This is a genomic window from Paenibacillus sp. DS2015, assembly GCF_050433705.1.
Classification (GTDB): Bacteria; Bacillota; Bacilli; order Paenibacillales; family Paenibacillaceae; genus Paenibacillus_AQ.
This window is the reverse complement of the sequence record NZ_JBNPWS010000002.1, coordinates 1-115,343: the sequence shown is the minus strand read 5'-3', so window position 1 is coordinate 115,343 and position 115,343 is coordinate 1. Positions and strand designations below refer to the sequence as shown.

At 40.7% G+C, this 115,343-nt stretch carries 94 protein-coding genes, 11 tRNA genes, 2 rRNA genes and 2 pseudogenes (1 of these 109 running past the window's edge); 21 read left to right on the top strand and 88 right to left on the bottom strand.

Annotated features, from left to right (window positions below):
• Together J2T13_RS02355 and J2T13_RS02350 are read left to right on the top strand one after the other, a co-directional pair.
• A protein-coding gene (locus J2T13_RS02355) for an electron transfer flavoprotein subunit alpha/FixB family protein (RefSeq protein ID WP_429367956.1) crosses the window boundary here: on the top strand, positions 1-717 show its 3' portion. The gene continues 258 nt to the left of window position 1, outside the view; the window shows 717 of its 975 coding nt (coding positions 259-975); its start codon lies beyond the left edge, outside the window; it ends in the stop codon at positions 715-717.
• A gap of 178 nt (positions 718-895) precedes the next feature.
• Positions 896-1,537 (top strand): 3'-5' exonuclease, encoded by a 642-nt coding sequence (locus J2T13_RS02350; protein ID WP_429367954.1) that lies wholly within the window; start codon positions 896-898, stop codon positions 1,535-1,537.
• Positions 1,538-1,667: 130 nt separating this feature from the next.
• On the opposite strand, the gene hflC is transcribed toward J2T13_RS02350, so the two are convergent.
• The 9 genes from hflC to J2T13_RS02305 form a co-directional block, all read right to left on the bottom strand.
• Positions 1,668-2,534 (bottom strand): protease modulator HflC, encoded by an 867-nt coding sequence (gene hflC / locus J2T13_RS02345; protein ID WP_429367952.1) that lies wholly within the window; start codon positions 2,532-2,534, stop codon positions 1,668-1,670.
• Positions 2,531-3,574 carry an FtsH protease activity modulator HflK gene (gene hflK / locus J2T13_RS02340; RefSeq protein ID WP_429367951.1) on the bottom strand — a complete coding sequence of 348 codons (1,044 nt, stop codon included), beginning with the start codon at positions 3,572-3,574 and terminating at the stop codon, positions 2,531-2,533. Before hflK ends, hflC begins: the two co-directional genes overlap by 4 nt.
• 147 nt (positions 3,575-3,721) lie before the next feature.
• Positions 3,722-5,083, bottom strand: a complete 1,362-nt coding sequence (gene aroA, locus J2T13_RS02335; protein WP_429367949.1) for a 3-phosphoshikimate 1-carboxyvinyltransferase — start codon at positions 5,081-5,083, stop codon at positions 3,722-3,724.
• Positions 5,040-6,278: a Coenzyme F420 hydrogenase/dehydrogenase, beta subunit C-terminal domain gene (locus J2T13_RS02330; protein ID WP_429367947.1), complete on the bottom strand. Its 1,239-nt coding sequence runs from the start codon at positions 6,276-6,278 to the stop codon at positions 5,040-5,042. Before J2T13_RS02330 ends, aroA begins: the two co-directional genes overlap by 44 nt.
• 33 nt (positions 6,279-6,311) lie before the next feature.
• Complete coding sequence (locus J2T13_RS02325) at positions 6,312-7,493, bottom strand: glycosyltransferase family 4 protein (protein WP_429367945.1); 1,182 nt, start codon at positions 7,491-7,493, stop codon at positions 6,312-6,314.
• A gap of 17 nt (positions 7,494-7,510) precedes the next feature.
• Complete coding sequence (locus J2T13_RS02320; RefSeq protein ID WP_429367943.1) at positions 7,511-7,945, bottom strand: hypothetical protein; 435 nt, start codon at positions 7,943-7,945, stop codon at positions 7,511-7,513.
• A 34-nt stretch (positions 7,946-7,979) separates the two neighbouring features.
• Positions 7,980-10,010 (bottom strand): alpha-amylase family glycosyl hydrolase, encoded by a 2,031-nt coding sequence (locus J2T13_RS02315; protein ID WP_429367942.1) that lies wholly within the window; start codon positions 10,008-10,010, stop codon positions 7,980-7,982.
• Positions 9,997-11,145 (bottom strand): DUF1611 domain-containing protein, encoded by a 1,149-nt coding sequence (locus J2T13_RS02310; protein ID WP_429367940.1) that lies wholly within the window; start codon positions 11,143-11,145, stop codon positions 9,997-9,999. Before J2T13_RS02310 ends, J2T13_RS02315 begins: the two co-directional genes overlap by 14 nt.
• A 19-nt stretch (positions 11,146-11,164) precedes the next feature.
• A complete protein-coding gene (locus J2T13_RS02305; protein WP_429367938.1) occupies positions 11,165-12,310 on the bottom strand; it encodes a DUF1611 domain-containing protein in 1,146 nt (381 codons plus the stop codon).
• Positions 12,311-12,513: 203 nt separating this feature from the next.
• On the opposite strand from J2T13_RS02305, the gene J2T13_RS02300 reads away from it, so the two are divergent.
• Both J2T13_RS02300 and J2T13_RS02295 read left to right on the top strand, forming a co-directional pair.
• Positions 12,514-13,422: a LacI family DNA-binding transcriptional regulator gene (locus J2T13_RS02300; protein WP_429367936.1), complete on the top strand. Its 909-nt coding sequence runs from the start codon at positions 12,514-12,516 to the stop codon at positions 13,420-13,422.
• Between the two features lie 45 nt (positions 13,423-13,467).
• Positions 13,468-14,742, top strand: coding sequence for an MFS transporter (locus J2T13_RS02295; protein WP_429367934.1), 1,275 nt, complete (start codon positions 13,468-13,470; stop codon positions 14,740-14,742).
• A gap of 292 nt (positions 14,743-15,034) precedes the next feature.
• Here the strand turns inward: J2T13_RS02295 and hisB are convergent, their stop codons facing one another.
• Complete coding sequence (hisB, locus tag J2T13_RS02290; RefSeq protein WP_429368309.1) at positions 15,035-15,619, bottom strand: imidazoleglycerol-phosphate dehydratase HisB; 585 nt, start codon at positions 15,617-15,619, stop codon at positions 15,035-15,037.
• Between the two features lie 364 nt (positions 15,620-15,983).
• On the opposite strand from hisB, the gene J2T13_RS02285 reads away from it, so the two are divergent.
• A complete protein-coding gene (locus J2T13_RS02285) occupies positions 15,984-16,202 on the top strand; it encodes an XRE family transcriptional regulator (RefSeq protein WP_429367932.1) in 219 nt (72 codons plus the stop codon).
• A 202-nt stretch (positions 16,203-16,404) separates the two neighbouring features.
• Here J2T13_RS02285 and J2T13_RS02280 read toward each other — a convergent pair whose 3' ends face one another.
• The 3 genes from J2T13_RS02280 to J2T13_RS02270 all read right to left on the bottom strand — a co-directional run bounded on the left by J2T13_RS02280 (position 16,405) and on the right by J2T13_RS02270 (position 20,422).
• On the bottom strand, positions 16,405-16,692 hold the full coding sequence (locus J2T13_RS02280; RefSeq protein WP_429367931.1) for a hypothetical protein: 288 nt from the start codon (positions 16,690-16,692) through the stop codon (positions 16,405-16,407).
• A 4-nt stretch (positions 16,693-16,696) separates the two neighbouring features.
• Positions 16,697-16,993, bottom strand: a complete 297-nt coding sequence (locus J2T13_RS02275; protein ID WP_429367929.1) for a DUF2089 family protein — start codon at positions 16,991-16,993, stop codon at positions 16,697-16,699.
• A 786-nt stretch (positions 16,994-17,779) separates the two neighbouring features.
• Positions 17,780-20,422: an adenosylcobalamin-dependent ribonucleoside-diphosphate reductase gene (locus J2T13_RS02270; protein WP_429367927.1), complete on the bottom strand. Its 2,643-nt coding sequence runs from the start codon at positions 20,420-20,422 to the stop codon at positions 17,780-17,782.
• 416 nt (positions 20,423-20,838) lie between these two features.
• Here J2T13_RS02270 and J2T13_RS02265 point away from each other — a divergent pair, with 416 nt between their 5' ends.
• From J2T13_RS02265 to J2T13_RS02250, 4 genes and pseudogenes are all read left to right on the top strand, one after another.
• On the top strand, positions 20,839-21,993 hold the full coding sequence (locus tag J2T13_RS02265; RefSeq protein WP_429367925.1) for an ABC transporter ATP-binding protein: 1,155 nt from the start codon (positions 20,839-20,841) through the stop codon (positions 21,991-21,993).
• A complete protein-coding gene (locus tag J2T13_RS02260; RefSeq protein ID WP_429367923.1) occupies positions 21,980-22,663 on the top strand; it encodes an ABC transporter permease in 684 nt (227 codons plus the stop codon). The genes J2T13_RS02265 and J2T13_RS02260 overlap by 14 nt, the downstream gene beginning before the upstream one ends.
• Positions 22,660-23,529: pseudogene (locus J2T13_RS02255) on the top strand (glycine betaine ABC transporter substrate-binding protein); the annotation flags it as partial. The gene J2T13_RS02260 and the pseudogene J2T13_RS02255, both read left to right, overlap by 4 nt.
• A gap of 36 nt (positions 23,530-23,565) precedes the next feature.
• Complete coding sequence (locus J2T13_RS02250; protein WP_429368307.1) at positions 23,566-24,216, top strand: ABC transporter permease; 651 nt, start codon at positions 23,566-23,568, stop codon at positions 24,214-24,216.
• 113 nt (positions 24,217-24,329) lie between these two features.
• Here the strand turns inward: J2T13_RS02250 and J2T13_RS02245 are convergent, their stop codons facing one another.
• On the bottom strand, positions 24,330-26,363 hold the full coding sequence (locus J2T13_RS02245) for a Na+/H+ antiporter (protein WP_429367922.1): 2,034 nt from the start codon (positions 26,361-26,363) through the stop codon (positions 24,330-24,332).
• 230 nt (positions 26,364-26,593) lie between these two features.
• Here J2T13_RS02245 and J2T13_RS02240 point away from each other — a divergent pair, with 230 nt between their 5' ends.
• Both J2T13_RS02240 and J2T13_RS02235 read left to right on the top strand, forming a co-directional pair.
• Positions 26,594-27,511 carry a rhodanese-related sulfurtransferase gene (locus tag J2T13_RS02240; protein WP_429367920.1) on the top strand — a complete coding sequence of 306 codons (918 nt, stop codon included), beginning with the start codon at positions 26,594-26,596 and terminating at the stop codon, positions 27,509-27,511.
• A gap of 16 nt (positions 27,512-27,527) precedes the next feature.
• Positions 27,528-28,175 (top strand): helix-turn-helix transcriptional regulator, encoded by a 648-nt coding sequence (locus tag J2T13_RS02235; RefSeq protein WP_429367918.1) that lies wholly within the window; start codon positions 27,528-27,530, stop codon positions 28,173-28,175.
• Between the two features lie 67 nt (positions 28,176-28,242).
• Here J2T13_RS02235 and J2T13_RS02230 read toward each other — a convergent pair whose 3' ends face one another.
• The 14 genes from J2T13_RS02230 to J2T13_RS02165 all read right to left on the bottom strand — a co-directional run bounded on the left by J2T13_RS02230 (position 28,243) and on the right by J2T13_RS02165 (position 45,682).
• On the bottom strand, positions 28,243-29,220 hold the full coding sequence (locus J2T13_RS02230) for a diaminopimelate dehydrogenase (RefSeq protein ID WP_429367916.1): 978 nt from the start codon (positions 29,218-29,220) through the stop codon (positions 28,243-28,245).
• Positions 29,221-29,517: 297 nt separating this feature from the next.
• A complete protein-coding gene (locus tag J2T13_RS02225) occupies positions 29,518-30,141 on the bottom strand; it encodes a 50S ribosomal protein L25 (RefSeq protein ID WP_429367914.1) in 624 nt (207 codons plus the stop codon).
• Positions 30,142-30,436: 295 nt separating this feature from the next.
• Positions 30,437-30,571: a hypothetical protein gene (locus tag J2T13_RS02220; RefSeq protein WP_429367913.1), complete on the bottom strand. Its 135-nt coding sequence runs from the start codon at positions 30,569-30,571 to the stop codon at positions 30,437-30,439.
• Between the two features lie 9 nt (positions 30,572-30,580).
• Positions 30,581-32,671 carry a type I pullulanase gene (gene pulA, locus J2T13_RS02215; RefSeq protein ID WP_429367911.1) on the bottom strand — a complete coding sequence of 697 codons (2,091 nt, stop codon included), beginning with the start codon at positions 32,669-32,671 and terminating at the stop codon, positions 30,581-30,583.
• A 274-nt stretch (positions 32,672-32,945) separates the two neighbouring features.
• Positions 32,946-34,661, bottom strand: a complete 1,716-nt coding sequence (gene ptsP / locus J2T13_RS02210) for a phosphoenolpyruvate--protein phosphotransferase (RefSeq protein WP_429367909.1) — start codon at positions 34,659-34,661, stop codon at positions 32,946-32,948.
• A complete protein-coding gene (locus J2T13_RS02205; RefSeq protein ID WP_429367907.1) occupies positions 34,654-34,929 on the bottom strand; it encodes an HPr family phosphocarrier protein in 276 nt (91 codons plus the stop codon). The genes ptsP and J2T13_RS02205 overlap by 8 nt, the downstream gene beginning before the upstream one ends.
• A gap of 88 nt (positions 34,930-35,017) precedes the next feature.
• Positions 35,018-37,075 carry a glucose-specific PTS transporter subunit IIBC gene (ptsG, locus tag J2T13_RS02200; protein WP_429367905.1) on the bottom strand — a complete coding sequence of 686 codons (2,058 nt, stop codon included), beginning with the start codon at positions 37,073-37,075 and terminating at the stop codon, positions 35,018-35,020.
• A gap of 263 nt (positions 37,076-37,338) precedes the next feature.
• Positions 37,339-38,193 carry a glucose PTS transporter transcription antiterminator GlcT gene (glcT, locus tag J2T13_RS02195; RefSeq protein WP_429367904.1) on the bottom strand — a complete coding sequence of 285 codons (855 nt, stop codon included), beginning with the start codon at positions 38,191-38,193 and terminating at the stop codon, positions 37,339-37,341.
• A gap of 142 nt (positions 38,194-38,335) precedes the next feature.
• Complete coding sequence (locus tag J2T13_RS02190) at positions 38,336-39,874, bottom strand: flotillin family protein (protein ID WP_429368305.1); 1,539 nt, start codon at positions 39,872-39,874, stop codon at positions 38,336-38,338.
• A gap of 2 nt (positions 39,875-39,876) precedes the next feature.
• Positions 39,877-40,413: a protease gene (locus J2T13_RS02185; RefSeq protein ID WP_429368303.1), complete on the bottom strand. Its 537-nt coding sequence runs from the start codon at positions 40,411-40,413 to the stop codon at positions 39,877-39,879.
• Positions 40,414-40,609: 196 nt separating this feature from the next.
• Positions 40,610-41,773 carry an iron-containing alcohol dehydrogenase gene (locus tag J2T13_RS02180; RefSeq protein WP_429367902.1) on the bottom strand — a complete coding sequence of 388 codons (1,164 nt, stop codon included), beginning with the start codon at positions 41,771-41,773 and terminating at the stop codon, positions 40,610-40,612.
• A gap of 139 nt (positions 41,774-41,912) precedes the next feature.
• A complete protein-coding gene (locus J2T13_RS02175) occupies positions 41,913-43,499 on the bottom strand; it encodes a UDP-glucose--hexose-1-phosphate uridylyltransferase (RefSeq protein ID WP_429367900.1) in 1,587 nt (528 codons plus the stop codon).
• A 16-nt stretch (positions 43,500-43,515) separates the two neighbouring features.
• The gene (gene galE / locus J2T13_RS02170) at positions 43,516-44,502 is read right to left on the bottom strand and encodes a UDP-glucose 4-epimerase GalE (RefSeq protein WP_429367898.1); all 987 of its coding nucleotides are present in this window, start codon (positions 44,500-44,502) and stop codon (positions 43,516-43,518) included.
• 1 nt (position 44,503) lies between these two features.
• Positions 44,504-45,682, bottom strand: coding sequence for a galactokinase (locus J2T13_RS02165; protein ID WP_429367896.1), 1,179 nt, complete (start codon positions 45,680-45,682; stop codon positions 44,504-44,506).
• A 175-nt stretch (positions 45,683-45,857) separates the two neighbouring features.
• On the opposite strand from J2T13_RS02165, the gene J2T13_RS02160 reads away from it, so the two are divergent.
• Positions 45,858-46,718 (top strand): AraC family transcriptional regulator, encoded by an 861-nt coding sequence (locus J2T13_RS02160; RefSeq protein WP_429368301.1) that lies wholly within the window; start codon positions 45,858-45,860, stop codon positions 46,716-46,718.
• A gap of 181 nt (positions 46,719-46,899) precedes the next feature.
• On the opposite strand, the pseudogene J2T13_RS02155 reads toward J2T13_RS02160, so the two are convergent.
• The 3 genes and pseudogenes from J2T13_RS02155 to J2T13_RS02145 all read right to left on the bottom strand — a co-directional run bounded on the left by J2T13_RS02155 (position 46,900) and on the right by J2T13_RS02145 (position 49,810).
• Positions 46,900-47,945 (bottom strand): annotated as a pseudogene (locus J2T13_RS02155) (tetratricopeptide repeat-containing glycosyltransferase family 2 protein).
• Positions 47,946-48,279: 334 nt separating this feature from the next.
• Complete coding sequence (locus tag J2T13_RS02150; protein ID WP_429367895.1) at positions 48,280-49,023, bottom strand: NAD-dependent protein deacylase; 744 nt, start codon at positions 49,021-49,023, stop codon at positions 48,280-48,282.
• A 22-nt stretch (positions 49,024-49,045) separates the two neighbouring features.
• Entirely contained in the window at positions 49,046-49,810 is a 765-nt protein-coding gene (locus J2T13_RS02145; protein WP_429367893.1) for an HAD family hydrolase, read from the bottom strand.
• Positions 49,811-50,058: 248 nt separating this feature from the next.
• On the opposite strand from J2T13_RS02145, the gene J2T13_RS02140 reads away from it, so the two are divergent.
• Both J2T13_RS02140 and ilvD read left to right on the top strand, forming a co-directional pair.
• Positions 50,059-51,093 carry an acyltransferase family protein gene (locus J2T13_RS02140; protein ID WP_429367892.1) on the top strand — a complete coding sequence of 345 codons (1,035 nt, stop codon included), beginning with the start codon at positions 50,059-50,061 and terminating at the stop codon, positions 51,091-51,093.
• A 214-nt stretch (positions 51,094-51,307) separates the two neighbouring features.
• Positions 51,308-52,993, top strand: a complete 1,686-nt coding sequence (ilvD, locus tag J2T13_RS02135) for a dihydroxy-acid dehydratase (RefSeq protein WP_429367891.1) — start codon at positions 51,308-51,310, stop codon at positions 52,991-52,993.
• 173 nt (positions 52,994-53,166) lie between these two features.
• On the opposite strand, the gene J2T13_RS02130 is transcribed toward ilvD, so the two are convergent.
• The 3 genes from J2T13_RS02130 to J2T13_RS02120 form a co-directional block, all read right to left on the bottom strand.
• Complete coding sequence (locus J2T13_RS02130; RefSeq protein ID WP_429367889.1) at positions 53,167-56,508, bottom strand: DUF5704 domain-containing protein; 3,342 nt, start codon at positions 56,506-56,508, stop codon at positions 53,167-53,169.
• 16 nt (positions 56,509-56,524) lie between these two features.
• On the bottom strand, positions 56,525-57,751 hold the full coding sequence (locus tag J2T13_RS02125; RefSeq protein ID WP_429367887.1) for an S-layer homology domain-containing protein: 1,227 nt from the start codon (positions 57,749-57,751) through the stop codon (positions 56,525-56,527).
• 332 nt (positions 57,752-58,083) lie between these two features.
• Positions 58,084-59,472, bottom strand: a complete 1,389-nt coding sequence (locus J2T13_RS02120; RefSeq protein WP_429367885.1) for a polysaccharide deacetylase family protein — start codon at positions 59,470-59,472, stop codon at positions 58,084-58,086.
• Between the two features lie 166 nt (positions 59,473-59,638).
• On the opposite strand from J2T13_RS02120, the gene J2T13_RS02115 reads away from it, so the two are divergent.
• A complete protein-coding gene (locus tag J2T13_RS02115; RefSeq protein ID WP_429367883.1) occupies positions 59,639-60,802 on the top strand; it encodes an AI-2E family transporter in 1,164 nt (387 codons plus the stop codon).
• Here J2T13_RS02115 and J2T13_RS02110 read toward each other — a convergent pair.
• From J2T13_RS02110 to cymR, 15 genes are all read right to left on the bottom strand, one after another.
• Positions 60,745-62,553 carry a peptidoglycan D,D-transpeptidase FtsI family protein gene (locus tag J2T13_RS02110; protein WP_429367881.1) on the bottom strand — a complete coding sequence of 603 codons (1,809 nt, stop codon included), beginning with the start codon at positions 62,551-62,553 and terminating at the stop codon, positions 60,745-60,747. The two genes, J2T13_RS02115 and J2T13_RS02110, sit on opposite strands and share 58 nt — an antisense overlap.
• 224 nt (positions 62,554-62,777) lie before the next feature.
• Complete coding sequence (locus J2T13_RS02105) at positions 62,778-64,904, bottom strand: methyl-accepting chemotaxis protein (RefSeq protein ID WP_429367879.1); 2,127 nt, start codon at positions 64,902-64,904, stop codon at positions 62,778-62,780.
• A gap of 255 nt (positions 64,905-65,159) precedes the next feature.
• Positions 65,160-66,485: a peptidase U32 family protein gene (locus J2T13_RS02100; RefSeq protein WP_429367877.1), complete on the bottom strand. Its 1,326-nt coding sequence runs from the start codon at positions 66,483-66,485 to the stop codon at positions 65,160-65,162.
• A gap of 28 nt (positions 66,486-66,513) precedes the next feature.
• Positions 66,514-67,446, bottom strand: coding sequence for a peptidase U32 family protein (locus J2T13_RS02095; protein WP_429367875.1), 933 nt, complete (start codon positions 67,444-67,446; stop codon positions 66,514-66,516).
• A 12-nt stretch (positions 67,447-67,458) separates the two neighbouring features.
• Positions 67,459-68,478, bottom strand: coding sequence for an endolytic transglycosylase MltG (gene mltG, locus J2T13_RS02090; protein ID WP_429367873.1), 1,020 nt, complete (start codon positions 68,476-68,478; stop codon positions 67,459-67,461).
• Positions 68,479-68,585: 107 nt separating this feature from the next.
• Entirely contained in the window at positions 68,586-68,894 is a 309-nt protein-coding gene (locus J2T13_RS02085; protein WP_429367872.1) for a DUF1292 domain-containing protein, read from the bottom strand.
• 11 nt (positions 68,895-68,905) lie between these two features.
• The gene (locus J2T13_RS02080; RefSeq protein WP_429367870.1) at positions 68,906-69,205 is read right to left on the bottom strand and encodes a DUF1292 domain-containing protein; all 300 of its coding nucleotides are present in this window, start codon (positions 69,203-69,205) and stop codon (positions 68,906-68,908) included.
• A gap of 11 nt (positions 69,206-69,216) precedes the next feature.
• Positions 69,217-69,633 (bottom strand): Holliday junction resolvase RuvX, encoded by a 417-nt coding sequence (gene ruvX / locus J2T13_RS02075; protein WP_429367869.1) that lies wholly within the window; start codon positions 69,631-69,633, stop codon positions 69,217-69,219.
• Between the two features lie 9 nt (positions 69,634-69,642).
• Positions 69,643-69,903 carry an IreB family regulatory phosphoprotein gene (locus J2T13_RS02070; protein WP_044875944.1) on the bottom strand — a complete coding sequence of 87 codons (261 nt, stop codon included), beginning with the start codon at positions 69,901-69,903 and terminating at the stop codon, positions 69,643-69,645.
• A gap of 160 nt (positions 69,904-70,063) precedes the next feature.
• On the bottom strand, positions 70,064-72,691 hold the full coding sequence (gene alaS / locus J2T13_RS02065) for an alanine--tRNA ligase (RefSeq protein ID WP_429367866.1): 2,628 nt from the start codon (positions 72,689-72,691) through the stop codon (positions 70,064-70,066).
• 389 nt (positions 72,692-73,080) lie between these two features.
• The gene (locus tag J2T13_RS02060; RefSeq protein ID WP_429368299.1) at positions 73,081-74,112 is read right to left on the bottom strand and encodes an AI-2E family transporter; all 1,032 of its coding nucleotides are present in this window, start codon (positions 74,110-74,112) and stop codon (positions 73,081-73,083) included.
• A 255-nt stretch (positions 74,113-74,367) separates the two neighbouring features.
• The gene (locus J2T13_RS02055) at positions 74,368-74,577 is read right to left on the bottom strand and encodes a hypothetical protein (protein WP_429367864.1); all 210 of its coding nucleotides are present in this window, start codon (positions 74,575-74,577) and stop codon (positions 74,368-74,370) included.
• Positions 74,578-74,588: 11 nt separating this feature from the next.
• A complete protein-coding gene (locus tag J2T13_RS02050; protein WP_429368297.1) occupies positions 74,589-75,110 on the bottom strand; it encodes a PRC-barrel domain-containing protein in 522 nt (173 codons plus the stop codon).
• Positions 75,111-75,244: 134 nt separating this feature from the next.
• A complete protein-coding gene (locus J2T13_RS02045; protein WP_429368295.1) occupies positions 75,245-76,393 on the bottom strand; it encodes a cysteine desulfurase family protein in 1,149 nt (382 codons plus the stop codon).
• Between the two features lie 17 nt (positions 76,394-76,410).
• Positions 76,411-76,830 (bottom strand): cysteine metabolism transcriptional regulator CymR, encoded by a 420-nt coding sequence (cymR, locus tag J2T13_RS02040; protein ID WP_429367862.1) that lies wholly within the window; start codon positions 76,828-76,830, stop codon positions 76,411-76,413.
• A gap of 283 nt (positions 76,831-77,113) precedes the next feature.
• On the opposite strand from cymR, the gene mnmA reads away from it, so the two are divergent.
• On the top strand, positions 77,114-78,241 hold the full coding sequence (gene mnmA / locus J2T13_RS02035; protein ID WP_429368294.1) for a tRNA 2-thiouridine(34) synthase MnmA: 1,128 nt from the start codon (positions 77,114-77,116) through the stop codon (positions 78,239-78,241).
• Between the two features lie 167 nt (positions 78,242-78,408).
• Here the strand turns inward: mnmA and J2T13_RS02030 are convergent, their stop codons facing one another.
• The 11 genes from J2T13_RS02030 to J2T13_RS01980 all read right to left on the bottom strand — a co-directional run bounded on the left by J2T13_RS02030 (position 78,409) and on the right by J2T13_RS01980 (position 92,338).
• The gene (locus tag J2T13_RS02030; protein WP_429367860.1) at positions 78,409-79,716 is read right to left on the bottom strand and encodes a replication-associated recombination protein A; all 1,308 of its coding nucleotides are present in this window, start codon (positions 79,714-79,716) and stop codon (positions 78,409-78,411) included.
• Between the two features lie 119 nt (positions 79,717-79,835).
• Positions 79,836-80,138: a CD3324 family protein gene (locus J2T13_RS02025; RefSeq protein WP_429368292.1), complete on the bottom strand. Its 303-nt coding sequence runs from the start codon at positions 80,136-80,138 to the stop codon at positions 79,836-79,838.
• Between the two features lie 384 nt (positions 80,139-80,522).
• Entirely contained in the window at positions 80,523-82,691 is a 2,169-nt protein-coding gene (locus J2T13_RS02020) for a HelD family protein (RefSeq protein ID WP_429367859.1), read from the bottom strand.
• Positions 82,692-82,907: 216 nt separating this feature from the next.
• A complete protein-coding gene (locus J2T13_RS02015; RefSeq protein WP_429367857.1) occupies positions 82,908-84,206 on the bottom strand; it encodes an NCS2 family permease in 1,299 nt (432 codons plus the stop codon).
• A 189-nt stretch (positions 84,207-84,395) separates the two neighbouring features.
• Entirely contained in the window at positions 84,396-85,151 is a 756-nt protein-coding gene (locus J2T13_RS02010; protein WP_429367855.1) for a tRNA threonylcarbamoyladenosine dehydratase, read from the bottom strand.
• Positions 85,152-85,170: 19 nt separating this feature from the next.
• A complete protein-coding gene (aspS, locus tag J2T13_RS02005; protein WP_429367853.1) occupies positions 85,171-86,949 on the bottom strand; it encodes an aspartate--tRNA ligase in 1,779 nt (592 codons plus the stop codon).
• Between the two features lie 44 nt (positions 86,950-86,993).
• Positions 86,994-88,238, bottom strand: a complete 1,245-nt coding sequence (gene hisS, locus J2T13_RS02000; protein WP_429367851.1) for a histidine--tRNA ligase — start codon at positions 88,236-88,238, stop codon at positions 86,994-86,996.
• Positions 88,239-88,809: 571 nt separating this feature from the next.
• A complete protein-coding gene (locus tag J2T13_RS01995; RefSeq protein ID WP_429367849.1) occupies positions 88,810-89,253 on the bottom strand; it encodes a hypothetical protein in 444 nt (147 codons plus the stop codon).
• A gap of 186 nt (positions 89,254-89,439) precedes the next feature.
• A complete protein-coding gene (locus J2T13_RS01990) occupies positions 89,440-89,664 on the bottom strand; it encodes a hypothetical protein (RefSeq protein ID WP_429367847.1) in 225 nt (74 codons plus the stop codon).
• A 12-nt stretch (positions 89,665-89,676) separates the two neighbouring features.
• Positions 89,677-90,126 carry a D-aminoacyl-tRNA deacylase gene (gene dtd / locus J2T13_RS01985; RefSeq protein WP_429367845.1) on the bottom strand — a complete coding sequence of 150 codons (450 nt, stop codon included), beginning with the start codon at positions 90,124-90,126 and terminating at the stop codon, positions 89,677-89,679.
• A 31-nt stretch (positions 90,127-90,157) separates the two neighbouring features.
• Positions 90,158-92,338, bottom strand: coding sequence for a RelA/SpoT family protein (locus J2T13_RS01980; protein WP_429367844.1), 2,181 nt, complete (start codon positions 92,336-92,338; stop codon positions 90,158-90,160).
• Positions 92,339-92,594: 256 nt separating this feature from the next.
• On the opposite strand from J2T13_RS01980, the gene uraA reads away from it, so the two are divergent.
• The gene (gene uraA, locus J2T13_RS01975; protein ID WP_429367842.1) at positions 92,595-93,905 is read left to right on the top strand and encodes a uracil permease; all 1,311 of its coding nucleotides are present in this window, start codon (positions 92,595-92,597) and stop codon (positions 93,903-93,905) included.
• Positions 93,906-94,225: 320 nt separating this feature from the next.
• On the opposite strand, the gene J2T13_RS01970 is transcribed toward uraA, so the two are convergent.
• The 6 genes from J2T13_RS01970 to J2T13_RS01945 form a co-directional block, all read right to left on the bottom strand.
• Complete coding sequence (locus J2T13_RS01970; protein ID WP_429367841.1) at positions 94,226-94,744, bottom strand: adenine phosphoribosyltransferase; 519 nt, start codon at positions 94,742-94,744, stop codon at positions 94,226-94,228.
• 39 nt (positions 94,745-94,783) lie between these two features.
• Positions 94,784-97,186: a single-stranded-DNA-specific exonuclease RecJ gene (gene recJ / locus J2T13_RS01965; RefSeq protein WP_429367839.1), complete on the bottom strand. Its 2,403-nt coding sequence runs from the start codon at positions 97,184-97,186 to the stop codon at positions 94,784-94,786.
• A 52-nt stretch (positions 97,187-97,238) separates the two neighbouring features.
• Complete coding sequence (locus J2T13_RS01960) at positions 97,239-98,183, bottom strand: cation diffusion facilitator family transporter (protein WP_429367837.1); 945 nt, start codon at positions 98,181-98,183, stop codon at positions 97,239-97,241.
• A 170-nt stretch (positions 98,184-98,353) separates the two neighbouring features.
• Positions 98,354-99,256 carry a protein translocase subunit SecF gene (gene secF, locus J2T13_RS01955; RefSeq protein WP_429367835.1) on the bottom strand — a complete coding sequence of 301 codons (903 nt, stop codon included), beginning with the start codon at positions 99,254-99,256 and terminating at the stop codon, positions 98,354-98,356.
• Entirely contained in the window at positions 99,246-100,496 is a 1,251-nt protein-coding gene (gene secD, locus J2T13_RS01950; RefSeq protein WP_429367833.1) for a protein translocase subunit SecD, read from the bottom strand. Before secD ends, secF begins: the two co-directional genes overlap by 11 nt.
• Positions 100,497-100,626: 130 nt before the next feature.
• Positions 100,627-100,884: a post-transcriptional regulator gene (locus J2T13_RS01945; RefSeq protein WP_429367832.1), complete on the bottom strand. Its 258-nt coding sequence runs from the start codon at positions 100,882-100,884 to the stop codon at positions 100,627-100,629.
• Positions 100,885-101,066: 182 nt separating this feature from the next.
• Between J2T13_RS01945 and spoVB the strand changes: the two genes are divergently transcribed.
• Positions 101,067-102,641, top strand: coding sequence for a stage V sporulation protein B (gene spoVB / locus J2T13_RS01940; protein ID WP_429367830.1), 1,575 nt, complete (start codon positions 101,067-101,069; stop codon positions 102,639-102,641).
• Here spoVB and J2T13_RS01935 read toward each other — a convergent pair.
• The gene (locus J2T13_RS01935) at positions 102,638-103,360 is read right to left on the bottom strand and encodes a DUF421 domain-containing protein (RefSeq protein WP_429367828.1); all 723 of its coding nucleotides are present in this window, start codon (positions 103,358-103,360) and stop codon (positions 102,638-102,640) included. The two genes, spoVB and J2T13_RS01935, sit on opposite strands and share 4 nt — an antisense overlap.
• A 200-nt stretch (positions 103,361-103,560) precedes the next feature.
• On the opposite strand from J2T13_RS01935, the gene J2T13_RS01930 reads away from it, so the two are divergent.
• Both J2T13_RS01930 and J2T13_RS01925 read left to right on the top strand, forming a co-directional pair.
• Positions 103,561-103,956: a TIGR04086 family membrane protein gene (locus tag J2T13_RS01930; protein WP_429367826.1), complete on the top strand. Its 396-nt coding sequence runs from the start codon at positions 103,561-103,563 to the stop codon at positions 103,954-103,956.
• A 75-nt stretch (positions 103,957-104,031) separates the two neighbouring features.
• The gene (locus J2T13_RS01925; protein ID WP_429367825.1) at positions 104,032-104,850 is read left to right on the top strand and encodes a phosphatase PAP2 family protein; all 819 of its coding nucleotides are present in this window, start codon (positions 104,032-104,034) and stop codon (positions 104,848-104,850) included.
• A gap of 86 nt (positions 104,851-104,936) precedes the next feature.
• Here J2T13_RS01925 and yajC read toward each other — a convergent pair whose 3' ends face one another.
• Genes yajC through ruvC form a run of 7 tightly spaced genes read right to left on the bottom strand, consistent with a single transcriptional unit; the run spans position 104,937 to position 111,688 of the window.
• Entirely contained in the window at positions 104,937-105,248 is a 312-nt protein-coding gene (gene yajC, locus J2T13_RS01920; protein ID WP_429367823.1) for a preprotein translocase subunit YajC, read from the bottom strand.
• Positions 105,249-105,291: 43 nt separating this feature from the next.
• A complete protein-coding gene (tgt, locus tag J2T13_RS01915; RefSeq protein ID WP_429367821.1) occupies positions 105,292-106,431 on the bottom strand; it encodes a tRNA guanosine(34) transglycosylase Tgt in 1,140 nt (379 codons plus the stop codon).
• A gap of 33 nt (positions 106,432-106,464) precedes the next feature.
• Complete coding sequence (gene queA, locus J2T13_RS01910; RefSeq protein ID WP_429367819.1) at positions 106,465-107,493, bottom strand: tRNA preQ1(34) S-adenosylmethionine ribosyltransferase-isomerase QueA; 1,029 nt, start codon at positions 107,491-107,493, stop codon at positions 106,465-106,467.
• Positions 107,494-107,500: 7 nt separating this feature from the next.
• Positions 107,501-109,492, bottom strand: a complete 1,992-nt coding sequence (locus tag J2T13_RS01905) for a SpoIID/LytB domain-containing protein (RefSeq protein ID WP_429367817.1) — start codon at positions 109,490-109,492, stop codon at positions 107,501-107,503.
• A 54-nt stretch (positions 109,493-109,546) separates the two neighbouring features.
• A complete protein-coding gene (gene ruvB, locus J2T13_RS01900; RefSeq protein WP_429367815.1) occupies positions 109,547-110,554 on the bottom strand; it encodes a Holliday junction branch migration DNA helicase RuvB in 1,008 nt (335 codons plus the stop codon).
• Between the two features lie 19 nt (positions 110,555-110,573).
• Positions 110,574-111,188: a Holliday junction branch migration protein RuvA gene (gene ruvA / locus J2T13_RS01895; protein ID WP_429367813.1), complete on the bottom strand. Its 615-nt coding sequence runs from the start codon at positions 111,186-111,188 to the stop codon at positions 110,574-110,576.
• On the bottom strand, positions 111,185-111,688 hold the full coding sequence (gene ruvC / locus J2T13_RS01890) for a crossover junction endodeoxyribonuclease RuvC (protein WP_429367811.1): 504 nt from the start codon (positions 111,686-111,688) through the stop codon (positions 111,185-111,187). The genes ruvA and ruvC overlap by 4 nt, the downstream gene beginning before the upstream one ends.
• A 191-nt stretch (positions 111,689-111,879) precedes the next feature.
• On the opposite strand from ruvC, the gene J2T13_RS01885 reads away from it, so the two are divergent.
• A complete protein-coding gene (locus tag J2T13_RS01885; protein WP_429367809.1) occupies positions 111,880-112,944 on the top strand; it encodes a branched-chain amino acid aminotransferase in 1,065 nt (354 codons plus the stop codon).
• Between the two features lie 163 nt (positions 112,945-113,107).
• Here J2T13_RS01885 and J2T13_RS01880 read toward each other — a convergent pair whose 3' ends face one another.
• The 14 genes from J2T13_RS01880 to J2T13_RS01815 form a co-directional block, all read right to left on the bottom strand.
• Positions 113,108-113,776: a BofC C-terminal domain-containing protein gene (locus tag J2T13_RS01880; protein WP_429367807.1), complete on the bottom strand. Its 669-nt coding sequence runs from the start codon at positions 113,774-113,776 to the stop codon at positions 113,108-113,110.
• Positions 113,777-113,906: 130 nt separating this feature from the next.
• Positions 113,907-113,980 (bottom strand) — tRNA-Pro (locus J2T13_RS01875).
• A gap of 6 nt (positions 113,981-113,986) precedes the next feature.
• A tRNA-Leu gene (locus J2T13_RS01870) sits at positions 113,987-114,068 on the bottom strand.
• Positions 114,069-114,092: 24 nt separating this feature from the next.
• Positions 114,093-114,169 (bottom strand) — tRNA-Arg (locus tag J2T13_RS01865).
• Positions 114,170-114,182: 13 nt separating this feature from the next.
• Positions 114,183-114,257 (bottom strand) — tRNA-Gly (locus tag J2T13_RS01860).
• A 9-nt stretch (positions 114,258-114,266) separates the two neighbouring features.
• Positions 114,267-114,351 (bottom strand) — tRNA-Leu (locus tag J2T13_RS01855).
• A gap of 15 nt (positions 114,352-114,366) precedes the next feature.
• Positions 114,367-114,442, bottom strand: a tRNA-Lys gene (locus J2T13_RS01850).
• Positions 114,443-114,457: 15 nt separating this feature from the next.
• Positions 114,458-114,534 (bottom strand) — tRNA-Asp (locus J2T13_RS01845).
• Positions 114,535-114,563: 29 nt separating this feature from the next.
• Positions 114,564-114,640, bottom strand: a tRNA-Met gene (locus J2T13_RS01840).
• A 51-nt stretch (positions 114,641-114,691) separates the two neighbouring features.
• Positions 114,692-114,767, bottom strand: a tRNA-Val gene (locus J2T13_RS01835).
• Positions 114,768-114,793: 26 nt separating this feature from the next.
• Positions 114,794-114,868 (bottom strand) — tRNA-Glu (locus J2T13_RS01830).
• A 7-nt stretch (positions 114,869-114,875) separates the two neighbouring features.
• Positions 114,876-114,951: transfer RNA gene (locus tag J2T13_RS01825), tRNA-Asn, on the bottom strand.
• A gap of 6 nt (positions 114,952-114,957) precedes the next feature.
• A 5S ribosomal RNA gene (gene rrf / locus J2T13_RS01820) occupies positions 114,958-115,074 on the bottom strand.
• A 174-nt stretch (positions 115,075-115,248) separates the two neighbouring features.
• Positions 115,249-115,343: ribosomal RNA gene (locus tag J2T13_RS01815) — 23S ribosomal RNA — on the bottom strand; the annotation flags it as partial.

Here is a 115,343-nt window from a genome sequence, read left to right as displayed (position 1 = left end):
ACTTTGAATCCGCATGCCGTTTTCTTAGGACACACCGCTACAGGGCGTGACCTTGCCCCGATGATCGCAGCGTATTTACACGCAGGACAGCTCTCAGATGTGATTTCCATTGAAAAGTCTGAAACGGAGGTTCGATATACTCGACCTCTATATGCGGGTAAAGCCTTTGAGCAAAAAAAGTTTACAGGTGGTCCCCAAGTCGTTACGGTACGACCCAACAATATCGCTGCGACTGACCCCCTCGACTCGCAAGCGGAGATCATCACAATCGCCTATTCTCCTCCCTCATTGCTTCGCACCATCGTAAAAGACATCATTCGTAAAACTTCGGGTAAAGTAGATCTGACAGAAGCTAAAATTGTCGTATCTGGTGGAAGAGGTGTTAAGAGTATCGCTGGATTCAAGCCCCTTCAAGAGTTGGCTGAAGTGTTAAATGGCGCGGTTGGTGCCTCTCGCGGAGCATGTGATGCGGGGTACTGCGATTATGCCCTGCAGATCGGACAGACTGGCAAAGTGGTCACTCCTGAAATTTACATCGCCTGTGGAATTAGTGGTGCTATCCAGCATTTAGCCGGTATGAGTCAATCTCGTATCATCATCGCCATCAACAAGGACCCTGAAGCACCGATATTCAAAATAGCTGATTACGGTATTGTCGGCGATTTATTCGTCGTCGTTCCACTCTTGACGGAAGAGTTCAAGAAGGCTTTGGCTTGAAATGATCATGACCCATAGCTACTCCAATGAGAGCTATGGGTCATTTTTAATATATGGAGATAGCTACGTTTTATATTTGTATTTTCTAGTATGGCACTATAGTATTAATATAGTATTAATAGAGACACACACATATAGCTATTCTTATCTGATACGAATAATAAGGAGTTCTTAACTTATGGATTTTGTTGCAATTGACTTTGAAACTGCGAATGCGAACCGATCCAGTGCCTGTTCTCTAGGCCTTGTTGAAGTCCAAGGAGGCATCATCACCTCAGAACATGTCTGGTTAATCGATCCAGAGCAGCCTTTTGACTATCGAAATATACAGATCCACGGGATCACTGAATCTATGATCTGTGGAATGCCCACCTTCCATGAGCTGTGGCCAACACTTGAACCACTCTTGCAAGGGAAGCAGGTTGTTGCGCATAATGCTTCTTTTGATATGAGCGTTTTACGTTACTGTTTAGATAAAGCTGTGGTAGATTACCCTACCTTTCAATATTTCTGTACTTATTTACTAAGCAAAAAAATGTTGCGAAACGTATCCTCCTACAAATTAAATGTGATTGCTGAACATTATGATATTCCCCTCAATCATCATGAAGCACTAGATGATGCTCGTGCATGTGCGAAGATTCTATTGAAACTACTAGAACAGGAACAGCATCCCGATCCAATGAAACTCTCTTTATCCCAGGGTTGCAAGATAGGGTCGATGTATGCAGGAGGTTATACCCCCTTCTCGGCTCCGGCAAAGAAACGTCCCAAGAAACCATCGCCAAGAAGTTTCTTCTCAGCTACGCCTACATTATAACTAGAAAAGAGACAAGCGACTGGAATATCAGTCGCTTGTCTCTTTATAATCTAAATCATATTTATTCGTGATGTTCATGAGAAAACCTCATCGCCCGCTCCGAATCAAGCGGCTAGAACGCGGTCTATTGTTATTCCTGACCTAACAAAATTTTCGTATAAGGTGAATCGATGGGTAACATGATGACAGGTTCATTCTGCAGCGTCACCACATAACTCTGTAGTGTCCGGTAGAAGCTATAAAACTTTTCATCCTTACTATATGCCAGATTATAGATACTTGCCGCTTCTCCCTCGCCCTCCGAAATAATCTTCTTGGCATCGGCTTTCGCTTGGGCAAGTAGCTCAGTCGAGGTACGATCCGCTTTAGACGTAATTTTCCGTGATTCCTCGTCACCTTCGGACAAATAACGAGCAGCAATAGATTGACGATCGGAGATCATACGGTTATAAACGCTTTGTTTATTTTCCTCTGGCAGGTCGGTACGCTTGATACGTACATCAACCACTTCAATACCATAATCATCTCTCGTTAAAGCTTCAATAACGTCCTTCGTTATCTCATCATTGATATTACCGCGTTCTGTATTTTCGCTGATGATATTCTCGTAGTTAACTTCTGATAATTTACGACGAACTGAGTTATATACGGCTTCATCTATTCGTTGAATACCGCCACTAACCGATTGAACGGTTCTTAAAAATTTCGAAGCGTTATTAATACGCCATACGGTGTAATTATCAACGACAATCGGCTTCTGATCCTTCGTAAGTATGGTCGTAGGCGCGCTTTCATAAGTCATCTGATATTTCGGGAGAGTCGAGACATTCTCCACAAACGGGATTTTGAACTTTAATCCTGGCTCTGGTACCGCTCTTATCGCTTCACCAAATCTAAGAACGACCTTATACTCTCCTTCTTTGACAATATACATAGAACCCGATGCTAAAATAAGTATAAGTACGACTGATATGATTGCTATCCATTTGTTCTTCATTGTGTATCTCCTCCTTTGGGAGTCGTTGTTGCAGGTGGAGTTGTCGTGGTAGTTGAACTATTTGAACCACTGCGCAGCAGCTCATTTAATGGCAGGTAATTCACAGTATCGCTATTCGAATTTGTGATGAAAATTTGAGCATTTGGCAGAATTTTTTCTAAAGTCTCTAGAATCAACCGACTTTCCGTAACATTCGGATTATTCTTATACTCTTTGTATATCGCATTAAATTGGGCCACATCACCTTCTGCATTCAATATCCGCGACTTTTTCTCACCTTCCGCGTTCTCAAGCAGGGCTTGTGCCTCGCCTCTAGCCTTCGGAATAAGATCATTCTCATATTTGGCTGCATTATTAATTTTAGTGTTTTTCTCTTCCCGTGCATTCGTTACTTCACGGAATGCTTCTGTAACCTGACCACTCGGAGGCTCAATATCTTGGAATTTAATGTCAATAATTTGGATGCCAGTATTATATTTAGTCTGCAACTCCAGTAGTTTCACTCTAACTTTGTCTTGAATGACTGTCTTACCGTCTGTAATAGCGTAATCTAGTTTCTCTGAGCCGATTACTGCACGGATCGAGGAGCTTGTTGCATTACGCAGAAATTGCTCTGGATCATCGATATTGTATAAATAATCGCGAATATTACTTATTTTCCACTGAACGACTGCATCCGCCGATACGATATTTTCATCTCCCGTAATCATCATCGCTTCTTCTTCAACGGGAATCGATTCATTTCCCTCTAGACGATAACCGATGTGTATCCGTTGCGTCAGCTCTGCTGGCACTGTAATAACCTGTTGAATCGGATAGGGCCATTTGAAGTGTAGTCCTGCTGAGGTCTCCGTCGAATACTTACCAAATGTTAGTATGGCAGCTCGCTCTTGTTCTTGCACCGTGTAGAATGATGATGATCCCACAAAGATAATAATGAATGCCGCTACAATTCCGATAATTATTTTCTTATATGCTCCTGGCTTTAACTCCGGCATTTTCCGATCACTCATACTTTGCTTCAGATTCTCGTTATCCATGAAACCCAATAATATCTCTCCCCTTCTAAACAAATGTATCTACAGGGGATAGTACGTGAAAGTGAGGAAAAGGTTACCACTATTTTAAAATACAGAAGTCTACATGAAAAGATGCAAAGATGTTCTTGGGATGTGGATTGCCCAGAATCATAAAACTTCTATATCAGCAAATTGGGCCATGTCTTGTAAAAAATCAGGATATGATACCGAGATACAATCGCAATTTCGAATGATAGAGGGTTCATTCATGCTGCTAGCAAGAACTATAGCCATCATAGCCATACGATGATCCCCATAACTATCAACTACTGCAGGTACTAACGTTTTACCTCCATTTATCCTTATTTCATCACTATCATAGGTCACATCAATTCCAAATTGCGTCAAGACCTTTGCTGTTGTTATAATTCGGTTAGTATCTTTATCTTTTAATTCACTGCAATCTCTTATGATGGAAACACCATCTGCAAATGCTGATACGGCTGCCAATAAAGGCACTTCATCAATTAGACTTTGGACAAATTCTACTCCATCCACATAACTTGGGATAAGAGCATTAGCAGGAATACAAGAGATATCAGCTATCGGCTCATTAGAAATAAGCATTCTTCTCTCACTAAAAGAAATATTCAGGCCCATTTGTTGCAGGGCGGTCACGAAGCCAATCCTAGTTGGGTTAACACCAACACCTTTGATTAATAAGTTCCCTTCTAATTCATTACTACGGATAGTATACGCGGCTAATAAAAAGGCAGCAGATGAAATATCTCCTGGAACGACTACTTCTTTACTATTGAATTCATTCCCACCTACAATAGTAGTTATATTATCGTGTGAAACTATATTAACCCCAAAATACTCCATTAACCGTTCCGTATGATCACGGCTTTGGCACATTTGTTTATATTGGGTCATCCCCTTAGTAGAGAGTCCTGCAAATAGAATAGCTGACTTTTCTTGCGCACTTGCAACTGTTGCTTCTACATGAATAGGTTTTAAAGGGAACGCGCCAATCATTTCTAAAGGCAAACAACCCTCAGTGCCTAGATGGGTAATATTTGCACCCATTTCTTTAAGCGGTTCTACCACCCAGTCCATAGGTCTTGTGGATAACATTGAATTGCCTGATAGTTTAACTTTGAATGGATAGCTAGCTAACACCGACATAATCAGCCTTGCGGAAGTCGCTGTATTACCAATGTCGAGTCTTTCAATAGATGGTTTTAAACCACGTAATCCTACTCCTTGAATAATCAGATCATTATCATCCCATGCAAACTTTACCCCAAGCTTGTCCAGAATACTTATGCAACTCTCGATATCCCTTGATCTTAGTACATTTCGTACAGTCCCTCTACCGTTAGCTATTGAATTTAGTATTATAGCCCGCTGAGATATCGACTTATCGCTCGAAACTGAATTAAAAACAATATGTTGTTTTGATTTATTCGACTTCACTTGAATATCAAACGAGGTTTGAAGTTCTGTTGTTCTCCGTACCAATGCCATTTTTTATCACCTCATCATCAGACATTATTTCCGAGTACATCATATCTCCTCCAGGAGGAAGTGGAATTTTTCTACTACTGTTTTCAGCATAACTACGGTAGCGTTGTCGTTTCCGCTCAAGTCCAAGGTTATTTTCAAAAACGTATGGAAATAACTCGATGGAATCATTCTGAAGTGCAAGTCTAATTAATCTTTCTCCCATTTCAGTACGTACCATTATTGTCGATGTAGGCTTAGAAGATTTCTCAGTTCTACTCGAATCAAAAATATTGGGATCTCCATCTGCGATTGAAATATCTGCTAAACCGGACCACCAATCAGCGCAAGATAAACATCTAAATGTTTTAAATTTTTTAAACTCTTCTACTAGTCTGTAGAATGGTAAGGAATGTTCAATACCATCCTTAGTCCTCACAACAAACTTTCCTGGATAGGCTCCATCTCGATACCTCATATAAACAACATCATCCAAATTAACATTTAATATTTCAGTTATTAAGTGTTCCGTTCCAGCACTGGACGTATTCGATGCACACCCTAGTTCCATTGTAAATACGACCTTTTCAGCAAGTGCAGCGGCGTTGGAATCACCTGGTAAATTCAAGAGTTTATTTACTCCTTGGATTTGACAGGGTACTCCAATAATCCCTACTCTGTGATATCGAGGATCCTTTAATAACTCAAGGTTGGGTGTAATACAGTAGCTGGATTGAGCGCATTCAATGACCTTTTCTATAGAATCTGTAATGTAGGCTTTGGGAATCCACGGACGTTCCTCATCTCTACCTACAACAATCATTGCGTCAACAATATTCTCTTCCAAAGCAGTAATAGCAAGGATTGTTCCTGCTCCACCCGCTGCCACTTTATCGATAATTTGATGATTCTTCGTCGCTAACTGATGAGTAGATCTATAAATTCCTACCCAACGTTCCTCCTCAACACGATTTCTACCAAATATTCTAAGTTCAGACTCAGTAGTTTCTGTATCGAATCCCGGACAAATATCTGAACACAAATTACAAGTACCACAAATATCTAATGACTTCGAAATATGATCTTGAAACAAAGGTAATGGGACCGCATCATCACTCATGGATAATAACTCCTTGGGGCAAGCTGCTATACACAAGCTACAGGACGTACAGAGATCATGATCAATGATATTTTCTTTCAAGTTTAAAAAAGACACCATACCGATTCCCCCGTTTCTAAAAAATACTTGTCTTTAAATACTTACCGCGTCTACCATGTGATACACTTCTTTCGTCAATATGGAAATATTCTTCCAATCATAGCGAGATACAACTGTTCTTCTACCCGCTTCGGCAAAAGTTTGTCTGAGTGCTGGATCATGAAGTACCCTTAATAAATAGTGTGTCAGGGCATGAACATTCCCTGGGGTAAATTTAAAACCATTTATATCGTGATTAACTATTTCTGAGAGACCTCCAACATCTGACACAATTACAGGCGAACCACTTCCCATGGCTTCAATGGCGACTATACCGAATGGTTCATATAGACTTGGAAAGACACATACATCAGCAATTTTCAATAAATGACTTTTCTTGTCATCTTCAATGAAACCAACAAACATTATTTTTGAACCTAGATCCGATGCAAGAGTCTTAAGTTCAGCAGTCATAGGCCCTCGGCCAGCAATAATAAACTTAACATCGGAATCGTGATCAAGAACTTCTTTGGCACTTTCTATTAAGATGTGCACTCCTTTTTCTTTTACGAGCCTACCTATAAAAAGTACTATCTTTTCTTGAGGAAGTGCATATTCCTCTCTTCGACATGAATGAGGGTCCTGCATCGTTAGTGATTCTATATCAACTCCATTAGGAATAACTCTTATGATGGATTCGTGTATTCCATGTATTTGGCAAACCTCCTTTTTCATATGGGAACTGCACACTATAATATGATCTGATTCTTCTGTAAGATCGTGTTCTATCGAATGAATATTCATTTGAAGCGGCGTAAATAGGCCATTGTTTCTTCCATATTCCGTGGCATGAATCGTTGTGATTAGTGGTATATTCAACTGTTTTTTCAGTAGAAGCGAAGCAAATCCTACTAACCAATCATGAGCATGAATGATATCAAACTTAACCCCATTATTGATTAGACCTTTAACATAATTCACAATGGACAAATTAAATTGGAGCACCCAATCCAAGAAGTCATGGACGTTTTCATACGTAGTAACTCGATGAACATGTACTCCATTTTCGATCTCGTGAACTGGACGATTGGGAGCTGAATTTGTAACAATATGAATCTCCGTATTCTCATCTTGTAATTGTCTAGACAATTCATAAACATGCGGTGAGATTCCCCCAATAATAACTGGAGGATATTCCCAGGAGATAATCAAAATAGAATATTTAGAAGACTTCATAATATCCCTCCCAACATTTATTTGTCAGACAAAGAATAACCGTTAAAATATTCCCACCATCTATTTTGTTCTATTAATGGAATACTAGATCGATTCTTCAGAAAGGAATATGAATCAAAACTATCCACCTTATTGTCATCGAACACTTGTAGAATATTGGATCGATAAATCGTTACATATGTTTGAATATCATCTTTTACAATACCGAAGTCCGCGTAAAAAAAATGATGATGTATATGGGGAATTCGCATGATTAATGGTTCCGAATCTACTTCCATTGGAAACAAATACTGTGTGAATTTATATTCGAATGAAAGTGCAGTTAATCGAACGGACCGTTGTAATTGCATCCATGATTTATTAAAGTGTTTCGAAATCATGAACTTCATCTCTTCATCAAGGGCTGTATGAAAAATCAAACTAGCATTGCTATATACTAATCCTTCAGCCACGTCTCACATCTCCTCAAATAAATGGACAGAACAATCAATCCTGCCAATCTACTAGTATTTCACTTATTCCTTCCATAGGAGCAGTAAAGGTATGTACACCGCCACCCTCCCATTTCACAATCCCCGAGGCGTATTTCTTCAAGAAATTAAACTCTACTTCGTATCCTGCGGGTACACTTACGTCGTAATACCAAGTAGGATATCGATACACAATACTATTGAAAAATGGACCGATAGCCTGATTGGAATCCCACTCACCGAGCTCAAACAGATTTCCAGATAAATACACGTCAGAACCATACTCAGTAATTGCATTAGTCACCACAATTCGCACGGTTACTGGTACGGCTGTTAACATACTCAGGTCGGATAATATATTACTTACGAACCCATCTCGAGTTGTTACTTTTATGGAATGATAACCTGGTGTTACCGCAGGAATCTCAGGAATCCTCACCACGATACTTTCTGAGTTCCATGAAATAACTTCAACAGCATTATTGCTGATATCAACGTATCCTTCTTCTTCTCCTAAATGCATACCATGAATGACTAATGTACTTCCGGGCATAGCTACTCGAGGAGAGAAGTGCGTGATTGTAGTACAGGAAGTCGTCTCTGATACCGATGAGTAAATGGAAACCGTTAATGGTTGAAGAGCACTCGAAGACAATTTCCCCTCACGATCTACCGTTATTCCATCTGTAGGAAATATCTCCGTTAAAGAACTCAAATAACGGCCGCTGGGTAAGGAAGTATTCAGATCTATAAGTTCTTCACAAGTCTCATTGAGATTAACTATGACAAGCACTACATCGGATACATAGGTCCGTTCAAAGACTAATACTCTTTCACTAATATGAAGCACCTTCATAGCTCCATAACATGTAGCTATATTCTCTCGCCTTAAGCGGTTAAGTTTAGATATTATTCTATAGGCTGCCGTTGTTTGGCTAAAAGAGTTCATCATTCTGCGATTATCTGGATCATTCTCACCGGTCATATATTGCTCTGTTCCATAGTAAATCAACGGAATACCTACAGATGTAAGTAGTAAGGACAAGGCAATATCGGTAAAACGAGTGTCCGTATTTCCCTTTGTAAACCTGCTCATATCGTGATTATCCAAGAAGATAACTTGATCGTTTGGCCACTTATAATATTCGAAGGATTCATCTATCATATTAATAAACTGACTGAAGCTCACATTGTCTAGTAATACCTGTCGTAGAGAATGACTGTACATAAAATGTAGTAGGCTCATACCATTTTCATTTGCGAATTCTGAGTTTACATGCGAACCTTCATGCTCAAGCAAAAACCATTCCCCGAATATAAATGCTTGCTTTCTGCTATAAATAAATCCAGATAATGATTTCAGCCATCCAGGCGGAATATGCTTAGCCGCATCTATCCTAATTCCATCAACTCCTAGATCTAGCCAAAATTGAATTCCTTCACGTAGTATTTGATCAATTGTGGGATTCATGTGATCCAAACTGGCAAGATCATATAAATTTCGATACAGGGAATTTTCATAATTCTGAAAATCTGTTCCACCATTATGTAGAAATATACGTTCAATATCTTCTGAATACTTAGCAACGAGTTGACCCTTATGATAAAGCGCACCATTCTCCATGTAATTCGGCTTCAGTTCAAGGGCAGGAGAGGTATGGTTTGGTGTGAAATCTATGAGTACCTTTAGGTGATTCTGATGAGCCACCTGAATTAGCTCTAGAAATTTGTCGAGTGAGCCAAAATAAGGATTGGGTTTCATGAAGTCCCTTGGCCAATAACCATGATAAGACGCTGTACCCTCCTCATCTTCCATGCACGTATGAACATTCTCTACAGGTTGAGAAATTAAAATTGCCCTTACACCTAATCCGGGTATATATCCATCCTTGATCTTTCTAATAATACCTTCCCAGTCGCCACCCAAATATTTTCTTAAGTTCAATTTATCTTTGCTAAATAAGTCACTATTTGCATAGTTATCATGATCTCCATCATAGAAACGGTCCGTTACAATTTGATAAATACTGTGTCTAGAATCCAGCATATTCGCTCTTATCGAATACCAAGGTATCTACTTCTATTATATTTTCCTTAATCTTTGACACATGTTCTATAAACTCAACATTGATGTCGAACTTATCTTGTAATTCTTGTTTGCGCGACATTCTCTGTTCATAGGTGAAATTGACATATTCTCCGTAGGATACTTCAACCTTATCTGGTAACAACAGTACAATGGGGCGTTTTGAGAAGATTCTTAGTAATTCTAGCGCATCATGGATTTGTTCATCATCGCTATATCCGACAATTAGCAAATTGTAATCAGGGTCAAAAGCTTTCAACATCGCAAAACGCAGTGAATTAAAGGCAATATTCGAAGTTGGGAGTATAGAGCTTTGACCGGCCATTATAATCCATTCAAATCCATCTTGTTCAGCTCTATTCATAATAGTGTCTATATAATATGGATATTTATCGAGAGGCCTATGTGCTAGAAACTTAAAAATGTCACCTTCTGGCTGATTAAATAGATAACCTGTAGGTTCCGTAATGAGTGCGGTTACCTTTATACCCGATTTTTTGAATTCTCTATACAAACCCAATTGTGTCGTAAACTTACCGATACACCCTCTTGTTGCAAAGATACCAATTCTCTTAATTTTTTTGGTTCTAGCAAACATAGTATATTCGTTCTCAAACTGCTTCAAGTAATTATCGATCATAGTTCCACTTGTATCATACTTATTGTCAACTTCACTTAATAGGGAGTCACTAAAGCCATGAAACACTTTAATTTCAACATGATTTGCATTCATCCAGCAGATCGTATCTTTATCATAAATTTCGTGGACACTCACCACTTGTATTCCTTTAGAGGAAGCATCTAATACTATGTCCCTCCACAACGATAGAAGATCATGTTCTTCGAATACTTCTTTGTTGCCACCGAAATAAGTACCAGGATCATTCAGGATCAAGGTGTCGATGTCTTCCAACCCTTGACTCATAGAATTATGGATACATATATTCGCAGTTGTACCGTCAATAATTTCGCCTGTATCCTCGCCGCTTTGAAATACAAAATCAATAACGGATACAATTTCAAAATCCAGCAGATCACGGAATCTAATTAACCCCTGAGTTATCTTATTAAATGGATAAAGAGCGACTCTTTTCATACTATTCCCTCCCTATTGATTATGAGTTAATATATAGTTTTCGCTCTATCAATTTACCCGTCAATTGGCTTATATCCAGAACACACTCGACATGATCTACATTGAATGTATATTTAAGGTATTCCTTACGTTGTTCAATTTCTTCTTTCGTTTTTATAATATATTGATTAAAATCCATTTCGATCTTATCGGGAATTAATAAGGCAAAAGGTTTACTTCTATTCCCACCGTAAATCCGTAATATATCCATACAATCTTGGATCTCTTCATCGTCATCATATCCCACAACCAACAAAGTCACATCGGGCTGAAAGGCTCGTAGATAAGAAGTTTTAGTAGCAGCAATGACAAAGTTGTGGTTTGGTAATAATGAGCCTTGCCCAGACAGTAAAACGAAATCATTATCATTGTGTTCTGCCTCTCGAACGGCTGCGTTGATATAATAAGGATATTGATCCAATCTTTTTTGAGAAATGAATTTCATAATGTCGCCACCTGGTTGATTAAATAAAGATGCCGTAGGTTCAGAAATAATAGCTTGAACCTTTTCTCCTGCATTTCTTAATTCTCGGAACAAAGTCATTTGCGCTGTGAACTTACCTAGACAACCTCTTGTTGCAAATATCCCCACCTTACAAATATTTTGATTATAATTAGACATGATGTTATCAAGATTGAAATAATTTAAATAAGTGGATACTTTATCCTCTGGAGAGGGAAAGACATATTCTTCATTCAATCGTTGCTCCAAGGAATATGGAATTTGTGGATCTACATCTATTGTAATTTCATGGTCTTGTAACCACATAAGACTTTCTTCGTCGAAAATCTCATGTACGCTCACGACTCGGACATTTTTCTCATGAGCTGATAATACTAGTGTCCTCCAAAGTTCTTTTAAATTATATTGACTATACACCCCTTGATTATTACCAAATGAAGTCCCTGGATCATTTAAAATCAAGGTATCTACAGCACTAAGCGCTTCTTCAATATTATCAGTAATAACAATACCTGATGGTTTTCCCTCGATAATTTGACCCGCATCTTCATTGGTATTAAGGACAAAATCAATAATAGACGTTATTGAAAAGTCCGTAAGATCTCTAAATCGAACAATTCCCTGAGTAATTTTATTGAATGGATATAGAGCAACATTTTTCACACACACGCCCCCTTTATTGTAATTTTTTAACATTTATATGATTGATTTATAGATTACAATATTTAGTATATTTTATCAATATATTTTATTTTTAATATTTTAAGGTAAATTAACTCTATATCTATTGACTCACTATCTATTGAGATGCTAGTCTTTAAGATAATATAATGATAAGGGTGACCTGTATATTGAAAAAGATAACGATGAAAGATATTGCTCAGCGGGCTAATGTTTCTATTGCAACGGTAAGCTACGTTCTAAACAATGTAGATAATCAGAGCATACCCGAAACCACACGTTATAAAATTTTACAATTAACAAAAGAGCTTAATTACATACCTAATCTCACTGCCCGCTCACTTGCTAAAAAGAAAACGGGACTGATAGGGATCCTTATTAATAAATCTCCTAATATGCCCTACTGGAAAAGGGGAACTTATCTCTCATTTGTTGAAGATTTGGAACAATTATTGACCTCAGCAGGATATCATACGCTTCTATTTTCCTTAGATTCAACCCATCCCTTTCTTGATATCATTGTTGAGAGAAACCTAGAGGCTGTTATTCTAATTGATGTTAAAGATGATATTTTCTACTCCATATCTTCTAACTTTGTTGAAGGCGTTCCTTTGATTCTCGTTGATAGTTTAGTTGAAGATAACTTATTTAAACAAATTAATTATGATTTCCATTCTGCTTTACAATTAGCTCTATTAGAGAATGAAGATCCCTCACAAGTATGTTTAATCATGGAGAACTATAATAATTTATCATTGGTTAGCCATATCCTCGAAGGAATCGACCTATCAGAAGATGCCATTTTCGTTATTCATGATCTTTCTGAATTGGAGTCCTTTTCCCAAAATAACCCCTTCACAAAGGCCATTGTCATAAATGAATTCATTGGAAATTATATCGAGAAATTAGATGTGTTTACGGATATAACTGTCATCTGCACATGTAATTGTCCAGAAATCCTCCAAAGAAATACGCAAAAAATTATATTCAAGGAGAACAAATCTGCTACTGCCTTTCGTTTAATTGAACATCTTTTAAAAAATATTGACTACACTGCAACAGGTACTAATAGATATTATGTAGAAGTACAATAGTTTTTTTGATTGTAACTTAAACGCTTAAGCGAAAGGGATGATTGAATGGATTCACAGATTTCAACTGTCGCAGTCGGGCAAACTCAAGGCGCAATAAAACCTATGCCTACAGTATGGAAAAACAAGCAATTTCTAATGTTATTATTTTCTTATGCTATTTCTATATTTGGTAATACGTTTCACAGTATTGCATTAAATTTATGGGTTCTACAGGTGACCGGTAGTGCAAAAATGATGGCGGTCATTGTTATAACAAATCTTGTACTAAGTTCCTTGTTAGGATCTATAGCTGGAACGTATGCTGACAGAATAAATCGCAGAAAAATAATGTTAACGACCGACTTAATAAGCTGTGGGCTGGTCCTGATCATTGGAGTTTTAATTTATTTACCGAATACACCCTTTTTTCTTATTGTCATATTAACAGGACTTGTCACAGCTTCATCCTTGTTTCAATCTCCTGCTTATCATGCATCACTTATTAATGTTGTTGGTAAAGAGCACATTCAGAAGGCCGTTGGTTTAATTAATATATCGGAAAATATTTGTAGAACCGTAGGCTTTTCGGCCGGGGGTATTTTCGTGATCGCATTCGGAGTATCAAATGCTATTTTCTTTGACGGGATAACCTTTTTAGCTTCATTTTTTCTAATTTTATTCGTTGGTTCTTTGCCCACACCTTCAAGAACTAATCAATCTAACAAAGAGAAAAAGAAATTTATCGAGGATTTAGTTACGGGTGTTCGCTTTATTTGGAATGATCCCTTTGCGAAAGCTGTAATCATCTTGTTACCTACACTCACCCTTTTCTTTATGCCTTCGCTAATGCTGACTCAAGTCATGGCTATCAAAGTGTGGAACGCTAATCCATTTCAATTTGGACTCATGGAAGCCTGTATTCCACTCGGATATATGTTAGGATCAGGATTGATTTTTTATTTAGGCACCAAAATAAAAAAACGAGGTAAACTAATCATGGTAAGTTTACTTTTAATTGGTCCTATGTACATCCTTCTATCCTTCACTTCCACCGCTTATACAGCCATCCCCACAATTCTCATCATTGGATTCATGTTTTCATTCTGTACATTACTCATTAACATCATTCTTAGGCTCGAAGTCTCCGAAGAACTCCAGGGACGGGTGTTTGGAGTATTAGGCTCGATCATGAGCGTTGCTCCCTCAGTTGGTCTAGCTATTGCATCGTATTATGCTGATATTTTCAGTTCTACTTCTGTCATGTTCTCTATTGGAGGTCTACTTCTTTTCTTCGGAGTATTCGCAGTTATCAAATTAAAAGTGATAAAAGGATATGATTGAATCAATTTCATAAAAAGAGACAAGCGATTCTGATATTCCAGTCGCTTGTCTCTTTTTCCGGCTGCTCATGACAGCATTTCGATATTTAAATTGATAAATTCAAATGAAACTCCCCCGCAGTAGTACGTTATAGATGATGTACCGAAAGCGCCCTTGCAGGATGTTTTTTTATGTTATTGAACTAATAAACTATTATTGCACTAACGTGTCCCGTTAGCGTAATCGTCAGATGTCCAATGAAACAAATTCCTCCCCCATAATTTTTTACACGTAAGCGTCTATACATATTTTTTCATAATGATAACGTACCCTTCGTAGACGGAATAACATCGCCTGTTATCCTAATTGCTTTCTTCAACGCATCGCCGAATGCCACGAAAATCGCCTCATTTATATGGTGTGTATTTCTGCCGTATTCCAAATTGATGTGCATGGTTATCCCGCTATTATGTGCTACAGCGAGAAAAAACTCTTCGGTTAATTCGGTTTCAAACTCGCCTGCTCGTGTTGACGGCATTTCCACGTTAAACACTAAAAAAGAGCGATTAGATATACTCAAATCCACTAATGCTAAGCTCTCATCCATAGGTATACGTGAGCTACCATAACGGTTTATGCCTTTTTTATCCCCTATAGCCTTTTTGATTGCTTGCCCCAAGCATATTCCAATGTCCTCAACCGTGTGATGCCCATCTATCTCTAAATCACCTTTGCAATCCACATTTAGTTTTATTCCTGCCCTAAAAGCAAAAAGCGTGAGCATATGGTTAAAGAATCCAATTCCCGTGTTGATGTTGCCTTCACTGTATTCATCGAGATTAAGCTCCAGTTTAATTTCTGATTCTTTTGTCTTTCTGTTAATTAATGCCTCTCGCACCATAACAAACTCCCTTCTTAACTGAGGTATTGCCTTTTGGTATTGCTAGCCGAATAAATTAGATTAAGACCACATCCTTTATCACTTTACTTCTCTAATATATTACCGCGATAAAGTAATAATGTAAAGTAATGTAAGTCAGCCGCGCTATTCTACCCGTTAGCTAAATGGGCTGCCGAGGCCGATTATCATTAAAGTTTAGTAATATCGGGCGCTGGACGGAGAGGTATCCATCAAGAGTGCCTGGGATGGGCACTCTGTTTACGCTCACGATTCCCGAGATCCAACCCGGGGATGAAGCTTAAGCGGAAAGGAAATCATAAGATTCGTTGGACGATTCTTTTCTGAGAGGGGCATATTCATATTGAAGTACGAACTTGGCCGTTGCCTGCTAGAGGAAAGGCTTCAGGAAGCAGGAATACCGCTGGAACGGCTGGCGCTTGAATTGCGGGTGAGACGGGAGCGGCTGGATGACTTTATCGACAATAAAAGAGTGATGTCTCTTAAGCTCGCAATTTCGATCGCCGATACGCTTCAGTGCGAGGTGCGTAGCCTGTACGAATTAACATCTTCCTATGTCTAATTATAGGCAGTTTTTCTTTTGGCCAATAACCAACAATCAAGGATAACAAAACCTAAGTCCTGCCCGTTAACATAACGAAGGCGGCCGAATCTTTTCCGGTTGCCTACATTGTGTATTATGGAGCTATCGTGTCCCGTTAGTTGAACAACTTCAATTTCAATTTTTTGCGCATACATATTATTAATCTTCTATACTGGTTTACTTATAAATCTTTCGCTTTAATTTTATTGAGTTCTCTCTTTCTTTCTTTTGCTAAAGATTCTCGACCTTTTATCCAAGCTGATATAAGTAAAACAGTTCCCCCAATGGATGCACCTAGTATATTTTCTGTGGACCTTTCACTAAAAAAATCAATAATGTACCCATAACTAAACAATCCAATATAAATGACTGGTAAAACTGCACCTACAAAGACAGGTCCACGTTTAGAGATAAAATATTGTACAACTAAAATCCCTACTGCGATAACAAACTGAATAACATGTTCCATTTTCTTAATCTCCCTTCTCTGCTTTATATTTAGCAATGATTATTTTTGCGGTTTCTAAACTGAGTTCCTCATCAATCACTAAATTTTTAATCATGTTCACGAATACTACATCATCTTCCTTACTATGCAGCTCAATCTTCTTAATTAACTTATCTAACATCGCACGCACAGTAGGGTAAGATACATCATAATCATTGGCCATGTTTTTCAATGATCCAGAGTTTAAGATAAACTTTCTAATGAACTCCAAAGATTCTTTATCCAATGATAATACCCAAGATGGAACTTCTCCTCTTTCCATTTAACTCCCCCTTTTTTTAATTATATTAAACTAATTTTTAATAATATTCAATAATATATTAAATATATTTATTATCTTTAATTTTCTTTAAAAAATACTGAGTCTATCCCTTAATAGGTTAAGTAGTTTGTAAAGTGATTATTATTGTGTAATTTCTGCTCATAACCTTTATTATTTCATACCATACTTATATACTTTTATTACTCATAACTGCCAGTTAGTTTAATAAAGCATAGTCAGTCTACAACTTTATCTTTCAGATTAACACTTTATTTTCTCAACATTTATTACCTACTTACTCTACTTAACTGCTCATTTGCTCTAACAACAAAAAAGAGACATGACAAAGCATGCTCCTCAAAAATTATATCCTGTGATCTTAATAAAACAACTGGTCTAATGTATGCTATAACATAAAAGACCTTGCTAGCACTAACACCGGCAAGGTCCTTTATGTATTTCTTGAAAACCGCTCTTTATATCAGTAATTGAATCTTAATGGAGATTATATTGATTTTAGAAACGGTATAGGCTTCCTTAGCTATTGCCATCGGACCTTTAAGTCTTGATACAATTACACCTACAGAACATTAGATCTGTAAGCTCAACCATTAGTATTTTTATCATAATTTATGAACAATTATTCAATCCTGCATTTTTGTACAAACGAATGAATAAATTTAGCTTTTCTCAATTTATGTGATCCACTTTTCGCAGCTGTTGCGGTAGTTTTCGCAGCTTTCGCGATCCATCACAACAGCAGCCCCAAGTCCAGCACACCTCACCCTACGAACACTTACTATACCCACAGTTACTACACGTCTTACATCCTTCGATGTTAATCAGTGAAGCTGTACCGCAAGCCGGGCACAAGTCACGAGAGGTTTGCGACGAGGCTCTATGACCAGTGTCTTCCGTACCATGATCCTCAACTAATGTTCTCTCAAGGGTAGGTGCTACGGGTGCTGGATCGTGATCATATCCACGTCCTACACCACTCTGCACATGGGATTCTAATGCTTTTGCGACGGCGTCTGCGATCGATTCTACGCGGTTCACACCAAAGCCAATAGCTCCGGAACCGCCGATTCCCTTGAGGTGCTTAATTAAGAGTTCCACCTTATATCCATGATCTCCATAGCGAAGGAATAAGGAGCATACGCGACCCAATGCCTCGGCCATAGCGAATACGTCCGATCCAGCTTTCCCTACATTCAAGAAGATTTCGCTAGGTATCCCCTCAAGATCGTTGATTGTAATATATGCCATTCCGAATGGCGTATTCACCTTATACGTGGCGCCACGTAGAACTTGTGGACGACTCTTGTACTGCTTGTCCACAACTTTCTTTCCTTGTGGCTCAACGATCTGAGCGGCTGTAAGACTTCCACCTAGCGATTCTAGAGCAGCATCTTCGCCTGCAAAGTGATCCGCCACTTGCTGTTCGGCTTGCTGTTCTGTCTCCTCTACTAGCACCTCTACCTCTGCTGATTCCTTCTTGCCTGTGTTCAACACTTGTACATCCCGGCTACCATCACGATAGATCGTTACGCCTTTGCAACCCAGATCGAATGCCATCTCATAGAGCTCTGCTGTCTCTTCTACGGTAAAGTCGGAAGGACAGTTGGCTGTTTTTGAAATAGAGCTATCTACCCAACGCTGAATGGCAGCTTGTACACGAATATGATCTTTGGCTGATAGATCCATCGAAGTTACGAAATAATCCGGCAATTCCTGACCGGGATGTGCTTCAAGCCAGTCCTCAGCAATCGGTACGAATTGCTCGTCATACCCTAGACGACTTTGACGATAATATTTGAATGCGAAATACGGCTCAATCCCAGTTGAAGTCCCTACCATTGTACCGGTACTCCCTGTTGGCGCTTGAGTAATCACTGTGACGTTACGCATTCCCTTTTCTTTAATAGCTTCGCCTACTTCTGGGAAGGCTTCTGTCATATTACGCATAAACCCGCTTTGTAGATATTTCTCAGCATCGAATGCTGTGAATGAACCCTTTTCTCCAGCAATTTCAGCCGATGCCAAATAAGCTTCTCGAGCCATAAAGGCATATATTTGATCAAGGAATTCCAATGATTCTGGACTACCATAACGGATGTTCAACTTAATCATCAACTCTGCAAGCCCCATTGTACCGAGACCTACACGACGCTCATTCTTCTGGTTTTTCTCATTTTCTTCAAAGTGATAAGGTGTCTTATTAATGACATTGTCCAAGAAGCGCACGGAATAACGAGTCGTTGTGGCAAGTTCATCCCAATTCACATCATGTTTGTCTTCATCGTAGAACTTCGATAAATTAATCGCAGATAAATTACAAACACCCCAAGCAGGTAATCCTTGCTCTCCACAAGGGTTTGTACAAATAATCGGATTAAAATACCAGCTATTAGACATATCATTATAATGTTCCATGAACACTATGCCGGGCTCAGCAGATTTCCATGCGGCATCAATAATCGTATTCCAAATTTCACGAGCTTTCACCGTCCGATAAGGAATAACTTTTCGTCCAGCCTTTTTCCACTTCTCTAAGTCGCCATCCCATACTTCATTGTAGTCAGGCTCTGTCGTATCCGGAAATACTAATTCCCAATCTAAATCTTCTTTAACAGCCTTCATGAACCCGTTACTTATACAAACGGATAGGTTAGCATTCGTTACTTGTCCCATCGTCTGCTTCACCGTTATAAAGTCTAGTACATCAGGGTGCCAGTCATTAATCATCAACATGAGCGCTCCACGTCTACTCCCGCCCTGTTCGATTAAACCCGTGGTATAGCTGAACAATCCTCCCCAGGATACAGCGCCACTCGATGAGCCATTAACTCCCTTTACAATAGATCTACGTGGACGAAGCGATGACAAATTAATGCCTACACCACCACCACGTGCCATGATCTCTGTCATCTCCGAAAGTGTGTTCATAATACCACCGCGGCTGTCTTTTGGAGAAGGCACAACATAACAATTAAATAAAGTAAGTTCTTCACTCGCACCAGCGCCTGCCGCAATCCGTCCCCCAGGAACAAGCTTCCAGTCGTCTAGCAAGTAACGGAATTTGTCTTGCCATTCTGCTTGAAGTTCAGGTGTTTCCTCAACAGAAGACATAGCCTTCGCCAAGCGATCCCACATTTCTTCCGGTGTCTTCTCAATATTCAAAGTTAATTTCTCAACATCAGACTCTACCAGCTCGCCACTGCGTGTTTTTACGGTTACCCTTCTACCCTCGCGCTTAACAATTTCGCCAACTTCCTTCGTAGGGAATTTAGGATCATCCTTCGTCAGGACCAGAACCACATCCCCTACCTTAGCGTTATTAGTGTCCGCATCCTTCCACGCGTATCTATCCAGAAATATCTTCTCACTTAAGCCTTCTAATCGGCGTGTATGCTGTAAATTACTCAAAAAAACACCCTCCTATTAATAGTACTCATGAATTAAAGCCCAAGATTCCAAATCAATATATTACAATATATTGTGCTCAGATTATTATACTACACTACATATTGTAACTCCATCCTCTATTTGTGAAATTAAAGTTAACAAAATTTACTCGCAGTATTCCTCCCACCTTACATTTAATCTTCAATGCATAGGATCTACAATGCTACGGTAGTATATAAAAGAATCTGATGGTTGACGAAGACTTAGCCAGTAATATCAGAAAATATGTTTAGAAAAACACAAAATGGTCTATATCATACTATATGCAAACTTATGTTTGGAGAAGTCTCAGCTAACATTGGATTCGCTACAGCTGAAACAACCAAACAAACTTTTATACATTACATATCAGTCCTAATAGAAAAGGCGGTAACCGAATGATTCAATTTCAAGGAATTAACAAGGTCTATGAGAACGGAAATGTAGTGCTTAAGGATATTAATCTAACGATTAAGGAAGGTGAAATCACCGTACTAATCGGTCCAAGTGGCTGTGGCAAAACAACGACAATGAAGCTGATAAATCGTTTAATTAAACCCTCCAACGGTACAATAACCCTACACGGTGAAGATATTTCTACCATAGATCCCGTAAAGCTTCGTAGAAAGATAGGCTATGTGATTCAAAGCATCGGACTGTTTCCCCATATGACCATTGGCAAAAATGTGGGTGTAGTGCCCCGCTTGCAAAAATGGGAAAAACAAAAAACGGAAGCAAGAGTAGACGAGCTCTTAAAGCTTGTAAACTTAGATCCCGACTCATATAGAAGTCGTTATCCCTCTGAATTAAGTGGTGGGCAGCAACAGCGAATCGGTGTCATCCGCGCTTTGGCTGCGGATCCAGCAGTTATCCTAATGGATGAACCTTTCAGCGCATTGGATCCCCTAAGTCGTGAACAGCTACAAGAAGAACTTATTCGTTTACAACATGAATTGAAAAAAACGATTGTCTTCGTCACACATGATATGGATGAGGCCATCAAAATTGCCGATACCATTATATTGATGAAGGATGGCGAAATTGTTCAAACTGGACATCCCGAACAAATTTTGCGTCATCCAGCAAACGATTTCGTAAAAAACTTTTTCGGTACAAAAAGAATGCAGGACAATGTATTAGAAGCACCCACTGTAGACGAAGTCATGATAGAAAATCCAGCGACCTCGTACCCATCTAGAGGGCTTGCCTCTGCAATGAAAATGATGGAGAAAAGACGTGTGGACTCCTTGTTGATCGTCGATAAAGATAACCATTTACAGGGTAGTATATCTATTTATCGCGTTTTGGACCAATATGGCGAGGAAACCAAAACCGTTGCCGATGTCATGATGCCAGTTGTCCATATCGTGCAAACCGGAACTTCTCTGTCCGTTGCATTGAACATCATGACTGAATATCAATTGTCTAATTTAGCCGTTGTAAAGGGCGACAACCAATTAATCGGTATTATTACGAGAGGAAGTGTAGTGAGTCATCTGGCAGAAGTCTACTCTCCTCAAGTTCATGGGGGCGATATCGATGCCGAAATCTAATTTTGTTGTCACTTATTTGAAATTTCTGCAGGAACGTTATTTGGATATTTTGACGGCTATTCAACAGCACTTAATCATCACTGCTGCTTCTATCCTTCTAGGTATACTAGTAGCCGTTCCGTTAGGTATGTTTCTGGCGAAGAACAAGATTAAATGGCTGCATACGTTGATCTTTACTATTACCAATATATTTCAAACTATTCCAAGCCTAGCTCTTCTGGCTCTTCTTATTCCACTCATGGGAATTGGGATAAAGCCGGCAATCTTCGCCCTTTTTCTATATTCCTTATTGCCTATTCTACGCAACACATACGCAGGCTTCACCTCTGTCGATCCTGCCATGCTAGAATCGGCTCGCGGCATGGGTTTTAGCGCGACTCAACGGCTGCTGCAAATTCAGCTTCCACTTGCCTTTCCTTACATAATGTCTGGTATTCGTGTCACTACGGTCTATATTATTAGCTGGACGACACTAGCAGCCTTGATTGGTGCAGGAGGCTTAGGGGAGCTCATCGTTTCCGGTATTGGAGTGAACAAGAAAGAACTTATCATAACAGGCGCCGCTTCTGCGATCCTGCTAGCCTTACTAGCTGATCTGTTATTTGGAGCTATTGAAAGATGGGCTTCTCTTAAAACAAACAAAATAACCAAACTGCAGGTGGAAAAATGAAAAAAATAACAACACGGATTGCCACCTTATGCTTTATTTCCATATTGTCATTGGTCGTCTCTGCATGCGGTAAGGGTGCCACAGATACGATAAAAATAGGTGCGCAAACATACACAGAAGTCAAAACTCTAGCTGAGATGTATAAGGTTCTTATTGAAGATCGCACAGAATTAAAGGTCGAAATTGTACCTGATCTTGCATCCAGTCCTATTATTATCTCAGCCATGAAGAACAATGAAATTCAAATGGGCACCTTATATTCTGGAGAAATTTTCAACAACCATTTTCCGGTTAAAGAAAGCAATGAGCGTCAAGAGGTTCTACAACAAGCCCAAGAAGGATTCAACAAATACTTTGATTTCAAATGGTTTGATTCTTATGGCTTTGAGAATACGTATGCATTAACTGTGACCCAAGATGTGGCTAATCAATATAATCTGAGTACTGTATCTGATTTAAAGAGTCATGCCCAAGATATGAATATTGGCGTCGACTCAACCTGGCTTGAGCGGGATAGTGATGGTTATAATGCCTTCACCCAATTTTATGGATTCTCATTTAAGAAAGCACTCCCCATGGAAATTTCCTTAGTGCATAAAGCGGCGGCTGATAAAAAAGTCGATGTTGTCGTTGCTTATACGACAGACTCAGGAATACAACAATATGACTTGAAAACATTAAAGGATGATAAACAATTTTTTCCACCCTATGATGCCTCGCCTGTCGTGAGAAATGATATCTTAAAGCAATATCCGGAATTGAACGATATGATTTCTTTATTGGTAGGTAAAATGGATACAAATACAATGAGCGCACTTAACTATGAAGTTGAAGTCAATAAACGCTCACCGAAAGAAGTAGCGTATGAGTTTTTGAAAACAATTAATCTACTTGATGCTGACGTGACTCCCCCGAGATCGGATCTAAATCTTTTGCAATATGTACAGCAGAACGCTGGGTATCTCTTACACTTAACATGGGTGCATATTATCATGGTGTTCAGCGGTTTGGGGCTGGCGCTCATTGTGGGTATTCCACTCGGTGTCCTCAGTGCCCGCAGCAAAAAATTAGCAGCCTTTATTCTGCCTGTGGCTAACTTTATTCAAGTTATTCCAAGCCTAGCTTTGTTAGCTTTACTAATGATCGTACTTGGCTTAGGATTCAAAACGGTTGTTGTTGGCTTGTTTTTATATTCCTTGTTGCCCATCATTCGCAACACCTATATGGGTTTAATTCAGGTGGATCCGGGTATAAGTGAAGCCGGCAAGGGTGTAGGCATGAGTAGCATGCAATTGCTACTACAAGTGCAACTTCCTCTAGCGCTACCGTTCTTGATGGCTGGACTTCGCATAGCAGCAGTCATCGCCATCGGTGTAGCAACGCTCGCTCCGCTCATTGGCGGCGAAGGGTTAGGACGCGAAATTTATTCCGGCCTTAACCTGCACAATAATATCAAAATTTATGCTGGTGCAATACCCGCTTGTCTGCTCGCTATTCTAGCAGATATTTTCCTCGGTATGTTGCAAAATAAGCTAAATCGCCGTAATCAGTAGGTAAGCATCTTCATATATAAAAAACGGCAGTACAAAACTCGATGTCGTCGAGTTTTGTACTGCCGTTTTAATGTACCCATTTTATGTTAGAAATCCCATAGGCGCAAGTCCTCCTATTCATGTTCATCCACTTCTAGCATTCCTGCTTCTAAAAAGTTTATAAATTGACGTAATTCATTAGCCATTTCGCGCGAGATGGTTCCTTCTTCAAACATGTTCTGGACTTCATCTCTTTCAATCTGTATTGCCTTGAACTGAAATTCAACTCTTTGCTGCTGAAATTCTTCATCTTCCTGGACTTGTTCATATTCGTGGCTGAACATTCTCTCGATGGTACGGTTGTATTGTGCAACAATAAGCAAAGACGCTTTTCTGTTATCTTCATTCATATGATTGTTAATGGCGGAAATTGCCGCATGCGATGTCTTAATTTTAATTTCTTTCAAAGAATTAAGATCTTCTTGTGACCTTCTTCCTGTATCCGTATGCACCACGTTACGCATAAGACGTCTAATTCTGAACATAGATATCATAAGCCTCATCTTCAAACGATTAGATAACATCATTTCCATATGGTCAATAGCCTCTTCAAATTGATCAGCAACCTCTTGCGAAACAGCTTCCGTCGCTAATAATCTCTCCATTTCATCACGTTCAGCCTGAATACCCAACAGTCTGACATCCAATGCAGATTGTCTAAAGCTGGAATTAGAAGACTCAAGCATTTCCTTATTAGCCATTTGTCTCAATTTCTTATTGTAATCTGCTATTACAGATAAAGCAGCCGCCTCATTATCATCATTTATTTCTTGTCTAATTCCATGAATCGCTGCCTTTATAATCTTAACTTTAGAAATCTGTTCTTGACCATCCATATCTTCTGCTTCCGTAACCTCTGTTTTCTTAGAGAAAAGGGGTAATGTCACACTCGCAATCACTAAGGTTGCCAGAATCACTCCTGAGGCAATGAAAATAATTAAATCCCGCTCCGGAAATGGACTCCCATCCTGTAAAACAAGTGGGATGGAAAAAGCACCCGCTAGGGTTACCGCTCCACGTACTCCAGATAATGAAGTTAACACGGCCGAATTCAATTTCGGCTTGTCTAACTGTTCTCTTGATCCAAAAGCCCATGTTCCCTTTGAAAAGAAATAGACCCAAGCAAAACGAAGTAACACTAAAGCAAGGGTTATAACAATAATATATCCGATTACCTGTAAGTTATTGAACGCACTACTCTCAAATATAACGCGCGTAACATCTGGAATCTGCAATCCCAGTAGAACAAACACTAAGCCATTCAAAATATAAATAATGATAGACCATGTACTCTCAGAGACAATTCTCAATTTCATCGTTGCAGAGGTTTCTATTCGATCTCTTTCTACTGCATGAACTATACCCCCAGCTACCACAGCTAATATTCCTGACATGCCAAGCTCTTCAGCAATGATATAAATTACAAAGGGTGTTAAAATCTGTATCAACATGTGCATCGTTACATCTTCCATACCATGGCGACGTAGAAATACTCTCAACCAAACGACTAAGAGAGAAATAATCGCCCCTACGATAACCCCGCCTAGCGCAATTATAATAAAACTAAATGTAGCATTGCCTAGTGAAAATACGCCTGTCACCATAGCTGCAACTGCGAATTTAAAGGCAACGAGGCCAGAAGCATCGTTCATGAGTGCTTCACCTTCAAGCAGACGCATAATTCTTTTAGGTAAATTAGCACGACCGGCCATAGCTCCTACGGCGACTGCATCTGTTGGGGATAGAATAGCAGCCAGAGCGAATGAGGCTGGCAAGGGGATCGAAGGAATCATCCAATGAATCATGTAACCGATAATCAGTACCGTTGCAAATACGAGCCCTAGAGCAAGCATGAGGATCGACGCACGTAAATTCCAAAGTTCTTTCCTTGGTGTCCTTAGCCCATCATTAAATAACAACGGTGCTATGAATAGTAATAAAAACAACTCTGGATTCAAAGTTATATGTATTCCGCGAGGTATGAGTACAACCCCAATTCCTAAAACAATTTGAATTAATGGAACAGGAATAAATGGAACAAAACGATTTAGTATATTAGAAATCCCTATAATAGCTAGCAATACTAAAATATCTAGAAAGATCTCCATGATGCTTGAACTCCTTATGTGTGTATTGACTTACTTCATATTAATATTTGACTTACTTCATATATAATCCCCTTTTTTGGGAATTCCATAAGTATAACATAATCCATACACCAAAACACATCGCGGATCCTATGTCATTATTATACTTATTATACTTCTATATTGACTAAGTGCGGGAAGTTCATCTACAATTAGTATGACAAAAATCTATTAGGCAAGGTGATCAAGTAATGGCTCAAGAGCAAGAGCAACACCAATATCGCATATTGTTATACTATAAATTCGTCAATATAGCTGATCCAGCACAATTTACGATGGAACACTTACAGTACTGTAAAGATTTAAACGTTAAAGGTCGTATCTTAATAGCCGAAGAAGGTATTAATGGTACGATATCTGGAACTGTGGAACAGACAGATCAATATATGAAGGATATGCTTGCTAACCCACTCTTCACAGATATGGTATTCAAAATAGATGAATCCGAAGAACATGCCTTCAAAAAGATGTTCGTGCGTCACAAGCAAGAGCTTGTAACATTTCGTTATGAAGAACCATTGGACCCTAATCAATTAAGCGGTAAAAGATTGTCTCCGGTAGAATTCTACGAAGGACTTCAGCAAGAGGATGTCGTTGTTATCGATGGTCGGAATGATTATGAATATAATATAGGGCATTTCCGCAATGCTATTCGCCCAGAAGTCGATTCTTTTCGTGAATTTCCCGAGTGGATCCGTAACAATTTAACCCAATACAAAGATAAGAAAGTATTAACATACTGCACAGGCGGCATACGTTGTGAGAAACTAACGGGCTTCCTTATGAATGAAGGATTTAATGATGTTTCGCAACTAGAAGGCGGTATCGTAACTTACGGCAAAGATCCAGAGGTTAAAGGTAGATTATTTGACGGTAAGTGTTACGTGTTCGATGAACGTGTATCCGTGCCTATCAATCGTACAGATGAAGATATTATCGTGGGTAAATGTCATCATTGTGGCACTGCCGAAGATCGATATATTGATTGTGTTTATGATAGCTGTCATCTACAACATGTATGTTGTGAAGCGTGTGAGAAGGAGCATCATGGATTCTGCTCAGATCAATGTGAAGAAACATATATGGCTTTGGCTACTCAAGAACAATGAAGAATGGAGGGCTCGTATGAACAGAACAATTGAACTCTCCACTCGAGAGCAAATTGTGCACATGTTGAAGACGAAAGAACCCCTAACGGCCAAAGACATCACCAATGAACTTCAGATTACTGAAATGGCTGTCCGACGACACTTAGCAACACTTGAGCGAGATGGATATTTAGAAACAAGCATGATTCGTCAAACGATGGGTAGACCTACAGCTGTTTATCGCTTGAGTGAGCTAGCAGAGGGATTCTTCCCTAAGACCTACCATACACTGACTTTAGATTTATTAGGAGAGCTAGTGCAAGAGTCCGGCGAAGATATTATAAAAACTCTTTTTGACCGACGTAAAAGTAAACTTCAATCTAAATATGAAGCCAGTATGGAAGGTCTTAGTCTTTCGGAGAAAGTGCTCCAACTGACGAAACTTCAGAACGAGAATGGGTATATGGCAGAGTATGAAGAACGTGAGAATGGCGATTATGTAATACAAGAGCATAACTGTCCCATATCCCAGATCGCTAGTGAGTATAAGCATGCTTGTAACTGTGAATTGGATCTATTCAAATCTATTTTACAAGTCGACGTGGATCGAACGGAATGCTTAGCGACAGGTGGAACCAAATGTTCCTATGTTATTTCTAATCCCTCGCCTCGTATCCAACCCTAACGAAGAACAAGAGGACACACGCTGCATTCGGTAGCGTGCGTCCTCTTGTTATACCTAGAATCAAAGACTAAAGAAGTTCCTTACGTAACTGTTCCGCTGATTTCGGTGATAACAATCCGAATGGAATATCAAAAACAGTCTTAGCCCCAACCTGCCCTTGACCCGCCAGTTTATAAGCTGCGCGAGCATAAGCAACTAGAACGCTTGCTGTAAACTCTGGGTTACTATCAAGCTTCAATCCAAATTCAATAATTTGCGTATTGTTGTCTCCTGTAGTTCCACTGCGTAGAACTGTTCCTCCATGCGGCATGGCTGAATGGTTCTTCTTTAGTTCCTCTTCGCTAATGAAATGAACGATTGTATCATAATCCGCAAAGTAGTTTGGCATTTGTTTGATTTCTTGTTCAATCCTACTTTGGTCTGCGCCCGCCTGAGCAACAACGAAACATTCACGTAAATGCTTATCACGAATGGATAATTGAGGATTCAGCCCCTCGCGCACCTTGGCTACAACTTCTTCCACAGGAATCGTGTACTGAACGCCATGCGTAACACCCTCAACACGACGAATCGCATCAGAATGGCCTTGGCTAACACCACGTCCCCAGAATGTATACTCTTTACCTTCAGGCAAGATAGCTTCTGCAAGCATTCGGTTAAGTGAGAACAATCCTGGATCCCAACCTGTAGAAATAATACTAACATGTCCCGCTTCTTGAGCAACAGCATCTACAGATGCGAAGTACTCTGGAATTAGCGCATGTGTATCATAACTATCAACCGTATTGAATCCTTTAGCAAAATATGGACCCTGTTCAGGTAAATCTGTTGCTGAACCACCGCATAGAATCATTACATCGATTTCACCGATATATTTCTTGGCTTCTGAAATGTGTAGAACCGGAACCGTCGCAATCACGCCTTGTGGTTCACGACGAGTAAATACCGCAATAACGTTCATATCTGGATTCTGTTGAATCGCTTTCTCTACGCCTCTACCCAGGTTACCGTATCCTACAATTCCTACTTTTATCTGTTGTGTCATGGGCTCCTCCTAAATTTCCTGAGTTGTCATAGAACCTAATCTTTTTCATCCGCGTTTCTATTATATACGGAGCGCTGGATCAATTCCAATCAAAATGTTCAAATTTATAGTCATTCTTACACTTTTTGCACTAATACAGTCACAATATGTCGCTTGACCGCATCACGAAATACTATTCCTACTTTGACTTCAATGGAAAGAAACGTAGTAACGTCTAAGTTGCCGAGTTGAATTAATCATCATTAGAATCACAATAAAACCCAGCCATTAAATGGCTGGGTTTAGTTATCTATTACTCTACTCTTTTTCTTCAGTTTGTGCTGGTGCAGCAGCTTCTTCCGTTGCTTCTGCTTCTGCATCACCTTCTATAACTGAACGCGGTGCTGTTACTGAAGCAAGGAGAAGCTCTTCTCCTGAAGAGATTAAGGTAATCCCCTTAGGTAACTTCACTTCATTAGCGCCAAGCTTGTCTCCCATATCAAGATGAGAAATATCCACTTCAATTGAAGTTGGAAGATCGGCAGGGAGTCCTTCCACTTCAATATCCTGTTCCAAATGTTGCACAACGCCGCCTAATAGACTACCTTTGGCCACACCTTGATAATCGATTGGAATACGTACGCGAAGTGGTTTGTTCGCAGAAATTTGTAAGAAATCTACGTGGCTCAATTGGCCATTCTTTTTCTGGAAATCTTTAATAATCACGGACAAGTCCTTAGAACCAGCCAATTTTAAATTAAACATCTCAGTTCGACCCGTGCGCGCTACCTTTAACATTTCTTTCGCATCAACATGAAGGGATATACTCTCTGTATCCAATCCGTACACGACTGCAGGAATACGTCCATTTTGTCTTAGCGTACGAAGTGAAGAATTTTGCATATCTGTTCTTGTTTCAGCGGTAATAGAATGGGTTGTCATAATTACAATCTCCTCCAAAATAAAATCCTAGTGTGTCTACATTAATTAAGTACTCTTCTATCTATTACCCATTCTTGAGCGAACTCAAACATTATTATAGAAAAGAAATTTATGGTAAGGTTCAGAAAACAAAGAAACTGTCCCTTGGCATAGCTTTTAGGACAATCCCTTCGGAGAATTTATATGATTTCACTACTTAGATGCTAACTTGTCATTTTCCACTCGTTATTATCACTCTTCACTATGACACGAAGTGGACCTTGCGATAAACTAAGATCGATATATCGATCTCTCTCTACGTCCTTCTCCTCCCATTCATGAAGACGAATAAGATAGCCAAGCCAATATGTTTGGCACCAGGTACCACCGGAATAACAGCGACCGCTCGGCCATCCACCACCCTACTGAAGTCCACGGCATGTTCCCTCATACCTGTTCCTCATACCCACAAGTTCCACCCTTCGTAATCACCGTCAGGGCGTTCATAGTGAAGTTCAATATCTCTTGTAACATAGGGCTTAGCATCAGTTTCCTGATAAAGTACCATCATTGAAATTTTCGGTACGGAAACATAATCTCCATACACTTTATTCAATGACTTAACACCAGCCGCGTGTTCATTAACCACAATATTCCAACCTGTGTTAGAGTGAGGTAAATCAACGAGCTTCTCATGGTTGTTGGCATTATAGCTGACCATAATATTACTCCAGCTATCTCCATTCGCATGATTCTTTAACTGATACGTCACTAGATTATCTCCACATTGCAGCACTTCCAAATGGGCTTCTATTTGCTCTTTAGAATGCATTCTAAATGCGGGATGAGCCCTCCGTAAATCAATTAGACCCTTGTAATAGCGGAATACAGAATGAAACCTTCGTTTGTTATCCCACCGAATAGCATTAATAATATCCCCACTTTGGTAGCTATTGTGATCACCAAATTTAGAGCGAAGGATCTCATCCCCTGCTTGGAACAAAGGAATCCCTTGAGATGTTAACACAATACCATTGGCCAGAATCGTCCTACGAACAGTTTCACTATGAAGCACATCCTTCATCATTATGCTTCTGTAAGGGTCTACAGTCTCTAAAGCAGTCGTAGCTAACGTACTGACCGCAGAGAGCAATCCTGCATCCTTACGTAGACCTTCTGTTGTCAATACCTTATCCCATAAATTCAAATTATCATGAACGGTTACGTAATTAATCGACTCTGTTGGAGAATTTGTAAAGTCATGTATCGACCCCATCACTCCACCTATGATTGCAAACTCCTTCCCTGACTCGCCTGTAGCGAATCCTCGTCCCCAGCCGTCATTATCACCTTTAATAGCATGCCGAAAATGATCATTAAATAGAGCGAATCCCTTACCTTTTTGCGAACCTTTTAAAGTCTGTTGAGCCAGAGGAGATTCGCCTCCCGTCCACGGTTCTCCATAAATCATTAAGGTAGGATCAGCTAAATGCAGTTCTTGTGTAATCTCATCTATTGTCTGTGTGTCAATAAGTCCAACCAGATCGAATCTAAACCCATCCACATGATACTCCTCTGCCCAATACCGAACAGAATCTTTAATATATTTGCGTACCATAGGTCTTTCAGAAGCAATCTCGTTGCCTACTCCAGAACCATTAGACAACCTACCTGCATGATCTGTTCGATAGAAATACCCTGGTACAATCGGCTCAAAGGGGCCGTCATCCACCACATAGGTATGATTGTACACAACATCCATAATGACCCGAATGCCCTTTCTATGGAAGGTTTGGATCATTTCTTTGAATTCTCTAATCCTTATTGCTGGGTTGATTACATCTGTAGCATAGGAACCCTCAGGTACGTTGAAATTTTGCGGGTCATATCCCCAATTATACAGAAGCTCGTCGGCGTTCTGATCTTGTGAGGACAACTCATTTACGGTCTTATAATCAAATACGGGTAACAAATGTACATGCGTAATTCCTAGTTCCACTAAGTGATCAATGCCAAGTGAATTTCCATCAGCATCCTTAAGGTTACTCTCTGTAAATGCCTTGAATTTCCCTTTTTGACTCATTCCTGAGTCATGATGCATCGAGAAATCTCTTACGTGAAGCTCATACAGAATAGCATCCGTTACATGAACCAGGGGAGGCTTTATATCCTCATTCCAACCTGACGGGTCTGTGGATCTCAAATTAACGATTGCGGTTCTTGCGCCATTAGCCGCTACCGCTTTTGCATAAGGATCAACAGCATAGCGAACAACACCATTGGCAAATTCCGTTTTGTACATATAGAACAAACCTTCTAAATCCTTAGCCAAATGGATAGACCATACACCACTCGCTTCCAACGTCATGACAATCTCCGTACCATCACTATGTTCCGTCACTTGACCTTGAGGATTATAATGACCTGCATCTTTATATAGAACTAGGGATACGAGACTCGCCGTTGGCGCCCAAACTTTGAATGTACTGCCACTTATTGAATAGCTGCAGCCCAAATCTCGACCTTCATAATAACTTGTTATATTCATCATCCATGTCACCACCATATTATGCCTTAGGAAAAATCGCTTTCAACATATACTATGTAGCACTAGCCTCATTGGCAAGGGTATTATCCAAATATCGATCAAATTAAAGTTATATGGTCCTAAACTGAACTTGTTTCAGGTCATCTTATCCTTCGTAATGGAATACAAAAGAGCGGTTTCCATGAAGGAAACCGCTCTTTTGACTGAACCACTGTCTAGCGTTATGCGACAGGTCTTAACATCTGTCATATAGAGAATGATATCAGGTCATATGAAGTTATTCGCCTAATGTTGTCTTTACTAATTCCACAACTTCTTCCGCAGTACCTAGCGTAAGAGCAGTTGCAGCTAGTTGTTGCATGTCCGATGTAGATAGCTTTGAAATCAAGCTCCGTGCAGGAAGAATAGAAGATGCACTCATACTAAATTCATCAAGACCTAATCCTAACAACAACGGAATAGCTGTTGTATCACCAGCCATTTCCCCACACATTCCGACCCAACGGCCTTCTTTATGCGCAGCTTCAATGACCATATTGACCAATCTAAGGATAGATGGATTATAGGGTTGATATAAATAAGATACACGTTCGTTCATTCGATCTGCCGCCATTGTATATTGAATCAGATCATTCGTACCGATGCTGAAGAAATCGACTTCTTTAGCAAACAGATCTGCAAGTACAGCAGTACTTGGAATCTCTACCATGATGCCCAGCTGGATATTCTCTGCTACTTCAATGCCTTCAGAAGCTAAGTTCGCCTTCTCTTCAAGTAGCAATGCTTTCGCTTGTCTGAATTCACCCAAGGTAGCAATCATTGGAAACATAATTCGTAGGTTACCGTACACGCTAGCCCGAAGCAAAGCACGTAATTGTACACGGAAAATATCTTGTCGATCTAGACACAAGCGGATCGCTCTAAAGCCAAGAAACGGATTCATTTCCTTTGGCATTTCCAAATAAGGAAGTTCCTTATCTCCACCGATATCTAGTGTACGAACAACGACGGGCTTACCTTCCATTTTCTCAAGAACGGTCTTGTACGCTTTATACTGAACATCTTCTGATGGAAGCTTATCCCGACCCATGTATAGGAACTCTGTACGGTATAATCCGACAGCTTCTCCACCATGCTCCAAGACACCCTCAACATCAGCTGGTGTTCCGATATTAGCTGCTAGCTCAACATGCTTACCATCTTGAGTAACTGTAGGTTCATCACGAAGTTTCTTCCATTCTGTTATTTGCAGATCATATTCCTGTTGTTTCTTGTGGTATTCCGCAACCAATTCTTCTGATGGATTAATAATGACTTCACCAGCTAGTCCATCCACAATAATAAGATCTCCACTAGTTACATGTTTCAATATATCCTTCGTACCTACAACAGCAGGAATCTCAAGTGAACGAGCCATAATGGCAGAATGAGAGGTTCTTCCTCCAATATTCGTTGTAAATCCTTTGACATATTGACGATTAAGCTGCGCTGTATCTGAAGGTGTTAAGTCCTCAGCAATGACGATAACTTCCTCGTTAATTTCAGCAGCACTTACATAATTCAAGCCTAATAAGTGCTTTAGAATCCGTTTCGTTACATCGCGCATATCTGCAGCACGTTCCTGTAGATATTCACTTTTCATATTCTCAAACATATTAATAAATTGCCCGGCTACCTCATTCAATACGAAGCTAGCATTTAATGAATCCGCAGCAATTTGATCTTTTACAGGACTAATAAATTCTGGATCACTCAGGATCAGAAGGTGAGATTCGAAAATCTCAGCCTTCTTCTCACCCAATTCTTGAAGTGTACGATCCTTAATTGCTTCGAGTTCTATTCTAGATTTCTCTAGAGCATCATCAAGCTTAGTGATTTCAGACCATGTGTCTTCTACATGCTGTTTCTCTATAGAATAATCAGGATGTTCTAGAATGAACGCTCGAGCAATGGCAATCCCTGCCGAAGCAGCGATACCTGTAATCTTATTCATGTAACTCGCCTAATCCTGCACTGATCATCACTTCTTGTAATGTATCCAATGCTTCAGCTTCTTGTTCACCTTCTGTAATAAGGGACAATGTATCTCCCTTTTCAAGACCTAAAGATAGAACCCCTAGAATAGATTTCAAAGTTACTTTCTTGCCATTGGATTCAGCAAACGATTCTGTTGTTTTAAATTTAGTAGCAGCGCTCACTAGAGCTGTTGCTGGACGTGCGTGAATTCCATCTTCATCGATAATTTTGAATGTTTTTTGCATAATATTCATCCTTCTTTCAATATAATTTTAGTTTACTTATTCTATTGCAGTCGTTAACAATACATTAAAGTAATAGCAACATTAAGAATCATTTTATCGTAATAATGTTCTCTTCGCCAATTTTCAGCACGCCTGTCTTGTTTAACGTTACAGAAGCACCTTCAGGAAGATTAGAGAATATAATCGGAGAAATGATGGATGGAGCATGCTCTTTCACATACGCTAGATCCACTTCCATAATCGGTTGTCCCGCAGTTACAATATCTCCTTCTTGTACTAAGACATTAAAGCCTTGTCCTTTAAGTTTGACTGTATTTACACCAATATGCACCAACACTTCTTTGCCACCATCAGACATGATCCCAATTGCGTGCTTACTAGGGAACACATTGAATATTGTACCATTGACTGGAGAAGTAATTGTACCGTCATGAGGCAATACTGCAAATCCATCGCCCGTCATGCGTTCAGAGAATACAGGATCAGGAACCAAGGAAATATCCATTAATTCACCGTTCACAGGCATCACAATTTCTTCCGCTACAATCGCTTCAGTCTCTGGAGCTACGTCACCCTCTACTTCTGTGACTGGCGGTGCTACTGGTGGCACTACTGCAGTTGGCATTGGAACGCGTCCAGCCATAACATCCTGCATCTGCGTTTTGATCGTATCAGATCGAGTACCGAAGATAGCCTGGACATTGTTACCCACTTCCAAGACACCCGCAGCACCAAGCTGTTTCAGACGATCCTTGTTGACGTGAGTCTTATCATTAACTTCAATCCGCAAGCGCGTGATACAAGCATCTAGATGCTTAATATTCGAAGATCCACCAAAGGCTTCAAGGATATTACGCGGAAGCTCATCTGCTGTTACTTTAACCGAATCTCCACTCTCTACAGTAGCTTCTTCCCGTCCTGGAGTTTTCAAATTAAATTTCCGAATCATAAACCGGAATCCAAAGTAATAAATGACCGCTAATATCAACCCTACAACAATGACTAGAACCCAGGGTGTTCGATTGGGGATAATACCAAAGATAAGGAAATCGATAAAACCACCGGAGAATGTCATACCGATCTTCACACCCAATATTTGCATCGTCATAAAGGACAAACCTGCAAAAATCGCATGAACTGCAAACAATAGAGGCGCTACGAACAAGAATGCAAATTCAAGCGGCTCGGTAATTCCTGTTAAAAAAGAGGTCAATGCCGCGGAACCCATAATACCTGCGACGTACTTCTTGTTTTCTGGTCTTGCTTCATGATACATAGCAAGTGCAGCAGCTGGAAGGCCAAACATCATGAATGGGAATTTACCAACTTGGAATGTACCTGCTGTTAATTCTACGCCATCCCGTAACTGATTGAAGAAGATTTGTTGATCTCCTCGGATAAGAACACCCGCACTGTTCACATATTCGCCAAATTCAAACCAGAATGGCGAATAGAAAATATGATGTAATCCAAACGGAATCAGTGAACGTTCAACTACCCCGAAAATGAAGGCCGCTAACGTTGGATTTGAATCGACCATAAAGTGAGAAACTGAATTCAATCCACCCTGAACAGCTGGCCATACAACCACTAAGAGTAAACCAACTAGGAGCGAAGCTACTGAGGTAGCAATTGGCACAAATCGTTTACCTGCGAAGAATCCCAAGTAGGATGGCAGCTCGATTTTGAAAAAACGATTGTACATGGCTGCTGCTAATACCCCGATAATAATACCGCCAAATACCCCCGTACTTAACGTAGGTATACCTAGGATACTGGCATATCCAGGAACATTGCCCACCATTGCTGGTGTTACACCAACGGCTGTTCCTAAGGTAACGTTCATTACCAAATAACCTATAATCGCTGCAAGACCTGCAACGCCTTCACCACCCGCTAACCCGATCGCTACACCAACTGCGAATAGTAGCGCTAAGTTATCAAAGACAATCTGTCCAGCATTCATCATAATCATTGCGACAGACCTAACCCATTCTGTATCTAGAGCGGTTACATACTGCAGAAAATCTGGATTAATGAGCATATTCCCGATTCCTAACAGAAGTCCGGCAGCTGGAAGAATGGCCACTGGAAGCATTAACGCTTTACCCACTCTTTGTAATACTCCAAAAAGTTTCTTAAACATTTTAGCTAGAACTCCCTTCTTCATTGAAATTAGTATGGGTTGACAGGGAAACATCAAAAAAGACATGAGTGTATACATAGATTTGGTTAGTTATTCTAACCCAAGGTTAGAATGCCCATTAAGGACAATATAAACCAAAAACCTGTAATTAACTCATGCCTGATCGAATCAGTAACACGTATAATAAAATGATTTATTTAATTGTCAAACCACGAGAGCCATTGTAGCACCTTTTAATTACACATTCAAGACCTAATCCAAAGTTAGTCCTCATGGTTATCTTTCTTCTCTGCTAAACGTTGAAGATGAATCGTTAAATAACTGACTTCAGAAGGATATACAGGCTTATGCAAACTTTGCTCCATCACCTTAGTCAACTTCCATGCCAAAGAATATAACTCAGGATATTGATCATGCAGCAACTTATCCAGTGAACTAATTTCTAGATCAGTCTCTCCTCTTCTTATCCGTTCTAAAGCAAACCTCAGGTGTGTGAGTAATCTAGAATAATCTAACGAATGGCGCGGAATATGATAATCCAACCTTTCTTCAATTAAATCAACCAACCGCACAACCAGCTCAGAATGTTTCTTAACCTCAGTTATATGTTGGTCTGTAAGAGCACTATGAATATGTAAAGCTACAAATCCAACCTCATCCTGTTCTAAATCCACACTCAGTTTAGTACGTATTAAATCCACTACATACTCTGCCAATTGATATTCCATAGGATACATTTCTTTGGTCTCGAATAGGAAAGGATTAGTAAACTTAATCCCTTGCTCATGTCGCTTAATAGCAAATGAAATATGGTCTGTTAGTGCTATGTGTATATGCTCGTTTAAGGGTGCATGACAATTTTTATTAATATAGATAATGCCTTCATTCACCACTTCAATTACCTTTTCAGCTACTTGAGGAATTAATTGTTTGTATTGCTCTTGTTCCTGCTGATTCGTCAGTATAAACATTTTTTCTACAGATGCTGCGGATAAATGATCGTAGGTTTTATGATTAAAACCAATTCCTTTACCGATAACTACAACTTCCTTATACGTAGGATGATCCGCAATAATCACATTATTATTTAGAACTTTTGTTACTCTTAGGCTACTCACATTTGCACCTCATTAGTGAATCTTAAACTTCATGATTCTAACAGAAATTCAAGCAATAGTCAAATATAACAAGATGTAAATCACTACACATTCTTATTGTAAAAAATAGCTCTAGTACCCATGGATACCAGAGCTATTTCACTTATTCTTTCGTCGCACCCGCTTCGGGATTAACCCAATCCTCCTGCAGTTGTGTTGCAGCTGGACTTGGTGCGGGTTGCACAGAAGGTTCTTTTTGTGTGAATCCCTTGATCAGATTCTCGATATCAATACCTGATACATTCTTTAACATTGCTGGAGCTGTGGACATGAGCTCGGTCACGTAATTACTAACGCGAGCAGCCCCCTCGCCTTTTCCTGTATCTACTACCGTTAATTTATCAATAGAAGCTAGTGGACGTGCAATTTGTCCTGCTAATTCAGGTAGCATTTTGACGATAATATCAAGCACTGCGGCTTCTCCGTACTTTTGGAATGCTTCAGCCAACTTCTCTTTCGCTTCTGCTTCAGCAAGCCCTCGAAGTCGAATAACATCCGCTTCTGCGGTACCTCTTGCACGTTCCGCGTCCGCCATCGCTTCACCATCTAGACGCTTCTGTGCGGCAGATCCTTTGGCCTGTGTCTCAATGGAGTACTGTAACGCATCCGCTTCAAGCATTCTACGTGCCTTATCTGCTTCTGCACCAACCTCAACGGAATAGCGATCCGCATCCGCTTTCTTCTTCACATCAGCATCATATTGCATCTGCCGTACTAAAATTTCCTTTTCTTGCAAGTCAATTTCCCGGTTTTTGCGAACCAGTTCTACCTGCATCTGCTCTTCCACCATAATCTGTCTAGCACGTGCCTCTTGGATATGATAGGCTTGGTCTGCTTCTGCTTTTGCTGTATCCTGTTCCTTCTTAAAAGAAGCCACTTTCAGCTCTTTCTCCTTGGATGCTTCAGCAATATTGGTATCTCTAAGTAGTTCGGCTTTCTGCCCCTGTTCTTCGGCATTAGCCTTCTGAATCCGCGCATCACGTACAGCATCCGCTTCTGCAATTTCTGCATCCCGCTTCACCGTTGCAATACGAGGTTTACCTAGTGCTTCTAAATATCCGTGTTTATCGCGCAAATCTTTAATTGTAAAAGATACAATTTGTAGACCCATTTTCTTGAGATCCCGTGCAGCTACCCCCTGTACTTCTTGGGCGAATTTGTCACGATTTTTATAGACCTCTTCAACGGTCATCATACCTAGGATCGCTCGAAGATGACCTTCTAACACTTCCTGTGCTTCACTTCTAAGCGATTCGACAGGCTTGCCTATGAATTGTTCAGATGCTGTGACTACATCTTCAATAGATCCTCCCACTTTAATAATAGCTACACCATCAGCCATAACAGGCACGCCTTGTTCTGTATATACTTCTGGAGTTGAGACATCCAACTTATGGGAAAGAAGTGATATAAATTGTGACTGTTGGAATATTGGAAGAATGAATGCTCCGCCACCACGAACGATCTTAATTCTACGACCATCTTCTTCAGAAATATTCTTATTTCCTAAGAACGACCCTGTTACGATCATAGCTTCATCTGGTCCAACCGTCTTATACCTAGCCCAGAATGCCAAACCAAGCACAATAATAACTCCGATGACAACAATAGGAATAATGAAATAATCTGGTATTGAATCCATATTCATACCCACTCTCCTCTTTTCTCTTCAAATTCGCTAACCCATAGAAATCCGTCTTCCACATCTACAACTACCACTCTTATTCCTGCTGATAAGCTAACTTGCTCTAGGCTCGAGGCTATATGTAATGTATTCCCTGCGCCTACTTTAATCATGACTTCTCCAAATCCTTGCGAAGGTAATGGGATGGTAACTTCACCAATTCGCCCGATCATGTCCTGGATAGAGTATCCAGTTGAATTCTCGCTGTTCTCCATTGGTTTAACATATAAAAAATAGATAACAACCGATACCAATATAGCAGTTAGAATGGATAGAATGACAATAACCGTTGTAGCAAACCCGCTATATCGGGTAAATAAAATCCCTGCCCCACCAAACACTGTAACGGCTCCTGCAACAATCATAGGATTCAAAAAATCCACTGACAAGAAATCCAACATGCCATCAAGTGCACTACTTAGAATGTCCCCTAGCAGCACAGTCACAATGGCAAAAAGCACTCCGCCTACTAGGCAGCCCATGAATAGTGCTTCCATCATTCATCCTCCTGTCTGACTATAATAGTGTATACGTTAAACCGCTTCCTTTGTTTCAATTATTTTCCTAGCTTTCTAATATTAATGACCTTTGTTAGCAGATTTAATCAATCGGAATCCCCTATTTCAAAAACAATGCCCACCCCAAAAGGAGTAGGCATTATTCAGAAGATTTGGATACAGTCATGCTTATAGATTATAGAGACATCTTGTAAATCTCGATAACATCTTCTTTGTTTAGAGTTCTAAAGTTACCAAAAGGTCCAAAACGCATCGCTTTATCTGCCATGACTTCAATTTCACTGGCATCAATATCATAATCTGCTAAGCGGCTTGGAGCCCCGATAGAGTTCCAGAAATGGCGAAGTGCTATGATCCCTTCAGCTCCCACTTCCTCATCGCTTTTACCGTTAGCATCGATATTGAATACATTCACGGCAAGACGTTTGAGACGGGCTACATCCACGCTCTGATTATATGTCATCCAGTTCGGGAAAAGGATCGCCAATCCTCCACCATGTGGAATATCATATACGGCTGATACGGCATGCTCAATGTTATGCGTGCCCCAATCACCGGACATTCCCATATTGATCATGCCATTTAGTGCCATTGTGCCACAATACATCACGGTAGCTCGCAATTCATAATTCTCAAGGTCTTCAATAAGCTTAGGAGCGGTCTCGATCACTGTTCTCAGAATCGTTTCACAGAAACCATCCTGAACCTGTGTGTTATTCTCCAGATGGAAATAATGTTCTAACACGTGAGACATGATGTCCACCATGCCGTATACGGTCTGATCTTTAGGCAAAGAGAAGGTATGCGCTGGATCAAGAATGGAGAATGCTGGATAAGCGAACGGGCTACCCCAGCCCATTTTCTCTTTCGTGTCTTCATTCGTAATCACAGAACCCCCGTTCATTTCTGAGCCTGTTGCTGCCATGGTCAACACAGTCCCTAGCGGAAGTGCTGCCTTCGGAGCCGCTTTACGCTCTACGAAGTCCCACATATCTCCATCGTATTTGGCACCTACTGCGATAGCCTTAGCACAATCGAGTACACTTCCCCCACCAACGGCGAGGATCAATTCAATGCCATTGGACTTACATAGGTCTACACCCTTATGAACAGTCGATAGTCTTGGATTTGGTTCTACACCACTAAGTTCGGTAACCTCAGCACTGATTTCTTTTAGAATAGACATGACATTATCGTAAAGGCCGCTACGTTTAATACTACCGCCACCATAGACTAGTAATACTTTCGTTCCGTATTTTGGCACTTCATTTCTAAGAGCATCAAGCTTACCTTTTCCAAAGATCAGCTTGGTAGGATTTATAAATTCAAATTCCTTCATTATGCATTTCGCCTCCAACTTCATAATGGTATAACTTAGTTCAATCTTTAATATTATAATCCTTTATCCCCATATGAAACAAACCGCCCTCCGACAAATCGGGAGGGCGGTTTACTAAAAGTATGAACTAGGGGGAGTGTTACCCTTGTAATCGATAACCTAGATGCTGCAAGAAGCGATGGAATGCCTGTTGACCTGCTTCTGTATTTTTGTAAACACCTGCATGCTCAAGAATGTGTACGAATTTCTGTCCTACCTCATGTTGCACAAGCGCAATCGCTTGTTCCTTACTGAAGTTAGTCCCGTGCTCATTAACAAGTAAATGAATCCAATCTGTATGAGGTACGAGTGCCGGATTCTCGCCAGCTAACACATCACGATAGAGCGCCTGATCACCTGCTAGAATATCAGCAATCAGATCAAGCTCTTCCTTCAAACGTCCAGGCAGAATGGCTAGACCCATAACTTCAATTAACCCAATATTTTCCTTTTTAAGATGGTGCATTTCGCGATGTGGATGAAAAATCCCTTCGGGATACTCCTCATCCGTACGGTTATTACGAAGTACAAGATCCATTTCATATTTACCATCTTCTGTACGGCGTACAATAGGTGTTACCGTATTATGAGGAATCTCCTCCCCATTCTCAATGGAATAGGCTACGATGTCTGCCGATGGGTCACTATACTGCTTCCAGAATTCATAGATACCATTAGCGCACTCAAGCAGTACAGTACTGTCTTGTGAGCTCAGGCGTAGAACAGACATAGGCCATCTCACAATACTTACAGTTACTTCGGCATACTGACTGTTTGTGAATGTAGCCTCTTTCTTGGCATTTTGAATCGCGAAGGTATGACGTCCCCCTTGAAAATGGTCATGAGTTAGGATCGATCCCCCAACTATAGGCAAATCCGCATTGGATCCAATAAAATAATGTGGCATAACGTCCACAAAAGATAGTAGTCTTTTTAGCGTATCCTTCGTCAATTTCATGGGCACATGATCATGATGGAATACGATACAATGCTCATTATAATAAACGTAAGGTGAATATTGGAAGAACCATGGCTCGTTATTCATCTCAAGCGGAATGATCCGTAGATTTTGACGTGGAGGATGATTAACCCTTCCCGCATATCCAACATTCTCGCGACAGAGCTGACACTTCGGATAGATTGGAGGTGGCAGTAACTTCGCCATCGCAATCTCTTTAGAATTTTTTTCAGGCTTAGACAAGTTAATCGTCAATTCAATCTCACCATACGTTGAGTCTTGCTTCCAGTAAACATTCTTAGAAATACGATCCATCCGAATGTAATTCGAATCTATCGATAATTTATAAAAAGCGTCTGTTGCTGCTTCAACGCCTCGTTCTGCTGAAGTATCCTTAAACTCTTGGATGACTTCCGATGGACGTGCCATCAGGAGACCCATAATTTTGGCATCTAGCAGGTCACGATAGGTGTCGCTATTCTCTGGAATAAGCCCAATCTGAGATCCATAATCAATTAGAATATTTAATGCAGACTGCGGACTATCTAGATGATTATTCTCTACCTCACCTGCATAAGGTTCAGTAAAACCGAATAAATCCATCAGTAAATTACGGCTATAATCGGTATCCAAGTCCTGTATTAATTTGTGATCCCGTGCAAATTGTACCAATTGTTCAATCTCACGTAGGGCTGCATTCTCTTCAGGAGTTCTTGTTGTCGTAGCCATTGTCATAACCCTCCCCTTATTCTCCATACCCTTGTGGATGGGATTGATGCCAGCTCCAAGCACTTTGGATAATATTATCTAGACTATCATGAGCCGGCTTCCACCCTAACACACTACGGGCTTTATCAGAAGAAGCAACTAATATAGCGGGATCCCCTGCACGACGCTCCTGCACAACTACAGGAATATCAAGACCTGTTACCTTCTTCGCTGTCTCAATCACTTCTTTGACAGAGAATCCTTGTCCGTTACCCAAATTAAATATATTACTATCTTTACCCTCACGTAAGTAGGTTACAGCACGGTAATGCGCATCCGCTAAATCACTAACATGAATATAATCACGAACACAACTGCCATCAGGAGTTGCATAATCTTCACCGAAAACAGCAATATTCTCGCGTTGCTTTAACGCTGTTTGCAATACAAGTGGAATAAGATGGCTCTCTGGACGATGGTCTTCGCCGATCCGACCACTAGCATGTGCACCTGCCGCATTAAAGTAACGCAATGCCACGTATTTGATACCTAACACTTTATCGAACCATGCCATCATGCGTTCCATCATCAACTTCGTTTCACCGTAGACATTCGTTGGTTCTGTGCGATCGCCTTCCACAATAGGTACCTTTTCTGGTTCGCCATAAGTAGCAGCTGTAGAGGAGAACACAATTTTACGAACATTAGCAGCATCCATAGCTTCTAACAGACACAATGCGCCACCCACATTATTATCATAGTATTTAGCAGGGTTCTGCATACTTTCTCCTACAAGAGAGTTTGCTGCAAAATGGATCACAGCATCAATGTCGTTCTCACTGAATAGCTTGGCTAAGAGAGCTTTATCTCGTAGATCCCCTTCATACAACTTACCCCCAAGAAGGGCTTTACGATGTCCTGTCTGGAGGTTGTCAATAACGACAACTTCCTCCCCTAGATCCAATAATGCAGCAACCGTATGTGAACCAATATAACCTGCTCCGCCTGTAACTAAGATCGCCATTCTAAATCTCCTCCTTTAGTTCTTTCACTCCGTCGCCCACGCCGCACACGTAGAACTCACCCTCAAGTCCCGTTCTTGTCTTATAATTCTCGCCAACTTGCTTCACAAATTGTTCTACAGAATCTTCATGGACAAGGGAAACGGTACATCCACCGAAGCCTGCTCCCGTCATTCTAGCGCCAAGTGTTCCTGGAATACGCTGTGCTTCATCCACCATCACATCAAGTTCATCGCAACTCACTTCATACAAGAAGCGAAGTGATTCATGGGATTGGTTCATGAGTTGGCCAAATTCCTCCAAGTTGTTAGCGCTTAAGGCCTCAACGGAGTCCAGCACCCGTTGATTCTCTTTTACAACATGTTCTGCACGGCGTCTAACCGTCTCATCTTCAATATGAACTTGTAAGGTTTCATACTGGTCTGGCTTCAATTGCGCCAAGTATGTGAGCGCCGGCACTTCTTTTTGTAAACACTCTAGGGCAACTTCACATTGTTGACGGCGTTCATTATAAGCAGAATCCACAAGTCCTCTGCGCTTATTCGTGTTCCCGATCACCAGTTTGTATGAACCTGTGACAAATGGAACATGCTTATATTCCAGCGTATCACACATTAACAGGATGGCATGATCAAGCTTTCCATTAGCCACTGCAAATTGGTCCATAATGCCGGAATTCACACCAACATATTGATTTTCAGCTCTTTGCGATAGGCGCGCAATTTCCACAGTATCTTTTTCCTTACCTTCCATAGTTAGGAATGCATAAGCTGTGACTACCTCTAGTGAGGCAGAAGAAGAAAGTCCTGCACCATTCGGGATGTCACCATGGAACAATAAGTCGTATCCTTTAGTCAAAGGACAAGCTATTTTCTTCAATTCAACCATGACACCAATGGGATAATCGATCCATTCGCCTGTCTTTTCTTCTCCAATATCATGTATATCCAACGTAATTTCAAATGAAAGATTCGCAGAAGCAAAGTGAATTTTATTGTCATTTCTTTCACGTACGACTAGCGTCGTTCCGAATTCAAGGGCTGCGGGTAGAACATAACCACCGTTATAGTCGATATGTTCTCCAATCAAATTAACACGACCTGGTGCATAGAATACATGCTCCTTGTGTTGGCCTTCGCCATACTTTAAGACGAACTTTTGTTTCAATTCTTGTGTAGTCATTAGCTTTACACCCATCCTCTCAATATCCTTATTGCTTAGTACTAGTATAAAAGAATTTAACAAAATTGATAATGCAATCATGTGAGTTTAATATGGATAAATGTGACCTTTCATAATATAATAGTACCATAACATTCTCAACGATATCATCGTTAATTAGAGAGGGATGACCGTCATCATGTCCGAACTTAAATCTTATTCGGTTGCAGCGAATCCTGTTTACCATGATGGTAACCCACTGCACGTTCTTTTTGCCGGCGAGAGCCAGACTGCCCCCCTCCATGCATTGGGTCCCAAAATATATGATTATTACCTACTCCACTGTGTTGAAGAGGGTAGAGGAACCTTTCGTACAGAACAGCGAACTTATGAACTGGGTAAAGGGTCTTGCTTCCTCATTCATCCTAATCAATTGGTCAGTTATGTCTCCAATCCAGATGTCCCTTGGCGTTATCGCTGGGTTGCCTTTACAGGGCTTGCAGCCGATTCCAAAGTTCAGGAAGCTGGTTTTGTAGCTGGAGAACCTGCCTTTCCTATCGTCTCAAAGAGTATCATTTCATACTCAATTAGCCAGATGCAAGCCGCCTTTTATACTAAAAAGGAAAGTGCACACATGGCTTCGCTTGGGTATTTATACCTTATTCTTGCTGAAGCGCAGGATATTCTATCTAGTCAATCTAGTCTTACAGGAACTGAAAACCAAGTTCAGCGCACTGTGAAGCAAATGATCCTCTATATGTCCACGCAGTTCGCTCATCCCGTCTCCATTGAGCAAATGTGTGACAGCCTGGGATATAACCGTGCATATCTATCCCGCATATTTAAGAAAGAAACAGGCCTGTCGCCTGTAACTTATTTGTTGAAGCTTAGAATTGATAAATCACGCCAATTATTACGGGAACGCCCAGAGTTATCCATTGAACAGGTAGCTGCGTCGGTAGGACTGACGGATGCTCTGTACTTCTCACGCCAATTCAAACGCTTCTGTGACCAATCCCCTAGCGCTTATCGGAGTCAGACACGTGCTGGATTCTAGTATTATGTTAATGATGACCCCTGCTCGGACGGATTATCTCTGCGGCTGCAGAACGTTGCTCAGATCCCCTATCTTGCATGAAATAAAAAGAAGGCGCCCCAAGCCATTTTCCGGCTTTGGGAACACCCTCATTTTGGGGATATTATTCGTCATGTTCGTGTCGTTATAATAATCAATGATCTCAATTGGGGACAACCCGATTGTTTTCCACATATTCTGAACCCAAGAGATTTTTAAAGTAATTACGATTATAAAGCATACTCGGATGCGAGGGGTAGAAGTTCAGGGCGAGTTCATTATGTGCATTAGCCTTGTGATGCTGTCCGATTCGGTCGTAGCATAGACTAAGTTGTAATTGAGGTACCCATGTCGACATCGCTATATTTCTCATACCCATGGATTCGTTAGGAGGAGGTAAGTGTAGAGCTAGTTCATACCAGTAAATACCCTGGTGATATTGCTGCTTGGAGACAAAGTAAGCACCTAGTTTACAGCAGAATTCAGATCTTGGTTTGTCGTACAGTAATGTTCGACAGAGGGCCTGAAATCCTTTTTCCTGATCCACTAGTTGTTCATAACACTCTGCTAGCTTCAAACAAGCCTGAAAATTATCCTCAACCCATCCCTGCCCAGTCGCCAGAAACTTCTCATAATAGTCGGCCGCATCTTGGAATAAGCTGTGATCTCGAAGCTCGTTGGCGAAATAATACAGATCCCGTGGCGAGAATTGTTCTCCTTGCTCCACACGTTTACGATATATTTGTAAATTCCGATCCGTATGTTCTTTATCTTTCTTGTATGTAATACACACATCACTATTGACAATGTTCCACCCACAGCCAAATATTCGTGTACAGGACCTATCCACTGAAATTGACAATCCCGACGAACCAAACGATTACGCCTCAGACTCGAAGTCACGTTGCCTTCTCCATCAAAAGCTAAATGATAAGCCATTGTCACACTTTGGACATCCGAAGCTAACGTTCGCTTTAACTCTTTAAACAACAATCTATCCTTTTCTTTTATCATGTCATCTGCATCTAACCATAGGATATATTCCTGTGTCGCTTGACTAAATGCATAATTTCTAGCTGCTGCAAAATCATCGATCCATTCGAAATCGGTTACTATTGCTCCAAATTGAGCGGCAATCTCTTTCGTCTTATCCGTCGAACCTGTATCTACTATCACGATTTCATCCGCAATGCCCTCGACCGAAGACAATCATTGATGCAAGCTATTCTCTTCATTGCGTACAATCATACATAAGCTAATCGTAACCATATATATCCTCCCTGGTACAATCATTTAGTCAGCTGTATGTATATATATATATGTGTGCATGCTAGAAATCGATTCAACTTTTTGGTATAACGTGATAAAAGTAGCCTTTATGACTGAACAGAACTCACCTTTTTTGGTGTTAGATCGTCGATTTTTTGGAGCACGCACTTATAACAAATAAAGAGACATTCCAATAAGTCCAATAAGTCATATGACTTCTTGGAATGTCTCTTTACAGTGAAAGTAGTTCTCTGGCTTGACTTATCTTTCTAGATTAAGGTTCAAGTATTTGACTTACTTGGTGCATGACCTCTCCAATTTTCTGTGTAATATGAAGATCGGCGCGATGATCATAAGCTGTAGCGTCTACATTTAGAAGGACAGACCTATTCCCTTGATAATAGGATACTAGTTGCGCTGCGGGCTGCACAGTTAACGAAGTTCCACCTATAATAATCAAATCGGCATTAGAGATGGCTTCCATGGCCTCATAAAGAATATTCTGATCTAACGCTTCTTCATACAGTACCACATCCGGTTTAATGACCGATTGACAGGAGCTACAACGAGGAACGATGTCTACACTTTCGATAATAGCGTCCAAATCATAGAACCGTGCGCATCCCATGCAATAATTGCGGTGAATCGAGCCATGCAATTCTAACACCTTTGAACTTCCTGCCTTTTGATGCAGCCCATCAATATTCTGTGTAATTATACTTTTTAACTTCCCTCGCTGTTCAAGTTCCGCTAATACTTGGTGACAAGCGTTAGGCTTAGCGTCCTTATGAATCATTTTAGTGCGATAGAAATCATAGAACACCTCAGGCCGCTCCACGAAAAAATGGTGACTTAGCATCTCCTCAGGTGGGTACGGTGAGTGTTGTTCACTTTGATACAACCCAGCTGCTGAACGAAAATCAGGAATTCCACTCTCTGTCGAAGTTCCCGCTCCTCCAAAAAAAACAATGCGCTCACTTTCCTTAATCCACGTAGCTAAGGTTTCAATTTTTTGCATTTTTATCTTACCTCCACATATATCATTTCAGTTGTATTTCATCATAGCTAGCGATGAGCACATCGGCATCAATCAAGTAATCTGCTCCATCGCACCTCGTAGTAATCCCTATTGCCAAACGTATCCCAGCGTTCTTCGCCATCTGCATATCTCCATTACTGTCCCCAATCAGAACCATTTGCTCCGGCCGAAGTTCAAGCATTGCCCCCGCCTTCTCCACCATCTCAGGGTGCGGCTTACTCTGGCTCACTTGATCGCGTCCTATGATGACTTGAAAAAAATCGCTCAAGCCCATCCAGCAAAGTTGCTCCATTGCGGAAGAAGTATCATCCGATGTTACTACCCCTATTTTCAAAGAGGAATCACGACAGTCAAGCAAAAAATTCAGTAATCCCGGCATGGGATGAGCTGGTTTCCGTTGTCGAACATCTTCCATAGCATTCTTACAAATATCCGATGCCTGCATCGTGGCTTCATTCCAAGGAACGCCTGCATGGTATAGCTGCCAAGCTAATATCCCAATAGTCTCTTCCTTAGTCGCCATAGCAAGAGGACCTTTAGTATCATAATTATACAGCTTTCCTTTCTCATCATGTACTGTCCCGAGTACGAATCGTTTGCCTCCTGTATATTCAGCACCTATCAGGGTGAGTCTTTCCTCCATCCTGTCCAATACAGAGTCGGCCCAATCTCCCCACAAAGTCATAAAATCCAATAACGTACCATCCTTATCAAATAATAAACCTTCACAAGACACGCGATGAGTTCCTACCTGAAGTATTGGCAATACAATCCCCCTAAATATTTCGTTTATTGATTTAATTCTATTGTCAAACGTCCGTGAAACATTGTCAATGTTAGTGATATTAAATCAATTCAACAGTTAGACACAATTAGTTGAGGTGACACCGCTTACAGTTGTGATTTATATCACAATAGAAAGCCAGTAATCATAGTAATTTAAAATTATAGATAAATAAAGAGAAACATAACAGCGCATTTACGCCTTTGGATAGGCTACTGGAGGGAATTACGATGGATACTACTCTAATAAAACGAGGAGAAACCTATTTTCTCAATTTACGATTTTTACTCATTGTAACTGTATTTGTGAGCAATGCCATTGAACCTTTAATTCACGAAATGGCCGGATTACACCAATTATTTTTATGGATATTCACTTTTCATATGCCCTTATTCGTACTTGTCACTGGATACTTTTCTAAATCTAAGCTACACGGTGCGGTAGGACGAGAAACATTAATTCAAATATGCATGCAATATGTTATTTTTCAAACCTTATATTCTATATTGGATATTACTATCTTTCATGTGGGGTCTATCAATCACTCTTTCTTTGCCCCCTATTTATTACTATGGTTTCTGGTTAGTCACTTCTTTTGGCGTTTGTTAACCCTAGCTATGTACAGATTAACGCCTATTCAACAAATCATAATCTCGCTAATTTTGGGCGTAATGGTCGGCTATCTACAACTTGATGGTGTGTGGCTCAGTGTAAGTCGGACATTTGTCTATTTACCATTTTTCCTAATCGGGCATCACTTTAATTTCGAGAAGTTCTTGCATTTTTTCACTTTTGAAAAAAGAGTAGGTGCAGCGTTCATTTCCATAGGGATCTTTATTATTCTGGGTTTATGGGGGACGAATCTACCTGAAGGTTGGCTGTACGGAAGCATGACTTATATGCAATTAAACTCTTACGGATGGTCTGCTGGAATCTTTCGGATCACTTTATATCTTCTGCAATTCATCTCTGCTGCTGCCTTTCTCGCTTGGGTGCCTATGTATGTTAGTCGTATAACGGACTTAGGCCGTCGGACGCTATACGTGTTCCTATTACACGGTTTTATTATTCGTCTCGCTTATTCTTCTGGATTATACCATTATATACAACAACCTTTGGAAGCAGTATTTCTAATAGGAAGTGCAATTATTCTAGCCATTCTGTTAGCACAACCCATTGTACGCCGTATGGCGCAATCCATCATAGAACCCTCTATCCATTGGGTTAGCTCCTTGGAACATCGTGCCTTTAATCGGACATTATAAATTAATCTATAGCTTTAGTAGGATTTACTTAAAAATATGGGTCACTATCTTTCCTAAAAATCATGGAAAGGTGGTGGCTTATTCTTTAATAGCTTGCTAGAAAAAACGATCTATTTGTGGTAGACTCATTTAAAACCTTTTACATGTTTACTCTTTCGATTAAACGCGATAAAGCAATAAAATTATAAATTATTTGGGGGGGAAATTGGACAACATGAAACCAAAAAAAATGCGTTCAGATATGATTAAGAAAGGCTTCGACCGTGCTCCTCACCGCAGTCTGTTGCGCGCAGCAGGCGTTAAGGAAGAGGATTTCGGTAAACCTTTTATCGCAGTATGTAACTCTTATCTCGACATTGTTCCAGGGCATGTTCATCTTCAAGAATTCGGCAAGATTGTCAAAGAAGCCATTCGTGAAGCTGGAGGTGTTCCTTTTGAATTTAATACGATTGGTGTAGATGATGGGATCGCCATGGGACACATTGGTATGCGCTACTCGTTGCCAAGCCGCGAGATCATTGCTGATTCAGTAGAAACTGTTGTTACAGCACACTGGTTCGATGGAATGGTCTGTATTCCAAACTGTGATAAAATCACCCCCGGTATGATGATGGGTGCCCTTCGTGTTAATATTCCAACCATATTCGTTAGTGGTGGACCTATGAAAGCAGGAAAAGACAGCAATGGTCGCTCCATTTCACTCACTTCTGTCTTTGAAGGCGTTGGTGCTCACCAAGTAGGTAAATTATCCGATGAAGGTCTATTAGAACTTGAGCAGTTCGGATGCCCTACTTGTGGATCTTGCTCTGGAATGTTCACAGCTAACTCTATGAACTGTCTTGCAGAAGGTATGGGACTTGCCCTTCCTGGTAATGGAACTATTCTAGCGGTAGCTGAAGAACGTAAAGATTTCGTTAGACAATCTGCGACGCAGTTAATGGAACTTATCAAGTTAGACATCAAGCCTAGAGATATTGTTACCATGGAAGCTCTAGATAATGCATTTGCGCTTGACATGGCTATGGGTGGTTCTACCAATACCGTATTGCACACGTTGGCTCTAGCCCATGAAGCAGGTCTTGAGTATCCAATCGAACGTATTAATGAAGTCGCTAACCGTGTACCTCATTTGGCTAAACTTGCTCCAGCTTCAGACTGGCACATCGAAGATCTACACAATGCAGGTGGTGTAAGTGCCATCATTAATGAACTTCTGAAGAAACCAGGTGCAATTAATGGGGACTGTATCACAGTATCTGCTAAAACATTACGTGAGAATGTAGAAGGCTGTGAAATCCTTGACCATAATGTTATCCACCCCTTAGACCAACCACACTCTGAACGTGGTGGACTTGCCGTCTTGTTCGGTAACTTAGCACCAGGAGGATCCATCATTAAAGTAGGTGCAGTGGATGCTTCTGTAGGTGGCTATCATAAAGGTCCAGCCATCTGCTTCGATTCCCAAGATGAAGCATTAGCTGGAATTGCTAATGGTAAAGTAGTAGAGGGACATGTTGTAGTCATTCGCTATGAAGGTCCAAAGGGTGGACCAGGAATGCCAGAGATGCTTGCTCCAACATCACAAATTGTCGGAATGGGTCTGGGTGCAAAAGTCGGTCTGATTACAGATGGCCGTTTCTCAGGGGCTTCTCGCGGTATCAGTATTGGACATATTTCTCCTGAGGCCGCTGAAGGTGGACCTATTGCCTTTGTTGAAGATGGAGATATCATCGAACTAGATCTTAACAATCGTACCATCCAACTTGAGATTGATGATGAGGAATTTGAACGTCGTCGTCAGAACTGGAAGGGTTTTGAACCTAAAGTTAAAAGAGGATATCTTGCCCGTTACTCTAAACTAGTAACAAATGCAAGTTCTGGTGCAGTATTTGAGATTTAATGGAATACCGTTAAAGTAAATCAATATACTAATGAATTTATAATCTTTATAGTACATCCGGACGCTCACTATGAGTGTCCGGATTTTTATTTGTACATTCTGTTATGTTATTTAAATTGGCGAATGTACGTTACGAATACACTGTAATGCCTTACTCTTCTAAATTCCTAATCTTAATGTGTAACCTGCGATCTAAAGTCATCTCGACTGGAAAGATTGGCATGATAGAAGATCACATCCCCGTCCATGAGCGAGAACAGTTGTTTCTTCGGGTCTGTATAAGTTCTGCTGAATCCTTCCATCTGCCACTGATTCATGAGCGGCGCATGGATATATTGGAGATGCGGATGGATAACATCCCCATTCTGCAGTGTCTCTATATCGAAATTCACGATCATATATCCTTGTTTCATAAATATGGGCGCATGATCGTCTAAGGTGTGCGTTCGGCCATATTCGGCTACATTTGTCCCCTTCTTAACCGCATAGATGTCTGCTGGAATACTGTACTCCCCATACCAGTGTTGAATGGCAGCATTGGCACGTTCTATATCAACGCTACTGGGTATGTTGTACTTCGGTCCCATCAACGTGCGGACCGCACTGGGTAAGGTCAGATCGTTATATCTGCCTACCCATGTTTTTTGCTGGCTTAGATTCTCCATATATTTCTTAGTAAACTGCTCTAACGTTCCTACCTTCCGAGCTGACTCTTCATGATTGTAGAGATAGGCTGCCGTATCCTTAAGTTCCTCTTCAGCTACATTTCGTAACCGATCATTGAGGATCACATATCGCCGTTCTGTATCTTGTGCGGAACCGAGCTTAATCATCGTCTTCGAACCACTGTTATAATATAGGTCTACAGCTTGTCTACTTTTTCCATCCTTGCTTACATAATAGAAACTTGGTGTGATCGCGATCCCATCTTGCGTGCGGAACATATTGCCCTTCGTTTTGAAATCGAATTTGAAATGGTAGCCTGTCTTGACCGCCACGTTCGTGTAGCTCGGACTCGGATGTTTACCTTGTGCCACCGGAAGTACATACGGCACAGCATTTCCACGTGGGGCCCCATCGATCGACTTATCCCCTACCCAGTAGGAGAAACCGCTTGGTGTACTGCTTCCCTTCTTCGTACGAAATACCGTTTCCCAGTTATAATCCGCGATATCCGTCACATGAAAATCATAGAGTCGTCCAATCACTTCTACGGATACCGTATCTGTAGCTACATGGTTAACCAGATCTCGGTTCGCATCGGGTTCGGTATCTAGCTTGACCGGTGAATTCTCAGCGATTGTTCTGAAATACACTGTATAATCTCCTTCATCTACCCACACAGGGAGGAAAAAGCTTGTATCTAACTGATGAATCGGCACATCGATCCAGGTGTTCTTCGGGATGAATTGTGTCCCTCCTGCTTGATAGACGTCAAATGGAAAATAGACCTGCTTGGTCATTATGTATTTCGCGTAATCTCGGTTACCATACCCTGGATAGGGAACATGCTGCCCGGCGGTAGGTATTCTTACGGTGAAGGGCCTATCTAGAATAAAAGCTGCTCGATTTGCATTGGGTGTCGTCTTCTGGTTATGTTCCTTATCATCTGTAACGGAGGAATAGTTGACAACCGGTGTATGCACCGTCACCGTATTGATATGGGATATAGCGTAATTTTCACCACCACTTCCCCCTACATGACCGCCAAGGAGATCATAGAAAATTGTACCTGAACTTGGTGTATTAGCTTTATTTACAAGCGTTCTACTAATGAGCTGATTACCCAGATATAACACTCTGTTACCCATCATGGGCGACTCAGGAATCTTTCCTGGCGTTGGAGCTTTTTTTGTAGCCTTGTCATCTTTCATGATGATTTCCCCATTAAAATTCACCTTATCATTCTGAACCTCGGCATCCTGAGTTTGAGATTCGGCCATTCCGAGTAACAAACCTGAATGATCATCTGGAGAAGGTCTAGAATATCCTCCATCTTGTATTGGTGGAGTGAATGAAATAGTTCCTGTTTCCTTTGGATATACGTGATCTCCTACAGGATCACTCTGCTTCGTTTCCAATGTTGGCGGTACATATCCCGTTGGATTTAACGTCACCGTACCACTAGGTAGCGCGTAGTTGCTCATGGTCGACTTGTTGAGCGTATAGACTTCTAAATTTTTGATCGTCCAGTAGTCATAATCGCGTGTGAAACTGAACATATATGTCTTAGGCTCTGTTGCTGACTTAGGTATATCAGGTTGGGGTATTGTTGTACCATTGGGTCCTGGTAGGCTAGGTTGTCTCTCTTTCCAAGTTAAAGCGTAGACTAAATTAACGTTACAGTTATATTTAATCTTTCCGACTTGATTTCCAAATGTGTGTTGAAACAGATAGTTTAATCCTAATGTATTCGCGTATAGATAGTCTGAGGTAGGTATCCCTTGTCCCACATCGAAGTTATGGGGTGAATTACTAGCATCATCCGCTTTAATCACGCCTGTTGCCCTCGGGTCCATAGAGATCGTCTGTGGTGCAGCTACTTGTCTTGGTGGCTCGATTGTCCACGTACAGCTGCCTGTCCCTCCTGGAGGATCTGTTGTTCCGCCATCTCCAACTGTAATGGTAGCTGATGCATACAACCAATACGGACCTTTCTTCCATTTAGCCGTTATCTTCGCTGTTCCCACACCCACACCCTTAACCTTACCTGTAGAATCTACAGTTGCCACCGAAGCCCGATCCGTAGACCATGTGGTTTCAGTTTCATTAGTAACCGTGTTCCAGTTATCCGGAAAATCCGTCATATTATATTTGAGTGTTCGGACTTGCGCTTGCATATTTTTTGTCTCATTCACCGCTAAAGTTGCATTTTCAAGTACACGCATCTGTTTTTTTTCAACAACGTAACCGCTATATTTAATTAGCATGGGAAGAAAATAATGAACGGTGAACTTTGGCGATCGATCAGGTCTAGTACCATATGCTATTTTATCATTCTCTCTTTTTTCGTTTCCTGTATACACTCTTATTATTGCATCCATATTTCCTACTACAAATTCCGGTTTATCATCAACAGCGTCATAGCTAGGTTCATCTTTCCATTCCATATCTTCAATTCCAAGTTCTCTAATGAATTCTTTTTGAAAAGGGTTATCTAGTGAATCTCTCATTGTACTGGGTGCATATTGCTCAACATTGAGAGTGAAATCTGTTCGTTGATATAAAGGATACGCACTCGCTCCGCTACCAAGTGTGCCTGTCACAATACGCGTTCCATCATCGAATGTAGCCGACCATATATCTGTATCGGATTGAACCCATACAACCTTGGGTCTTGGCTGTGAAATGCCTTTAACTGTGGCTTTAAGAGTTTGCATCGAAACTGGTCCTTCTGGTGATACTTCAATTTCTTCATCGGGTGGGTATCCATGTGAAAAATCTGCATATGACAGATTTGGTATTTGGACAAAAAATAAAATGATCAGAATCGATATTATGGTCCACTTCCTCATACTAAATCTCTCCTAATTACTTTTTATTTATTATCTTGGCAAAAGAACCATCATCTGTTACCATTTGAGCTTCTGGGTGGTTGATATTTACATAACTCTCAATCCACAATGTAACTCCTTCACCATTTTTATAGTTACTAAAAAATTCCCTTGTATTCATATTTGGCAAAGCTAAGTATCCGAATTTCTGCGGTAAATTATTAACTATGCTTGACCCTCCAACTATGCCTGAATTAACTCCATTCATATAATGGTCTATTTTAAAATCTTTAGCCTTTGGATAGATTGTCACTTGTACATAAGCTCTATAAATTCCGATTTTATCCAATTTACCATAATCACTTTCATCCACAAACAGTGATGCATAAATCCCTTTTTTGTTTTTAAAATCCTGAGTATCCACCACAATGTAATGATGTAATTTAATAATTCCCGCATTATTACGAAAAGTTAGTGGTTTATCTGCGACATTATTTAAAGAAGAAGTTCCTGTCGTAAATGGACTAATCGATTCCATATTGGTACGTTTCGTGCCTACATCCCTTAGTTCCGTCAAACCGGTAAAGCTATCTGCTTTCTTCTGACTTACCTTTTCCAAGTTCAGTAAAATTGCTGAAGCTTCTGCTCGTGTAGCATTCTTGTCTAAACCAAAAGATCCATCTGGATAACCATTCATTAGATTTGTACCTAGCGCTACTGCGATATAAGAAGATTCAGACAACGGAATCCCTGGATTAAAATACTCCTTCACCGGAATAACTGTGGTTTTCGTATCTTCCAAAGCTTGCTTGTAGTCAGAATCAGCAGCAGCCAATCCCGATGTCATCCATTTAGCGATTTCTGCACGTGTAATAGGTGTCTTCGGTTTAAATCCATTCTTATAATCCTTGGGATCAATGAAACCCAACGAAACAGCTCGATTGACCTCCGTTTCACTCCAATGTCCTTGTAGATCCTTAAATACATCTTTCTGTTCTATTTCCACGTTGGCCTTGGATACTCGCGCTAGAAGTGCCGCAAACTCCGCTCTGCTTACCGCTGCATTCGGTTTGAAGGTTCCATCCGTGTATCCTTTGAAATATCCTTTACTTACTGCTGCTTGAATCGAACTCTTCGCCCAATGATCCGCTTTTACATCCTTGAACCCACTAGCTGAAGCCGATATTGTTTCATTCGTTGTTATGCTTGTCATTCCAGAAAAAACTAGGCTACCAACCATTAATAATTTCATGAATAATTTCATTCCATCACGCTCCTATATTTAAATGCATCGTTTACATCTTTGAAACTCACTTCGTTGGCTGCGCTTCTTCTTTTTACAGGAAAGTTGTGAATCACATAATCAATCACACTCAAAACAGATATAGACCTTATGAAACAAATAGATTTAATATAAATTAATTGTCATTCTATCATACCTCCGACCTATAATGGTATAATATTCCTTTAGTTCAAATTATACGCATAACTCAACGCGCAGATTAAACCAAAAAAAGACGAATTTCCTATAAGAGGAAATCCGCCTTGTACTTCAAGGAGTTCATTTATACCTATATAATACATAATTGTAGAATATTACACAACTGGTGGCGTACCCAATAAAGATACGTTCAATAATTGCTCTTCAACTCCACGTTCTTGTTCATTAGTCTTCTTACTGGGATTACGATGTGAGCCGTTAACTATATAATATTTATTTAATTGCTCTATTGGCATAATAATCATCTTAGGAATCAACTTCTCTGAAGATTCTCTCAAGCGATCCTGACCTGCTGGATGTATAACTCTCATTAAAAGTTTCAGATAAAGACCTGTCGATTTCGCAAACCAACCCTCGGGTAAATCACGAATGCTAAATCCGAATTTTTCAGGACCGCGATTAATCATACTTACACCATATAATGCTTTGGCATCCTTGAAATCATCATTGTCCATTATCTGCTGCGCTAGTGAAGGAAGCTCTTTCTCCATTGAACGAATCATTTTGATAGCCAAATGAACCGTTGACCGGGAATGGAGACCGATATCAAACAACTTCTCATTATCAAAATGAAGCTCAATCACTTTGTCGCCTTTGTGTAGAATCATCCCATTGTCTAACGTAATATTGTCGCCTTGATAAGCACGAAGTCGATAGTGTAGAAATGGATTATTCGGCGTAACGGTTTGGAGACGAAACATAAAATGGAAAACCATTTCCCATAACAGCCACAGTTTGACGATTGCAAGCTTCCCCCGCGATAGTTTTGTCTCCGTTGCATTCTCTTTAGCTAAAATCATTTCATCAATTCGGATACTATGCAAATCACGTAGCTGAGCTTCTTGCAGGACTCTCTCTAAAGCAATCAGCATTTGTTCGGGTGCATTAGGATTAGCTCCTAAAGTAGAGCCACAATCATGCAGAAGCATAACTTCGCCGGGCTTCAATTTATTCAGCATTCGTGTAGCCAAACGATCCGCTCCCATACTCTCACGCCAATCCCCAAACATAGATGACCAAAGTACAATTTTGAATTGATTCCGTTTAGAGAAATCGAACAAATTAATAATACCCCACGGCGGACGATAGTAAGATGTACGTTCACCCGTTATATCATATAAAATTTTATCTGTCTTCATAATCTGGTTACGAACAGTATTTGGACTCATTAACCAATTGGTTTTATGCGTATAGTTATGAATACCTATTAGATGCCCTTCATCATACATTCGTTTAATAAGTTCTGGATTCTGTTCTGCATTGATCCCTACTACAAAGAAGGTACCTTTAGCATGATATCGTTTAAGTAGATCCAATAATTGAGGTGTGTAATGCGGGTCGGGTCCATCGTCGAAAGTAAGTGCAAATGCTTGTTGTCCTTTTCCCCTTCGAAAGACTCGAAATCCAAAAATACGAGTAATCATACCCGGGATGAATGCGTAAAATGATGAAATATAAAATAACCAAAGAAGTAAAGTCTGCATTTCATTCCCCCACTTTTTCTCTGATAAACTTTGCTACATATAGAAATATTATTAAAATCACTATTATATATTTTATCATAATCGCCAAACAAATAGGCGTATTTTTGAAAATGATGTACAATAGAAATCAGTAAATTATTGCTAATTAAGGAGATGTTATTCGTTTATGCTACCTCTATACAAAAAATATTGGCGTACTTTTTTTGATATTGGACTTATTGTACTTACCGTGTTTTTAGTGATGTATGTTTTCAGTAAATTATACCAACTAGCAGCTCCTGTATTTCTATCTATTCTCATCTTTATGATTATTGAACCGTTTGCTCGTTTCCTATTTCGGAGAGGACTTCCTAAAGCGTTAGCTTCTACCCTCTCGGTTCTCCTGTTCATTCTAATCATTCTAGGTATTTTATTTAGTGCTGGGCTGATTGTTATTTCCCAAGTTGCACAACTCCAAGAAAATTTACCTCATTATACGATGGTCGTTCAAAGTGCATTCACCAATGTAACAGATTTTCTACATAACCAGATCGACGTGCTTCCTCCCAATATTACAGATAAAATGAATGAATATTTCACCCTTATAACAGATATCGCGACGGGCTGGATGGTTACCTTCTTTGCTTATATGATTGCTGCGCTGAGTACATTCTCGTCGTTCATGGGTAACTTTGGTATTGCCATTATTTTAGCCTTTTTCCTCAGTATTGAGATTGAAACCTGGAAGCGCATTGTTAAAGAGAAATCGCCAAAGACATTTAAAACTGCCTTCACCTTCCTCAAGACACATGTATTTAAATCAATCGGTTCTTATTTAAAGGCCCAACTTATTATGGTTTTGATTACCTTTGTAATTGTCTATATAGGGCTAATGATTCTAAACACAGGCAATGAACTATCTTTAGCCCTTGTCAGTGCCTTGTTTGATATTTTACCACTGGTAGGTGTCCCAGCTATTCTGATTCCATGGATTATCTACTTATTTATCGTCGGTAATACGGGTCTAGCTATCGGATTGACTATTCTGCTCATAGTTGTATTAATTGTTCGTCAATTATTAGAACCCAAGATAGCTGGAAATTCAATAGGTGTGACTTCTGCATTCCTAATGTTGTCCTTTATGATCATTTCATTGTCCCTATTTGGTCTAGCAGGGTTAATTCTATCTCCCATATTGCTTATTCTAATTAAAGAACTGCTCATGCAGGGATATTTACAGAGCTGGATTCGCTTACCCCTTGATGAGTTCGAAGTCTCCCCATTCGATATGGGTCAACCATCCTCATCCGGTAGTGTACCCACTAAGGATGATAATGAGCCCATAACTTGACCAAAAAGAGCCGTTGCTTGATTCTTAGTATCCGTCGGAACATTCCGAAACAATACAGCAACGGCATATTTAGGTTTGTTCGTAGGGCCATATCCAATAAACCATTGGTTATTGCGAGGGTGTCCTTTCCACACCACTTGTGCTGTACCTGATTTACCCGCTAACGACCATCTTGAAGTAGCAGCAAGTGATTTTCCTGTCCCCTCAGTCACGACCAGCTTCATCCATGAAAGTAATAATCTAGCTGTCTCCGGTTTAATGCCCACCTCTTTGAAAGGCATTAAGCGATGTGGCTTTAATTTATTCATAACTTGCCCATTATTATAATTTATTTGCTGTAAAATCCGAGGTGATTGTACCTGTCCCTCATGTAGTAAAGTGACAACCAAGTTAGCTGCCTGCAGTGGTGTCACTTGGACATCACGCTGGCCAATTCCAGTCTGTACACGGACCCCTCCATCCCTTTGCTCACTAGAATTGTTGAATATCACACCAACATCTTCATGATCCAAAGGACTGAATGAAGACATGCCTAGATAGTTCTCAGCTTGCCATCCCACCTTTGTCCCTAGTCCAAGTGAATGAGCAGTCCTTTCAATTTGTTCAGCGCTTAGACGTTCTGCCAAAGTCGCAAATACTACATTGCAAGACTGAGCATAGGCTTGCTTTAAATTCAAGTTGCCATGCCCTCCTTTCTTCCAACAAGACAGACCATATTTACCATAATGTCCTGTACAATGAAACTCCTCCTCGGGAGAGGTAATACCTGCATCTAGTGCTGCGGCGGCGATCACTGTTTTGAAGATTGAACCTGGAGCTGTTGCTTGTAGCGCTCTGTTATTCCATTCCCCCTGCTCAGGGTGAATATCACGAGGATTATAGGATGGAGAAGAAACCATCGCAACAATATTGGATGAATTTACATCTAATACTACTACAGCCCCTTCCTTCATCCCCGATTCTCTAGTAAGTCTTTCTATATTTTCCTGAAGGTGAGTATCAATAGTAGTAATAAACTTTAACGGATAATACGGATTATTGGGAGCCTTCACTCTGATTCCTGTGTCTGGAATAGGCCTATTCTGTCCGTCGACACTATAATATGCAATCGTTGGGCCCACCCCATGTAGCAGAGGTTCTAATGTCTTCTCAAGCCCAGCAGCGCCTTTCTGTACATGATATCCCACATTTTTTGTGTTGAAGCTTACATCTATCTGGGATAAGTATCCTAACCATTGCTTACCCGAAAATACGTTCTTGTATCTCATTTGAAAAGGTAATACTTCTATCCCGCTTATTTTCAGATTGCTAATAATTCTTGACTGAGAGGTATTCAGAGCTAGTATCTCATCATTCTTCTCGCCTTTCCAGATGAATGGCTCTCTTATGCTGTCCCATACCTGTTGAAAAGAGAACCTATCTGTACCTAGCACCTCTGAAATACCTTCTAACTCAGTCTTCTTCAAGCTCTGATCCTTAGCCGTCTTCACCGGAAATAACACAGCCGAGGGTATGGTTTCACCCGTTAGCGAAATCCCATTTCGATCATAGAAACGCCCCCGTCCTGAATCAAGTATAATCCCACGCTCTCTTTGGAGAACTGATATTTCCTGAAGGGTATAAGTGCTTCCATGCAACCGCGTCGTTCTCATAAATAGTTGTATATAACCCAATCGAATGATCAACACAACGATGAAGATAGTTATTACCGTCAGAGAAATCCATATACGTTTTTTCTGTCCTAGCGTCACCTGTTATCCTCTTTTCATTTTCTCACCATTATGCCCCTTTCAACCCATTCACAACCAGATTTGAATTCGCTTCTTCCTCATTTGGAGACTACAGGATTGGAGAAACGTTCCGTTCGCGGAGCAGCCGCTTAGTAGAAACCTAACTTTCTCACACAAAAAAAGGACGTCTCCAGTCATTTTCAATGACTTTTGAGACATCCCTTACTTCTTGTTCTTACTAGATATTAGATTGTGAAGAAAGACAATGTACTTTTTAATTCATTTGATACTTTCTCTAGTTGGGCTGACAATTGAACCAATTGTTCACCGATACTTTGTTGTTCATTACTAAGTGATGCAACTTCCTCTGAAGTAGCTGAGGACTCTTCCGCTACTGCACTTACGTTGCTCATCGCATCTGCTAAAATCGATTGTGAATTGTTTAATCCTCCGATAGATTGAGTTACCGTATCCAATTGATGAATAAAGTCTCCCATTTGCCCTTCAACCGATACAAAAATTTCATTGGTTTCCTGGACAACGCTCATTTGGTGCTGGAAGAGAGGGTAAGCATCAGACAATGCCTTAACCGTTTCATTCATCTCAATCATAATACGATCTGTAATATCACCAACCATTTGAATAGAATTTTTGGATTGGTCCGCTAATTGACGAATTTCATCAGCGACAACCATGAACCCTTTACCTGCGACTCCAGCACGTGCTGCTTCAATGGTCGCATTCAATGAAAGGATATTCGTTTGTTTCGTAATATTTTGCAGTACTTCAAGTACTTTATTAACTGACAGTGTGGTCTCTTTGAGCCCATCTACCTTATGCATTAATCCACGTGTCATGTCTTCCGTCTGATGTGTAGAGTCTAATAGGTTACTCAATTGTTTAGTACCATTTTGACTGGAGCTTTCAACATGGCGTGCCGCCTTGCCCATATCTTCATTGGCACTAACTACAGCTACCATTTGCCGAGATATATGGTCTGTAAGTTCATTACCTCGTTCTGCTTCAGTAGCTAAGCTACTTGCACCATTAGCTATTTCTTCAGTAGCAACAGCGATCTCCTTGGCTGAAATAGCCGTTTTCTTAGATGCATCGGATAACTCTCCAGCTGTTCGAAGAACCTCTAGAGCCGTATTATTCGTCTGATGTACGAGATCTGTAATCTGTTCCATCATCGTATTGAAGCTGCCCGCAAGCTCGCCAATCTCATCTTTAGACACATGTCCAGAACGAACCTTGAGATTTCCCTTCGAGCCTTCAATCATTAACCCTTTCAAATCACTTAAAGGACGAGCAATCATACGCACTAGCCATAATCCAATTAGAAGAGCAATGACAGCAACTGCTATTGCAGACCAAATTGTAAGGGTTAGGATAGATCTTGCATCCTTTACCAATTCAGAAGTAGGAACTGTACCAATAAGCTGCCACCCCGTGTTGTCCAGCGTACTATAAACGGCTAACACTTTTTCGCCATTCTCATCGGTGGTTATTAGGCTATCCGAAGGTTTATCTTGTGAAGTCATAAATGTAAATGTTGTCTTCGTAGCTGCCAAGTTATCTTTATTGGACGCTACAATATCTCCATCTTTGGAGTTAAGCTCTAATCTACTGCCCTCACCCAGATCAATACCTTTTATTTGATCCTCCAAAGCACTCACTTTAATCTCTAGTACGATCACGAATGCTTCTGTGCTGCCTGTTAAGCTTTTAAATGAACGTGCTAGTTTTAAAAACGCTGATCCATCTTTACCCTTCTCTGAAGGAAGCCAGTAGGTACCATTCTTTTCTTTTAACTCTCCAAACCATAATTGACTACGAACGTTCTCCAAATCCGTTGAAATACTCCCTGTATAGATGGGTTTTGTTTTCTCATCTGGGGATACAATAAATAATCCGTTAAGCGAATTATTGGCGTTGGCATGATTCGCTAATTTTTTGCTGATTTTGTCATTTAACACAAAAGAATCATAATCAGATTGCTTGCTTGACATTTGATTCATTAAGTCTTGCATCTCAGTATCGAAAAATAGTTGTAAAGAGCTTTCTTCAAATTGTTTAAATACTAGATCTAATTTATCAGCTGTCTGAATCAAAGTCTGTCTATTGGCATTTGCTGCATTATCCTCAATGATTCCCTTGGCACTGGAGTAAGAAAGAATTCCTACTAACAGTACAAAACCTATAATGGCAACAAAGAAAATCAAAAACAACTTAACGCCTACCGACTTAGAAGGATTAAATTTCTTAACCTGTTCAAATATGTTAGAACTCTTCTGAGTTTCACCTATATTTGAATATGTATTCTTTATTTCCCCCCTATCTTTTTTCTTTACTTTCTCTTTCTCCTGCACCTTTACTACCTCCTGTTGCTTTTTATTCTTCTTCGAACCGATCCCCATTATTATCACCTACCACATAATTTTTGCATGACGCATCATGTAAGTTATTACGCTACGCTATACATCATATAATATTCGACATTATTTTCATGATTCCTTTGTATGCGCTTTATTTTTTTACATCAAATTACCTACTATAAGCTAAAAAAGAGCTTCAGACAAAAAAAAGTCGTTAATCTAGGATTAACGACCTATATCTAAATATACTTAATTCTTCTTTCGCATCATGTCAAAGTAATGCACCGGCTGATCCACTTTCATCACGATATTCTGTAGTGGATGCCTTGCTGCGTCTAATTCATTACCTTTGTCATCCCAAATAGTTTCAACAATCTGTTTAAAAAAGATTCCGCCCGGTCCAAAAAATTCGATTTCTTGACCCTTCTTGAAATGATTCCGTTGCTGAATAACTGCCGTTCCCTTCTCAGCATCATATTCTAATACCAAACCAGCAAAATCATATGGGCTTCCCTTCGCCTCCGGTTCATAAATATGATCTTCATGGTCCGGTGTATCATAGAAGAAACCTGTATTAAGCGGTCGGTTTGCCGCCTTATTCATTTCTTCAACCCATTCTGGTTTAAGCACATAATTTTCGGGGTCAGCGAAATATGAATCAATCGCTTGTCTATATACATTCACAACCGTCGCTACATAATGTAGTGATTTCATACGCCCCTCAATTTTGAAGCTGTCGATCCCCACCTCAATTAAATCAGGAATATTATCCAACATACATAAATCCTTAGAACCCATTGAAAAGGCATTATCCTCTGGCTGAAATAACGAATTCTGTGTTACTCCTTCCTTCGTAGGAGGCGTAGCTTCATGCAATTCCTCTTCGGAAACCCAGTTCTCTTCTGAGGAAGATTCTTCAAATAAGTCATATTTCCAACGACAAGATTGACAACACCCTCCACGATTAGAATCCCGATCCGTGAAATGGTTAGACAGTACACACCGCCCAGAGAAGGAGGAACACATCGCTCCATGGATAAAAGCTTCGATCTCTATATCTACATGCTGTTTGATCTCAGCAATTTCTTGTAAGCTAGCTTCGCGACCTAATACAACACGAGGGAGTCCCTCTTCCTTCCAGAATTGCACGGCCTGCCAATTAATTGTTGATTGTTGTGTACTAAGATGAACTTCTATTTCTGGAACCGCCCGTTGCGCGATTTCAATAATCGAGGGATCCGCAACAATAATCGCCGCGATCCCTGCTTTGTGTAGATTTCTTAAATACTCCTCAATACCTTCTAAATCCTCATTATGAGTGTAAATATTCGTAGCTACAAATACTTTAGCCCCGTATTTTTTAGCAAATTCAACACCCTCACGCATTTCCTCAAAGCTGAAATTATCTGCGTTAGAACGCAAACCATATTTTTGTCCACCAATATAAACAGCATCTGCACCATAATGAACTGCGAATTTCAATTTTTCCAAGTTTCCAGCGGGTGCTAATAGCTCCGGTTTATCCAAACGATATCTTTTACCGAAATGTTTGGGTTTCTCATTCATGACCTTCATTTCATGTCCACCTCATTTATGCTTGTGATTAATATACCTGTTCTTTATAGAAGAAGCCGAATGTCAACTCACGGTTAGGATCCTGAACACTGCGAATGTTGTCCATCCATTGTTCCTGATATACGTAATTTAAAGGGTCCGATACATACGTATCGATCGCGTGGCGATAAGATTTAACTACCGTTTCATTGTAAATAAGAGGTTTAAGCAGTCCTTCCACCTTAAGACTGTCTACACCACCTTCAATAAGTACATGTAGATCTTCTAATATACAAATATCATCAGCACTCATAATATGGGTTCCGTTGACATCTTCATAGATTGGATATTTCTCATCTGCACGCTCTGCCTCAATCAAAAACAGGCCTCTTTCCTTACTTAAGTTACCATCCCTTACAGGCCGCCCCTGATGGGACATATAACTTTCTACTAAATGTCTCTTCGAATGATAAATATTGGTCATCCCATGTACCTGCACCTGTGATTCAATCAGAAGTCCATCCTTCATGCTGATAATCTCGTCCATACTGAGCTCTCTAGCCAGCACGACACGTGTTGCACCTTTTCTTCCCCAATAATTCGCCGTAGCGTAGTTGGTCGATGTCATTTCAGCATTCCAGTGAAGCTTCACGGAAGGAGCATGGCTTTTGACCGCAAGGATTACAGCTGGATCATTAAACTCGACTGCATCTACACCCGCTTCAGCTAGAGCTTTAACGTAATCCGGTAAAAGACTCAATAAATCATTCGTCATTATATTCTGAAGACTAACAACGATTTTGACGTTACGTGCATGTCCTAATTGAACAGTTTCACGAATATCCTCCATAGAGAAATCTCCAGATAATCTCATACCGAACTTGTCTTGTCCGATTAAAAGGGCGTCAGCTCCAGCTTCCATCATAACAATGGCTTCTTTAACAGAACCTGCAGTTACTAAAAGCTCAGGTTTTTTAATCATGTTGCACCTCTATTATTGTGATTTACTATTGCTTTTCTCAATATTTTGTAAATGTTCCTTATAGGTCTTAGCAAATAAATGCCCCTGTGATCCATCCTTCTTCGTTACATAGAATAAGTAGGGTGTAGATTCGGGACTCAAAGCAGCCTCTATTGAAGCAAGACTAGGGTTACTTATAGGACCTGGTGGGAGACCTTCTATCCGATAAGTGTTATAGGGACTATCCACCTTGAGATCTTTAAATAACAGGCGTTCCTTTGGCTCATCCAACGAATATTGCACTGTCGCATCAATCTCAAGTTTTTGTCCAATCTCCAGACGATTATAAATAACCCCCGCCACAAGGGATCGCTCCTGCTCTACTACAACTTCACGTTCCACTAAAGAGGCTACCGTTAGCAATTCATGCAAACGAAGTCCACGATCTTTCAACTTCTGTTCCAAGTTATCGATACTCTCCAGCTTCTGTTGCAACATTGACGTCATCGTATCTATAATATCAGCTTCGGTGCTTCCTTTATTCAACTCATAGGTTTCAGGGAAAAGATAGCCTTCGAGTGCATGCTTAATTCCAGCATCTTTAGGTATATCCGCCACTAATGCGCTCTTAATGCTCGAAGGGTTATTGACTATCTGCATAAATGTTGGCTTATCTACGAATCCCTCTTCACTCAATTTATCTGCCATCTGTTCCACGGTATATCCTTCGGGTATTGTAAAGGAAAGCATTTCATCTTTAAGAACATTTCCTTCATTCAGCATCGTAATCAGTTCATCAATTTTCGTTCCCGGTGTAGCGGAATACTTCCCTGCTTGGAAGCGACTTCCTTGACTTGTATATTTCAAATATCCCTTGAAAACAAATTCATTCTTAATCAATTGTTTATCTTGTAATAGTTCTGCAATCTCTGCCGTACCCATCCCACGCTCTATCGTGAACGTAACAGGCTCATTGGATGCTGTGGTCGGTTGCATGCCATTCCATACATAGAATGCAGCACCCGCGATGATTAAGACTAGCAGCAAAAACATAAATCCGATGATTCTGGTTCTAGTCCTCAAAGAAAACCCAGTCCCTTCACAGCCAAAAAGAGCGGATTAATCCGCCCTCTCAGCATTTGATATTAGAATATATTATACTAGATGTCGTCCTGAGGAAAAGTCATCTCATCATATAACTCAGCGATGTTCTCCCATTCCTCGTCATCATCAATCGTAACTAGCTCTAAATTACCCTCAGCAGAAGTTACGACTTTAAGAATGTCATATTCTTCACTCTTATCATCAACACTCTGCAATACAGCATAACTTTGATCCCCTACCACAAACTCAGCCGTTAGATCAAAAACAGAAGTTGTTCCATCCTCGTCCTCAAGTTCTACAGTAGGTCCAAATGTTTCCTTTAGCCGATTGGTCCATGCAGCTTGATGCACAGAAAAATCACTCATAGTTACACCCCTTATTCTCCGTCGTCAAGTTCAGCAACAAGCGTGTTGAATGTTTCCTCAACAATCGCCCATTCCTCATCGTTATCAATCATGTACAACTGAAGATCGTCACCGTCTTCAACATATCTAAATGCATAGACCTCATCGGTTTCTTCATCTTCAGAGTCCATCGGTACAACCATCATATACAAACTGTCAGAACCATCCACCTCAAATTTCATGATGACTTCAAACTCTTCTTCATTGCCTTCATCATCAGGAATATAAATAATTTCCGGTTCTTCTTCTAAACTCATATTATCATTAGCCATTGGTATCACCCTCACCTTATACTCTTAGAATCTAAATAGTTTTGCAAAATCAAGCTTGCGGCCATCATATCCACGACTTTTTTGCGCTTCTTCCGGCTAACATCAGCTTCAATCAGTGTTTTCTCTGCAGACACGGTTGTCAACCTCTCATCACGTAAATGAATAGGAAGCGACAATAATTCTTTCAGCTTATCTGCGAAATCAATGCATATTTGGCCCCGGAAACCTACGGTACCGTCCATATTCTTGGGCAAACCAACCACAATTTCAGAAACCTCGCGCTCACGAACTATTTCCGCAATCCGGTCAAACTCAGCCCCTTCACGACGGCGTTCAATGACTTCAAGCCCTTGAGCAGTCCAGCCAAATGCATCGCTGACTGCTACACCGATTCTGCGATCCCCATAATCCAATCCCATGATTCTCATGAAGTTCTCCTAACGGTGATTGGCTAAATAAAACTTAACTAGTTCTTCAATCAACTCATCACGTTCTTTTTTTCTAATTAGACTTCTTGCATTGTTATGGCGAGGTATATAAGCAGGATCACCAGATAAAAGATACCCGACAATTTGGTTGATAGGATGATATTCCTTCTCTACCAACGCATCATATACCGTTAGAAGGATCTCTTTCGAGGATGCTTCTAACTCATCACCTGTAACATTAAATTTGACTGTCTTATCCATGGAATCCATTCAAGACACCTCGCTTCTCAAAAACATGAAACCATGTTTTGAACAATTGATTCAAAAAACTGTGTATCTATTTCATATCATACCATAATCACCACGGTGTAAGGAAATCTATAGGTGAAATAAATCCGAATAATTAACAACAATTTTTCTTTTAGCTCGCTTATTTACTTCCCACAAGCTCTTGTGCCAATGTCAAAGCTTCATCAAGCTTGCTTGCGTCTTTGCCACCCGCTTGCGCCATATCTGGACGACCGCCTCCGCCGCCTCCACATACCGCAGCAATTTCTTTGACTAATTTACCCGCATGAAAGCCGGATTTCACTAGTTCTTGCGGCACAGCTACGATAAAATTCACTTTATCCTCCATAGCAGCTCCGAGCACAAGTATAGCATTTGGAGCTTTCCCCTTCAATTCATCAGCCAGTGAACGAAGCGCGTCTACACTATTCGCTTGAACACGAACAGCCAATAATTCAACACCACCAATGGACACAACTTGATCACTTAGCTTACCAGCTTCAATGATGCTTAATTTACTTTGTAAAGACTCATTATCTCTACCCATTTCCTTAACCTGTTGATGTAATGCCTCAATCCGCTTTGGAACATCCAATAGGTTAGATTTGAGCAATTCTGCTGATTGTTTCAGCACATCAAATTGCCCTTCCATGAACTGATAAGCAGCACGACTAGTCACAGCTTCGATACGACGAACTCCTGATCCTATGCCACTTTCACTCACTAATTTAAAGATACCAATCTGGGAAGTATTATCTACATGACAACCCCCACATAGCTCTAGACTATAATCTCCAACTTGCACGACACGCACGATATCGCCATATTTCTCTCCGAACAAAGCCATCGCACCAAGTGATTTAGCCTCATCAATAGGTTTGTATTCAATATTCACATCTAGGCTATTCCATATTTGTTTGTTTACGCGTTGCTCTATGTCTGTCAGCTCTTCTGCTGTAATACTGCCAAAGTGAGAGAAGTCGAAACGTAACCGCTGTGTTTCAACAAGTGATCCCGCTTGATTCACATGACCACCCAGTACTTCTTTTAACGCTTTATGCAACAAATGCGTAGCCGTATGATTCTTCACAATATCTGCACGTTTATTACGATCTACTTCCGCTTTAATTTTGTCGCCAACTTTTAGCTCACCAGACTCTACTTGTACATGATGAACATGTTGTCCTTGTGGAGCCTTGAATAGACCTTCCACTTTAGCTACAACGCTAACGCCTTGGAATACGCCCTGATCACTAATTTGTCCGCCACTTTCCGCATAGAATGGAGTCTTATCAAGGACGACTTGACACGTTACACCTTCGCTTGCAGTATCAACCAACTGATCATTGACAATAATCGCCATAATCTCAGCCTCGGTTACGCAATCATTATATCCAACAAATTCACTTTTAATCGTAAAGTCAGAAAGAACGCCACCTTGCACCTTCATGCTATCTCCCTCATGCCGTGCAGCACGAGCACGTGTGCGTTGTTCCTGCATCGCTATGTCGAACCCTTCACGATCTACTGTTAAATCATGTTCCGCAGCGTAGTCTTCAGTCAGATCAAATGGGAATCCATACGTGTCATATAATTTAAAAGCATCATTACCATTAATCACTTTAATTCCTTGTTTAAGGGCTTGACTACTAATATCCTCTAGAATAGCTAAACCATCAGAGAGAGTCTCATGGAACCGCTCTTCTTCTGTGAAAATAACCTTAGCAATAAACTCACGCTTCTCAACGACTTCTGGGTAGTAGACACCCATAATGTCTCCAACCGTCTCAGTCAATGTATACATAAACGGACGGCTGAGCCCCATCATCTTGCCGTAACGAACAGCCCGACGAAGTAAGCGACGAATAACATATCCACGTCCTTCATTAGAAGGAAGAACACCATCAGCTACAGCAAAAGAGACCGTACGAACATGGTCAGCAATGACCTTTAATGCAATGTCTGTCTCTACGCTATCTTTATAAGTCACACCTGCTAACTTCGCAGTACGTTCAATAAGTGGCATGAACAAATCGGTGTCAAAGTTGGAATCCACATTTTGTAGAATAGAAGCCAATCTCTCCAGACCTGCACCCGTATCAATATTTTTATTAGGGAGTGGTGTATAACTTCCATCTTTATTGTGATTAAATTGAGAGAACACGAGGTTCCATACTTCTAAGAAACGCTCATTCTCTCCGCCCGGATACATTTCCGGATCAGAAGAATCCAATTTGCCATAAGCATCACCACGATCATAGAAAATTTCTGTACATGGACCGCAAGGTCCCTCACCGATATCCCAGAAATTATCTTCCAACTTCACAATATGATCCTCAGGAAGCCCTATGTTTTCATGCCAATATTTATAAGCTTCCTCATCTTCAGGAAATACAGTGACATACAACTTGTTTGGATCGAACCCAATCCACTTCTTGTCCGTTAGGAACTCCCATGCCCAAGTAATTACTTCCTCCTTGAAATAATCTCCAATTGAGAAATTACCTAGCATTTCAAAAAATGTATGATGTCTACGTGTCTTTCCGACATTCTCAATATCATTCGTCCGAATGCACTTTTGCGAATTAGCAAGACGTGGATTATCAGGCTTTACGCGTCCATCAAAATAAGACTTAAGTGGCGCCATCCCAGCATTAATCCATAGAAGTGAAGGATCATTATGAGGTACGAGCGATGCGCTTGGCTCGATTTTATGTCCTTTTTCCGCAAAAAATTCCAACCATTTAGAACGAATCTCACTTGCTTTCATTAACTACCGCCTCCATCAATATAGGTGTGACATATCCATGCCAGTAAACACAAAAAACGCCCCTGAATATTCAGGGACGAGGAACTCGCGGTACCACCCTGGTTATCGCCTTCTCTCCATGCATACAATATGCTGAGAGACCATTACTAGCGATCGCCTTTGTAAGGGCTGCTAACGGGGTCCACCCGGTGAAGTTCATTCACACTCCGAAATTAGCTTTCCGTCGGCAACACTTTCAAGCTCTCTCAGCCTTCATAACTACGGTTATGTAGGAGCTTGTTCTCTGGGTAAGGAACACCGTCGTACTTCATTTCATCTTCGATTTATCCATTGTTTACACATTATCAGTACAAGTATATAGAGGTCCTATGCTTCTGTCAATCTAGGTCTTATATGGTCTTCCTTTTGACATAATAAGCAAAAAAATGAGCTATAATGACCTTAATAATAGCTAAAAAGGGAACAGCTAAGATCAACCCTACGATTCCCGCTATCTCGCCTCCAACTAGAAGTGAAAAGATGATAAGCACAGGATGTAGATGCAACTTTCGTCCCACCACTTGCGGAGAAATCACATTACTCTCTAAAATTTGACACACGGTATTCACCACGGCAACCAATAACACCATTTTTAGAGAAACGGTAGATGCCATAATTACGGCAGGAGCAGCACCCAGAAAGGGTCCTAAATATGGTACAACATTGAATATAGCTACAACACTAGCTAACAACAAAGCATATGGCATGCCTATGATCATATATCCGATATAAGCAAAAACACCAATAATGAGACATACCAAAAATTGACCACGAACATAATTACCGAGCGCATCATCAATTTCTTTTAGTAAAACTACAATCGATTTACGCCGCGCACGAGGCAAATATGCAACAACCGTACGTTCCAACAGATCGAAATCCTTCAGGATATAAAAAATAAGAAAAGGAACGATAAAGATATTAAGTACGATGTTAAGGGTGCTCCCAATGTGATTCATGAAATTTGAAATTCCTAAGGCCAGTTTATCTTCTAATTGAAAAAACCAATTCGTGACTCCCGTTCTCACACCCGATGGAAGCAGATTATTATCCAGATTCGTTACGAAACTTTGCGCATGCATGGTCATCTCTGGTAAATGCTCATTCAATTCTTCAAGTTGCTCGATAAACATTGGAATCATATTAATCACAATCACAGCCAGACATGTGATAAAAACAGCATAGATGAGCAAGACAGCCATACTACGGGGAACTTTTCGATTCTGAAGCATACATACTACGGGATTCAAAACATAAGAAATAATCATAGCCACTAGAAAAGGGGCAAGAATAACCTTTAGGAATTCATAAACATGTATAAACAAAGGTCGTAATAACCATGTAAAATAAACAATGATCAGTCCAATTAACACCCATATCATAAGGCGAAACCATTTATTCTGAGGGAGCGATTCCAAGCGATTATTCCTCCTTTGCGGACTAGCTTCTTATTAGTAGTATATGTCCACAACTTGAAGAATAACCTAAAATATAATGAGATTTCACCTCAAGATGGAGTCACCTCGAAAAACAAAAAACACCTTGTATGACTTGGCCATCTCAGCCAACAAATACAGGATGCTTTTTATATGTAAACCTGGTACTTGAAGCCGTTGTTGAAAAATAAACTTTAACAATTATGAAGAGACTTGTGTCTGAGGAAAGTCGAGTGCCATTTCTTCACCAAAAAATAAATCATCCAGTGAACTCAATGTTCCATCTTCCTCAACTTGATACACCGACATTTTCTCTCCGTTAACTGTAAGTTCAATAAAGCAACCCCAACAATAAAACTGGTGAGATCCGATCTTTCCAATATCTTTGGAATTGCAATTAGGACATCTCATATTCTTATCACCTATCCGTTAACAGAATGAGTGGCATTTAGTAACCGCTCCTCGCTCATTGAGGGAACCATCACTGCATTCTCTCCAATAGCCATATCAGATGTACAAGGCAGCCACTTACGGCCTTCCATCAGGTCTGTGACAAATCCATCACTTATTTCTAGACTTAGTATTGTATTGCCCATTTCTTGGTCAAAGTAAACATCAGAGATCACCCCAAGCCTAACACCTTCCTTCGTTAGAACAGGTAAATCTTTCAGTTTGTTCTTTCCAAGTGAATAGGTAAACTGTATGTTGTCGGCTTTCAGCTTGTGAACAGCCTGTTGATTATGAACCATCACGGCATCCTCACCGTATGCAATTATATCTCCCCAATCGACGACCTTAGCTGAACGAGAGAACAATCCTTTACCTTCAAGTTCAAGTCCTTGAATCTTCCAATCAGGACTAAGCATGAAGTCATAAACCTTACCGATTTCTTTACCAGCTTCTACGTCAAATACAGAAAGCCCAATCATTTCTTGCAGCTTAATAACAGAATACCTCCTTATCGCCTTCTAGTAGAAAACTATAGTTCCATCGCATACGATGCTCATGGTTACCTTCTATAATTTCCCGACGAAATAGATATCTATACCCTCCTTGTCCATAATGAGAGAATTCCCTGTCATTTATTACGTAAACCTCGTAGAATGGTTCCAAGTTTTTGAGCTGTTATTTCCATTTCTTCAACAGTATTACCCAGACCGAAGCTAAATCGAATCGCTGAACGCAAAAGATAATCAGGAAGTTTCATTGCCTTTAACACATGAGATAATTCTAGAGAACCCGAGGTGCATGCCGAACCACTTGCCACAGCAATTCCGGCTATGTCTAAATTCATTAATAATGTCTCCGTAGCCATTTCTGGGAAGCTTATATTAATAATTTGAGGTAGATAGGCGGAAGGATGTCCATTTACCACAAAGGATGAACTACCCACTTCTCGTTCCAATCCTTGAAGTAATGTACGACGAAGCGATGAATAGTATAATTGTCTATCTTGTAAGTTTTCCGTAACAATCTCCATTGCTTTAGAGAAACCAGCAATACCCGCCAGATTCTCTGTGCCTGCACGACGTTTCTTTTCTTGAAGTCCCCCGTATAAACGTGGATTCATCTTGAGGCCGCGACGAATATATAACGCCCCTACACCTTGCGGACCGTTAATTTTATGCGATGAGAAACTCATTAGATCTACAGGTAGATCCTTGCAAGAGATAGGCACACTCCCAAGCGCTTGCACTGCATCCACGTGAAAAAGGACGCCGCGGCTTTGCGCAAGCTTCCCAATTTCTTCAATAGGCTGAATTGTGCCTGACTCGTTATTACCATACATAATACTAATTAAGATCGTCTCATCCGTAATGGCTTTCTCAACGTCCTCTATTTGAATCCGTCCTGTATGATCCACAGGTAGATATGTCACTTCGTATCCTTGTCTCTCCAGTTCAGCACATGCGTGTAGAATAGCATGATGCTCTGTTGCAGACGTAATAATATGTTTACCTTTGTGCTGCAAGGCAGAAGAAATGCCAAACAACGCTAAATTATCGCTCTCCGTACCCCCTCCTGTGAACACCACTTCATCGGGACCACAACCTAATAGAGCAGAGACACGATCACGTGCTCCGCTCATCGTACGTTTAGCGGCTCTACCGAAAGAGTGAATACTAGAAGCATTCCCAAATTGTTCAGTCATGATCTTCATCATGACCTGTGCCACTTGAGGATGAATGGGGGTGGAAGCCGCATGATCCAAATAAATTGAATTCATCATTAACTCACCACCTATTAAATGTAGAACATGTAGTTGTTTTCTTGCTTTTTCTCTTCAAAAGATATCAAATCTGCCAGCGTAGTTGAATCAAGCGCATTGGCAACACCATCCCGTATTCTGAGCCATAGATCCCGTTTCGCTGGATCATCCTCAACGGTGAAATCCACTGGAGATATAGGTCCTTCAAGCACTCGGATAACATCACCCGCAGTAATAGAAACCGGCTCACGGGATAGTATGTAGCCACCATAAGCTCCACGGATACTTTTCACTAAACCTGCATTTCTAAGTGGAGCTATTAATTGTTCAAGATAGTGCTCGGAAAGTTGGTTCTTCTCAGCGATACTTTTCAGTGAGGTAGGTCCTTCACCAAATTTAGCAGCTAGCTCCATCATGATGGTCAAGCCATAACGACCTTTTGTTGATATTTTCATCGATGACACCTCTTTCTATTTTCATGAAATCCATGTATGATTTATGTTTGTTCATTGGGTAGTAGATTATCGGATAAAAAGAGGTAACTTCTAGATCTAAATCCAGTATTCCACTCTATTCCGATCATTACTATTAGTATGGTATCATATTCAGTTCAAATAGGGAAAAGAAACTACACAAAATGATTGAATGTTCGTCCTGAGTGGACAAATTAGGCGTATGTGATCTTCGTTAAGATATGATAAAATACATTATGAATACAATACAACGATAAGAATGGTGATGACGATGTCTAAAGAAAATCAAAATATACGTGTCGTCGTCGGCATGTCCGGTGGTGTTGATTCATCCGTAACCGCACTACTTCTAAAGGAGCAGGGTTATGATGTTATCGGCATTTTCATGAAAAACTGGGACGACACCGACGAATTAGGAAACTGTACGGCAGAGGACGATGCAGAAGACGTTCGCCGTGTATGTGAGCAGATCGATATTCCCTACTATACTGTCAATTTCGAAAAGGAATACTTTGAAAAAGTATTTACCTATTTCTTAGATGAATATAAAGCTGGACGAACACCCAATCCTGATGTGATGTGTAACCGAGAAATTAAATTTGGTGAGTTTCTGAATAAAGCACTTGATTTAGGTGCTGATTATGTGGCGACAGGTCATTATGCCCGAGTAATTGAGGAAGATGGCATCTTCAAGCTACTCCGTGGAATAGACAACAACAAGGACCAAACCTACTTCTTGAATGCATTAAATCAACAACAGTTCTCTAAAGCAATGTTTCCAATTGGGCATCTTCCTAAACCTGAAGTACGGCGCATTGCCGAGGCTGCGGGTCTCTCTACAGCTAAGAAAAAAGATAGTACCGGCGTATGTTTTATTGGTGAACGAAATTTCAAACAATTTCTTAGTCAGTATTTACCTGCAAAATCCGGAAAAATGGTCGACATTGCAACAGGTGAGGTCAAAGGGAATCATGATGGGTTAATGTACTACACCCTAGGTCAACGCCAAGGGCTTGGCATTGGGGGATCCGGCTCGGGTGAGCCTTGGTTTGTAGCTGATAAAGACCTTGAGAGTAACATCCTCTATGTTGTCCAAGGAGACCAACACCCTAGCCTATATTCTACGGGACTTGTTGCTACTGGCGTCAATTGGATTGCAGGCTCAACATCTATCCCTACAGAACCTTTCAAGTGCACAGCTAAGTTCCGCTATCGCCAGCCTGATCAAGAGGTAACCTTGAACTGGCTCGAAGATGGCAGTGTCCATGTATCCTTTGCGAAAGAACAAAAAGCGATTACACCTGGACAAGCCGTTGTTTTCTTTCAAGGGGAAGAATGCCTTGGAGGCGGGACAATAGATCAAGTTGAAAAAGTGGCGTATACAGCGGTTTAGACAACTAGCTTAACCAACATATTTCATTTTAAAAAGGGACCTGACGATATTTTACCGTCAGGTCCCTTTTGATGACTGCTATATGAAATAAAGAAAAAAGGACACATATCATGCGCCCTTCAACTCCGCGAATTGAAGCAACAAAGGTTCGTTACTTTATTCACTTTTCACGTTTCTAATCGTCGCTGCTGATTCAATTTAATTTTAGACTCATTACCCTGCTCTGTAGCTTGATAGAACACACGTCGTGATATTTCTTTAGGTAGGTAATTCTGTTTCACATAATGATTGGGAAAGTCATGTGGATATTTATATCCTTCATGCCCCAGCTTTACGGCCCCTTTGTAGTGCGTATCTCGCAGATGCAGAGGAACCTCGGCTGACCTAACCTCCTCGATCGCCGACATCGCACGTGAAATAGCAGTGTACACCGCATTGGATTTAGGGCTTTCTACAGCAAACAATATCGCTTGTGAAATGTTAAGCTTCGCTTCAGGCCATCCATTGTTACGATATGCCTCTAAGGCGCTCACAGCCTGTACCATAGCTTGTGGGTTAGCCAGTCCGATATCTTCGCTACTCGCTGCAATCAGACGCCGTAGAAACACCATAGGGTCCATACCTAGCTTCTCTACAGCATATAGGAACCAGAACAACGCAGCATCACTGGAGCCACGAATACTTTTGTGAAAAGCAGATAATACATCATACTGGGTAGATTCATCTGCTCTGACAAGAGGTCGTCTAATCGACTCCTCGGCTACCTCCAGCGTGATGTGAACGGTACCGTCATTCTCTGGCGGTGTTGTCATCGCTGCTAGTTCTAATGCATTCAGTGCACGACGAATATCGCCATTGGCCATCGTGGCAATATGATCTAACGCCTCATCATCTGCCTGTAGCTTCATGAAGCCAAGACCCTTCTCAGTATCCACAAGCGCCCGCTTCATAGCTATTAAGGAATCATCCTTCGTCAGTGCATTCAGCTGAAACAACGTTGAGCGACTCATCAAAGCACCGTTTACGTAATGAAAGGGATTCTCTGTCGTAGCCCCAATAAAAATAATGGTCCCCTTCTCCACGGCTGGTAGCAGCGCGTCCTGTCTAGAGCTATTGAAACGATGGACCTCATCTAGGAATAAAATGGTTTTCGTGCCATACAACGATTTGTTACTCTGCGCACGTTCAATAACCTCACGTACATCCTTTACGGAAGCTTCAACCGCATTCAATCTTACAAACTCAGCCTTCGTATGAAACGAAATAATGTGAGCTAATGTTGTTTTACCTGATCCGGGTGGACCATAGAGTAGAATTGATGAGATTTGATCCCCTTCAATGGCTCGTCTAAGAAGCTTACCTGGACCAATGATATGTTCTTGTCCGATATATTCATCCAGTTTCACCGGTCTTATTCTGTCTGCTAGTAGACGCGACCCCAAGTCCGATTCCTGCTGAAAAGAAAATAAATCCATGCATTTCTCACTTCCTTGTGCTAATTTCAACCTTCTCTATCATATCACACTCCAAATAAAGCAAGGATATCGAGATCCATTCGGACATCGATTTCCTTGCTTTAGTCAACGTTATGTTCTTAACTTTGTATCGTTTCTTTTCCATGTTCCGCGCGCATCTTAAAGATTACTTTACGGATGCTATCCTCCGACAAGTGATAAGATTGCATTAAATGATCCACGGAATGACCCGATGAATATAATTCAAATATTTCTTCATTTCTACTCGTAATCATTTGCCGTGTACCGCTGAGTTCACCCCAACCCACACGTTGATTGCTTTTCTTGGGAATGTATATTAATTCACCTTCAATATAATGTTGAAGCTCCTTCAACAACTGAGGTGGAAGCACATCCTTGCCATTCTTGTAATTTGCGATAATCAACGTCCTCCTTGAACCATTTTCCGTCTACTGATCCAATAACATAACTTTGTACCATTGATTTCGCCTCCCTTCTAATTGTAAATTTTATGAAATATTTAACTTCATTATAATTAAAACTGCTTCTCATGTCACGGGATCCACCTACAAATTTAGGATCGTCCAGCAAACCCTAACTTCCCCGCAAATAAATAAGGGAGACCATGTACGGTCTCCCTCTTGCGAGGTTTCCGCGTTACGCGGAAACCACCTCGTATACTGTGATCAAATCAATCAGCCTCCTTTCAGAGCGTTTAGTCGGTTCCGACATCCTTATTAACGCATACAACAAGGTTCATGCTCAAGTGAAAGAATAACTATAAGTGTTCTTTACCTAGTAACTTCTTATATTTCAGGCCAACCGTAGACCATAATTTCAGGCTGCGAATTTCCTAAATAATCTGGAACATCTTCACCATGGAGAACCCACAACTCATGCAGAGCACGGGTACAGCCTACGTACATGAGCTTAGCATCCCAAGCCTGAGGTCCATAATGTTCAAGATCAGCATCCGCTACGATGACAGCATCAAATTCAAGCCCTTTGGACAGATAAACTGGAAGAATAGATAGCCCACCTTCATAAGCCTGCTTTCCCCCATCAATCAAATGAAGATCCTCTACTTCGCCTATCATCTGCTCATATAACGTCTTGGCTTCTCGGAGCGTCCTTGTCAGAATCGCCACGGTCCGATATTCCTTTGAGGAGAGTCTTGACAATGCATCACGCAGATTATCCAAACGATCGTCCTTACCATATTGGATCAACCTCACTGCATCTCCACTACGAAACACAGGTACAGCCATCAAGTCACTGCCTACACCCTTCTCCAGAATACCATTCGCAAATTCGATAATTTCCATAGTAGATCGGTAGCTTCGAGTTAAAGCGAAATAAGCAGTATGCTCGGGTTCAAACAATGAACTCATCTCATCCCAATGCTGAACCCCTCGATAAGCGTGAATCCCCTGAGATAAATCACCAAGAATCGTAAAGGAATGACCTCGAACAAATAGATCTAATACGGCTACCTGAAAGGGTGAAAAGTCCTGCGCCTCATCAATGACAATATGGTCGAATCGTTGTTCACTCTTCATTTCATTCAATAAGCAGTGGATGTACAGAAGAGCCGGCAGGTCTTCTTCACGGATCAAGTTTTGTTTGAGATCCTTTTGCGTTGATTTCAGCACATGGACAGGAATGCCTTGTAGCAAGTCCTCTGGTGAACCTGTAGGCATCTTCATCGCTCGAAACATTTGTTTATATAAAGTCAAAGGCTCGTATTTCGGCCATTTTGTTGCGTAACTTTTTTCTCGTTGAGCCGCTTTTTTCTTGCGGTCCTTAAACACGGCCTCAGAAGGTGACTTTTTAAGCTCCATTTCTACCCAACGATGTATTCTCGCCATCACACGCTCTTTTCTTTTGGCAAGTGGATAGGGCTTGTATTCTTCGTTATACCAATACAGGATCTGAGTCTGTGGCAACACAGAACCTTCCCATGGAATAAAGTCCATATCTGGGACAGATGAAGATTCTAAGGCAGTTATCCAGCCTTTAATCATCTCTTGTAATACTAAGGAACCCTTGAATCGCCCCGATACCTCATCATTGATTTCCCGTGTTCCTCCAGACCTCTCAAACCAATAATCCAACGTCTCAGATTGGTCTACTAGCGGCAAATCTAGTTCAAGTACATCCATAGCCCAATCAGCGAATGTACTTTGTTGAATATCTCCAACGCCCAGTTCAGGAAGCACGTCCGAAATATAATCCAAAAACATATGGTTAGGCGCAAAAATAATCATCTTTTCAGCAGATACCTGATCTTTATATTGATACAGCAAGAAGGCTAGTCTATGTAGGGCTACAGTTGTTTTTCCACTTCCTGCAACACCTTGGATAATGAGCGCTGTATTCTTCGCTGCACGAATAATTTTGTCCTGTTCAGCCTGAATCGTAGAGACGATATCACGTAAACGGTTATCCTTATTCTCACCCAGCCGATACACTAGAAACTCATCAGATACAGCAGGCTGCTCGCTCTCACGATTAAACGTATCCGCAACTCGCTCTAAAATCTGTTTACGTATAACAACGTTACGTTTCAGGTACACAAGACCTTCAATTAGCCCTTCAGGGGCATCATAGGTTGCTGCTTCATCTCCACCCGTAAACGAGTAGAATAGACTGGCTACTGGAGCACGCCAATCGATGACAAGTGGCTGATTTGTGATCACTTCACGATCCACACCTATTTTGCCAATATATAGCGGCTTACGATCCTGATCCTTGGTACTTTGAAAATCTAAACGACCAAAGTAAGGCTCTTGCAGGCTTTTATTTAAATTTTGGCGCTTCTCTTCACGCCCTGCCTCCAAAATCTGCTCTGTAAAATCATGACCCGTATAGACATCTATTCCGCGTAATTTTTGAAGCTGGTTATCAATTTCTGAGACGGTTTCGTTCAACCTGTTCTCTTCCTCTTGATAGGCACTTTGAAAATTTTCTTCCAATTTCAGTTACCTCCTAAAAGTTATTGTGTAAGACAATGGCTCAACATCAAAATCAGTGTTTGAAAAATGAATGTTACTCTGAACCCCCGTCTGCTCGCCCTCTTTAGAATAGACATAAAAAGGATACCAAGTATATCACAATGCCAGCGGTGACACTATAGCCCTTATCTGTAAGGAATAGCCCTTAACATTAAAATCAAATGGTTCGGCTAAATTTCACATCAGAGCATTTAATACAAAATTAGCTACAAACAATAGTGAAATACCATACAATACAGGTGAAACCTCACTACCTCGCTTTTGAGCCAGCTTTACCACTGGATAAGCAATGAAACCAAACGCCATACCATCGACAATACTATAGGTGAAGGGAATCATCACCATAATTAAGAAAGCAGGAAAAGCTTCCGTAAGATCCGTAAAGTTCATTTCACGCACATTTTGTACCATTAATCCCCCAATTATAATTAAGATTGGTGCAATAGCACTATCAGGAATTAAGGTTAGGATCGGAATGATAAAGAAGGTCCCCCCAAACAAGACTGCCGTGACCAAAGGTGTTAACCCTGTACGGCCCCCAGCGGCGATTCCAGCTGTCGACTCTGCTGCAGCCACGACTGGACTGCTCCCAAATATACCTGCAAATATATTGGTCACTGCCAACGCTCTTAAGCTTCCTTTGAAATTCTCCGGTCGGTCAATCATAGCAACCTGAGAAGCAACCAAACCAATATTCTCGAATACCACAATCAGCAATAAGAGAAATATCGCTATCCAGAATACTAATTGCCCCATGTTGGCCCACGATAGCTGAGCAAATACTTCTCCATATTGCTGAAAAGTCTGCCCCGTCTCTACCTTCTTCGAAGTATCTACTGCACCCAGTAGGAATGCCAAACCGGTCCCTACAAGAATACTGATTAGTAATCCTCCCTTTACCTCACGTACAAAAAGTACCAGAGCCAAAAGCAGAGTTACGCAAGCCACAATCACAGATGGATCATTGAAATGTCCAATCGCTACAAATGTAGTCTGATGTGCAATCACGATTCCACTTTTTTGAAGCCCGATAAAGGTTAGAAATAAACCAATTCCTACTGTAATCCCATGCTGTAGATTCAAAGGAATAGCTTGACTAATCGTTCGATACAGTGAAGTAAATGCGACAATCGCAAATATGATCCCTGTCACTGTGACCACTGCTAATGCTTCTTGCCAACTTAGCTTCATAGAATGAACGAGCGTGTATGTGAAAAAGGCGTTAATCCCCATACCTGGTACGACTATAATCGGTGATTTACCACCAAAAGCCATCAACAAACAGCCTACGATAGAGGTAAGTAACGTTGCTACCATAGCTGCATTTAATGGCATGCCTGCATCATGAAGTATAGTGGCGTTAACCATCACAATGTATACCACTGAGAAATATGAAATAATCCCAGCAAAGCATTCTGTCTTCCATTGATCTTCTGGTCGAACCCCCAAACATCTATTCCAAAACCCTAATTTCAAGTATAGAACTCCCATCGTGTAATATTTCTATATCCTATTTTAAACCGCGCAAAAAAAAGCATACTGTACCGGACACCCATTGGATACCGGTACAATGCTTTTAATATAAATACTTACTATTCTATAGAATTTGTAGAAGATTCAATCTTCATACTACCTGGATCTTCTTAATCCAAATTCCTGTTTTATTTATGTCTGTATTCCCTGCTTAGCCAATAAGTCACGCACAGCTACACTAGACATAATTAAACCTACCACCGGTGGCACAAAGGCATTACTAGCAGGCGGCTGCTGAGCCTTACGGATCTCAGGCGCATTCTCGGGAACGATCTGCTGCGTCACATCCGCACGCGGCTTGATCGGTTTTTCTGTCGAGAATACAACCTTTACGCCCTTCTTAATACCATCCTTGCGCAGCTTAGTACGAATAACTCTAGCCAGTGGGTCCATCTCTGTTTTGGATATGTCCGCCACCTGGAACTTGGTTGGATCCATTTTATTCGCTGCACCCATACTTGAAATGATAGGAATGTTCCGCTTCAGACATTCTTTGATAATATGAATTTTGTAAACAACCGTATCTGAAGCATCGAGAACATAATCCAAATCATATTTAAACAATTCTTCATAGGTCTCATCTGTGTAGAACATATTGAGTGCAATTGCTTCACATTCCGGATTAATCAACTTGACTCTATCAACCATCAGATCGGCCTTCTTCTGACCTACCGTCGTTAACAAGGCATGAATCTGGCGATTGATATTTGTAATGTCTACTACATCTTTATCAATTAGAATGATACGGCCCACACCGGTACGAGCTAAGGCTTCCACCGCAATGGAACCCACACCGCCAATCCCTAGCACAGCCACCGTACTATTCTTCATGATATCAAGCCCTTCAGGCCCAATTGCAAGTTCCGTTCGTGAGAATTGATGTACCATCGTAAGAAGGTCTCCTTTATTATTTCTTGTCTTCACCCGGTTTTTTGGCCAACTTAATATGAAGTTGTTCTAATTGCACATTCTCAACCTCAGATGGAGCGTCCATCAACAGATCCGTAGCATTTGCCGTTTTCGGGAAGGCAATCGTTTCACGTAAGTTCGTACGGCCCGTCAATAACATAATTAGACGATCGAATCCAAAGGCAATACCGCCATGAGGTGGAGTACCATATTCAAAAGCATCTAGTAGGTACCCAAACTTGTCATATGCATCTTCTGGTGACAAGCCTAACGCAGCAAACATTTTCTCTTGAATTTCACGTTGGTAGATCCGCATCGAACCCCCACCAACTTCATAGCCATTCAGTACGATATCATAAGCTTCAGCCCGCATTTGTAATGGATCTGTATCGAATAGCGCTACATCTTCATCTTTCGGACGTGTGAAGGGGTGGTGTTCTGCTATATAGCGTTTTTGGTCTTCATCGTAGCTAAGTAATGGGAAGTCTAACACCCATACAAATTTAAATTCTTTATCGTTAATTAGTCCTAGTTGACGACCAATTTTCAGACGCAATGCACCCAATACGTCAGCCACCACTTTCTTCGTATCTGCCGAGAAGAGTAACAGGTCACCTTCCTCAGCACCTGTACGTTCCTTGACTGCTTCAATTTCTTCTTCGGTAAAGAATTTCACGATTGGACCCTTGAGTTCGCCTTCCTTCACTTGGATCCATGCTAGTCCTTTCGCTCCATAACGAGCCGCATACGGACCTAACTCATCAATTTCTTTCCGGCTCCACGTCCCACAGCCCTTGGCATTTAGACACTTCACTTCTCCGCCTTTTTCGATAACAGAAGCGAATACTTTTACCCCACTACTTCCTACAAGATCATTCATCTCAATAAGTTCCATACCGAAACGAAGATCAGGCTTATCAGATCCGTACTTATTCATAGCATCAGCATGGCTAATCCGTTGGAATGGCGTGGATAGTTCTACACCAATTGTTTCTTTGAACAGACGCACCATAAGTTGTTCCATCATGGCTAATAAAGTATCGCGATCTATAAAAGAAGTCTCAATATCGACTTGCGTGAATTCAGGTTGACGGTCAGAACGAAGATCTTCATCACGGAAACAACGTGCAATTTGATAATAACGCTCTAATCCACCTACCATTAGTAATTGCTTATAAATTTGTGGTGATTGTGGCAAAGCAAAGAATTCTCCTGCATGCACACGACTAGGTACTAAGTAATCACGAGCACCTTCTGGTGAACTCTTCGTTAATATTGGAGTTTCAACATCAATGAAGCCTTCCTCATCCAGAAAATCGCGGAATATTTTAGCTGCTTTAGAACGCAATATTAACGTTTTTTGCATTTCGGGTCTACGCAAATCTAAATAACGATATTTCAAACGTAATGACTCATCGACCTCAACACCATCTTCAATGAAGAATGGAGGAGTTTTTGCAGCATTTAGGACTTCAATTTCTGTAATGCGTACTTCAATTTGTCCTGTTGGCAAATTAGCATTAACGGTCTCTGCATCACGTTGTACAACGCTACCTGTAACCGTTAATACATATTCACTGCGAACTTTATCCGCAATTGCTAACGCATCGCCAGAGTAAGAAGGGTTAAATACAGTCTGTACAATTCCACTCCGATCACGTAGATCGATGAACAATACGCCTCCTAAATCACGACGAGTTTGCACCCAACCGTTCAGTGTAACCGTGTCACCAATATTTGCTGTCGTTAAATTTCCGCATTGATGGGTTCTTAACATTTGTTCATCAATCCCCTTTTAATATATTTAGCCATATAGACTTGTTAAATAAGATGTTGAGATAGCTCGTCCAATTTCACAGTTCGTTGCTCACCAGTTTCCATTGATTTCAGCGCAATTTCTCCACGTTCTAACTCATTGTCACCTAAAATAGCTGTGTAACGAGCATTGAGGCGATCTGCCGATTTCATCTGTGCTTTCATCTTACGCCCTAAGTAATCACGTTCTGCTGAAATCCCAAGCTGACGTAATTTGAAAACATGTTTCGTAATCTCGTTTTCGGCTGCTTCACCTAAAGCAACCAAATATACATCCAGCGGTTTCACAGCATTTAGCTCAATCTGTTGGTTCTCAAGAATGAGAAGGATACGTTCTAGACCAATACCTATACCAATACCCGGCTGGTCAGGTCCACCAATGCCACTCACAAGACCGTTATAGCGTCCTCCGCCTCCAATGGTATCAATAGCACCAATGCCCGCTGCCTTAAACTCAAAGGCCGTGTGTGTGTAATAGTCCAATCCACGAACCAGTCGTGGGTTGACGTCGTAATCGACTCCCATAGTATCCAAATGCTGTTTCACTTTATCAAAGTGGCTAGCACATTCCTCATCGAGACTATCTAGAATAGAAGGTGCATCATCAAACTTATCCTGATCTATTTTACAATCAAGTACCCGCATCGGATTGCGATCTATCCGTGATTGACAATCTTTGCACAGGCTCTCTCTCATCGGATTTAAGAATGTCAGTAATTTCTCGCGGAATGCTTCCCGGATTTCAGGATTACCAACAGAGTTCACTTCCACCTTCACCCCTTGTAGTCCCAACTCTCGGCAAAATTGATACCCAAGCGATATTACCTCTGCATCAATAGCTGGGTCTGTCGCTCCAAAAGCTTCAATACCGAACTGATGGAACTGACGGTAACGTCCTGCTTGTGGACGCTCATAGCGGAACATCGGTCCAATATAATATAACTTACTAACATCAGGTTCTCCGTAGATCTTATTCTCCACGTAGGCGCGTACCACACCTGCTGTTCCTTCCGGACGAAGCGTCATACTACGATTGCCTTTGTCATTAAAAGTGTACATTTCTTTTTCGACAATATCCGTTGTATCACCGACACCACGTACATAAAGTTCGGTCTGCTCAAACAGTGGCGTACGGATTTCCCGATAATTAAAACGTCGACATAAATCCCGCGCCTTTTCTTCGATAAACTGCCATTTTTCTACACTACCAGGCAACAAATCTTGCGTTCCTGTCGGTTTTTGAAAGGCCATTTAACTTACCCCCGTTTACAAAATCATACATTCTAAGATAACAAAAAAATCCCTCGCCCTGTTCAAAAAGACCCAGGGACGAGAGATTGTTATTAATAAAATCACCCGTGGTACCACCCACATTCCAGATAACTCCCCTAACCACATTTTGCACAACCATGCTAGGGTATCTGCTTTACACGATTAACGCCCGTTCAGCGCAGTTCAGCTACTACGAATGTCTGGATAGACATTTCGCTTGTTTCGCCGACTGTTCTCGAGGAGGTCATTCTTCCGGTCATCAAGAGAATCCTTACAGCCAAAGGGACTCTTCTCTGATCTTGTGGGGCACGGAGTACTTATTCCCGTCATTGAATCAAATATAAACTATTGTTAGATTGTAATGAACTAGCGCACTAAAGTCAAGACATGACATCATATTATGACAGAAAAAAACCTGCAATCAACATTGCAGGTCCAAAGTTATATTAAAAAAGGGGGTCATAGGTCTATTATAGACAGTCAATGTTAAGAGAACATGAAGCTAATATTACGATTATATTACAGAATAGAAAGCGTTTACTTTTAGTGCTTAATCAAGCTTTTCTACATATGCTCCATTTTGACGCAATTTTTGCACAATCTCATTATAATCAAGATCCTCGACCTTAGCGACGAGTACATACCTCAAGTCATTGTAATCATTCGTTGATACATCCCCCGCATCAAGTAACGATCCCTGCCTATCAGGGTTTTCATCTTCTGCTAAGTCCGACTTTGTATCTGTAACATCGTTTCTTTCAATTACAGGTATTACATTTCCCGATGTAACAGCTCCAGGCGTGCCAACCATACCCACGGAATCTCCGTTCATATTGCCAGTTGCAACTAAGGGGAATAGCACATTATTACTTTTACCAATGGCATTCTCTAATTTGCTCACTTCTAGCTGTTCAGTCTTGTAAGTAAACAATGTTGTTTTCGAACTCTCTGCTTGATTTTCTGTCTTAAAGTACGCCTGTATATGCTTTGCCATTTCAAGCCCTCCCAATAAAACATGTTTTTGTATTAAGTTGCTATTACCGCTACATTGCTTAAATATTGATCTGTTTGTTATTACCCGAATATACTCTTTTTATAACAAGTAATAAAAAAACAACCCGCTATTTCGCAGGTTGTCCCAATGATTAGATTATATTTCTGCAAGTTAATATTTGTATACTCAACTTCTTGGAATGCTCCCTTGTCGATTTCCCTTAGGATATTCCGCAGTCATGGAAAAGGCTAGTTCATAAGCAGATCGGTCGATTTGAAGAGCTTCATAAAGACTCCCCTTTGACATCAAGGGTAGGCATTGTGAGGAACTATGCTTTGGCGATTGACGCATTCGTAGTACTCCTTCGACAAGATCATGATGTGAAATCATTACTTTAATAATCTTGTCCACCGACAGTACGAACTATGCAGATAATCGACTATCTATAATAATCGTGACGGGTCCCCAGTTGGTTAAAGAAACATCCATCATTTCACCAAAATGTCCTGTCTCCACTTGCAGACCTTTGGATACCAATTCGCGATTAAAAGATTCATACAACACTTTAGCCATCTCTGGCTTGGCAGCACCCATGAAATTAGGCCGCTTTCCCTTCCGACAATCAGCATAAAGCGTAAACTGAGAGACAGATAGTATTGCCCCACCTGTATCAAGCACACTGAAATTCATTTTACCTTCAGTATCCTCAAAAATTCTCAGCCCAGATACTTTGTCCGCTAAATACTTAGCATCCTTCTCGGTATCTTCATGAGTAACCCCTACTAAGACCATTAAGCCTTGTCCTATGGAACCAACAAGCTCGCCATCAACAGTGACACGAGCTTCCTTACATCGTTGTATTATCACTTTCATACTTCACATTCACTCCTTGTCTATATCCACATTACTGGATAATACGGTTAACGGTGTAGACATCTTTCACACGTTTGATCCGCTCAACGACAGAATGAAGATGATCCGTATTTCGGATAAGAATAGTCATATGCATCTGAGCCATTTTGTTCTTATCTGAACGCCCTGTTACCGCAGATATGTTCGTCTTGGTCTCAGATACAGCCTGAAGTACCTCATTAAGTAAACCATTCCGATCATGACCTGTAATTTCTATATCAACGCTATAATTAGCCTCAATCTGATTCTCCCATTCTACTTCAATCACGCGTGCTGCCTCTTCCCCATCATCTGCTGTTGGAATATTCGGACAGTCACTTCTATGAACGGATACGCCACGTCCACGTGTGACATAACCGATAATCTCATCACCAGGAACTGGGTTACAACAACGAGCAAAACGAACTAAGAGATTATCGATTCCTTTAACACGAACACCATTCGTAGGACGATTCTTCTTGTCGGTTGTTGGTGCTTTGATTTCTTTAATCTCCGAAGTCAATTCAATCATATTGGCTTCTTCTTGTTCTTTACGCATTTTTTCCGTCAGACGTGTACAGATCTGCGAAGCCGTAATACCGCTAAACCCTACTGCTGACAACATATCTTCAATATCATTGAAAGCAAACTTTTTAGCGACTTCAATCATTTTGTCGTCTGACATCCATTCAGAGGATTCTAGACCTAATCGCTTCAATTCACGTTCAACGGCCTCACGACCTTTTTCGACATTCTCTTCCCGTCTTTCTTTCTTAAACCATTGTTTGATCTTACTTCTGGCATGAGAAGACTGAGCGATCTTAAGCCAATCCTGACTCGGACCATAAGAATGTTTAGATGTCATAATTTCGACGATATCCCCGGTCTTCAGCTTATGATCCAACGGTACAATCCGACCATTCACCTTTGAGCCAATCGTACGATTTCCAACCTCTGTGTGAATTCGATAAGCGAAATCAAGCGGGACAGACCCTGACGGTAATTCAATAACTTCACCTTTAGGAGTAAATACGAAGACCAGATCAGCAAAAAAGTCCATTTTGAGCGATTCTACAAATTCGGACGCATCCTTAGCCTCATGTTGAAGCTCCAGAATTTCACGAAAAAACGTCATTTTATTCTCAAAATTACCCGTTACAGCACTGCCTTCTTTATATGCCCAGTGAGCAGCAATACCAAATTCTGCTGTTTTGTGCATATCCCATGTCCGAATCTGAACCTCCGTCGGTTCACCGTTCGGTCCTACAACTGTCGTATGCAACGACTGATACATATTTGCCTTCGGCATTGCAATATAATCTTTAAACCGTCCAGGCATTGGCTTCCACAGGGTATGAATAATCCCAAGGGTCGCATAACAATCTTTAATGTTGTCCACAATAATTCGAATAGCAAGCAAATCGTAAATTTCATTAAACTGCTTATTCTTCGTTGTCATCTTGTTAAACACACTATAGATATGCTTTGGACGACCTGACAAGTCACCCTCAATACCCATCTCATCTAACTTTTCTCTAATCCGAAGGATAACGGTCTCAATAAATTCCTCACGTTCAGCCCGTTTCTTATGAATAAGATTGGCAATGCGATAATATTGCTGTGGATTCAAGTAACGAAGCGATAAATCCTCCATCTCTCCTTTAATGGCAGAGATACCCAGTCGATCAGCGACAGGACAGAAAATTTCTAACGTTTCATAAGCAATTCTACGCTGACTTTCTTCTGACTGAAATTTGAGTGTACGCATGTTATGAAGTCGATCAGCTAATTTAATAACAATGACACGAATATCTTGGGCCATTGCAATAAACATTTTACGATAGTTTTCATTCTGCTGTTCTTCTTTAGAACGAAATTGAATACGTTCAAGCTTAGTCAATCCATCCACTAACATTGCACAATTGTCACCAAATTTACTTCGGATATCCTCTAAGGAGACCGTAGTATCTTCAACGACATCGTGCAGAAGAGCAGCAATAATGGAGATTGTATCCATCTGCATGTTCACGACAATATCTGCAACCGCAAGCGGATGCAAAATATAAGGTTCTCCTGATTTACGCACTTGACCGTGATGAGCTAGTTCTGCAAATTCATATGCTTCACGAATGCGAATCAGATCATGTTCTTTTGTATAGGCTTCAGCCTTTTCGAGTAATCGCTCTATGCCCACTAGTCCTATTCGTTTCCCTTCTATATAAAATGGAACCCGCGACTCTTTCCTTCTGTGCAGGTTCCCTCCGTGTGATTTTATATAATTATGACGCTTGAGGCTGAATACGTCAACACTTCATCATTGGGCATTAAAGGGTGACGAGCCAGCATCCAAATTCTGACCAAAATCAACTTATCCAAAAATGTAGTTGAAATCTACACCAAATGTATTTAATCTATATAAGATTGAAATCAGAACCTAGGAGTGAACTTCGTTGCAACGAGAAATTCAAGTAAATGAACGACTACCTTTGGGCCCAGGCTTTTTACTCAGCTTACAACACTTATTCGCTATGTTTGGCAGTACAGTACTAGTACCTAATCTTTTTGGTGTAGATCCAGGTATGATTCTTCTGATGAATGGTATTGGGACTTTATTCTATATTGCCATTTGCAAAGGTAAAATCCCAGCTTATTTAGGGTCAAGCTTTGCTTTCATCGCTCCCGTATTATCTGTTATTACAGCTCATCCTGATAAAGGCTACTCACTGGCCCTCGGAGCCTTTATCGTTACCGGAGTTATTTTTTGTCTTGTCGCACTAGTTGTAAAACTTGCGGGCACAGCATGGATTGATGTTGTATTCCCACCAGCGATCATGGGTGCGGTTGTTGCAACCATCGGACTTGAACTTGTGCCTATAGCGGCAGGTATGGCTGGATTAATCTCTACTAATAATTCAGGCGATCCATGGGTTCCATACATGCCTACAATCATTATATCCATGACAACCCTTGGAATAACCATTATCGGTGCTCTCATGTTTCGTGGTTTCCCCAAAATCATTCATATTCTAATCGGAATTGTCTCCGGATATGCCTTAGCCTATTTCATGGGAGAGGTGGATAAAGAAGCTATTTCTGCAGCTCACTTCTTCTCCACTCCGCATCTCGTTACACCAAGCTGGAATTGGCCTGTGATCTTCACCATCATCCCAGTTGCATTGGTTGTTATCGTGGAACACATCGGTCACTTGCTTGTCACTAGTAACATTGTTGGGAAGAATCTTTCCAAAGATCCTGGGCTTCACCGATCCTTACTAGGGAACGGAATCTCTACCATTGTATCTGGCTTCGTGGGTTCAACGCCCAATACAACCTATGGCGAAAATATCGGAGTCATGGCGCTAACCAAAGTTTATTCTGTATTTGTTATTGGTGGTGCTGCTATTCTTGCCATACTGCTCTCTTTCTCAGGTACCTTCTCTTCTGTAATTATAAATATACCTGATCCAGTTATGGGGGGAGTCTCCTTATTACTATTCGGTGTCATCGCAGCCTCAGGACTTCGGATATTCGTAGAACAGAAAGTCGACTTTTCTAAAGCAACCAACATGATCATGGCAACTCTCGTCTTAGTCACCGGTTTAAGTGGTGTGACATTAACACTTTGGGGTGTAGAACTTAAGGGTATGGCGCTTGCTACAATAGTAGGTGTTGCCCTTAGCCTATTCATCAAATTAATTGAAGTGCTAGGACTATCTAGTGAACAAGAGAAACAGTCAGAAGAAACCAACAAGGTTAAGTAGCTACCAAGTTCCATTAGTGGTTTATACGTTCCCAAGAATATCCAAATGGGTAGACAATATGTAAAATATTGTTTAAACATACCCTTGTAAGGATCCAGTGTTGTAATCTTGATTCTGCGTTCGCTTAAAACAAAGAAAGCCATATCGAAGCGAAAGAGTGCACAGCAGATCATGTAACTGGTATACGATAGCCTGCTCCATACTGCTTTGTTCGTCACTTTTTCTGGGTTTAAGCCTTTAAAAAAGCGCTATCCTAATTAAAATAGGATAGCGCTTTTAATTATTTAACATATTCATATATTTCCCGGGAAACTAATCTGTTAATCTTCGTAATTGAGCAACGTAAATACTTCAGTATCCGTCAATTTACTACGTCCATTCAAAGGTGTCAACTCAATTAAGAATGCGGCTCCTACTACGTTTCCTCCAAGTTGATTAACCAAATTAACGGAAGTAGAAATCGTTCCGCCTGTAGCTAATAGATCATCAGCAATTAAGACGTTCTGTCCCTTTTCAATGGCATCAACATGCATGGCTAAGCTATCATTACCATATTCCAAATTATATCCGGCTTCAATCGTCTCATAGGGAAGTTTACCGCTCTTACGAATGGGAACAAATCCAACCCCTAAAGCATAGGCCAGAGGTGCACCCACCACAAAACCACGTGCTTCTGGACCCGCTATAACATCGATGTGAAGATGTTGTACTAGTAATTTCAAATCGTCAATCGCTTTACGATACATAGGACCATCTTTAAGTAACGTAGTAATGTCTTTAAAGCTGATTCCCGGCTGCGGGAAGTCAGGAATAACGCGAATGTAATCTTTTAAATCCAATTGAATTCTCCTCCTATTATCGTACAAAAAATGCTTTCATTAGGCCCCCTGCAAACGGGCCAACATCCAACTCGTCAATTGCGAGGTATTCGCATAAAGTAAAAACTGCTCCATTTCAGCAAGATTCTCAAGTTCCCGGAAATAACGTGATGTGCCTAAATCTTTCTTGGAGGGCTTCGTAATAAAGCTAATATATCCGTCTCTCCGCTCGATGAAAGAAAGTTCTTCAAATACGTCCATCATTTTGGAGATCATTCTTACAGAAGCAGAAGACTGTCGGCTAAGCTGTTCTAGAACTTCGTTCTCCAGTATAGGACCTTGCCCCATTCTAGACAATAGAATATAGAGCTTTTTAAACAATTCTCGATCGGGAATTTGAAGTTTATCTTGTCCATCCTTTGTTGGATGGAGCATAAAAATATTGTTTAACCGTTCAAATGCTGACAACATTTCATCTAACTGTTGTGAAGATTGAGGTGCATCTAACACGAACAGCGTCGTAATGACTTCTTTTCCTCGCGCTTCAGCCTTTGAATTTGCGGCTCGAATGCCAGTACTATCATCGTATACCCAATGTGAGAGGTCGTTCAATTGATTTTTTAAGTCCGGTTGTTTCTGTTCATCATACAAGACAGCAATTTCATCTGCATTTCCGTGAAGACGTGGACCTAACATTTGCCGAAAACGACTCATTTCAGTACTAGCTTCTGGAGCGCCTCGATAATCAAACACCTGACGTTCAGGTATCGAAAAATCATGTAACATGAGCTGAAGTTTACGATTTCCATTCCATTCATTAATCGAGAGCTCTCCGATGACATCCAGAGTAACCCCTAATGTTAGTACTTGAGCCAGTTCTCCTTGACCAAAAGCTACAGCTTCCAGTTTACTATTCCCCTGTTGCATAGTCAGTTTAAGGTGTTTGTTCTCACGTCCCATTGTACGTGTCTCTTGAAGATTTAAACCTCGTATTACAAAACGGGGTACAGGATTAGCCATACCAAATGGCTCAAGTAGCTTCATTCCCTCGATAACAGCTAAGGGTAGATCCGTTAGCTTCCATTCACCATCTGCTTTTGTCACCGGTATAAGGTCATCCGGAGTTAGAATTTCTTCTGCAAATAGATCTAAGGCAGCCTCAAAATCAGCAAGTTGATCACGATGTAAACTCATTCCTGCAGCTGCTGGATGCCCTCCATAATGATCCATTAACTGACTGCATGAGGTTAAAGCTTTATAGATATCTAAATTAGGAATGGATCGAGCCGAGCCTTTACACATACCAGTCTCTTCATCAATACCCAATATGATGACAGGTCGATAATAACGTTCTAATATTTTGGAGGCTACAATGCCTACAACACCAACATTCCATCCTACACCTGCAAGAACAATAACAGAGGGAACTCCACGCTCATGTATCTTGTCTTCCAACTGTACGAGCGCCTCTTGTACAATATTTTCTACAACTTGTTGTCTCTGTTTATTTAAATCGTCTAATTCATGAGCTAACCTAAGCGCCTCAGAAGCATCTTCTGTTGTTAAAAGAGCCACCGCTCTTCCTGCATGATCTAGTCTTCCACTTGCATTAATTCTTGGAGCCATACCAAAAGCAACATTCGTAGAAGTTACACTTTCCTTGACTATAGCACTAACCTCAAGCAAAGCCTGAATCCCAGGAAAAGATGTGCTACGCATAGAGTCAAGACCATGTCGTACAAGAATTCGATTCTCTCCTGTCAACGGCATTAGATCAGCAATTGTACCAATGGCCACAAGTTCTGTCCAATCGCTAGGTGGAGTGCCTAGTAAAGCCTGTGACAGCTTATAAGCCACCCCTACCCCAGCAAGAGCTTTAAAAGGATAGCCACACCCCGGTAGCTTAGGGTTAATTAAAGCATATGCATCTGGCAGAATAGCTGGAGGTTCATGGTGATCTGTCACAATGACATCTATTCCTAGCGAATTAGCATAGGCGATTTGATCCACAGCACTAATGCCCGTATCTACAGTAATTAGCAGTGACACGCCTTGTTGATTAGCCCAGTCCAAGGCATGGTTATGGAGTCCATATCCTTCATTTGAACGATGGGGAATATAAATATCGAAAGACGCACCCAAATGACGCATGAGAAGAATCATCAACGAGGTACTTGAGACTCCGTCAGCATCATAGTCACCATAAATTAATATATGTTCTTCACTTTCAATTGCCTTCTGTATTCTAGGTACAGCCTCTGTCATCCCTAACATAAGAAAAGGATCATGTAAATCTTCCATACTGCCTTTTAGAAATAATGTGGCCTCTTCTACAGTGTTTATACCTCTGTTCACCAGAAGAGAGGCCAATAATGGCGAAAGTGACATTGCCTCCGATAATTCGTGAATCATTTCCTTAGGTTCACTTATCTGCGGATGCCACTTATATTTCGATTGAAGCAATGATCTTCACCTATCTTTCCTTGCTGTGTACTAAATCATCCATTCTTTGTCATCATTGAATCCATGTAGGGAGGTCCCGATCTGACAAATCATGATTAGACTTATAGGGGTAACCTGGATCATAAGGAACGACTTGTATAATAGCGTCAATAACGTGAAGGAACCGGTGCATAAGTAGTTTCTTAGCACATTCCGCAATATCGTGTGCTTCAAACACGGTAATACGAGGATTCACACTTATTCTTACATGAATGATGACATAATGTCCTTGCTCCTGTGCTCTCAAATCGTCTACCGTAATAACCCCTTGTACTCGCTGAACAGTATCTATAAAATTCGTAGAATTCTCTTCAAGCTCGTGAAGAGCCATTTTACCTTGTACGGCATTCACAATGAGTATATATCCACGTCTAAGAACAATACATGACATTAGTAAAGCGGCAACAGAGTCCGTATATAACAGCCCAGGCCAACTATACATGTCACCAATCATGGATAGAAATACACCTATAAACACAATCAAAGATGCATATATTTCATACCGATGATTTGTTATATAACCTGTATGTTTACCATCATTAATTTTCTTGGATTGACGATATTGAAATTGAAAGATAGCTTCTTTAATCATGATGGAACAAAAAATTGCGATAAGTGCAAATGCACTCGGTGCTTCTATTTCACCAACAGAAAGGTCCCAAATAGCGGCAGCGGCAACTTGCAGCCCCCCCATCAACACCAATACGGAAATCAGAACAGCTACTACTGATTCTATTCTATCCGAGCGTTTCTTACCCCGTTCGAAACTTTTCCTTCTCCATGGTAGCTTATCAGCTAAGGAAGAAGCGACACCTGTTGTTGAGTACAGAGCATCTCCTAGTAATGCTTTACTTCCAGAGAAATAACCCACTGTCCCTTTTATAATCGCAAGCCCTAAATCCCCAATGATTCCTGTCCAAGTGATGCTTTCAGATTGTGATGAATGTTCAATACTCACATTAGCCCCCCTCTAGCAACTTCAATGCCGATATTCAAGTCGAAATATGGCGGAGCCGTCATATTCATTAATGTAACGGACGGTGTGTGATACTGTAAGAACAAATACAGGGTATATCATTTAGAAAGCCGCGTCGTCTATGACGCGGCTTCTCTTCAATATTCTTTTTCTTAAGCTTTTGAAGGATTACTTGTCTTTTGATTCTTTTGTTTACTCTTAAGTAACACCCAGAATGGGCTTGCAATAAAGATCGAAGAGTAGGCACCAAATATTAACCCAATAACCATCGCTAAGGAGAACATTCTAATCGATTCTCCACCAAATATGAATAGGAAAAATGCTGCAATGAAGACAGTAAGTGCTGTATACAGAGATCGAAGAATCATTTGATTCACACTCTTGTTAACGACCACTACTAAATCATCATGTGTTTTCGTTTTACTGAAACGCAGATTCTCACGAATACGGTCAAATATAACGATTGTGTCATTGATAGAGTAACCAATGATCGTTAGGACTGCCGTGATGAATATCAAATCAACTTCCAATTGGAAGATGGAGAATATCGTAATGACCAAGAAAGCATCATGGAGAAGCGCTAGTATTGCTGCCATAGCAAAACGCCATTCAAATCGAATACCAACGTATATGATGATCCCGATACAGGAGAGCAGAACAGCATAGATCGCATTACGACCAAGTTCTTTAGCCATCTCTGTATCCACTGTGTTGATCTCAAAGGAGGCAGTCTCGTCCAATTTTAGAATAGCAGCCTTCAGTGCATGGTCATGTTCCTCATCTAGCAATTCCGTAAATCGAATATTAGTCCGTTGTTCACCGGGTGTAATACTCGCATCCTCACCAATGCCAATCTCATCAAGAATAGGCAATATCTCAGCACTTGTTAGAGCTTTTGAAGTCGATATATCTACGTTTGAACCTGCTTTAAAATCAACACCGTAATTTAATCCAAAAACGCCCAGACTGATAAAACCTACAATAGTTAGGATAATAGAGAAAGAATAGAAATACTTGCTTACACCAACGAAGTCAAATTCCTTTTTAAAGCGCATGGATTTCACTCTCCTTTACCCCAAATTGCTTGGGCTTTTTAAGCAAACCTGCTTTAACCAGCAGGGTAAGCAAGAAATGGGAGAAGTAAACGTTCGTGACAATACTCAAAACGATTTCTACAATGAGCACTAACGCAAATCCTTTTACAGCACCCGTTCCATATGCGAACATGACGCCTGCAACAATAATCGTCGTAATATTGGAATCAAGAATCGTACGGAACGAAGATTTATTTCCCAATTTAACAGCAGACATAATACTTCTTCCATTACGGATTTCTTCTCTAATTCGTTCATTCGTAATAATATTGGCATCCACAGCCATACCAATCCCTAGAATAAATGCAGCTATACCAGGAAGTGTTAAGGTGAAATCCGCCGCAACAAATACAAGAATTAATAGCCATGTATGCAAGATCAGAGCAAAACTAGCTAATATACCTGGTAAACGATACATACCAATCATGAATATTAGAATAAGAACGGATGCCATCAGACCCGCTTGGATCGTTTTATCTAGTGATTGTTTCCCTAGCGTAGCACCTACACTTTGAGAATATTTCTCTGTTAATTTCAAGGGTAATGCACCTAGGTTAATCGTATCACGAATGGTATTAGCTTCTAGTGCAGTGTAATTACCTGTAATGGATGCATTCCCATCTGTTAATTCTGAGTTTACGGTAGGCGCCGAAAGCTGAGTTTCATCTAAATAAATGCCTAGTTCTCTACCTATTAGGCGCTTAGTTACCTCAGCAAATTTAGCCTTGTCCTTAACTGTGATACTAATCTCAGGCTGATTCAGGGTATTATAACGTACTTCTGCCCCATTTTCTTTGAAGTCACTACCTAACAATTCAATTTTACAGAAATCAGTTGCATCTTTACATCCATCTGCACTGCGGAATGTTAGATTAGCAGGTTCTTTCATTTTCTTTCTTACTTCTGCTTCATCTGTAACTCCAGCAATCTTAAGACGAATCCGGTTAGTACCTTCAGTCGTAACTTCCGGTTCACTTGTACCTAACACATTAGCTCGCTTCTCTAAGCTCTTAGCTGTCTGGTTCAGTGATTCCGTTGTGATTTTTTGTCCTGCTGCAATGGGCTCAGCCTCATAGAGTATTTCAAATCCTCCCTTAAGGTCTAGACCCAATCGAACCTTGTCCAATAATCCTGGGCTTGATACAGCCATTACACCGGCTAACACGAGTATGGTGACGATAAAAGTAATAATTCTTTTCATGCCGTTCTTAGTTCCCCTTTCGTTCTCAATATTCCTATTATAGCCATGCGTTAAAATGCAGTCAATTTATCAATATTTGTATACTTGGTGAATACCTATAATTATTGATAAAATAAAAAGGACCTCTTTCTTAATCGAAAGTAGCTCCTCGATAAGCGGACATCGTCATAAAATTCATAAAACTAGTTACCTTCAGAGATAGAATGTCATTAACCAGTTTAAAGAGAGGAGGGATTCCTTCCTTTGCATATTTCGAACTAACACAATTCCAGATATCTTTACCTGTCACGTGCTCATACCCGATGAGTCTGAATTCTTCTGCCTTACTCTCACACATCATCTGAATGTCTTCATCAAGCTCCATACTGTTCACTTCTACGACGCCCATGTGTATTACCTCCTCCCCATGATGTCCGATCGTTTCTTTCAACATCTAATTCGCTCTTCCATCCAATATTCCCTCTTTTTTATGTGATCTTCTTACAAACCCAAGTCATGAAAATGGACAGGTTGAGCATATTCATATAAAAAGGTCTTAAAGGCGCTTTGACCGGGAAGAGGGAGTGGGCATTGAATAAAAATAAAAAGCAGACATTTATCCAAGGTACCCTGATATTATTAGCAGCAGGCATCATTAATCGTATATTAGGTTTTATTCCAAGAATTGCATTACCTCGGATTATTGGTGCTGAAGGAGTTGGAATATATCAACTAGGATACCCCTTTTTTCTAGTATTGATGACTCTTATTACGGGAGGAATCCCCCTTGCTGTAGCTAAACTTGTGTCAGAATCCGAAGCAGAGGGCAAACCCAAATCTTCTAAGCTTATTCTACGTATCAGCCTAAGTCTAACTTTAAGCCTCAGTATCGTATTCATGCTACTGGCCATACTATTTGCTCCTTGGGTAACCCAAGTTATTCTAACAGACCCGAGAGTGTATCACACATTTGTAAGCATGAGTCCTATGCTTGTTATTATAGCAGTATCTTCTGTATATAGGGGATATTTTCAAGGTAAGCAAAATATGATTCCCTCTGCGATCTCCTCCATCGTGGAGACATTGGTTCGTATTGTCTGTGTACTGTCGTTCTCTTATTTGCTTCTCCCTAAAGGAATTGAGTTCGGAGCTGCAGGCGCTATGTTAGGGGTTATGGCAGGAGAACTTATTGGATTACTCATATTACTATGGCAATATTATGTAGAAAATAGGAAACAATCTGATTCGGTTGACAGCTCTGACTTCACACAAGATAATGCTTCAGACCATAATCTGTTCAGAAGATTGCTGGGAATAACCATACCTGTCACTGCAGGAAAGCTCGTAGGATCCTTCTCCTACTTATTTGAGTCCATTATTACAGCGCAAAGTCTAATTATTGCTGGACTAGCTACATCAGTCGCTACAGCTCAATATGGAGCTTTACAGGGCATGATTATCCCCCTAGTGCTTATGCCAGGAGTACTTACATCATCACTAGCTGTATCTCTGGTACCTTCGCTTTCGGAAGCAGCGGCACGTAATGATCTAGCAACCATCCATAAAAGGCTTAATCAGACACTAAGACTGGCACTTGTCACTGGAGCGCCCTTCTCAGTTCTGATGTTTATTTTATCTTCACCACTTTGCCAATTGCTTTACAACAATGACAATATTTCAGGAATGTTGCGTATGATGGCACCTTTCGCGTTATTCTTGTATATTCAGGGCCCACTTCAAGCAACTTTACAAGCATTAGATCGTCCAGGTAAAGCTCTTCGCAACACATTAATTGGCGCAATAATCAAACTATTTATCATATGGTACTTAACATCTCAACCTGAATTTGGGATATACGGTGCCGTTATCGCCATTATTATCAATACTATTATTGTAACCTTGCTTCATAGCGTAAGCATAGTAAGAATGCTTTCTTTCCGCTTTAAATATTTTGATTTTATTAAAATCGCCGCCGCAATGCTTATTATGGCCGGTGGAACACAATTTAGCTTCGCGCATCTGCCTTTTCATCATATCTCCTGGTTGCAATTCCTTCTATCTGCATCCTTTGGCATGACCTTATTTATCATCATTATTTTCTCAATCAAACTGGTATCACGTCGTGATTTGGCTAGAATTCCTATTGTAAATCATTGGTTCCGTTAGTTAGAAAGATCACTAGGTTTATTTAACAGATCAATGATTAAGTCACCTTTATGGTCAATAGAACAGAAAAATACATCTGAGAACTCTTCTGCTCCTTTAGATTGGATTTTATTTTTAAGCCAGAATCGCGATTTGTTAATTACGCTCAAGCTTTCATCTTGGACAATCCCATCCATGATTAGGGGGATCGGCAAACCTGTGTATGCGATTTTAGCCGCAGGGATAAGGATTTTTTTATTCGACTTTTTCTTTTTGGTTGAATGTAAATCCTTAGGTATAACCGTTAACTGACCCGTTGTTTCCAAAATGGCAAATTCAACATCAGCAATACTATCAACATTCTGACCGCGCATTTGGAACATAAGATCGTCTAGGTTATACCTCTGTTTCTTCATCGCATCCCGATGAATATTACCGTCTGATATCAATATTGTAGGTTTCCCATCAAAGAATTGACGTACTTTACGACTTTTTAAAGAAACATAAGCAATGATAATCTGTACAATGACCAGCGTAGCCATGGGGACTATTCCCTCGTACATAGGACGCTTAATATCCTCCAACACAAATACCGCTATTTCAGCAATCATAATGGAAATCACCAAATCGAATATAGATAGTTTTCCAATTTCACGTTTCCCCATTAATCGCATCGTTAAAAAGATAAGAAAATACAGAAATAACGTTCTAAAGATGTAAATGCTAAGATCACCTGACACTTATATTCGCTCCCTTCAGCTATTTAAGAGTGAACATACTTCTTATATATTTTGAACTTAGCACTCCCTACTCATACACGAGATTTTTATTTAATTAATGGGAATTATCATAATACATTCACTTAAATTCTAATTGTACTACTGGGGCAAGCCTAGTCATACAATGACAGTAACATATGGATAATAAAGGAGGTTTTTACATGCAACAGATCCGACGTTTATTCTCACTACGTATTTCCAATCCAACGCTGGCGGGGTTATGCTATGCCTTTTCTTGGATGATGATTGGTGCATTGATTTTATCCTTGTTTTTGTGGTTGAGTGGTATGCAGGAGAAGGAACTAACGGCCTATACTTATGTAGTCCATGCTTGTGCAGTAAGTATTGGTGGTTTAGTATCTGGTAAAAGGTCCGGACGTAAGGGGTGGTATCAGGGGGGAGTGACAGGAACCTTTTATGGCGTGCTCATCCTAATTATTGGGTTTCTAGCATTGGATAATTCCCTATCTTTAAGCCAATTTTATGGGATTGCAGCAGCTTTTGTCATAGGCTCCATTGGTGGAATGTTTGGAGTTAACATGCGTAATCATTCCTAAATTTCTTAATGGTCTCTTAATAGCAAGTTGTGGTACACTATTGCAAGTTATGCTATTAAGAGGAGGACCCACGTTGTGCTCTACAATTCGATAGGAACCATTTCATTAGCGTCAACGGGTGCAGTCATTATACTCATTTTGCTAGGAACTTTAAGGTTTCCGTTACTACCCGTTCGAAATTTCATCATGGACCTCATAAGATCACGAAAGTTTATTATATTACTGATATGTGTTATCTGTATTCTAATATTGAATAAATACGAGCTTAAGTTTGAAGAATCCTTAGATTACAATGTAGACTTTACACCTTGGATATATGGTATAGAAGGTCATTTTGTGCAATCTGTTCAGCACATCTTCAATAACCCATACGTTACTCAAATTACTGTTTTCTTTTACATCATCGTGTTTCAGTCTCTCCTAATTGCTTCTATCGCAGTCTATATTATTGATCGAAATAAAGTTCTCGTATACGCAACTTGCTTTGCCATAATTACGAATTATGCGATAGCCATACCATTTTATATTCTATTTCCAGTTAATGAAGTATGGTCGTATTCCCCTTCGGGAGTATCCTTCTTGATGTTAGATGTATTCCCTAAATTTGAACAAGAATATCGACCTTTATCAGGTCTAAATAATTGTTTCCCTAGTCTTCATACATCCATATCCGTTACAATCATGTTTCTAGCCGCTCGATCAGGTAATATACGTTGGAGAGTCATAACTGGAATTAGCTGTCTTATTATTCTATTCAGCATCTTCTATCTTGGGATACACTGGTTAACCGATATGATAGCAGGAACGATGCTCGGCCTATTTGCATCCTCATTTGGTATTTACATGGCCAAGCGTACAATCCAGAAGGAAAGAACTTCTCTCCAATCCTCATAAACTCAAAATAGAGGTTGCCCTTCTCCCGTGTGGGGATAGGACAACCTCTATTTATTAGGTTCTCAACTTACGAATTCATTATTTCATTATTCTGAGATGGCATCAGAACGAATACCTTGACTAATCGCACTACGGTCAAAGGTAAGTTTCGTTACATCATTAACACGAAGCACGATGATATCATCCGTAATTTCCATAATCGTACCGTGAAGTCCACCAATGGTTACGACCTTATCTCCCTTTTGTAGGGAACTTAACATAGAGGTACGTTTCTTTTGTTTCTTCTGTTGTGGACGGATTAACAAAAAGTAAAATATCGCAAACATTAAAACAAATGGCCAAAGTAATTGAACCAATGACCCTGCTCCACCACCTGTAGATCCAGCTGCAAGTAACATTCATCTTCCCCCTTTAATTGTAACTCTCAAATTGATCCCTGTTTTAAAAACCTTTGAGATTCTCATACAGGCCATACTGTTCGAAAAACTCATCGCGAAAATCCAGCAACCTATCTTCCATAATGCTCTCGCGAACCTTGCGCATTAAATCTAACAAGAAATGCAAGTTATGGTATGTAGTCAGTCTCAGTCCGAAGGTCTCATCTGCTTTAATCAAATGCCGAATATAAGCTCTAGAATAATTCCGACATGTATAGCAGTCGCACGCTGGGTCTAGAGGGCCAAAATCATGTGCATATTTGGCATTCCGGATGACAACCCTACCTTGACTTGTCATGGTTGTCCCATTACGAGCAATTCGAGTCGGTAAGACGCAATCGAACATATCTACTCCACGAATAGATCCCTCTATAAGAGCGTCCGGCGATCCTACACCCATTAAATAACGAGGTTTATTGCTAGGAAGCAATGGAATGGTGTAATCCAATACCTCATACATGAGCTGCTTAGACTCTCCAACGCTGAGTCCACCAATAGCATACCCCGGGAAATCCATGGAAGTCAAATCACGAACACTTTGTTTGCGTAGATCTTCATGCATACCACCTTGAACGATAGCAAACAACCCTTGATCCTGTGGTCGACCATGACTTTCCAAACAACGTTCAGCCCAGCGACTAGTCCGTTCAAGTGACTTCTTCAAGTAATCATATTCCGCTGGATACGGTGGACATTCATCAAATGCCATCATAATATCAGACCCAAGCGCATTCTGAATCTCCATAGCAACCTCTGGAGAAAGGAATAACTTATCTCCGTTTAGATGAGAGCGAAAATGAACACCCTCTTCCGTAATTTTACGCATCTCACTCAGACTAAATACTTGGAAACCACCACTATCCGTAAGAATCGGTCGATCCCAGTTCATAAATTTATGAAGTCCGCCCGCTTCACGAATAATCTCGTGTCCTGGTCGAAGAAATAAATGATACGTATTACTCAGAATGATCTGAGCATCCATTTGTTTAAGCTCTTCTGGACTCATTGTCTTAACCGTAGCCAAAGTACCAACAGGCATAAATGTAGGTGTCTCAATAATACCATGCGGAGTATGAACTCGTCCGAGACGAGCTCCTGACTGTTTACATGTCTTAATATGTTCGTAAGTAATTGCAGCTACCATAGTATATTCCTTCCTTAATAAGCCATTCTGTAATTAATAAATAAACATAGCATCGCCGAAGCTGAAGAATCGATACTCTTCTTTCACCGCTTCCTTATATGCTTCTAATACATGATCTCTTCCTGCCAAAGCACTAACTAACATGACTAAAGTCGATTTAGGTAAATGAAAGTTAGTGATCAATGCGTCCACAACTGTAAATTGATGTCCCGGATACATGAAGATATTTGTCCATCCACTCGTTGCTAAGAGCGGACCTTCACCACATTGTCTTCCAACCGTTTCAAGAGTCCTACATGAAGTCGTTCCTACAGCTATGATTCTTCCTCCATGGCTACGAGCATCATTCAACAAGTCAGCTGTCTCTTGGGATAGAGAGTAATATTCTTCGTGCATAACATGATCTTCTACACGTTCAACTGACATCGGTCTAAATGTACCCAGTCCTACATGAAGAGTTATGAATGCTACATTCACTCCCTTAGCACGTATCTCATCCAATAATTCATCAGTGAAATGAAGACCTGCCGTAGGTGCAGCTGCCGAGCCTTCATGACGTGCATATACAGTCTGATAACGTTCCTGATCATTCAACTTCTCTTTAATATAAGGAGGAAGTGGCATCTGTCCGAGTCGATCTAGGATTTCCTGAAACACGCCTTTATAGTTAAAAGAAAGAATACGTGCTCCCATCTCTCCCTCTTCTTCGATGACCGCCTGTAGCTCTTCACTGAAATGAATCACATTTCCCTTTTTTAACTTCTTACCTGGTTTAACAAGAGCTTCCCATCGATCATTGCCCATATTTTTGAGCAACAACACTTCTGCTTTAGCGCCTGTATCTTCCTTGGTACCGAATAATCTAGCGGGAATAACACGCGTATCATTAAGCACAAGTGTGTCTCCAGATTGTAGATAATCCAAGATTCCTGTAAAAGACTCGTGCCTGATGCTGCCGTCCTCTTTATTCAAAGTTAACAGACGCGAAGAACTTCGATCTAGTAGCGGTGTCTGTGCAATTAATTGTTCCGGTAAGTCAAAATTATATAACTCTACATCCATGGTGTCGTCATTCCTTAACAATAGTGACATTTTGATAATAGTGTCTCAAAATATCCTGATAATTACTCCCAGCATCCGCCATACCCTTGGCTCCCCACTGTGAGAGTCCCAAGCCGTGACCATTACCTCGTCCTACAAACATAAATTTCTGACTTGTGTTCATCTTAATCCCATCAGAGGCTAATACATTATAACTTTCGATAGGTACAATATCAAATAACGTACTCGGCAATCCATTAAGCGCAGATCGGAACATATCCGCATACTTCACCTCTAGCACTTGGCCGTTCACCTGAATCTCAATAGCCCGTCCAGATGGACCCCGTTTAGTAACTTCAAGCGTATTAATAGTACTGGGTAACTTGGTTGTTGTCTTGCCTTTCATAGATTTAAGTAATTCATCAGAAGTATAAGGACCTCTAACCCATGAATATGAATTGGACTCCGTTACTTTGTCCAGAATTGTAGCGGTGTCTCCTGGATTAAGCTTGCTAACAGCACTCACGCTAGATTGAATAAGTGGAATTGGGCGTACATTCGTATCTTTAGCCGTTACCGTTAACTGTCCAAGACCTGATTGCGTTTTACTCGCTAACTCATTCACATTATCTTCACGGACATATCCGGTCACACCATTATTCAAAAGTACATAATACCACATTTTCATGTTTTTTTGCGCAGATATATCTTCTTCACTGGCTACACTCGCGAACGTATCATTCACACTATTCCATACTTCGCTGGAATCGGCCGTTACTCCTCCACTGTTCGAGGAGAATATAGCCTCTACCACTTTACCATTCTTCATAAGAACTTCGCCTCTGGTAGCGTCAACAGCCTTCGTGATACTCGGAGCTTCGGAACTTATTCCGTTATATACTTGGCTTAGTGTCGTATCAACTACGTCAGCAATTTTAAATTTGTTATTTTGGAACTTGGCATAACTTCTAGCTGCTACCGCTTGCGTCTTCAATGCCTCTTCTGCCCAAGACGAGGGAACTTCTCCACCTACTACAGAATATAAATACTGTTCGATAGGCACCTCATTCACAAGAGACATTTGCCCATTATAAGAGCTAATCTCAAAAGCACCTCGATAGCTTCGCTGCGATCTTTCTACCACTTTCGTTCCAGCCTCATTTTCTGGAATCCATAACTTAGTAGAGGGACCACTGATTTGATAATGATCAACTGCTTGTTCTGTCTTAAGATCTAATCCGACATCCTGATGCTTTATGAGTGCAGGTATAGTGAGCTCAATGTCTCTTAGCGTTATCTTGGGTAGTAATTCATTTGCTTGACTCTTGATAGCAGTCAGTTCGTTGATATTAACCGCTTCTCCTACCCACACTGCATATGAATAACTCTCTGTTGGTAAAATAGCAATCGATGCTTCCAAACCCGCATTAGTGAACTTGGCTCTTTGCAATTCAGCCTGCGATTCGGTTTTGTACATCCCTGCGGATAAATAATGATTCCCCTTTACCGTAGGAGTCTGACCATTTAGTTGAGCAACTACCGTCTTAGCAACACGGGATGTAGCCTCGTTAGCTTCTTGCTCACTAGCATATACGCCAGAATAAAGTTGGTATACTGACTTTCCATTTTGGGAAATACTAAACAGCATAGGCTTATCACTTGTTCCCGAAAGCTTCTGAGATGCATCTGATGCTATTTTCCAATCACTAGTCTCTAATACTTTAACTCGAAATTGATCTATGCTGAAACGCACTTGTTTATTTGCTGCAAAAGAAATCCAAGATTGATACCCATCTATTCCATTATCACCTACGCTCCAAATATTCTCAGATTGAAGCGTCACGGCAGGAACCGTTGATTTATAAGTGCTTCCAAAATTAAGAAAAAGTGCGACCCTTACTTTATCATTAGAGATTGCTAGAGCTTCACTAGGCATTTGAAAACATGCCGCTGTAATGACGATAGCCAAAACTCCTTTACTAAGCCAACTCAATCTTTTTCCGCCGAATTTTTTTATCATCGATATCTCTCCTTTTCTAGTGATTAACGCACTAATCCAATCCTCTTCACATTATTAATGATGGTCTGGAGGAAGTGGAAGACCAAGATGCTGATAGCCTGCAGCCGATACCATTCTTCCTCTCGGAGTTCGTTGTAAGAATCCAATCTGCAACAAATACGGTTCATATACATCCTCAATTGTCTGGCTCTCTTCACTGATCGTTGCAGCGATCGTATCCAACCCTACAGGGCCGCCTCGGAAGCTCGTGATCATCGAATGTAGAATCTTATAGTCGATCTGATCTAGCCCCATAGGATCTATCTGAAGCATTTTGAGCGCCTGTTCCGCAATATCTTGCGTGATCATCCCATCACCACGCACTTGAGCATAATCACGTACCCGTCGTAAAAGTCTGTTTGCTATCCGAGGAGTTCCTCGAGCCCTGAGGGCAATCTCATCTGCTGCATTTCCCACAATCTCAATACCAAAAATATCAGCGCATCTAGATACGATAAAACTTAATTCATCTACACTGTAGTACTCTAGTCTATTGACTACACCGAAACGGTCTCTCAATGGTGCTGAGAGCAAGCCTGCACGGGTTGTTGCTCCTATCAATGTGAATGGTGGAAGATCCAATCTTACAGAACGAGCACTGGGTCCTTTGCCAATCATAATATCTAATGCGAAATCTTCCATAGCGGGATATAATACCTCTTCTACCGTACGATGTAAACGATGAATTTCATCTATAAAGAGCACATCACCCTCTTGAAGATTCGTAAGCAATGCTGCCAAATCACCAGGACGAACAATAGCAGGACCAGATGTCGTACGCAGATTCACACCTAACTCATTGGCAATAATGTTAGCCAACGTCGTTTTACCGAGCCCTGGAGGACCATATAGTAGCACATGATCAAGCGCTTCGTTACGCATTTTTGCGGCTTCAATATAAATTTTCATGTTTTCTTTCACTTGATTCTGTCCGATATATTCCGCTAAATAGCGAGGACGTAGACTAAGCTCCACCGCCTGATCTTCCATCATTAAATTTGCCGATATAATCCGATCTTCCATTACTTATTGCACCTCTTTCTCAGCCCGCATAGAGCAGTTTGAGCGCCTTCTTCATGATCACGTCAACGGTGTCATCATATGTGATATCATCCTTAATTTTGAGCCATACACCATCGAGCTCTGTGTCTGTATAGCCAAGAGTCTTCAAAGCCTCTCTAGCCTCTGACCAAGAAGTGTGATCCTCTTCTTGCGGTACCTGAACAGCAAATAATCCTTCTGAATATACTGCCGCACTGAAATCATCCAGCTTGTCCTTTAGATCAAGGATCATCCGTTGTGCTGTCTTCTTACCTATGCCTGGCATCTTCGTCAAATACGTAATATTCTCCTGATATATAGCCGTTACAACAGAATCAGGATCACCGCCACTAAGAATACCAAGAGCAACTTTAGGTCCTATACCCGATACTTCAATTAATTTACGAAACAATTTCTGTTCTACTCGTGTAGGAAAACCAAATAGGAGAATAGCATCCTCACGTACGCTATGATGAATATAAGCTATAACATCCCCTTCACCCTTCGCAAAAGCATAAGGATTCGGACAGAACACACGATATCCTACTCCATTTACATCGAGAACGACATAGTCACTCTCCAAATGGGCTACAGGTCCTCTTAAGAAGTCTATCATTTCCGCAATACCTCATTTATTTTCGAATTTAAAGTATATGAATGTGCATGGCATATTGCAACAGCTAGAGCATCAGCAACGTCATCGGGTTTAGGAACCTCTTGTAAGCGAAGGTACTTTCTCACCATTTCCTGAACCTGCTTTTTCTCTGCCTTTCCATAACCAACAATAGCTTGCTTAACCTGCATCGGTGTGTACTCTGAGACGGGAAGTCCTTTTTGTTTCGCTGCCAAGATCATCACTCCCCGCGCTTGACTTACAATCATCGCAGTGGTGACGTTTCTGTTGAAGAAAAGCTTCTCAAACGCAACCGCATCAGGTTTATATTTATCTATTAATTGTACAATTCCTTCATACACATGTAATAATCGGTCTTCTTCTGGTGTATGGGCTTCTGTCTGAATACAACCGTACTGAACCGGAGTAACTTTGCTTCCAACCTTGTCTACAAAACCAAAGCCAACGATAGCGATACCCGGATCAATCCCTAAAATCCGCAATTTAAATCTCTCCCTTATCATAAAGCGAACATATGTATTCGTTCTCTTATTATATGAAAAATGATCTAGTAAGTCTATCATTCAGACAAAACGCGCAATCTATTTACAATATTTGATTTGACCAATGGTTTTCTTCTTTCTTATAATAAGACTACAGTATAACTGATTGAAAGCCAGGGGGAGACAGAATCATGGAAGAAATACAAATCCATATTAGCGAAACACTCAAAGATAAACCAGATGAACAACACTTAGGGTTCGGTCAACACTTCACAGATCATATGTTCCTCCTTGATTACACTTCAGGTCAAGGTTGGCATGATCCTCGGATTGTACCCTATGCCCCTTTAGTACTCGATCCTGCTACACTTGTCCTTCACTATGGACAAGCTGTCTTCGAAGGTTTAAAAGCATACCGCACAGAAGGTGATAAAATCCTTTTATTCCGTCCCGAGAAAAATATGGAGCGTCTCAACCGATCTAACGAACGCTTAGGTATTCCTAATATCGATGGTGATTTTATTATTCATGCCATTCAAACTTTGATTGGCGTCGACCAGGATTGGATTCCTTCAGGTGAAGGAACTTCTCTTTATATTAGACCATTTATTATAGCTACTGAAGCATGTCTAGGTGTCAGAGCTTCACATACCTATAAACTCATCGTGATCCTTTCACCTGTTGGTGCTTATTACTCAGAAGGCATCCAACCTGTCAAAATCAATGTTGAGAGCTCCTACGCACGTGCTGTACGTGGTGGTCTTGGAACAGCTAAAGCCGCTGGGAATTATGCTGCTAGTATCAAAGCGCAAATCGAAGCCAAAGAGGAAGGATATTCACAAGTACTCTGGTTAGATGCTATTGAGAAAAAATATATTGAAGAAGTAGGTAGCATGAATATATTTTTCAAAATAGATGGTAAAGTGATTACGCCTGAGTTAAATGGCAGTATTCTTTCTGGAGTTACTCGAGATTCCATCATCCACTTATTGAAGAGTTGGGACGTTTCTGTAGAGGAAAGACAGATTTCAATGGAAGAAATATATCAAGCTTCATGCGATAACACCCTAGAAGAAGCCTTTGGGACAGGGACAGCCGCTGTTATTTCTCCTGTAGGCGAACTATTCTGGATGAAGAACAAAATGATCATTAACGAGGGTCAGATTGGCGCTATTTCGCAAAGGTTATATGATACAATCACGGGTATTCAGAACGGTATATTACCTGACACTTTTGATTGGACTCTAGAAGTATAAATTTATACACTTTTAGGAATTTAGCCAAATATGAACAAAAAAACCTCCAATTCCACTGTTTTAGTGGTTTTGGAGGTTTTTCGATTTAGGATTACTGAAAACAAATTGAAAACATATCGACACCCTGTAGGATTGAATCCAACATTGGCCTTCGAAATACTCCTCACTTCGTTCGTTTCATAACGTTCTCTGAATGCTCACGAGCATAATCGCTGAAAGTTGAGATCACACTATTATACTCATCCACATCTTTAATCCGAATACCCTGTTGGAGTTGTTCTAGTACACCATCTGGGAGTGAAGATTCCATAGAATTAATGTCCAACTGAAAAAATGTTTTTAGAACCTTTTCTTTTTTCGGAGAATCCTCATACATAGTTAAGTTCCCGTCTATATCCATACCGATGTAAGCTTTCTGCTTGCACTCCGGGGACAGATCAGAGATTGATTCTATAAACAATACTTCTCCATTGTCATTAATATCAGCTTTCCAAGTCGAATGATTATCAAGCAATAACCCTATTTCATTAGATTTCATTTTACCGAGACTTTGTTTTTCTTGACCACAGATATATTGTTTTAGCAATGTCACTTCATGAATTTCATTATTACTTCTTAGCTTTCTCCGCAAATCAACTTCATCTAAATACTCTTCCTCTGAAGAAGTACTTTGAAGATTCCGTAACGTTTCAACAGCTAGCTGTGGCTTAAAACTTAGCAAGGACTCGATTCTGTTAGGTAAGTGATTTCCCCACCATATGAGCACAATAACTAAAGCACATGTCACTACTGCTCCGATTCTTCGTTTCCACTGTTTCCAATGCCTCTTCATCTGTTTTTTTAGACGAGAAGAATTCACTTTAATCCCCTTCTATCTACATTCTTTTCTTTATTGTGACCGAAGGGTTAAAAAAATATACAACAAAAAAACCATCGAATAATATTCGATGGTTTTTTTACAATCGGGACGACACGATTTGAACATGCGACCCCCTGGACCCAAACCAGGTGCTCTACCAAGCTGAGCTACGTCCCGAAACTATACCGATGGCCGGACTCGAACCGGCAAGCCCTGCGGCACCGCATTTTGAGTGCGGCGTGTCTGCCAATTCCACCACATCGGCGTATAGTTACTTAAAAATCTTAAATGGTGCGCCCTAAGAGATTCGAACTCCTGGCCTTTTGATTCGTAGTCAAACGCTCTATCCAGCTGAGCTAAGGGCGCAAATAATAACAAATGGAGCGGACGACGGGAATCGAACCCGCGACCCTCGCCTTGGCAAGGCGATGCTCTACCGCTGAGCCACGTCCGCATAATAAAATGGTGCGCGTGGAGGGACTTGAACCCCCACGTCGTGAGACGCTAGATCCTAAGTCTAGTGCGTCTGCCAATTCCGCCACACGCGCACAACAACAAAAAAATGGTGAGCCATGAAGGATTCGAACCTTCGACACCCTGATTAAAAGTCAGGTGCTCTACCAACTGAGCTAATGGCTCTTACTTTGAAAAAAATGGCGGAACCGACGGGACTCGAACCCGCGATCTCCTGCGTGACAGGCAGGCATGTTAACCAACTACACCACGGTTCCACATATGTATTCCCCAGCTAAGGAATAATTGGTTGCGGGGGCAGGATTTGAACCTGCGACCTTCGGGTTATGAGCCCGACGAGCTACCGGACTGCTCCACCCCGCGTCAATAAACAATATCTAATTCATATGAACTCAAAACTCTTGAGATCAAAAATGGTGGAGGCTGAGGGGATCGAACCCCCGACCCTCTGCTTGTAAGGCAGATGCTCTCCCAGCTGAGCTAAGCCTCCATACATATGTGATACATTATAATAAATGGTGACCCGTATGGGATTCGAACCCATGTTACCTCCGTGAAAGGGAGGTGTCTTAACCCCTTGACCAACGGGCCTTGAAAATGGCTCCCCGAACAGGGCTCGAACCTGTGACAACTCGATTAACAGTCGAGTGCTCTACCAACTGAGCTATCAGGGAAAATCCGCTTGGCGACGTCCTACTCTCCCAGGACCCTGCGGTCCAAGTACCATCGGCGCTGGAGGGCTTAACGGTCGTGTTCGGGATGGGTACGTGTGGAACCCCTCCGCTATCGCCACCAAACAGGATTTTTGTGTTGCTTGTCTACTTTGTCTCAACTTCAACAAAATATCCAACCCTATAAAGGGCACACAACTAAAAATCAATACAAGGTTTAATCCTTGAAAACTAGATACGAAACAAACTTTGCGAGTTTAAAAGCATATGCTTCCGAAGTACTTTCACTTCGTGAAACTTTAGGATAAGCCCTCGACCGATTAGTATTGGTCAGCTCCATGCATTACTGCACTTCCACCTCCAACCTATCTACCTCGTCGTCTTCAAGGGGTCTT

Excerpts from the sequence above, each read along its gene's own strand:
- J2T13_RS02180 (WP_429367902.1), bottom strand. The coding sequence starts at position 41,773 with ATGAAGGAATTTGAATTTATAAATCCTACCAAGCTGATCTTTGGAAAA.
- secF (WP_429367835.1), bottom strand. The coding sequence starts at position 99,256 with ATGCGCTTTAAAAAGGAATTTGACTTCGTTGGTGTAAGCAAGTATTTC.
- J2T13_RS02190 (WP_429368305.1), bottom strand. The coding sequence starts at position 39,874 with ATGGATTCAATACCAGATTATTTCATTATTCCTATTGTTGTCATCGGA.
- secD (WP_429367833.1), bottom strand. The coding sequence starts at position 100,496 with ATGAAAAGAATTATTACTTTTATCGTCACCATACTCGTGTTAGCCGGT.
- J2T13_RS02130 (WP_429367889.1), bottom strand. The coding sequence starts at position 56,508 with ATGAGGAAGTGGACCATAATATCGATTCTGATCATTTTATTTTTTGTC.
- J2T13_RS02060 (WP_429368299.1), bottom strand. The coding sequence starts at position 74,112 with ATGATATGGGTGTTAATTGGACTGATCATTGTTTATTTTACATGGTTA.
- J2T13_RS01880 (WP_429367807.1), bottom strand. The coding sequence starts at position 113,776 with ATGAAGAGGCATTGGAAACAGTGGAAACGAAGAATCGGAGCAGTAGTG.
- tgt (WP_429367821.1), bottom strand. The coding sequence starts at position 106,431 with ATGGTAGCTGCAATTACTTACGAACATATTAAGACATGTAAACAGTCA.
- J2T13_RS02165 (WP_429367896.1), bottom strand. The coding sequence starts at position 45,682 with ATGACTACACAAGAATTGAAACAAAAGTTCGTCTTAAAGTATGGCGAA.
- J2T13_RS02095 (WP_429367875.1), bottom strand. The coding sequence starts at position 67,446 with ATGATTAAAAAACCTGAGCTTTTAGTAACTGCAGGTTCTGTTAAAGAA.
- J2T13_RS02085 (WP_429367872.1), bottom strand. The coding sequence starts at position 68,894 with ATGAGTGATTTTTCTGTGCATCAAGCTGCATGGACCAATCGGCTAAAG.
- J2T13_RS02140 (WP_429367892.1), top strand. The coding sequence starts at position 50,059 with ATGGATACTACTCTAATAAAACGAGGAGAAACCTATTTTCTCAATTTA.
- aroA (WP_429367949.1), bottom strand. The coding sequence starts at position 5,083 with ATGGCATTGGTACGGAGAACAACAGAACTTCAAACCTCGTTTGATATT.
- ptsP (WP_429367909.1), bottom strand. The coding sequence starts at position 34,661 with ATGAATAAGATTACAGGTATCGCTGCTTCGGCAGGGATTGCCATTGCT.
- J2T13_RS02260 (WP_429367923.1), top strand. The coding sequence starts at position 21,980 with ATGCCGAAATCTAATTTTGTTGTCACTTATTTGAAATTTCTGCAGGAA.
- dtd (WP_429367845.1), bottom strand. The coding sequence starts at position 90,126 with ATGAAAGTGATAATACAACGATGTAAGGAAGCTCGTGTCACTGTTGAT.
- J2T13_RS02120 (WP_429367885.1), bottom strand. The coding sequence starts at position 59,472 with ATGCAGACTTTACTTCTTTGGTTATTTTATATTTCATCATTTTACGCA.
- J2T13_RS02125 (WP_429367887.1), bottom strand. The coding sequence starts at position 57,751 with ATGAAATTATTCATGAAATTATTAATGGTTGGTAGCCTAGTTTTTTCT.
- cymR (WP_429367862.1), bottom strand. The coding sequence starts at position 76,830 with ATGAAAATATCAACAAAAGGTCGTTATGGCTTGACCATCATGATGGAG.
- J2T13_RS02175 (WP_429367900.1), bottom strand. The coding sequence starts at position 43,499 with ATGGCTACGACAACAAGAACTCCTGAAGAGAATGCAGCCCTACGTGAG.
- ptsG (WP_429367905.1), bottom strand. The coding sequence starts at position 37,075 with ATGTTTAAGAAACTTTTTGGAGTATTACAAAGAGTGGGTAAAGCGTTA.
- queA (WP_429367819.1), bottom strand. The coding sequence starts at position 107,493 with ATGGATGTAGAGTTATATAATTTTGACTTACCGGAACAATTAATTGCA.
- J2T13_RS02045 (WP_429368295.1), bottom strand. The coding sequence starts at position 76,393 with ATGAATTCAATTTATTTGGATCATGCGGCTTCCACCCCCATTCATCCT.
- J2T13_RS02205 (WP_429367907.1), bottom strand. The coding sequence starts at position 34,929 with ATGCAAAAAACATTCAAAATTATCGATGAAGATGGAATTCACGCACGT.
- mltG (WP_429367873.1), bottom strand. The coding sequence starts at position 68,478 with ATGTTTTTGCTGCTAGTCTTAATCATCGCGGGTGCTGCATTCTATGTA.
- J2T13_RS02080 (WP_429367870.1), bottom strand. The coding sequence starts at position 69,205 with ATGGCTAATGATAATATGAGTTTAGAAGAAGAACCGGAAATTATTTAT.
- J2T13_RS02310 (WP_429367940.1), bottom strand. The coding sequence starts at position 11,145 with ATGAAAAGAGTCGCTCTTTATCCATTTAATAAGATAACTCAGGGGTTA.
- J2T13_RS01905 (WP_429367817.1), bottom strand. The coding sequence starts at position 109,492 with ATGATAAAAAAATTCGGCGGAAAAAGATTGAGTTGGCTTAGTAAAGGA.
- J2T13_RS02300 (WP_429367936.1), top strand. The coding sequence starts at position 12,514 with ATGAAAGATATTGCTCAGCGGGCTAATGTTTCTATTGCAACGGTAAGC.
- J2T13_RS02220 (WP_429367913.1), bottom strand. The coding sequence starts at position 30,571 with ATGAGGGAACATGCCGTGGACTTCAGTAGGGTGGTGGATGGCCGAGCG.
- J2T13_RS02010 (WP_429367855.1), bottom strand. The coding sequence starts at position 85,151 with ATGGTACATCAATTCTCACGAACGGAACTTGCAATTGGGCCTGAAGGG.
- J2T13_RS02150 (WP_429367895.1), bottom strand. The coding sequence starts at position 49,023 with ATGCAAAAAATTGAAACCTTAGCTACGTGGATTAAGGAAAGTGAGCGC.
- pulA (WP_429367911.1), bottom strand. The coding sequence starts at position 32,671 with ATGATGAATATAACAAGTTATTATGAAGGTCGAGATTTGGGCTGCAGC.
- J2T13_RS02070 (WP_044875944.1), bottom strand. The coding sequence starts at position 69,903 with ATGGATTCCATGGATAAGACAGTCAAATTTAATGTTACAGGTGATGAG.
- mnmA (WP_429368294.1), top strand. The coding sequence starts at position 77,114 with ATGACGATGTCTAAAGAAAATCAAAATATACGTGTCGTCGTCGGCATG.
- J2T13_RS02055 (WP_429367864.1), bottom strand. The coding sequence starts at position 74,577 with ATGAGATGTCCTAATTGCAATTCCAAAGATATTGGAAAGATCGGATCT.
- hisS (WP_429367851.1), bottom strand. The coding sequence starts at position 88,238 with ATGGCCTTTCAAAAACCGACAGGAACGCAAGATTTGTTGCCTGGTAGT.
- J2T13_RS02275 (WP_429367929.1), bottom strand. The coding sequence starts at position 16,993 with ATGGAAAGAGGAGAAGTTCCATCTTGGGTATTATCATTGGATAAAGAA.
- J2T13_RS02330 (WP_429367947.1), bottom strand. The coding sequence starts at position 6,278 with ATGGTGTCTTTTTTAAACTTGAAAGAAAATATCATTGATCATGATCTC.
- ruvX (WP_429367869.1), bottom strand. The coding sequence starts at position 69,633 with ATGAGAATCATGGGATTGGATTATGGGGATCGCAGAATCGGTGTAGCA.
- J2T13_RS02240 (WP_429367920.1), top strand. The coding sequence starts at position 26,594 with ATGGCTCAAGAGCAAGAGCAACACCAATATCGCATATTGTTATACTAT.
- ruvB (WP_429367815.1), bottom strand. The coding sequence starts at position 110,554 with ATGGAAGATCGGATTATATCGGCAAATTTAATGATGGAAGATCAGGCG.
- J2T13_RS02245 (WP_429367922.1), bottom strand. The coding sequence starts at position 26,363 with ATGGAGATCTTTCTAGATATTTTAGTATTGCTAGCTATTATAGGGATT.
- J2T13_RS02100 (WP_429367877.1), bottom strand. The coding sequence starts at position 66,485 with ATGAAGGTCATGAATGAGAAACCCAAACATTTCGGTAAAAGATATCGT.
- J2T13_RS02350 (WP_429367954.1), top strand. The coding sequence starts at position 896 with ATGGATTTTGTTGCAATTGACTTTGAAACTGCGAATGCGAACCGATCC.
- J2T13_RS02185 (WP_429368303.1), bottom strand. The coding sequence starts at position 40,413 with ATGGAAGCACTATTCATGGGCTGCCTAGTAGGCGGAGTGCTTTTTGCC.
- J2T13_RS02115 (WP_429367883.1), top strand. The coding sequence starts at position 59,639 with ATGCTACCTCTATACAAAAAATATTGGCGTACTTTTTTTGATATTGGA.
- J2T13_RS02235 (WP_429367918.1), top strand. The coding sequence starts at position 27,528 with ATGAACAGAACAATTGAACTCTCCACTCGAGAGCAAATTGTGCACATG.
- ilvD (WP_429367891.1), top strand. The coding sequence starts at position 51,308 with ATGAAACCAAAAAAAATGCGTTCAGATATGATTAAGAAAGGCTTCGAC.
- yajC (WP_429367823.1), bottom strand. The coding sequence starts at position 105,248 with ATGTTACTTGCAGCTGGATCTACAGGTGGTGGAGCAGGGTCATTGGTT.
- aspS (WP_429367853.1), bottom strand. The coding sequence starts at position 86,949 with ATGTTAAGAACCCATCAATGCGGAAATTTAACGACAGCAAATATTGGT.
- ruvA (WP_429367813.1), bottom strand. The coding sequence starts at position 111,188 with ATGATAGACTTCTTAAGAGGACCTGTAGCCCATTTGGAGAGTGACTAT.
- J2T13_RS02315 (WP_429367942.1), bottom strand. The coding sequence starts at position 10,010 with ATGCTGGATTCTAGACACAGTATTTATCAAATTGTAACGGACCGTTTC.
- J2T13_RS01885 (WP_429367809.1), top strand. The coding sequence starts at position 111,880 with ATGGAAGAAATACAAATCCATATTAGCGAAACACTCAAAGATAAACCA.
- J2T13_RS01995 (WP_429367849.1), bottom strand. The coding sequence starts at position 89,253 with ATGGCAAAGCATATACAGGCGTACTTTAAGACAGAAAATCAAGCAGAG.
- J2T13_RS01945 (WP_429367832.1), bottom strand. The coding sequence starts at position 100,884 with ATGGGCGTCGTAGAAGTGAACAGTATGGAGCTTGATGAAGACATTCAG.
- J2T13_RS02280 (WP_429367931.1), bottom strand. The coding sequence starts at position 16,692 with ATGGAACATGTTATTCAGTTTGTTATCGCAGTAGGGATTTTAGTTGTA.
- hflC (WP_429367952.1), bottom strand. The coding sequence starts at position 2,534 with ATGAAGAACAAATGGATAGCAATCATATCAGTCGTACTTATACTTATT.
- alaS (WP_429367866.1), bottom strand. The coding sequence starts at position 72,691 with ATGAAAGCAAGTGAGATTCGTTCTAAATGGTTGGAATTTTTTGCGGAA.
- J2T13_RS02295 (WP_429367934.1), top strand. The coding sequence starts at position 13,468 with ATGGATTCACAGATTTCAACTGTCGCAGTCGGGCAAACTCAAGGCGCA.
- J2T13_RS01930 (WP_429367826.1), top strand. The coding sequence starts at position 103,561 with ATGCAACAGATCCGACGTTTATTCTCACTACGTATTTCCAATCCAACG.
- J2T13_RS02225 (WP_429367914.1), bottom strand. The coding sequence starts at position 30,141 with ATGACAACCCATTCTATTACCGCTGAAACAAGAACAGATATGCAAAAT.
- galE (WP_429367898.1), bottom strand. The coding sequence starts at position 44,502 with ATGGCGATCTTAGTTACAGGCGGAGCAGGTTATATTGGTTCACATACG.
- hflK (WP_429367951.1), bottom strand. The coding sequence starts at position 3,574 with ATGGATAACGAGAATCTGAAGCAAAGTATGAGTGATCGGAAAATGCCG.
- J2T13_RS02325 (WP_429367945.1), bottom strand. The coding sequence starts at position 7,493 with ATGAAGTCTTCTAAATATTCTATTTTGATTATCTCCTGGGAATATCCT.
- J2T13_RS02265 (WP_429367925.1), top strand. The coding sequence starts at position 20,839 with ATGATTCAATTTCAAGGAATTAACAAGGTCTATGAGAACGGAAATGTA.
- J2T13_RS02030 (WP_429367860.1), bottom strand. The coding sequence starts at position 79,716 with ATGGATTTATTTTCTTTTCAGCAGGAATCGGACTTGGGGTCGCGTCTA.
- J2T13_RS02230 (WP_429367916.1), bottom strand. The coding sequence starts at position 29,220 with ATGACACAACAGATAAAAGTAGGAATTGTAGGATACGGTAACCTGGGT.